This is a genomic window from Aliirhizobium wenxiniae (genome assembly GCF_014201355.1).
Classification (GTDB): Bacteria; Pseudomonadota; Alphaproteobacteria; order Rhizobiales; family Rhizobiaceae; genus Neorhizobium; species Neorhizobium wenxiniae.
On the sequence record NZ_JACHEG010000001.1, the window covers coordinates 616,640 to 731,982 of the forward strand.

The 115,343-nt window shown below is 58.2% G+C and carries 99 protein-coding genes, 1 tRNA gene and 2 other RNA genes (2 of these 102 running past the window's edge); 42 read left to right on the top strand and 60 right to left on the bottom strand.

Going from position 1 to position 115,343, the window contains the following annotated elements; all coding sequences use genetic code 11:
* Window positions 1-16: the 3' portion of an amino acid ABC transporter ATP-binding protein gene (locus HNQ72_RS03075; protein WP_183686040.1), read on the top strand. The gene continues 758 nt to the left of window position 1, outside the view; 16 of the gene's 774 nt are visible here — the last part of the coding sequence; its start codon lies beyond the left edge, outside the window; its stop codon occupies window positions 14-16.
* Window positions 17-68: 52 nt separating this feature from the next.
* Here HNQ72_RS03075 and HNQ72_RS03080 read toward each other — a convergent pair whose 3' ends face one another.
* Window positions 69-725 carry a hypothetical protein gene (locus tag HNQ72_RS03080; protein WP_183989507.1) on the bottom strand — a complete coding sequence of 219 codons (657 nt, stop codon included), beginning with the start codon at window positions 723-725 and terminating at the stop codon, window positions 69-71.
* A gap of 300 nt (window positions 726-1,025) precedes the next feature.
* Between HNQ72_RS03080 and HNQ72_RS03085 the strand changes: the two genes are divergently transcribed.
* Window positions 1,026-1,343, top strand: a complete 318-nt coding sequence (locus HNQ72_RS03085) for a hypothetical protein (protein WP_183989508.1) — start codon at window positions 1,026-1,028, stop codon at window positions 1,341-1,343.
* A 117-nt stretch (window positions 1,344-1,460) separates the two neighbouring features.
* On the opposite strand, the gene HNQ72_RS03090 is transcribed toward HNQ72_RS03085, so the two are convergent.
* From HNQ72_RS03090 to HNQ72_RS03100, 3 genes are all read right to left on the bottom strand, one after another.
* A tRNA-Arg gene (locus HNQ72_RS03090) sits at window positions 1,461-1,537 on the bottom strand.
* Between the two features lie 28 nt (window positions 1,538-1,565).
* Complete coding sequence (locus tag HNQ72_RS03095) at window positions 1,566-1,871, bottom strand: ETC complex I subunit (RefSeq protein ID WP_148147662.1); 306 nt, start codon at window positions 1,869-1,871, stop codon at window positions 1,566-1,568.
* A 181-nt stretch (window positions 1,872-2,052) separates the two neighbouring features.
* Window positions 2,053-3,177, bottom strand: coding sequence for an ATP-dependent DNA helicase (locus HNQ72_RS03100; RefSeq protein ID WP_148147661.1), 1,125 nt, complete (start codon window positions 3,175-3,177; stop codon window positions 2,053-2,055).
* A gap of 208 nt (window positions 3,178-3,385) precedes the next feature.
* Between HNQ72_RS03100 and HNQ72_RS03105 the strand changes: the two genes are divergently transcribed.
* The 4 genes from HNQ72_RS03105 (at window position 3,386) to HNQ72_RS03120 (ending at window position 6,001) form a co-directional block, all read left to right on the top strand.
* The gene (locus tag HNQ72_RS03105; RefSeq protein WP_183989509.1) at window positions 3,386-3,760 is read left to right on the top strand and encodes a COG4315 family predicted lipoprotein; all 375 of its coding nucleotides are present in this window, start codon (window positions 3,386-3,388) and stop codon (window positions 3,758-3,760) included.
* Window positions 3,744-4,310, top strand: coding sequence for an RNA polymerase sigma factor (locus HNQ72_RS03110; RefSeq protein WP_183989510.1), 567 nt, complete (start codon window positions 3,744-3,746; stop codon window positions 4,308-4,310). Before HNQ72_RS03105 ends, HNQ72_RS03110 begins: the two co-directional genes overlap by 17 nt.
* Window positions 4,307-5,092 (top strand): anti-sigma factor family protein, encoded by a 786-nt coding sequence (locus HNQ72_RS03115; RefSeq protein WP_183989511.1) that lies wholly within the window; start codon window positions 4,307-4,309, stop codon window positions 5,090-5,092. Before HNQ72_RS03110 ends, HNQ72_RS03115 begins: the two co-directional genes overlap by 4 nt.
* A gap of 66 nt (window positions 5,093-5,158) precedes the next feature.
* Window positions 5,159-6,001, top strand: coding sequence for an aldo/keto reductase (locus tag HNQ72_RS03120; protein WP_183989512.1), 843 nt, complete (start codon window positions 5,159-5,161; stop codon window positions 5,999-6,001).
* Between the two features lies 1 nt (window position 6,002).
* Here HNQ72_RS03120 and HNQ72_RS03125 read toward each other — a convergent pair whose 3' ends face one another.
* The 3 genes from HNQ72_RS03125 to HNQ72_RS03135 all read right to left on the bottom strand — a co-directional run bounded on the left by HNQ72_RS03125 (window position 6,003) and on the right by HNQ72_RS03135 (window position 9,610).
* Window positions 6,003-7,028, bottom strand: a complete 1,026-nt coding sequence (locus HNQ72_RS03125; RefSeq protein ID WP_244654272.1) for a capsular polysaccharide export protein, LipB/KpsS family — start codon at window positions 7,026-7,028, stop codon at window positions 6,003-6,005.
* A 69-nt stretch (window positions 7,029-7,097) separates the two neighbouring features.
* Window positions 7,098-7,670 (bottom strand): acetolactate synthase small subunit, encoded by a 573-nt coding sequence (ilvN, locus tag HNQ72_RS03130; RefSeq protein ID WP_183989514.1) that lies wholly within the window; start codon window positions 7,668-7,670, stop codon window positions 7,098-7,100.
* A gap of 152 nt (window positions 7,671-7,822) precedes the next feature.
* A complete protein-coding gene (locus HNQ72_RS03135) occupies window positions 7,823-9,610 on the bottom strand; it encodes an acetolactate synthase 3 large subunit (protein ID WP_183989515.1) in 1,788 nt (595 codons plus the stop codon).
* Window positions 9,611-10,030: 420 nt separating this feature from the next.
* Between HNQ72_RS03135 and HNQ72_RS03140 the strand changes: the two genes are divergently transcribed.
* A complete protein-coding gene (locus HNQ72_RS03140) occupies window positions 10,031-12,079 on the top strand; it encodes an ATP-binding protein (RefSeq protein WP_183989516.1) in 2,049 nt (682 codons plus the stop codon).
* Here the strand turns inward: HNQ72_RS03140 and miaA are convergent.
* The gene (gene miaA / locus HNQ72_RS03145) at window positions 12,064-12,984 is read right to left on the bottom strand and encodes a tRNA (adenosine(37)-N6)-dimethylallyltransferase MiaA (RefSeq protein ID WP_183989517.1); all 921 of its coding nucleotides are present in this window, start codon (window positions 12,982-12,984) and stop codon (window positions 12,064-12,066) included. The two genes, HNQ72_RS03140 and miaA, sit on opposite strands and share 16 nt — an antisense overlap.
* Between miaA and serB the strand changes: the two genes are divergently transcribed.
* Window positions 12,985-13,875: a phosphoserine phosphatase SerB gene (serB, locus tag HNQ72_RS03150; RefSeq protein ID WP_183989518.1), complete on the top strand. Its 891-nt coding sequence runs from the start codon at window positions 12,985-12,987 to the stop codon at window positions 13,873-13,875. It begins immediately after the preceding gene.
* Window positions 13,872-14,450 carry a GNAT family N-acetyltransferase gene (locus tag HNQ72_RS03155; protein WP_183989519.1) on the top strand — a complete coding sequence of 193 codons (579 nt, stop codon included), beginning with the start codon at window positions 13,872-13,874 and terminating at the stop codon, window positions 14,448-14,450. The genes serB and HNQ72_RS03155 overlap by 4 nt, the downstream gene beginning before the upstream one ends.
* An 8-nt stretch (window positions 14,451-14,458) precedes the next feature.
* Here HNQ72_RS03155 and HNQ72_RS03160 read toward each other — a convergent pair whose 3' ends face one another.
* The 5 genes from HNQ72_RS03160 to HNQ72_RS03180 all read right to left on the bottom strand — a co-directional run bounded on the left by HNQ72_RS03160 (window position 14,459) and on the right by HNQ72_RS03180 (window position 19,827).
* A complete protein-coding gene (locus tag HNQ72_RS03160; RefSeq protein WP_183989520.1) occupies window positions 14,459-16,108 on the bottom strand; it encodes a Do family serine endopeptidase in 1,650 nt (549 codons plus the stop codon).
* A gap of 205 nt (window positions 16,109-16,313) precedes the next feature.
* Window positions 16,314-17,249, bottom strand: a complete 936-nt coding sequence (hflC, locus tag HNQ72_RS03165) for a protease modulator HflC (RefSeq protein WP_183989521.1) — start codon at window positions 17,247-17,249, stop codon at window positions 16,314-16,316.
* Window positions 17,246-18,361 carry an FtsH protease activity modulator HflK gene (gene hflK, locus HNQ72_RS03170; protein ID WP_148147648.1) on the bottom strand — a complete coding sequence of 372 codons (1,116 nt, stop codon included), beginning with the start codon at window positions 18,359-18,361 and terminating at the stop codon, window positions 17,246-17,248. The genes hflC and hflK overlap by 4 nt, the downstream gene beginning before the upstream one ends.
* Before the next feature lie 141 nt (window positions 18,362-18,502).
* The gene (locus tag HNQ72_RS03175; protein WP_183989522.1) at window positions 18,503-19,033 is read right to left on the bottom strand and encodes a dihydrofolate reductase; all 531 of its coding nucleotides are present in this window, start codon (window positions 19,031-19,033) and stop codon (window positions 18,503-18,505) included.
* Window positions 19,033-19,827, bottom strand: coding sequence for a thymidylate synthase (locus HNQ72_RS03180; protein ID WP_183989523.1), 795 nt, complete (start codon window positions 19,825-19,827; stop codon window positions 19,033-19,035). The genes HNQ72_RS03175 and HNQ72_RS03180 overlap by 1 nt, the downstream gene beginning before the upstream one ends.
* 128 nt (window positions 19,828-19,955) lie before the next feature.
* Between HNQ72_RS03180 and ssrA the strand changes: the two genes are divergently transcribed.
* The 4 genes from ssrA to HNQ72_RS03200 all read left to right on the top strand — a co-directional run bounded on the left by ssrA (window position 19,956) and on the right by HNQ72_RS03200 (window position 21,551).
* Window positions 19,956-20,320, top strand: a transfer-messenger RNA (tmRNA) gene (ssrA, locus tag HNQ72_RS03185).
* A 119-nt stretch (window positions 20,321-20,439) separates the two neighbouring features.
* A complete protein-coding gene (locus tag HNQ72_RS03190) occupies window positions 20,440-20,943 on the top strand; it encodes an SspB family protein (protein WP_183989524.1) in 504 nt (167 codons plus the stop codon).
* A gap of 24 nt (window positions 20,944-20,967) precedes the next feature.
* Window positions 20,968-21,162, top strand: a complete 195-nt coding sequence (locus HNQ72_RS03195) for a DUF4169 family protein (protein ID WP_183989525.1) — start codon at window positions 20,968-20,970, stop codon at window positions 21,160-21,162.
* Window positions 21,163-21,266: 104 nt separating this feature from the next.
* Window positions 21,267-21,551 carry a ribbon-helix-helix domain-containing protein gene (locus HNQ72_RS03200; RefSeq protein WP_183989526.1) on the top strand — a complete coding sequence of 95 codons (285 nt, stop codon included), beginning with the start codon at window positions 21,267-21,269 and terminating at the stop codon, window positions 21,549-21,551.
* Here the strand turns inward: HNQ72_RS03200 and HNQ72_RS31055 are convergent.
* The 4 genes from HNQ72_RS31055 to HNQ72_RS03220 form a co-directional block, all read right to left on the bottom strand.
* Entirely contained in the window at window positions 21,541-25,209 is a 3,669-nt protein-coding gene (locus tag HNQ72_RS31055; protein WP_183989527.1) for an AsmA family protein, read from the bottom strand. The genes HNQ72_RS03200 and HNQ72_RS31055 overlap by 11 nt on opposite strands.
* 53 nt (window positions 25,210-25,262) lie before the next feature.
* Window positions 25,263-26,681 (bottom strand): FAD-binding oxidoreductase, encoded by a 1,419-nt coding sequence (locus tag HNQ72_RS03210; protein WP_183989528.1) that lies wholly within the window; start codon window positions 26,679-26,681, stop codon window positions 25,263-25,265.
* 97 nt (window positions 26,682-26,778) lie between these two features.
* Window positions 26,779-29,967 carry an efflux RND transporter permease subunit gene (locus HNQ72_RS03215; RefSeq protein ID WP_183989529.1) on the bottom strand — a complete coding sequence of 1,063 codons (3,189 nt, stop codon included), beginning with the start codon at window positions 29,965-29,967 and terminating at the stop codon, window positions 26,779-26,781.
* Window positions 29,964-31,148, bottom strand: a complete 1,185-nt coding sequence (locus HNQ72_RS03220) for an efflux RND transporter periplasmic adaptor subunit (RefSeq protein ID WP_183989530.1) — start codon at window positions 31,146-31,148, stop codon at window positions 29,964-29,966. Before HNQ72_RS03220 ends, HNQ72_RS03215 begins: the two co-directional genes overlap by 4 nt.
* A gap of 294 nt (window positions 31,149-31,442) precedes the next feature.
* On the opposite strand from HNQ72_RS03220, the gene HNQ72_RS03225 reads away from it, so the two are divergent.
* The gene (locus tag HNQ72_RS03225; protein ID WP_183989531.1) at window positions 31,443-33,953 is read left to right on the top strand and encodes an ATP-dependent helicase; all 2,511 of its coding nucleotides are present in this window, start codon (window positions 31,443-31,445) and stop codon (window positions 33,951-33,953) included.
* Between the two features lie 61 nt (window positions 33,954-34,014).
* Here HNQ72_RS03225 and HNQ72_RS03230 read toward each other — a convergent pair whose 3' ends face one another.
* Window positions 34,015-34,902 carry an alpha/beta hydrolase gene (locus HNQ72_RS03230; protein ID WP_183989532.1) on the bottom strand — a complete coding sequence of 296 codons (888 nt, stop codon included), beginning with the start codon at window positions 34,900-34,902 and terminating at the stop codon, window positions 34,015-34,017.
* A 151-nt stretch (window positions 34,903-35,053) separates the two neighbouring features.
* Between HNQ72_RS03230 and HNQ72_RS03235 the strand changes: the two genes are divergently transcribed.
* Window positions 35,054-36,199 (top strand): amidohydrolase, encoded by a 1,146-nt coding sequence (locus HNQ72_RS03235; RefSeq protein ID WP_183989533.1) that lies wholly within the window; start codon window positions 35,054-35,056, stop codon window positions 36,197-36,199.
* A gap of 33 nt (window positions 36,200-36,232) precedes the next feature.
* On the opposite strand, the gene HNQ72_RS03240 is transcribed toward HNQ72_RS03235, so the two are convergent.
* From HNQ72_RS03240 to HNQ72_RS03250, 3 genes are all read right to left on the bottom strand, one after another.
* Window positions 36,233-37,639, bottom strand: coding sequence for a DUF2778 domain-containing protein (locus HNQ72_RS03240; RefSeq protein ID WP_244654273.1), 1,407 nt, complete (start codon window positions 37,637-37,639; stop codon window positions 36,233-36,235).
* Window positions 37,640-38,063: 424 nt separating this feature from the next.
* Entirely contained in the window at window positions 38,064-39,287 is a 1,224-nt protein-coding gene (locus HNQ72_RS03245; RefSeq protein ID WP_210319490.1) for a YeeE/YedE family protein, read from the bottom strand.
* A gap of 225 nt (window positions 39,288-39,512) precedes the next feature.
* Complete coding sequence (locus tag HNQ72_RS03250; protein WP_183989534.1) at window positions 39,513-41,000, bottom strand: hypothetical protein; 1,488 nt, start codon at window positions 40,998-41,000, stop codon at window positions 39,513-39,515.
* A gap of 171 nt (window positions 41,001-41,171) precedes the next feature.
* Here HNQ72_RS03250 and pncA point away from each other — a divergent pair, with 171 nt between their 5' ends.
* The 3 genes from pncA to HNQ72_RS03265 all read left to right on the top strand — a co-directional run bounded on the left by pncA (window position 41,172) and on the right by HNQ72_RS03265 (window position 43,063).
* Window positions 41,172-41,798 (top strand): bifunctional nicotinamidase/pyrazinamidase, encoded by a 627-nt coding sequence (gene pncA / locus HNQ72_RS03255; RefSeq protein WP_183989535.1) that lies wholly within the window; start codon window positions 41,172-41,174, stop codon window positions 41,796-41,798.
* A gap of 199 nt (window positions 41,799-41,997) precedes the next feature.
* On the top strand, window positions 41,998-42,726 hold the full coding sequence (locus tag HNQ72_RS03260) for an AzlC family ABC transporter permease (protein WP_183989536.1): 729 nt from the start codon (window positions 41,998-42,000) through the stop codon (window positions 42,724-42,726).
* A 13-nt stretch (window positions 42,727-42,739) separates the two neighbouring features.
* Window positions 42,740-43,063: an AzlD family protein gene (locus HNQ72_RS03265; RefSeq protein WP_183989537.1), complete on the top strand. Its 324-nt coding sequence runs from the start codon at window positions 42,740-42,742 to the stop codon at window positions 43,061-43,063.
* Here HNQ72_RS03265 and HNQ72_RS03270 read toward each other — a convergent pair whose 3' ends face one another.
* A complete protein-coding gene (locus HNQ72_RS03270) occupies window positions 43,064-44,899 on the bottom strand; it encodes an aminopeptidase P family protein (RefSeq protein WP_183989538.1) in 1,836 nt (611 codons plus the stop codon).
* Window positions 44,900-45,189: 290 nt separating this feature from the next.
* On the opposite strand from HNQ72_RS03270, the gene HNQ72_RS03275 reads away from it, so the two are divergent.
* Window positions 45,190-45,363: a hypothetical protein gene (locus HNQ72_RS03275; protein WP_183821490.1), complete on the top strand. Its 174-nt coding sequence runs from the start codon at window positions 45,190-45,192 to the stop codon at window positions 45,361-45,363.
* Window positions 45,364-45,547: 184 nt separating this feature from the next.
* Here the strand turns inward: HNQ72_RS03275 and HNQ72_RS03280 are convergent, their stop codons facing one another.
* Both HNQ72_RS03280 and HNQ72_RS03285 read right to left on the bottom strand, forming a co-directional pair.
* Window positions 45,548-46,426, bottom strand: coding sequence for a 50S ribosomal protein L11 methyltransferase (locus HNQ72_RS03280; RefSeq protein ID WP_183989539.1), 879 nt, complete (start codon window positions 46,424-46,426; stop codon window positions 45,548-45,550).
* Between the two features lie 87 nt (window positions 46,427-46,513).
* Window positions 46,514-47,113: an SCO family protein gene (locus HNQ72_RS03285; protein ID WP_183989540.1), complete on the bottom strand. Its 600-nt coding sequence runs from the start codon at window positions 47,111-47,113 to the stop codon at window positions 46,514-46,516.
* Between the two features lie 445 nt (window positions 47,114-47,558).
* Between HNQ72_RS03285 and HNQ72_RS03290 the strand changes: the two genes are divergently transcribed.
* The gene (locus HNQ72_RS03290; RefSeq protein WP_112503741.1) at window positions 47,559-48,026 is read left to right on the top strand and encodes a chemotaxis protein CheW; all 468 of its coding nucleotides are present in this window, start codon (window positions 47,559-47,561) and stop codon (window positions 48,024-48,026) included.
* A gap of 251 nt (window positions 48,027-48,277) precedes the next feature.
* Complete coding sequence (locus HNQ72_RS03295) at window positions 48,278-48,607, top strand: hypothetical protein (RefSeq protein ID WP_183989541.1); 330 nt, start codon at window positions 48,278-48,280, stop codon at window positions 48,605-48,607.
* Window positions 48,608-48,680: 73 nt separating this feature from the next.
* Here HNQ72_RS03295 and HNQ72_RS03300 read toward each other — a convergent pair whose 3' ends face one another.
* Together HNQ72_RS03300 and HNQ72_RS03305 are read right to left on the bottom strand one after the other, a co-directional pair.
* Entirely contained in the window at window positions 48,681-49,190 is a 510-nt protein-coding gene (locus HNQ72_RS03300) for a CreA family protein (protein ID WP_148147626.1), read from the bottom strand.
* Window positions 49,191-49,266: 76 nt separating this feature from the next.
* Window positions 49,267-49,878: a 3'-5' exonuclease gene (locus HNQ72_RS03305; RefSeq protein ID WP_183989542.1), complete on the bottom strand. Its 612-nt coding sequence runs from the start codon at window positions 49,876-49,878 to the stop codon at window positions 49,267-49,269.
* A gap of 275 nt (window positions 49,879-50,153) precedes the next feature.
* Between HNQ72_RS03305 and HNQ72_RS03310 the strand changes: the two genes are divergently transcribed.
* Window positions 50,154-50,693: a GNAT family N-acetyltransferase gene (locus HNQ72_RS03310; protein WP_183991256.1), complete on the top strand. Its 540-nt coding sequence runs from the start codon at window positions 50,154-50,156 to the stop codon at window positions 50,691-50,693.
* Between the two features lie 3 nt (window positions 50,694-50,696).
* On the opposite strand, the gene ligA is transcribed toward HNQ72_RS03310, so the two are convergent.
* The 8 genes from ligA to HNQ72_RS03350 all read right to left on the bottom strand — a co-directional run bounded on the left by ligA (window position 50,697) and on the right by HNQ72_RS03350 (window position 62,032).
* Entirely contained in the window at window positions 50,697-52,862 is a 2,166-nt protein-coding gene (ligA, locus tag HNQ72_RS03315) for an NAD-dependent DNA ligase LigA (RefSeq protein ID WP_183989543.1), read from the bottom strand.
* A gap of 122 nt (window positions 52,863-52,984) precedes the next feature.
* A complete protein-coding gene (gene recN, locus HNQ72_RS03320; protein WP_183989544.1) occupies window positions 52,985-54,658 on the bottom strand; it encodes a DNA repair protein RecN in 1,674 nt (557 codons plus the stop codon).
* Window positions 54,659-54,685: 27 nt separating this feature from the next.
* On the bottom strand, window positions 54,686-55,528 hold the full coding sequence (locus tag HNQ72_RS03325; RefSeq protein WP_183989545.1) for an outer membrane protein assembly factor BamD: 843 nt from the start codon (window positions 55,526-55,528) through the stop codon (window positions 54,686-54,688).
* A gap of 216 nt (window positions 55,529-55,744) precedes the next feature.
* Window positions 55,745-56,704 carry a UDP-3-O-acyl-N-acetylglucosamine deacetylase gene (gene lpxC, locus HNQ72_RS03330; RefSeq protein ID WP_183989546.1) on the bottom strand — a complete coding sequence of 320 codons (960 nt, stop codon included), beginning with the start codon at window positions 56,702-56,704 and terminating at the stop codon, window positions 55,745-55,747.
* 306 nt (window positions 56,705-57,010) lie between these two features.
* Window positions 57,011-58,768, bottom strand: coding sequence for a cell division protein FtsZ (gene ftsZ, locus HNQ72_RS03335; RefSeq protein WP_183989547.1), 1,758 nt, complete (start codon window positions 58,766-58,768; stop codon window positions 57,011-57,013).
* Between the two features lie 89 nt (window positions 58,769-58,857).
* Window positions 58,858-60,189, bottom strand: a complete 1,332-nt coding sequence (gene ftsA, locus HNQ72_RS03340; RefSeq protein WP_183989548.1) for a cell division protein FtsA — start codon at window positions 60,187-60,189, stop codon at window positions 58,858-58,860.
* Window positions 60,186-61,097 (bottom strand): cell division protein FtsQ/DivIB, encoded by a 912-nt coding sequence (locus HNQ72_RS03345; RefSeq protein WP_183991258.1) that lies wholly within the window; start codon window positions 61,095-61,097, stop codon window positions 60,186-60,188. The genes ftsA and HNQ72_RS03345 overlap by 4 nt, the downstream gene beginning before the upstream one ends.
* Before the next feature lie 8 nt (window positions 61,098-61,105).
* Complete coding sequence (locus HNQ72_RS03350; RefSeq protein ID WP_183989549.1) at window positions 61,106-62,032, bottom strand: D-alanine--D-alanine ligase; 927 nt, start codon at window positions 62,030-62,032, stop codon at window positions 61,106-61,108.
* A 384-nt stretch (window positions 62,033-62,416) separates the two neighbouring features.
* Between HNQ72_RS03350 and HNQ72_RS03355 the strand changes: the two genes are divergently transcribed.
* Complete coding sequence (locus HNQ72_RS03355; protein ID WP_183989550.1) at window positions 62,417-63,721, top strand: MFS transporter; 1,305 nt, start codon at window positions 62,417-62,419, stop codon at window positions 63,719-63,721.
* 371 nt (window positions 63,722-64,092) lie between these two features.
* Here HNQ72_RS03355 and murB read toward each other — a convergent pair whose 3' ends face one another.
* The 15 genes from murB to HNQ72_RS03430 all read right to left on the bottom strand — a co-directional run bounded on the left by murB (window position 64,093) and on the right by HNQ72_RS03430 (window position 80,817).
* On the bottom strand, window positions 64,093-65,067 hold the full coding sequence (murB, locus tag HNQ72_RS03360; RefSeq protein WP_183989551.1) for a UDP-N-acetylmuramate dehydrogenase: 975 nt from the start codon (window positions 65,065-65,067) through the stop codon (window positions 64,093-64,095).
* A 2-nt stretch (window positions 65,068-65,069) separates the two neighbouring features.
* Entirely contained in the window at window positions 65,070-66,479 is a 1,410-nt protein-coding gene (gene murC / locus HNQ72_RS03365; RefSeq protein WP_148147614.1) for a UDP-N-acetylmuramate--L-alanine ligase, read from the bottom strand.
* Entirely contained in the window at window positions 66,476-67,615 is a 1,140-nt protein-coding gene (murG, locus tag HNQ72_RS03370) for an undecaprenyldiphospho-muramoylpentapeptide beta-N-acetylglucosaminyltransferase (protein ID WP_183989552.1), read from the bottom strand. The genes murC and murG overlap by 4 nt, the downstream gene beginning before the upstream one ends.
* A gap of 4 nt (window positions 67,616-67,619) precedes the next feature.
* Complete coding sequence (gene ftsW, locus HNQ72_RS03375; RefSeq protein ID WP_183989553.1) at window positions 67,620-68,774, bottom strand: putative lipid II flippase FtsW; 1,155 nt, start codon at window positions 68,772-68,774, stop codon at window positions 67,620-67,622.
* Between the two features lie 4 nt (window positions 68,775-68,778).
* Entirely contained in the window at window positions 68,779-70,185 is a 1,407-nt protein-coding gene (murD, locus tag HNQ72_RS03380; RefSeq protein WP_183989554.1) for a UDP-N-acetylmuramoyl-L-alanine--D-glutamate ligase, read from the bottom strand.
* A gap of 16 nt (window positions 70,186-70,201) precedes the next feature.
* On the bottom strand, window positions 70,202-71,302 hold the full coding sequence (gene mraY, locus HNQ72_RS03385) for a phospho-N-acetylmuramoyl-pentapeptide-transferase (RefSeq protein ID WP_183989555.1): 1,101 nt from the start codon (window positions 71,300-71,302) through the stop codon (window positions 70,202-70,204).
* A 28-nt stretch (window positions 71,303-71,330) separates the two neighbouring features.
* Window positions 71,331-72,764, bottom strand: coding sequence for a UDP-N-acetylmuramoylalanyl-D-glutamyl-2,6-diaminopimelate--D-alanyl-D-alanine ligase (locus tag HNQ72_RS03390; RefSeq protein WP_183989556.1), 1,434 nt, complete (start codon window positions 72,762-72,764; stop codon window positions 71,331-71,333).
* Window positions 72,761-74,221 carry a UDP-N-acetylmuramoyl-L-alanyl-D-glutamate--2,6-diaminopimelate ligase gene (locus HNQ72_RS03395; protein ID WP_183989557.1) on the bottom strand — a complete coding sequence of 487 codons (1,461 nt, stop codon included), beginning with the start codon at window positions 74,219-74,221 and terminating at the stop codon, window positions 72,761-72,763. The genes HNQ72_RS03390 and HNQ72_RS03395 overlap by 4 nt, the downstream gene beginning before the upstream one ends.
* A 56-nt stretch (window positions 74,222-74,277) precedes the next feature.
* Complete coding sequence (locus tag HNQ72_RS03400; protein ID WP_183989558.1) at window positions 74,278-76,023, bottom strand: peptidoglycan D,D-transpeptidase FtsI family protein; 1,746 nt, start codon at window positions 76,021-76,023, stop codon at window positions 74,278-74,280.
* A complete protein-coding gene (gene ftsL, locus HNQ72_RS03405; protein WP_183989559.1) occupies window positions 76,023-76,487 on the bottom strand; it encodes a cell division protein FtsL in 465 nt (154 codons plus the stop codon). The genes HNQ72_RS03400 and ftsL overlap by 1 nt, the downstream gene beginning before the upstream one ends.
* 2 nt (window positions 76,488-76,489) lie before the next feature.
* Window positions 76,490-77,515, bottom strand: a complete 1,026-nt coding sequence (gene rsmH / locus HNQ72_RS03410) for a 16S rRNA (cytosine(1402)-N(4))-methyltransferase RsmH (protein WP_183989560.1) — start codon at window positions 77,513-77,515, stop codon at window positions 76,490-76,492.
* Between the two features lie 403 nt (window positions 77,516-77,918).
* Window positions 77,919-78,321: RNase P RNA component class A (gene rnpB, locus HNQ72_RS03415), an RNA gene on the bottom strand.
* A gap of 99 nt (window positions 78,322-78,420) precedes the next feature.
* Window positions 78,421-79,056 (bottom strand): lytic transglycosylase domain-containing protein, encoded by a 636-nt coding sequence (locus tag HNQ72_RS03420; protein ID WP_183989561.1) that lies wholly within the window; start codon window positions 79,054-79,056, stop codon window positions 78,421-78,423.
* 247 nt (window positions 79,057-79,303) lie between these two features.
* The gene (locus tag HNQ72_RS03425; RefSeq protein WP_183989562.1) at window positions 79,304-80,077 is read right to left on the bottom strand and encodes an N-acetylmuramoyl-L-alanine amidase; all 774 of its coding nucleotides are present in this window, start codon (window positions 80,075-80,077) and stop codon (window positions 79,304-79,306) included.
* A complete protein-coding gene (locus tag HNQ72_RS03430; RefSeq protein WP_183989563.1) occupies window positions 80,074-80,817 on the bottom strand; it encodes a J domain-containing protein in 744 nt (247 codons plus the stop codon). Before HNQ72_RS03430 ends, HNQ72_RS03425 begins: the two co-directional genes overlap by 4 nt.
* Window positions 80,818-81,171: 354 nt before the next feature.
* On the opposite strand from HNQ72_RS03430, the gene HNQ72_RS03435 reads away from it, so the two are divergent.
* From HNQ72_RS03435 to HNQ72_RS03445, 3 genes are all read left to right on the top strand, one after another.
* The gene (locus HNQ72_RS03435; protein WP_183989564.1) at window positions 81,172-82,383 is read left to right on the top strand and encodes a pyrophosphate--fructose-6-phosphate 1-phosphotransferase; all 1,212 of its coding nucleotides are present in this window, start codon (window positions 81,172-81,174) and stop codon (window positions 82,381-82,383) included.
* A 40-nt stretch (window positions 82,384-82,423) separates the two neighbouring features.
* A complete protein-coding gene (locus HNQ72_RS03440; RefSeq protein ID WP_183989565.1) occupies window positions 82,424-83,059 on the top strand; it encodes a LysE family translocator in 636 nt (211 codons plus the stop codon).
* Window positions 83,060-83,219: 160 nt separating this feature from the next.
* On the top strand, window positions 83,220-84,170 hold the full coding sequence (locus HNQ72_RS03445; RefSeq protein ID WP_244654274.1) for a lytic transglycosylase domain-containing protein: 951 nt from the start codon (window positions 83,220-83,222) through the stop codon (window positions 84,168-84,170).
* Window positions 84,171-84,173: 3 nt separating this feature from the next.
* On the opposite strand, the gene HNQ72_RS03450 is transcribed toward HNQ72_RS03445, so the two are convergent.
* A complete protein-coding gene (locus HNQ72_RS03450; protein ID WP_244654275.1) occupies window positions 84,174-85,514 on the bottom strand; it encodes a serine hydrolase domain-containing protein in 1,341 nt (446 codons plus the stop codon).
* 165 nt (window positions 85,515-85,679) lie between these two features.
* On the opposite strand from HNQ72_RS03450, the gene HNQ72_RS03455 reads away from it, so the two are divergent.
* The 5 genes from HNQ72_RS03455 to HNQ72_RS03475 all read left to right on the top strand — a co-directional run bounded on the left by HNQ72_RS03455 (window position 85,680) and on the right by HNQ72_RS03475 (window position 90,889).
* Complete coding sequence (locus HNQ72_RS03455; RefSeq protein ID WP_183989566.1) at window positions 85,680-86,930, top strand: BtaA family protein; 1,251 nt, start codon at window positions 85,680-85,682, stop codon at window positions 86,928-86,930.
* Window positions 86,931-86,965: 35 nt separating this feature from the next.
* Window positions 86,966-87,583 (top strand): class I SAM-dependent methyltransferase, encoded by a 618-nt coding sequence (locus HNQ72_RS03460; RefSeq protein WP_244654342.1) that lies wholly within the window; start codon window positions 86,966-86,968, stop codon window positions 87,581-87,583.
* Between the two features lie 131 nt (window positions 87,584-87,714).
* Complete coding sequence (locus HNQ72_RS03465; RefSeq protein ID WP_183991270.1) at window positions 87,715-88,497, top strand: glycoside hydrolase family 25 protein; 783 nt, start codon at window positions 87,715-87,717, stop codon at window positions 88,495-88,497.
* 162 nt (window positions 88,498-88,659) lie between these two features.
* Entirely contained in the window at window positions 88,660-89,880 is a 1,221-nt protein-coding gene (locus HNQ72_RS03470; protein WP_183989568.1) for a lytic murein transglycosylase, read from the top strand.
* 94 nt (window positions 89,881-89,974) lie between these two features.
* Window positions 89,975-90,889: a DMT family transporter gene (locus HNQ72_RS03475; protein WP_183989569.1), complete on the top strand. Its 915-nt coding sequence runs from the start codon at window positions 89,975-89,977 to the stop codon at window positions 90,887-90,889.
* Window positions 90,890-91,313: 424 nt separating this feature from the next.
* Here the strand turns inward: HNQ72_RS03475 and metF are convergent, their stop codons facing one another.
* From metF to ettA, 3 genes are all read right to left on the bottom strand, one after another.
* Window positions 91,314-92,204 carry a methylenetetrahydrofolate reductase [NAD(P)H] gene (metF, locus tag HNQ72_RS03480; RefSeq protein WP_183989570.1) on the bottom strand — a complete coding sequence of 297 codons (891 nt, stop codon included), beginning with the start codon at window positions 92,202-92,204 and terminating at the stop codon, window positions 91,314-91,316.
* Window positions 92,205-92,211: 7 nt separating this feature from the next.
* Window positions 92,212-93,207: an ArsR/SmtB family transcription factor gene (locus HNQ72_RS03485; protein WP_183989571.1), complete on the bottom strand. Its 996-nt coding sequence runs from the start codon at window positions 93,205-93,207 to the stop codon at window positions 92,212-92,214.
* 131 nt (window positions 93,208-93,338) lie between these two features.
* Window positions 93,339-94,988 carry an energy-dependent translational throttle protein EttA gene (gene ettA / locus HNQ72_RS03490; RefSeq protein WP_183989572.1) on the bottom strand — a complete coding sequence of 550 codons (1,650 nt, stop codon included), beginning with the start codon at window positions 94,986-94,988 and terminating at the stop codon, window positions 93,339-93,341.
* Between the two features lie 114 nt (window positions 94,989-95,102).
* Here ettA and HNQ72_RS03495 point away from each other — a divergent pair, with 114 nt between their 5' ends.
* The 5 genes from HNQ72_RS03495 (at window position 95,103) to HNQ72_RS30930 (ending at window position 100,112) form a co-directional block, all read left to right on the top strand.
* Window positions 95,103-96,032 (top strand): alpha/beta fold hydrolase, encoded by a 930-nt coding sequence (locus HNQ72_RS03495; protein ID WP_183991272.1) that lies wholly within the window; start codon window positions 95,103-95,105, stop codon window positions 96,030-96,032.
* Window positions 96,033-96,104: 72 nt separating this feature from the next.
* On the top strand, window positions 96,105-97,052 hold the full coding sequence (locus HNQ72_RS03500; RefSeq protein WP_246450198.1) for a DMT family transporter: 948 nt from the start codon (window positions 96,105-96,107) through the stop codon (window positions 97,050-97,052).
* A gap of 2 nt (window positions 97,053-97,054) precedes the next feature.
* Window positions 97,055-98,296: a succinate--glutarate CoA-transferase gene (gene caiB / locus HNQ72_RS03505; protein ID WP_183989574.1), complete on the top strand. Its 1,242-nt coding sequence runs from the start codon at window positions 97,055-97,057 to the stop codon at window positions 98,294-98,296.
* Entirely contained in the window at window positions 98,251-99,924 is a 1,674-nt protein-coding gene (locus tag HNQ72_RS03510; protein WP_183989575.1) for a thiamine pyrophosphate-binding protein, read from the top strand. Before caiB ends, HNQ72_RS03510 begins: the two co-directional genes overlap by 46 nt.
* Window positions 99,925-99,989: 65 nt before the next feature.
* The gene (locus tag HNQ72_RS30930; protein ID WP_280518259.1) at window positions 99,990-100,112 is read left to right on the top strand and encodes a hypothetical protein; all 123 of its coding nucleotides are present in this window, start codon (window positions 99,990-99,992) and stop codon (window positions 100,110-100,112) included.
* A gap of 92 nt (window positions 100,113-100,204) precedes the next feature.
* Here HNQ72_RS30930 and HNQ72_RS03515 read toward each other — a convergent pair whose 3' ends face one another.
* The 4 genes from HNQ72_RS03515 to HNQ72_RS03530 all read right to left on the bottom strand — a co-directional run bounded on the left by HNQ72_RS03515 (window position 100,205) and on the right by HNQ72_RS03530 (window position 102,242).
* Window positions 100,205-100,564 carry a hypothetical protein gene (locus HNQ72_RS03515; protein WP_183989576.1) on the bottom strand — a complete coding sequence of 120 codons (360 nt, stop codon included), beginning with the start codon at window positions 100,562-100,564 and terminating at the stop codon, window positions 100,205-100,207.
* Between the two features lie 15 nt (window positions 100,565-100,579).
* On the bottom strand, window positions 100,580-100,921 hold the full coding sequence (locus HNQ72_RS03520) for a RidA family protein (protein WP_093001109.1): 342 nt from the start codon (window positions 100,919-100,921) through the stop codon (window positions 100,580-100,582).
* 69 nt (window positions 100,922-100,990) lie between these two features.
* A complete protein-coding gene (locus tag HNQ72_RS03525) occupies window positions 100,991-101,329 on the bottom strand; it encodes a protein tyrosine phosphatase family protein (RefSeq protein WP_183989577.1) in 339 nt (112 codons plus the stop codon).
* A gap of 73 nt (window positions 101,330-101,402) precedes the next feature.
* On the bottom strand, window positions 101,403-102,242 hold the full coding sequence (locus HNQ72_RS03530; RefSeq protein ID WP_183989578.1) for a DUF4432 family protein: 840 nt from the start codon (window positions 102,240-102,242) through the stop codon (window positions 101,403-101,405).
* Between the two features lie 163 nt (window positions 102,243-102,405).
* Between HNQ72_RS03530 and HNQ72_RS03535 the strand changes: the two genes are divergently transcribed.
* Window positions 102,406-103,827, top strand: coding sequence for a L,D-transpeptidase (locus tag HNQ72_RS03535; RefSeq protein ID WP_183989579.1), 1,422 nt, complete (start codon window positions 102,406-102,408; stop codon window positions 103,825-103,827).
* Between the two features lie 84 nt (window positions 103,828-103,911).
* Here HNQ72_RS03535 and HNQ72_RS03540 read toward each other — a convergent pair whose 3' ends face one another.
* Both HNQ72_RS03540 and HNQ72_RS03545 read right to left on the bottom strand, forming a co-directional pair.
* Window positions 103,912-104,628 carry a ParA family protein gene (locus HNQ72_RS03540; RefSeq protein WP_183989580.1) on the bottom strand — a complete coding sequence of 239 codons (717 nt, stop codon included), beginning with the start codon at window positions 104,626-104,628 and terminating at the stop codon, window positions 103,912-103,914.
* Window positions 104,629-104,830: 202 nt separating this feature from the next.
* Window positions 104,831-106,330 carry an amino acid permease gene (locus HNQ72_RS03545; RefSeq protein WP_183989581.1) on the bottom strand — a complete coding sequence of 500 codons (1,500 nt, stop codon included), beginning with the start codon at window positions 106,328-106,330 and terminating at the stop codon, window positions 104,831-104,833.
* Between the two features lie 522 nt (window positions 106,331-106,852).
* On the opposite strand from HNQ72_RS03545, the gene HNQ72_RS03550 reads away from it, so the two are divergent.
* The 5 genes from HNQ72_RS03550 to HNQ72_RS03570 all read left to right on the top strand — a co-directional run bounded on the left by HNQ72_RS03550 (window position 106,853) and on the right by HNQ72_RS03570 (window position 112,294).
* Window positions 106,853-107,956: an ABC transporter substrate-binding protein gene (locus tag HNQ72_RS03550; protein WP_183989582.1), complete on the top strand. Its 1,104-nt coding sequence runs from the start codon at window positions 106,853-106,855 to the stop codon at window positions 107,954-107,956.
* Between the two features lie 65 nt (window positions 107,957-108,021).
* Entirely contained in the window at window positions 108,022-108,897 is an 876-nt protein-coding gene (locus tag HNQ72_RS03555) for an ABC transporter permease (RefSeq protein ID WP_183989583.1), read from the top strand.
* Window positions 108,898-108,908: 11 nt separating this feature from the next.
* Window positions 108,909-109,700, top strand: a complete 792-nt coding sequence (locus HNQ72_RS03560) for an ABC transporter permease (protein WP_183989584.1) — start codon at window positions 108,909-108,911, stop codon at window positions 109,698-109,700.
* A gap of 13 nt (window positions 109,701-109,713) precedes the next feature.
* Window positions 109,714-110,775 carry an ABC transporter ATP-binding protein gene (locus tag HNQ72_RS03565; RefSeq protein WP_183989585.1) on the top strand — a complete coding sequence of 354 codons (1,062 nt, stop codon included), beginning with the start codon at window positions 109,714-109,716 and terminating at the stop codon, window positions 110,773-110,775.
* A gap of 169 nt (window positions 110,776-110,944) precedes the next feature.
* Window positions 110,945-112,294 (top strand): MFS transporter, encoded by a 1,350-nt coding sequence (locus HNQ72_RS03570; RefSeq protein WP_183989586.1) that lies wholly within the window; start codon window positions 110,945-110,947, stop codon window positions 112,292-112,294.
* A gap of 352 nt (window positions 112,295-112,646) precedes the next feature.
* On the opposite strand, the gene metH is transcribed toward HNQ72_RS03570, so the two are convergent.
* Window positions 112,647-115,343, bottom strand: the 3' portion of a protein-coding gene (gene metH, locus HNQ72_RS03575; protein WP_183989587.1) for a methionine synthase. 1,080 nt of this gene lie beyond the right edge of the window; 2,697 of the gene's 3,777 nt are visible here — the last part of the coding sequence; the start codon falls outside the window, past its right edge; the stop codon is at window positions 112,647-112,649.

The window sequence follows — 115,343 nt, forward strand, 5'->3', positions numbered from 1 at the left end:
CCAGATCCTGCACTGAGAACAGCTAAACATTGACATGAAAAAGGGCGCCTGAAGCGCCCTTTTTCATGTCACCATTTGTAGGAATATCTGGCGTTAACGCTCGACACCGTCGTTGCATCCGTGAAGTTTCGGTTCACGCTGCCGCTCAGCGTAATGTTGTCGCCGAGAGGTTGCTCAATCCCGAAACTGGCAGCAACTGCCGAAAAATTCGCAGAACCATTGGCGACGGCTACGAAGGCGGTTCCGCTCTCACGCTGCCTCAACTTTATCGATTGGCTCGCGTCCAGCCCTGCCCAGTCTTTTTGCACACCGTCATAGCGAACCACATAGCTGGATTGACGCTCAAGATTGAAGGTTGGCGTAGCAATCTGCTTTTCATAATAGTTCATGCTGATCGTAGCGCTGCCTGCATTGCCATCCATATTGATCCCGATATCACGGCTCATCTGGTAAGCGGGGCGCTTCCTATCCTCGGTCTTTATCCTGCTCCAGAACTTGAGAGGTGTATTCACCACCTCGCCAGTCTTCGAGGAATCCACACCGACATTGAATCCGGCCTCTGTTTCGAGCTGCACGGGCAGCCGAAGGCCCAGCTTCACGGCATAACTTGTGTCCGAGTTCTTGATGGGCTGCCATATCAATGGACGTTCATCCGCCCAGCTTGAACTTGAGGTGAAGGCGGCAAGCAAAGCCGCACCCGCCACGGCGAGAAGATTCTTGTTCATATGTATCCCCACTCGAAGGCTCAAAGACAATGCAAAGGCCCGGGCCGCTCCGCGCGGCCCGCGAAAAACCATTTCAGTGTATTGAAGGCGCCAAACGCGAAGCTCCTGCTCCCGGCACCAAAATTACCTTCCCCTGCGTGACGCAACGGAACTAATGAACTGGATAATAGCTCAGAATGCACCGCAGCGAAATTCCAAAAGCTCTTTCGCATATGCGAACAAGCGCGGGTAAAATTTCACCCTAACGGGAACAAGATCGGCCTTGAGCCGTTGCAGTCTGCTGATTTGAGGGAGACATCGATGAAGCTGACATTTGTGTCAATGTTACTGATGGCCTTGGCGCCGGCACTGACCGAGAGCGCCTCTGCCGCGTCGATAACCTATGGCAGCCTGGGAATTATCAAAGGATCGGATGTCGAAAATCGCTTTTTGAGAGCACGGGACGAATGCACGCTCGAAGCTTCAACGCCACCGCGCGGACACCCCTTCTCCGAAAATTTCCTTAACCAGGCTGCGCTGAGAGCCTGCCTCTATCGCAAAGGCTTTTCGAGCAAGGGGGATTACGTCTATCCAGTTCCCCTGTTCGGCAATCCAGTGCGCGCGATAAGCAGCCTTTGAACAGCCACCACAGCGCTATAGATCCCGTTTGGTACGGACTGTGCGATAGTATGTGCGTGCAGCTTCAACCCCGGAGCGGTCGCACCTTACTATATTTCAAGAAGTTACATAAGAGAGTGGCGACCCCTGCAGGACTCGAACCTGCGACCTGCTGCTTAGAAGGCAGCTGCTCTATCCAGTTGAGCTAAGGGGCCTTTAGGCGGCAGCTAAGTGCCGCAATAATCAATGCGTCCAGGGCTGCAGGCGATTGAAACGGAAATTGTCGGTATAGGATACCGCCTGTCGGTTTGCGTCTTTCGGATGGATAACCCGGTATTCGATGCCCTCGCGCTGCGCGTAGGCTTCCGCCAGTTCCTGCGTCTCGAAAGTCAGCCGGAGCTGCTGCTTCATGTCGCCGGATGACGTATAACCCAGTATCGGATCGATGCTGCGCGGCGTTTCAGGATCGAACTCCAGAACCCATAGACGGGTCTTGGCCTTGCCAGACTGCATTGCAGTTTTTGCAGGACGATAGATCTTCGCAGCCATGAGTTCACCAACCCCATAAATTCGTCCGCGATCCAAGGCATCCAATCTGCCTGAGAACGCCGCCAACCGATTCAACGATATCGCGGCATTGCGGTACCAACGCTTTTGCCGTGTCCCCGGTTCATTGTCAACGACCTCCATGGCCATTGAAACAGCGGAGGCAAAGGCCAAGCCCCGACTTCTATCTTACAATCGTCAGCGTCTCGGCGGCCCGGGTGATCGCGGTGTAAAGCCAGCGCTCGCGCGTATCGCGAAATGCAAAGCTCTCGTCGAACAACACGACATTGTTCCATTGCGAACCCTGCGCCTTATGGCACGTCAGCGCATAACCGTAGTCGAACTCGTCGTACCGCTTGCGCATCGACCACGGAATCTCTTCCTCGCTCTCGAAGGCAGCCTTGAGAAGCTTGATCTTCGCGGCACCGCGATCCATGTCGTCGTCTTCCGGGCGGATCATCAGATTGATGCCCGGCTTCACCGTTTCTCGTGAGGCGCTCATCACCTGCCAGAGCGAACCGTTGAGCAGGCCCTTTACCTGATCGTTCCTCAGGCAGACCAGCTTGTCGCCGGATTGCGGATAATCGGCAGTAAAGCCCTTCAGCTCGCGCAGGCGCTGGTTATAGCGCTTGCGGGTGCGGTTGGTACCGACAAGAACCTGGTCGGCACCGAGCACCAGATCCTGTGTCACCTCGTCGCGTGAAATGACCTGCGCCTTTCCATAGTCGCCATACATGATCTCCTTGCCTTCGCGCACCTGCATGGCGAGCTGGATAATCGGGTTGTCCTGCGCCTGGCGATGGATTTCGGTCAAGAGATAGTCCGGTTCCTGCTCGGTGAAGAAACCGCCGCCTGAAACGGGCGGCAGCTGACCGGGATCGCCGAGAACCAGGATCGGTGTACCAAAACTCATTAAATCCTTGCCAAGCGCCTCATCCACCATCGAGCATTCGTCGATAACGATAAGGGCTGCCTTGGCGACGGGGCTCTGGCGATTGATGGCGAACATCGGCGCGATCGAGGTCTTGCCTGTCTCTTCGTCTTCGACCGCCTCCTCGCCGCGCGGGCGGTAGATCAGCGAGTGGATGGTCTTGGCATTGCGGGCGCCTCTGGAACGCAACACCTGCGCTGCCTTGCCGGTAAAGGCTGCAAACAGAACCTCTCCGTCCACATGTTCGGCGAAATGTTTGGCAAGCGTCGTCTTGCCGGTACCGGCATAACCAAACAGCCGGAAAACCTGGCTGCGCCCATCCTTCAGCCAGCGCGAAACGGCCTTGAGGGCCTCATCCTGTTGCGGTGCAAATTGCATGCTCGGGACTTGGCAGGATTCTCGGCGAAAGCGCAACAGAAAAGAACGAAAGATGAATCAAAGGCGAGGATAACGGCGCTGTTGCGTTTATCGGCTGCCTGTCTGTCGAAAATGAAAAAATCTTCGGCCCGTTGGGAATAAAACCAGGCACACGGGTGTCATGACATCGGTGGCCGGGAGAGAGCCACCTCAAATCAGGAGACGCCCGATGAAAAAGCTCATCCTCGCAACTGCGGCATTCGCCGCACTCGCCACAGCAGCCCTCGCCGCAAGCCCGTTCACGACGGTCAAGACCGCCAAGGGAAACGTGCTTGCCGGCGAAAAAGGCATGACGGTCTACACTTTCAAGAACGACAAGGCCGGCATGTCGAACTGCTACGACAAATGCGCCCAGAACTGGCCGCCGGTTATGGCCGCTTCCGATGCCAAGCCTGATGGTGCATACTCGCTCGTCACCCGTAAGGACGGGGCAAAACAATGGGCCAAGGACGGCATGCCGCTCTATTACTGGGTGAAGGACACCAAGCAAGGCGACACGACCGGTGATGGCGTGAACGGTGTATGGGATGTCGCCAAGCCCTGATCTTCCCAACTCAGAGAGGGCGACCGGAGGCGAGACCGAAAACCTCGCACCGGTTGCCTTTGAAGCAAGAATTCTCGCTCTCCTGCCGCAGCTCAGGCGCTATTCACGCAGCCTGACGCGATCGGACACGGAGAGCGAGGATTTGCTTCAGGACTGTGTCGAAAAGGCCCTCCTCAGCCGCAGCCAGTGGCGCGGCACGAATTTCAGGGCATGGGCCTACCGGATCATGACTAATCTTCATCTCAACGCGCGCCGATTTCGCATACGTCACCCATCGGCGACAACCGACGGCAGCGAGATCGAGGATCTCGCCATGACATCTGCAGATCCGCTCGAAAGCCGAAGGCTCATGCAGTCTCTGGCCAGCCTTCCAGCTGAATTTCGCGTCGTTCTGACATTGGTCGTCGTCGAGGGTTATGCCTATCAGGAGGTGGCCGAGATGCTGGACATTCCCATCGGAACGGTCATGTCGCGACTATCTCGCGCGCGCCACGCACTGCGGGAAAAGATGCGCGAAGCCAACATCATTCCACTGCGGAGACCCCGATGACAGAGCGCCGCTCCATCTCCGAGGAACAGCTGCACGCCTATGTCGATGATCTTCTCGACGAAGCGGATCGCCGGCGTGTGGAAGAATTTCTCGGTGAAAATCCGGAGGCGGCCGAGATGATCGCAGACTGGCAGTCGCAAAACGACGGCCTCCGCTCAGCCTTCGCCGGTTACCAGAAATCGTCAGCCGCAGATCTTCAACTGGTTACCATGAGCGGCAACCAGACGAGGGGCCTCCGCACGAACCGCCTGTCGCTCGTCGCGGCCTCACTTGCCATCTTCGCGCTTGGCGCACTGGGGGGACATTACGCCCCTGCCCTGTTTGATAAACCCGAAATCACGCCGGCCTATACCGATGCCCTTCCACAGGAGGCAAATAACGCCTTCCTCGTCTATGCGAGCGAAGTCCGCCACCCGGTCGAGGTTTTTGCCGATCAGGAAGCACATCTCGCCACCTGGCTGGGCAAACGACTGTCGATCCCCGATCTCAAAGTGCCCAACCTGCAATCGCTTGGCTTTCGCCTTGTCGGAGGAAGGCTGCTGCCAGTCGTCGGCACGGCCGGCGCCATGTTCATGTATGAGGATGCAGTCGGTCAGCGCCTGACCGTGATCGTCGGGCGCAATCCGCAAAACCAGTCCACAAGCTTCCGCTTGGCCTCTGCCGGCGATATCGAGACGTTCTACTGGATCGACGGCGATCTAGGTTATGCGGTCACCGGTGAAATCTCCCGTGCCACGCTGCAGAAAGTTGCGGAGGAATGTTATCGCCAGTTTCCATCCTGAGCGACGCTTGGCATCCGCAGAGAAAGTCTTAGGTTAGCCTTTTAGGCCAAACCGGGGTTTTGCATCATGCACGATATTGCCGCCGCCACTCTCCCATCCGGAATACGTTTGCCCTCGCTGGGACTTGGGACATGGAAGATGGGCGAGAACGCCCGGACAGCCAGCCAGGAGGTCGAGAGCCTGAAACGCGGCCTCGATCTCGGCATGACGCTGATCGATACGGCCGAACTGTATGGCGAAGGCGGCGCGGAAACAATTACCGGAAAGGCGATCGAGGGACGGCGTGACGAGGTCTTCCTCGTCAGCAAGGTCTATCCCTTCAACGCCAGCCGTAAGGGCGTCATAGATGCCTGCGAAAGAAGCCTCCAAAGGTTGAAGACCGATCGGCTGGACCTCTATCTTCTTCACTGGCGTGGCGAGCACGATCTTGAGGAAACCGTGGCCGGTTTTGAGGAGCTGCGCAGGGCAGGCAAGATCCGTGAATGGGGCGTCTCGAATTTCGATGTCGAGGACATGGAAGACCTGATGGAGGTGGAAGACGGAGAAAACTGCGCTGCCAATCAGGTCCTTTACAATCTTTCCCGCCGGGGTGTTGAACACGATCTAATGCCCTGGTGTCAGGAGCGTGGCATTCCGATCATGGCCTATTCTCCCATCGAACAGGGCCGGATATTGCGCAACACCGAACTGATCCGCATCGCCAAGGCCTATCAGGCAACACCCGCCCAGCTGGCACTGGCCTTTGTCATGCGAGCGAGAAACACAATCGCCATCCCGAAATCCAGCGATCCGCACCGTGTCGAGGAAAATGCCGGCGCGGCGAGACTGGAGATCAGCAGGGAGGATTGGGCAGCGCTCGACGCAGTCTTCCCGCCGCCGTTCAGAAAGCAGCCACTGGAAATGCTGTGATCTAAAGACGAGCCCGCCCGGCTACGATGGCATCGATTGCATGAAATACGTCCGAAACCTGCCGGGTCTCAGGATCGCGATAGATCGGATAGTGGATGAAAGCGGCAGCGGTAAGCTGGTCGATGCTGCGCTTTACCACGCGACGCTTCGATACTATTGCTCGGGCATGCTCGCTCATGTGGTCATCGGTCAGGCCCCAGCCGCTGTAGAAGGGCGCGGCGTAACAGCGTACAGGCACACCGCGCAAAAGCGCGTCGAAACCAAACTGGCTGGCAACCGTCCATACCTCGTCGACCACCTTCAGGATCGACGCAGCCGAGACAGGTTCAGCCGACAGCGTGACCCCCGCCCTGCCCGCCGCTACCTCGGTAAGATAACCCTTCCTGTAGCCAGCAATGACATCAGGATGCGTGCGAACGATACATTGGGCACCACTCGCTAGCGCATCGTCGAGCATGGCGATGAAGGATGCCGATGAGCCGAGAGAAAGCGGAACGGAGACGTCTCCCTTCACTTGGTCGATCAGCAGAATTCTGCGTTTGCCGCTTGCCTCGAACTTCGGTTCTCGATGCGGAAGATGGTTGTATTTGGACAAACCATGCAGAACGATCCCGTCGCGCACATCCCGCGCCTCCTGCCCGCAATCGTTAGACATTTCAGCGATAATTCGCTCTAGACGCGACGCCTTCGACGCATCCGTTGACAAGGCCAGATCGTCCGCGACGATGGAAAAAGGTAGAACACCGGATTTTCCAAGCTGAACGGAGCGAAGAAATCCGTCTTCGAGCCGCCAATGAGGCAGACTGCGCGCCGTCGCTATCGTCTCAGTCATCTTCGCGACGACGCGACCACCCCAGGCGATGGTTCCGCTGATGCCGGGAGCAAGGCAGGTCCGAATCTCGGGCAATCCGAGATAGTCCTTTACCCACGGCATGTCTTTGCGAAGCCAGCGCATGGCTCCGAGCGACGTTCCGACCGGGGGAAGCCAGGGCTTTCCCCCGATCCTGCCGGGATCATCATATGTCAAGGCAACGACCATCCACGTTGGAGGAGATTTGTTATCGCCTACTCTGGACGGCCAGCTTTGTCCAATCAGTTACATGCCCTGCGGGCCGCGATTCATCGCCGCGATACCCGTACGGCAGACCTCGATCAGTCCGAGCGGCTTCACCACTGCCACGAACTGGTCGATCTTCGACGATTTTCCGGTGATCTCGAAAATGAAATGACCGACCGTCGCATCGACAACCTTCGCCTGGAAGGCATCGGCAAGGCGCAGGACCTCCGCCCGGCCCTCGCCGGTCCCGGCCACCTTGATCAGCGCCACTTCGCGTTCGATCGGGCGTTCCTGACCAAGCTGGCCTGCACGCACCGTCAGGTCGACAACCCGATGCACAGGAACGATACGCTCAAGCTGGGCCTTGATCTGCTCAAGAACGGTCGGCGTACCGTTGGTCACAATCGTAATTCGCGATAGGTGGGATTCGTGTTCGGTCTCCGAGACGGTGAGACTTTCAATATTGTAGCCGCGACCGGAGAAAAGGCCGATAACGCGGGCAAGCACGCCCGGTTCGTTGGTGACAAGAACCGATAGCGTATGGCTCTCGACCTTAGCGGTCTCCGGGCTGATGAAATAGGCAGAGCCCGTCGGTTGCTGATGTGCGTTCATGATCCTGGGTCCATTTTCCTAAAGCATGCCTCCCGAAAATGTTCTGCGGTTTCGGGACAAAAACATGCGTCAAATCAGATAACCAAAGCGCCAGAGCCAAATCTCGATGATCGCGCGGCACCTTGGAGTTTCGTCAGGAATACCAACTCGTATCAAACGAGCTGGCGGCCCTTTGCATCGATGGCCGTCGCAACGACTTCGTCCGAAGCCTCATCCGGCAGCAGCATCTCGTTGTGTGCCTTGCCCGACGGGATCATCGGGAAGCAGTTGGCCAGATTGGCAACACGGCAGTCGAAGATGACGGGAGCCTTGACCGCGATCATCTCGGCAATCTTGCCATCCAGTTCCTTGGGATCGTCGCAATACATGCCGACAGCGCCATAGGCTTCCGCCAGCTTGACGAAATCGGGCATGGCTTCGGTGTAGGAATTCGACAGGCGGTTGCCGTGCAGCAACTGCTGCCACTGGCGCACCATGCCCATATACTGGTTGTTCAGGATGAAGATCTTCACCGGCAGGTTATGCTGGATAGCGCAGGACATTTCCTGGATGCACATCTGGATAGACGCATCGCCGGCGATATCGATGACAAGCGCATCCGGATGTGCAACCTGCACGCCGAGTGCTGCCGGCAGGCCGTAACCCATAGTGCCGAGACCGCCCGACGTCATCCAGTGGTTCGGCTCCTCGAAGCCGAAGAACTGGGCCGCCCACATCTGGTGCTGGCCGACTTCGGTGGTGATGTAGGTATCACGCCCCTTGGTGGCTTCGGCAAGACGCTCCAGAGCATATTGCGGCATGATGACGTCATTGGAGTTCTTGTAGGAGAAAGACTTGCGCGCGCGCCAGGTCTCGATCGAAGAGCGCCATTCGGCCGTCTGGGTCTTTTCCGGCTTCTTCGGCAGCGCCCGCCACAGGCGAACCATATCTTCCAGAACGCGACCGACATCGCCGATGATCGGAATATCAACCCGAACGTTCTTGTTGATCGACGACGGATCGATATCGATATGGACCTTGCGCGAATTCGGCGAAAACGCGTTCAGACGGCCAGTGATACGGTCATCGAAACGAGCGCCTATACAAACCATGACGTCGCAATCATGCATCGCCATATTGGCCTCGTAGGAGCCATGCATGCCGAGCATACCGAGCCAGTTCTTGCCCGACGCCGGATAGGCACCGAGACCCATCAGCGTCGAGGTGATCGGGGCATCGGTCAGTTCCACCAGCTCTCGCAGCAGCTTGGAGGCTTCCGGGCCGGCATTGATGACGCCGCCGCCGGTATAGAGGATCGGACGACGAGCCGTTGCCATCAGTTCGACTGCAGCCTGGATCGCCTTCAGATCACCATTGACCTTCGGCTTGTAGCTCTTGCTTGCCGATGCTTCCGAAGGTGGAACATAGGTGCCGGTGGCGAACTGTACGTCCTTCGGGATATCGACAACGACCGGTCCGGGGCGACCGGTCTGTGCGATACGGAACGCCTCGTGAATGATGCCTGCCAGTTCGTTGACATCCTTCACCAACCAGTTGTGCTTGGTGCAGGGGCGCGTGATGCCGACGGTATCTGCTTCCTGAAAAGCATCCGAACCGATCAGCGTCGTCGGAACCTGGCCGGTCAGGCAGACCAGCGGGATCGAATCCATCAGTGCGTCCTGCAGCGGCGTGACCGCATTCGTTGCACCCGGACCGGAGGTGACCAGCATGACGCCAACCTTGCCAGTGGAGCGCGCGTAACCTTCGGCCGCGTGACCGGCACCCTGTTCATGACGGACGAGAATATGCTGGATGTCATCCTGCTGAAAAATCTCGTCATAAATCGGAAGCACGGCACCGCCGGGATAGCCGAAAATATGCTCGACGCCGTTGTCCTTCAAAGCGCGAAGCACGATTTCGGCACCTGTCATCCGGTTGCCGTTATCCGCCGTATCCGTCATGTCCTGTCCTCCTGATGTCTGGCCTTTTATCCGCAATGGCCTGGATTGCTGCTGGAGATTTGCTTCTGGTTTCTAGATTGAGATGATTGACCGGAAACAAGGCATAAAAAAAGGCCCCTTAGGAGCCTGTCTTTCCGCGCATGGGTGGCTAACGCCGGACGGTTACACCGTCCTGCCCATGCGCGCTCCCACCACAATAAGTGCCTTCGAAATCTTCATGACCGGGAGTGTTAGCCGCATAATACACATTCGTCAACGCGGCGATTAATCAAAAAGCCTCTCGGAGGCCCTGTTTTCAATCAACCTGGTCATTTCGTTGGCAGAACCTACACCAGTTGTTAAGCGGCACGCCATAATTTGCATTTCCAGTACGCCGCCCGGACACTGCTTGAGTTTCCACCCCAATGACAGGGGCGCCTTTTGCTGAATGACGAATCCCATCGCTCTCCCACAACAGGAGAGCAAGATCGCCGGGATCCTATGAAGCCGGGAAACCGCTTCCTGGGAAGGGTTGTTTCATGCAATGGGGCGCACGCAACCATCGCAGCCGTAGCAGAGGGTGGCGAAACCGAGCTCACCGAGCTTTGGTCTGTAGGGCGCCTCATCTCGATTACCGTCGGCAAGAACCGCGTCGTGGCATTGGCCTATTCGATGCAAACCGGCATACGCGAGTGGTCGGAAACCGACGACACCAAATTTCAGATTGAAGTCGAGCTTCTCGGCGAGGTTCGTGTTGGGCCGGATGGACGAGAGCAGTTTTCCAGAGGTATATCGCGATATCCCTATCTTGGAGCGATTGCCCACCGGATACGCTCGTCGGACCTCGTAAAGATCTACGATCCCGGCAAAAGCGAAACATGTGTCGTCGGCAAATTGACCCAGGACGAAAGCATAGATGCTGCAATCCATGTCCCGACGATGCTGTCGAAACATTTCGCTATCGTCGGCTCAACCGGCGTCGGCAAGTCGACGGCCGTTTCTCTGCTGTTACACAAGGCTATCGAGTCAGACCCGAAACTCAGGGTTCTTATCCTTGATCCTCACAACGAGTTCGCGGCAGCCTTTCCCGAACATGCGGTAACGATCGACACCGACACGCTGGATCTGCCTTTTTGGCTCATGCGGCTTGAAGAATTTGCCGAAGTGGTGTTTCGCGGACGCCCTGGGATCCCCGAAGAACTGGATATGCTTCGCGACCTCATTCCGGAAGCTAAGCGAGCTTTCCGCGGCAGCGAATCCAGCCTGACCAAAAGATCCGCAGAGAAAAGCTCCGTAACGGCAGACACGCCGGTTCCCTACCGCATTGCCGATCTTCTCGCATTGATCGATGACCGCATCGGCCGCCTCGAAGGCCGCGCTGAAAAACCATTCCTCCGGTCGCTGAAAATGCGCATCGTCTCCGCCATTAACGACCCGCGCTATCATTTCATGTTCTCCAACAACACGATCCAAGACACGATCATGGAGACGATCGCGCACATATTCCGCATTCCCGGCGACGATCGTCCGATCTCGACCTTCCAGCTCGCCGGCATACCGTCGGAAGTGGTCAACTCCGTCGCGTCGATCCTCTGCCGTATGGCCTTCGAGCTTGCCCTGTGGAGCAAGGGCGCCGTCCACATGCTGGTGGTTTGCGAAGAAGCACACCGCTACGTGCCGGCCGATCCCACTCTCGGTTTCATTCCGACCCGCCAGGCAATTGCGCGAATTGCCAAGGAAGGCCGCAAATACGGCGTCTCCCTCGGCGTGATCACCCAGCGTCCGGGCGAACTCGATCAAACCATTCTCTCACAGTGCTCGACGCTGTTTGCCATGCGGCTCTCCAACGATCGGGATCAGGAGATCATCAAGTCGGCCATTCCGAATTCATCGGTCTCTACCACCAGCTTCCTCTCCTCGATCGGCAATGGTGAGGCGATCGCATTTGGCGAAGCAATTGCCGTCCCGATGAGAATGAAGTTCACCCACGTCGATTCCCAGCACCTGCCCAAGGCCCACGGAATCGTTGACAAGAATCATGAGGAAACGCCTGACACGGTCGACTTACGTGCCATTGTCTCGCGTATGCGCTCTGTCAGCGGGCCTGATATCAGCACTTTCCAGCAAAGTTATCTCGCCGCCGAAGCGGCTGGCGCAATGCCTGCTGCTCCCTTCATCCCCGAAAACAACGTCGACTTCCCCCCGGCAAGTGATGCCGAACTTGATCGCTGGAAGCGGGAGATCGGGTCTCACAGCGCTGCAGAAACCAGATCCAGCCAGTCTGCAGAACCCTATCGCCCGGACATGTTGCCGAGACCGGCAAGGGTCGAGCAGGCAACGCCACCGGATAACAGGAACGGTTGGCGTGACCGCACTCTGGCCCCCTCGCCCGATCCGGTTGCGCGACCCAATCCGTTTCTGAAACGGGAAGGTTCTTTCAGGGATAGCCTGCTGAAGAAGCCTTTGAGCAGTCTCTACGACAAGGACTGAACCGACGCGGGCGAACCGTCGATACGGCGCCAGTCTTCATCCATCTGATTGCGGAACCAGGTCATCTGCCGTTTTGCATATTGCCGTGTCAGAGCCGAACTGCGTTCGATCACGCCTGCTCTCGACATCTCGCCATTGAGCATCCCGGCGATCTCGCGCACTCCGATTGCTTTCATTGCAGGCAGATCGTCAGACGGATTTTGCGCAAGAAGCGCCTTAACTTCATCGATCGCTCCTTGATCAAGCATCTTCTCGAAACGGCGATTGATGCGATCGTGAAGAACGGCACGATCCGGCAGTACGACAAATTTCTGTGCGCGGGCAGGATCAACAATCACCGGCCCTTGCTTGCCCTGAAACTCCACGAGCGACCGCCCTGTGGCCTGCAGGACCTCAAGCGCTCTGACAATCCTCTGTCCATCCCGAGCGTCCAGAGCATCGGCCACCCTCGGATCCTTCTGTGCCAGCTCCGAGTGAAGCGCTTCCGGCCCTTCATGCTTCAGCCTCAGCCGAACCTCGCAACGTATCTCCTGGGGAATTTCCGGCATGTCCGAAAGACCGCCGGTCAGCGCCTTGAAATAGAGACCGGTGCCGCCGACGAAGATAGGCAGCTGACCGCGGGCGCGAATGTCTGGCAGAAGAGAGGCTACGTCGCGCAGCCATTCCCCTGTCGAATAAGCCTTTGTCGCAGCGACATGACCATAGAGATGATGAGTTATTCCCTCCATCTCCTCGTCCAATGGCCGTGCGGTCAGCATCCGTAGCGTATCATAGACCTGCATGCTGTCGGTGTTGATGACAACACCATTTCGCTTCTCGGCCAGCCGCACGGCCAGTGCCGACTTGCCGCTGGCCGTCGGCCCGGTTATCAGGATTGCGTCGATGTCTTGCACAAGGTTTTCCATATGGCTTTCGTTGCCACGCTCATTGCCCATCCGTCAAATCCGGTTCTTGAACCCGCGCTCGCAGAGCAGGCAGCCGGAGCAGTCAGGACTTCGGGTCTTTACTGGCTTGCGGACGGCATAGCCTGCGACATTGCCCTGCATGACGACGAAGACGTAACGACCTCGGAATCCAGGTTGCGCAAGCTGATAGCAGATGCACCGGTCGATGTCGTCGTCCAGCAAGCGGAAACACGACGCAAGCAGTTTCTGATCGCCGACATGGATTCCACCATGATCGGTCAGGAATGTATCGACGAACTCGCGGACGTCGTCGGCCTGAAAGACAAGGTAGCAACGATCACCGCCCGCGCCATGAACGGCGAAATCGCCTTCGAACCTGCCCTACGCGAGCGCGTCGCCCTGCTCAAGGGTCTTCCGATCACGGTCGTCGATGACGTAATTGCCAAACGCATCACACTGACCTCAGGTGGCCGCGAGCTGATTGCGACGATGAAATCGAAGGGACATTACGCTGCCCTTGTCTCTGGCGGCTTCACGGTATTTACCAGCCGGATCGCAGCGACGCTCGGCTTCGACGAGAACCGCGCGAACATCCTGATCGAAAAGGACGGTATTCTTACCGGCGAGGTTGCCGAACCCATCCTCGGCAAGCAGGCCAAGGTCGATGCGCTGGAAGAGATTTCAGCCAGACTTGGCATCTCGCCCGATGACGTAATCGCGGTTGGCGATGGCGCCAACGACCTCGGCATGCTGGGCATTGCCGGTTCCGGCGTCGCGCTGCATGCCAAGCCAACCGTCGCCGCACAGGCCAAGATGCGCATCGACCACGGAGACCTGACGGCGCTGCTCTATATTCAGGGTTATCGGAAAAGCGACTTCGTCAACGAATGAGCCGGCGGGTCGCCATCATCGAGACGCCCCGTCTGATCCTGGGCACCTGGATCAAGGCCGATCGCGACCTTTTCCGTGAGATCAACGCCGACCCTAAGGTCATGGAGTTCTTTCCGTTCCGGCGAAGCCACGCAGAGGCCGACGCTTTCCTGGACAAGCTCAACGGGATGATAACTGAAGATGGCCGGGGGTTCTTTGCCGTCGCACTGAAGGAGACCGACGAACCTGTTGGTTTCTGTGGCCTGTCTCATCCCAATCTTCCAGGAAAATTCTCAGATGATGCAATCGAGATCGGTTGGCGTCTCGCAACACGGTTTTGGGGAAACGGTTACGTCACCGAAGCGGCAAGCGCGCTTTTGGATCAAACCTTCGCTCGCGGAAATGTCGATTGCGTCGTGTCCTTCGCGGTTGAGAAGAACCATCGTTCGACCAATGTGATGAAACGCCTTGGAATGCGCAGACGTCAGGAGATGGACTTCAGCCATCCGCGTGTCCCCGATACCCATCCCCACCTGAAACGGCATGTCGTTTACACCATTTCAAAAGACGAATGGCAGGCCCGAAGGCCTGCCTGATTTCCATCTCAATCGAGAGGGATCGCGACGAAACGCAGATTACCCGCCTTGTCCGCAATCATGATGTGAGCGTTTCTGCGGCCCTCGGCCTTCAGCGCATCCATCCGGCTGGTGACATCACTTGGCTGCTCGACGAAATCCTGCGCCACCTCGACAATGACCTCGCCCGGCTTCACGCCTTTGTCTGCAGCGAGCGAGCCGGCAGCAACTTCAGTCACCACCACGCCCTCAACGCTTTCAGCGATATCAAAGCTCTTCCGGCGCTCTTCATCGAGCACGGCAATCGTCATGCCATAAGCTTTTACCGGCTCCTTGCTCTGCTCGGCGCCCTGATCGCTGCCGTCATCCGTTTCCGGTGCATCGTCGGCCTGGGGATCCTCGCCTTCGGCATCTGCAGATTGAACGCTGTCTTCCAGCCGACCCGGTGTCACCTTGACGGTCTGCTGCTTGCCATCGCGCAGGATGACGACGTCAACCTCCTTGCCGACAGGGCTTTCAGCGACGATACGGGGCAGATCCCGCATCTCGTTGATAGGCTCGCCATCGAAGCTGACGATCACGTCGCCCGCCTTGATCTCGCCGTTCTTGATCGGTCCATCATTGATGATGCCGGAAACCAGCGCACCTCTCGCCCGGTCGAGACCGAGACTCTCGGACACTTCATCTGTCACCGGCTGAATGCGCACGCCGAGCCATCCGCGTCTTGTCTCGCCGAATTCGATAAGCTGACGCACGACATTCTCGGCAATCTCCGTCGGCACGGCGAAACCGATGCCGATCGAACCGCCAGAAGGCGAAATGATAGCCGTATTGATCCCTATGACCTCGCCGCGCATGTTGAACAGCGGGCCACCGGAATTCCCCTTGTTGATTGCCGCATCCGTCTGAATGAAGTTGTCATAAGGGCCTGCATTGATATTGCGGCCACGCGCCGAAATGATACCCAGCGTCACAGATCCGCCAAGTCCGAACGGGTTGCCGATCGCCATGACCCAATCGCCAATACGCATACGGTGCGAGTTTCCGAAGGGAACCGCCTTCAGAGGAGCTTTGGGCTCGACCTTCAATACGGATAGGTCGGTCTTGGTGTCGGTTCCGATCAGGGTCGCCTTGAGCTTGGAGCCGTTGGCAAAGACAACCTCGATATCGTCGGCGCCTTCGATGACGTGATTGTTCGTCACCACATATCCAGCGGGATCGATGACGAAGCCGGAACCAAGCGAAGAGACTTTGCGATTGCCGCGCTGTCCGCCCTCACCATCGAAAAAATCGTCGAAGAACTCTTGAAACGGTGACCCCTCCTGGATTTGCGGCGGCTGAGGGCCGTTACCAGAGCTCTTTACACTCTGCGAGGTCGAAATATTGACCACAGCATCGAGCAAGCCTTCGGAGAGATCCGCGATCGATGCAGGTCCCGCCGGGGTCATGTTTGCTGGCGGCGAAGGTGGCGGATTGAAAGATGTCGACGGCGGCGCGGGCGCAGGCAGCATCGCGCCAGGCGCGCTCGGCCGCGACTGCGAAGGCGTCGAAGGTGCCTGGGCTGGAGCCGGAGCATCGGGCTGCGTCTGTGCCCAGCCGGGCATGGGCGCGGCGGCGACAGCAAGAGCAATACCTCCCGCGGCAAAACGCTTCCAGGACGATCGAACCTGCTGAGCCATCTGGCCTCCTCGCATTGTGAACTGTCTGCATTGCCCTCGGGAATGTGGGCGTTATCGATCCGCTTATAGGAACGACTGAATCGGGCAGAGTTTCGGCAAAGAATAGGGTGGAATGGCTCGGCAGGAAATTACCTTTTCGTGAGGAAGCGGCCACTCTGCACATAAAACGTGAAAAGGGCGGCCAAAGCCGCCCTTCTCTACCAGTTCAGTTTGCCGGAGCCGCCGGAACAGGAGCCGTAGTTCCCGCCCGCGGAGTGCGATTTCCATCCGGTGTCTCGAAGTATTTGAAGAAATCCGAATCCGGAGAAAGAACCATCGTCGTGTTGCTGTCACCGAGGGCCGAAACATAAGCCCGCATCGAGCGATAGAACTCGAAGAAGCTCGGGTCACGCTGAAACGCTTCGGCAAAGATCCGGTTACGCTCTGCATCGCCCTGACCGCGTAGGATTTCAGAATCCCTCTGCGCCTCGGAAACCAGCTCTACGACCTGACGATCAGCTATCGCTCGGCGTCGCTGGCCTTCTTCGTTACCGCGAGCACGGATCAGCTCGGCCTCGGCCAGACGCTCGGACTCCATGAGCTTGAAGGTCTGTTCGGAAACGTCCGGCGTAAGATCGGTACGCCGGATGCGAACATCCTCGATCCTGACACCCAGAGTTTCAGCCGCGGTATTAAGATCGCGATGGACCTCGGTCATCATCGATGCCCGTTCTTCCGACAACGCTGCTTCAAAACCGCGAAGACCGTAGACACGGCGAAGACCGGAATCGAGACGCGTCCTGAGGCGCGATTCAGCAGCTTCCCTATCTCCCGAAACGGTCTCACGGAAAAGTCTGGGATCAGCGATGCGGTATACGACGAATGCATCCACATCGTAGAATTTGCCGTCATTCACCTGAACACGGATATTGTCGAGATCAAGTCGCAACGCGCGCTTCTCGACATACTGAACACGATCCGCATCCATGAAAGCAAAGGGCAGCTTGAAATAGAGGCCGGGTTCGCTCTTGACCGACTGGATTTCACCGAACCGGATGACAAGTGCCTGCTCGCGCTCGTTAACGACAAAAAGCGACGAGTAGGCAAGAAAGAGAATTACGGCCAGTCCAACGAGGAAGGCTGGAAGACGGTTGGAATTCATCGGCTTCCTCCCTGCGGCTGTGCTGCCGGATTACGCATCATCTCGTTGAGCGGAAGATAAGGAACTGCTCCCTGCTGCTGACCATCCATGATGATCTTGTTCGAGGATTTCAGCACCGCTTCCATCGTTTCGATGAAAATACGGCGACGCGTCACTTCCGGTGCATTGGCATACTGGTCGTAGATGGAAATGAAACGCTGTGCCTCACCCTGCGCTTCGTTCACGACACGATCGCGATAAGCGGAAGCCTCTTCGCGTACCTGGGCCGCTTGACCGCGGGCTCCACCAAGCTTCTGGTTGGCGTATCGGTTCGCTTCTTCTTTCGCTCGGTCCTCATCCTGCGTTGCGCGCTGAACTTCCTCGAAAGCATCAGCAACTTCACGCGGCGGCGAAGCATCCTCGATGGACACGGCATTGATAGCAATACCCGAACCGTAGCGGTCCATGGTCCCTTGAATGATGTCGCGCACCTGGGTCGACATGGATTCGCGACCACCACGGAAGATGTCCTGCGCCGGGCGGCGTCCAACCACTTCGCGCATCGCGCTATCGGCAACCTGCTGCAGCGTCGCAGCCGGCGTCTCAAGGTTGAAAAGATAGGACTTCGGGTCAGTGACCGTGAACAGAACGGAGAATTGAACGTTGACGATATTCTGATCGCCCGTCAGCATCCAGCCTGCATTCGAGCTCGATCCCCTGGCTGCACCGATATTCTGCTGCTGCTCGGTAACCTTGACGATTTCGACAGTTTCAAATGGCCACATGTGGAAATGCAGGCCAGGCATGGAAACTTCTTCCTTGGGCTTTCCGAACCGCAGTTCGACGCCGCGCTCGTCCGGCTGTACAGTATAGATCGACTGGAAAACCAGGAATGCTGCAACGACGAGCAGCACTATAACCACCGCACCGCCGTTGAAGCCGCCGGGTACGATCCCCTTCAGCCGATCCTGACTGCGGCGTATGATATCCTCGATGTCAGGCGGGCCACCATTACCACCGCCGCCGTTACCGCGCGGACGGTTTGGTCCCTGTCCCCATGGACCTTGATTGTTGCCGCCACCGCCGCCGCCGCCCCATGGGCCGCCGCCGCCATTCTGATTGCTCCAGGGCATCAAAACCTCTTTGTAAGTGTCTCCCTTCCCTCGCGCCGCAACTCATCGAAGAGCAGCAAGGGTTCCCGCCCGTTATAGGTATCAGAAGCTCAGCTTTCAACGCGACTTCAATAACTTCCAAGTCAACGGTAACGAAATGTTTCAGTTTGCCGCGTTTTTCCGGTGGTAGACGGAAAAACGCGTGGGATAATTATCCTTCTCGCCGGCAGGAATTGCCTCTTCGGACACTTTCTCGAAAATATCGGGATCGATGTCTGGGAAGAATGTATCGCCATCCGGAATATCTGCGTCGACATGTGTCACGTAAAGCCGATCAACGAAATTCATAGACTGCCGGTATATCTCGCCTCCCCCGATGATGCCGATTTCGTCGGCACCGGTCGCAGCGGCGATCGCCTGCGCGGCATTTACCGCCTCTTCTACGGAGCCGGCCAACTGCACGCCTTCGATGATACGCGACACGTCACGCGTTACCACGACATGTGGGCGGCCGGGCAGAGGCTTGCCGCCGAACGAATCGAGCGTCTTGCGCCCGACGATTATCGGCTTTCCAAGCGTCATGGCCTTGAAACGCTTTAGGTCGGTCGAAAGCTTCCATGGCATATCGCCATCGCGACCGATCACGCCGTTGCGGGAAACGGCAACAACTATGGCAAGCGGAGCTTTCGCCATTACACTGCCACCACGGCCTTGATATGCGCGTCGGCGACATAATTCTCGAGTTCGAAATCCTCGAACCTGAACCCGAAGATATCCTTGACCTCGGGATTTATCTTCATGGTCGGCAGCGGCTTGGGATCACGCGTCATCTGCAGCCGCGCCTGCTCCATATGGTTGGCATAGATATGCGCATCACCGAACGTATGGACGAATTCGCCGGGCTTCAGCCCCACGACCTGCGCCACCATCATCGTCAGCAGTGCGTAGGACGCAATATTGAAGGGTACGCCCAGAAAAATATCGGCCGATCGCTGGTAGAGCTGGCAGGAAAGCTTGCCGTCGGCGACATAGAACTGGAACAGGCAATGGCACGGCGGCAGCGCCATGTCGTCCACCTGAGCCGGGTTCCAGGCCGAGACGATATGTCGGCGGGAATTGGGATTGGTCTTCAACCCCTCGATCAATTGAGCGATCTGGTCCACATGCCCGCCATCAGGCTTGGGCCAGGAACGCCATTGATATCCGTAGACCGGACCGAGATCGCCGTTCTCATCAGCCCATTCGTCCCAGATTCGAACGCCGTTTTCCTTTAGGTAGGCAATATTCGTGTCACCCTGCAGGAACCACAGAAGTTCATGGATGATCGACTTCAGATGCAGTTTCTTCGTCGTCAGAACCGGAAAGCCCTCCGACAGATCGAAACGCATCTGGTATCCGAAGACCGAACGCGTGCCGGTGCCGGTGCGATCTCCACGGTCGCTGCCGGTTTCCATTACATGCTGAAGAAGGTCGAGATACTGTTTCATGGGTGCTGGCCGCCGATTCCTGAATTTCGGACTTACATAATAGCATGTAGCCCCCGCACCAATCACCTCCCGGTGACGCAAATCCGCTTTCCCCGGCTTTTCACGATCGTCACTCCAATATGACAAGACCTCTTTTCAACGGGCGAACAAACACCTATATCAGCCGTGCCGGACTTCGGTCCGGATATGGCGATAAACGGTCGGTGTAATAAACCTATTGGACCCGGGGGCGGTACCCGGCGCCTCCACCACAAGGTGGCCTGTGATGGCCACTTTATGATGGGGGCGAAATAGGATCGACAAGGGTGTAAAGATCGAACTTTTGCTCGGCATGATACCGCCGTTATCGGGTCACAAGTGTAGTTGCAAATGACAACAACGCTAAGGGTTATGCTCTCGCTGCCTAATGGCGGTGCGGGAAATCCGAACTAAGTCCTTACGGTTAGCCCCGTAAGGCGGGGTCCGAAGGCACCTGGCAACAGAAGCCTTCACCTTCCCCTAACACTGGAATACAATCATAAACTGACTCGGCGGCTCGGGACTTCCGTCCGTTGGAATGGCATGGCATAACGCGTCTTACTAAAAGACGTTAACAGGGAAAGACAGGACCGCATGGCTCAGGATCATATCCGTTACGATATTCTGGCACAGGATGCGCTTCGTGGCGTTATTCGCAAGGTTCTGACAGAGGTAGCGGCCACAGGCCGGCTGCCCGGCGACCACCATTTCTTCATCACCTTCCTTACAGGCGCGCCCGGTGTGCGCATCTCGCAGCACCTGAAGGCGAAGTACAACGAGCAGATGACGATCGTCGTTCAGCATCAGTTCTGGGATTTGAAGGTAACCGATACGCAGTTCGAGATCGGCCTTTCATTCTCCGATACACCTGAACGCCTGGTCATCCCGTTCAATGCCATTCGCGGCTTCTACGATCCTTCGGTGAATTTCGAACTGGAATTCGAGGTTCCGTTGACCGAGGAAGATGAAACTTCCGCCGAAATCACCGCTATTCCGGTGGAGGCGATCTCCAAGACTTCAGAACCTGCAAAAGAAGACGGTGAAGAGAAGAAGGAAGGCTCGGTCGTTTCCCTCGATTCCTTCCGGAAGAAGCAGTAGGTCAGACCGACGGGAGATCGTTCCATGGGTGACGTCGTCAATCTCCGGCAGTTCAAGAAGACTAAGGCGCGCTCCGAGAAAGAGAAACACGCCGAGCAAAACCGTATCAGCCATGGCCGTACCAAGGCTGAGAAATCGCTGACGACAGCGCTAAACGACAAGTCTGAGAAATCCCTAAATCAGGGAAAGCTGGAAAAGTCTCAAAAAAATCCAGACTAAGTGGACATTAACGGCCTGTTAGCTGTGCCCATTTGGGTCGCTTGACCCACACCGTTCCGCCAAATTTATAGGGGCCTCTGGTCATGACGATCACGGAGCCACTCTTGATTCACAAGCATTCCGCCACCCTTCACGGTCACCGAACGAGCTTTTCCCTGGAGGACGAATTCTGGTGCGAATTGAAGGCGATCGCCAAGGAAAGAGGCATGAGCCTCGCCAGCCTCATCACCGAAGTCGATGACGAACGAGGTGGCCTTGGCAACCTCTCATCCTCACTGCGCCTCTACGTTCTCCGCTATCTGAAGGGAACTTCCCCGGTTATCGGTAGCGACATGGCGAATGAACCGCCGCCTTCGGCAAAAGCGCACGCCAGAAACGCTACTGGCTGATACCCGGCAAATTTCCTTCGCCGAAAGGTCTGCCAACCTGATTGCCGGGTTGCAAGTTCTCATTGGTCGGCGGCACGGTAAGCTGAAGTTCGTTCGCCTTGCGTTGCCGTTCCTCTTCCGCAGCTTTCGCCGCCTCGACCATCGCTTGACGCTGCCTCTCCTCGGCCTCCATACGGGCTTTTTCTGCCGCACGCTCCGTCGCATTGAAGTTGTAAAGCGAGACCTCACGGCGAAGACGCTGCTTTTCCAGCACGCTTGACTGAAGCATTTCCACCCGTCGACGCTCCTGCTCATAGGCGCGCATCGAAAGAAAATTCGTCAATGCTGCTACATCAATACGTTCGCGCGGCTCTGTCCGATCACCCGAATAGAGCAGGCGAACTGTGGGATCGCCGCCAGCGACCGCTTCATCGCCAGCGTCATAGGTCACACCAATCGAACCACTCATGCCCCGTTCGAAAACGCTTGCATTGCCTTCCGCGGTGAAGGTGAGACCTCTGGACGGAAGCCTGACGTCCTGAACACGCAATTCACCCCCGCTAATCGAAAACGGAATGCGCACCTGCCCGAGAGCAAGTTCTCCTTGATGAACAAGCGCGGCAACCCGCCCGTCGAAATTGACGTCCTTCACCTCACCCTTGACACCATCCGCCGATGTCATCATCTGCTTGAGCAAATCAGGATTTATACCGTAGACGGTCAGGCCCGAAAGCTCGACCACACCCGACCCACTGAGTGCGCCAGCAAGATCGCGCATATTGCTGCCGCTTGCTTCCGCCGACACATCGAAACCTATTCTCCCACTTGCAACGGGACGATCACCTCTGCGCCAGACCATTGATGAGAGGTCGGCATTCTCGACATGCAGTTTCGTCTGCAGAATGCCCGTGCCATTACCATTGGAAATCAACATTCTGCCGGCAATTTTTCCGCCTTGCCAGTCACCTTTAGCGTCATCGAGCGAAATGCCGCCTCCCCGATGCACAAGCTTCGTCGAGAAATCCGTTATGCGTCCCATTTCGCTGGCGTGAAACGTCTTGGCCTTAACGTCCAGCGACACGTCACTTTCGCCAAAAACCGGCAGGGAAAACGCTTCGTTCGACGGCTTTTCACTCTCGGCTATTGTTAGCGGACCGAACACAGCGTCTCCCAGCCAGCCGAGGTCAAGCGTATCGATTGAAAGCGCACCGTCAGCTTTCAGGTTTGCGGACCTGCGATCGATCGAAAGACTTGCATCGATCCCATTACCATCCGCATTGCCACGCAGTGATGTGATCTCGATCGTCTCGTCTGCGAGCTTGAAATCCGCTTGCAGATTGACAGGCAGTCCACCCCCGAATTGCGGAACTCCGACCCCGGTGAGAAGCATATAGGGTTCGAGATTCTGGCTCTTTAACTCGATATGCCCTTGTCCTTCGCCAAAATCCTGCGCCATCAGCGAGATATCGCCACTGGCGGCAAACGCAGTCCGGTCCGTTTTGAATGCCAGTGTCGTGCGCCCCGGTCCATCTTCCTTCTTTTGGATATTGAGCACCAAGCTGCCCTGCCCGTCGCCACCGAAAGGCAGAATGTCTAGGCCGGCCTGCCCAAGCAGAATTTCCGATTTCGGATTGGCCAGCGACACCGCAATGGTCATCGCATCTCCACCCGTCAGATTAAAAACTGTCGGCAACTCCACATTAGCATTGACCGTACTGCCGTTGATGTTGCCCGCAATCTTCGCCTTTGCCCCGTCCGTCCCCTGGCCGATCGTCACGTCTGCGGTCAGATCCGCACCGGAATAGAAGGCAGCATTGGCGCTCAGCCGGTCAAGAACCGGATGCTCCGGCAACTGCTGTTGCAGCATCGCAATGAATGCAGTCGGATCAGATGCCTGCAGATGGACCTTCGCATTCCCGCGATAGTCGAGAAGCGAGCCCTCGACCTGTCCTTCGGCCGAGACCCGGGCACCAGCGATATCGCCAACGGATAGATGGCCGAGTGAAAGCACGCCACCGGCCATGGTAAAAGCAGTATCGACATTTTCCGCAACCACACCCGACGCGGTGAATTTCTGGGCCTTTAGCTTTGCTTCCAGTCGATGGTCGAGCACGCTGTGCCCCGCATCTTCGCCGGTGACCAGCGACGACAAGGCTCTCATCGCATCAAGATCGATCTCGTCGCCCGACAGGTCCACGGATAATCCCGGCGCGCGTGCGCCCTGCGATTGACGTTCTATGCTACCCTTCAAGGTAGCCGGCCCGATCGCAAGTTCTAGACTGTCGAAACGCTGAACATCGGTCGTCAGGTCAACATTTGCCGAAAAACCAGCAGTACGAAGTTGCCTGATTGCCGGATCGACACGGCCGGACAGCCAGTCCGCCAGACCGGATGGCTGGGTGGAAGCAAAAAGCACATTCCCCTTGAAGGACGGGCTGCCCTCTAAGACCAAGGCACCCGCGGCTTCCATTCGCGTGCGCCCCGGAAGCGTCGCGATTGCCTTGTCGACTGTCCACCCGCCGTCCGCTGGGCGTACATCAAGCTGGATGTCCCGGATCGTCGTATCGTTCAAAATCATGGCCGGAAGTTTGAGGCTGGCCCGGCCGGGCACCTGCGGGATGGGGATCGACGCGGCCATCTCGACGAACGCATGGAGCCGGCGCTGCGCAGAGGCAGCTGCGTCACGGCCTGTCTTGCCATGTGTTCCCTGCTGGCCGAACTTGTTGACATCGATCTGCTGTCCTTCGGCGGTCAACAGAAACTCGGGCTTGCTGCCGGTATCGAGCGTCGCTTCGCCGGTCACGACATAGGGATCGGCTAGCGCCCCGACCTCAAGTCGATAGTCGGCTACGCGTATGCGATCGTTGGTAAGCTCGAAACCGCCCTTAACCCGAGGGCCGGGTGGAGGTGCGCTAACCGGCTCCGTGTCGTCTTCTTCCTGCAAGACATTCGCAGTGAAGCTCCCGCGATATGTCGGCACGTTGTCGGCCAGAGCCAGTTCACCGTCGAGATTAACCTCAAGAGGCTCTTCCTCTGGCCAGAGCCGCAACCTGAGCGGCAGTCGTTTCGCGGCCACATCGGCAGCCCCGGTAACGAGGCTGAAACGGGCCTCTTCGCCATCCAGCTTGGCATTGCCTTCGCCGCGCCAAGGTCCGGCAAGAGAGGCGGCCGACATCTCCGCCGTCAGCCCGGTGATATTTCGGAAACGCCCGGACTGTTCGTCGATCAGGGCGACAGATGCATTGCGGACGTGAATATCCTCGATCACCACGATACGCGTGGGGATCGCCGGTCGGCTTCCGCGCATCCAGTCGAGTGTCCCATCCTTCAGGACACGGATGCGTACCGTTGGATCCTCGATACGCATATCGAAGATACGCGCCTCACCGGAAAGAAACGGCGCCAGCTCCATATCCATGGAAAAGCTGGCAATCTGTGCCAACGGCTTGCCGTCAACATCCTGCCCGACGCGGACGTCATGCAAGGTGATCGATGGAAACGGGAGTATGCGGGCATCGACCTCGCCGTGTACCGACACTTTCTTGCCGAGCATACGGCTCGCCTGCTGCTCGAATTCAACGCGGAAGCTCGACCAGTCAAGCACGAACGGCGCGAGCAGCGCAGCAAAAAGCACCACGACGATGAAGCCGCCGATTGCCACTATCACGCGTCCAAACACCGTCCCATTTCTCCTTTTCCACTCACACTAGCCGATCGGCAGTCGTGTTCAAGTCACGCCTGCGCCATCCGGAAGATCTTGCCGGGATTAAAGATGTTTTCGGGATCAAGTCCCTTCTTGACCGACCGCATCACATCGAGCGCACCGCCCAGCTCTTCGTCGAGATAGGACATCTTGCCCTGCCCCACGCCATGCTCACCCGTGCAGGTGCCGTCCATCGCAAGCGCGCGGCGGCTGAGCCGTTCCGTGAATGCTTCGACATTGGCAACCGATGCCGGATCCTTGTCGTTGAACAGTACCAGAACATGGAAATTGCCGTCTCCCGCATGACCGACGATCGGCGCGAGAAGGCCCGAATTCTGGATATCGGCTTGAGTTTCTGCGACACATTCGGCGAGCCGTGAGATCGGCACACAGACATCCGTCGAAAGACCGTTCAGCGAAGGATCGAGTGCGCGACCGGCCCAGTAAGCATTGTGCCGCGCATTCCAGAGCTTGGTGCGCTCCTCGGCATTGGCGGTCCACTGGAATTCGTCGCCACCGCATTCGGCGGCGATTTCGGCAAACTGCTCCGACTGGATGCGGACCGTATCCTCCGTGCCATGGAATTCGAGGAACAGTGTCGGTTTCTCGGGATAGGAAAGATTGGAATAGGCGTTGCAGGCCTTGATCTGCACCTCGTCCAGAAGCTCGATGCGCGCAACAGGTATGCCCATCTGGATCGTCATGATGACCGCATTGCAGGCGTCTTCGATCGTCGGAAACGCGCAGACACCGCCGCCGATCTTTTCAGGGATCCCCTGCAGCTTCAGCGTCACCGAGGTGATGACGCCGAGCGTGCCTTCTGCACCGACGAAAAGCCGAGTCAGATCATAACCTGCCGAAGACTTCCTGGCGCGGCGCGCAGTGCGGATTTCCTCGCCATTTGCGGTCACCACGGTGAGCGCCAGGACATTGTCCTTCATCGTGCCGTAACGCACCGCATTGGTGCCCGAAGCGCGGGTCGAAGCCATACCGCCGATCGTCGCATTGGCGCCGGGATCAATCGGGAAGAAAAGACCGGTATCGCGTAGCTCACGGTTCAGTTCCTCGCGGGTGATACCGGGTTCGACCGTGACATCGAGATCTTCCGGACTGATCCGCAACACCTTGTTCATCCGTGAGAAATCGACCGAAATGCCGCCGGACGGCGCATTCACCTGACCTTCGAGCGAGGAGCCGACACCGAACGGGATGACGGGAACGCGATGTTCGGCACAGATCCCGACGACCGATTTGACGTCCTCGCTCGTCTCGACGAAGACGACGCCATCAGGCAACTGCGCCGGCAGATAGGTCGTCGTATGCGCATGCTGTTCGCGAAACGACTGGCCGGTCTGGAAACGATCCCCGAACGCCTGCTTCAATATCCCGAGGACAGTGCTGATACCGTCCTCGTTGCGCGCGCCAGACTGAACGTCTCGAATTGCCATGTCGAATTCTCCTGCATGCTGAGCAGGAGATTGGTTAGGAGACAGGACCTTGTTTGTCCAGCCGAAAGGCGGTCAACGCGGTACGTGATGACCGATCCTATTCGGCAGCCAGGAGAGGCGGCTGCTTGCTGTCGTTCGCCCGGCTCTTTTTGGCATTTTCCAGCTCGTCATGGAAACGGGCTTCCTCATGCGCGTGCGGCTTGGCGAAGCGAGCAAGCAGGAGATAGGCAACCGGCGTAATGTAGAGCGTCACCAGGGTAGCAAAGCCGAGGCCGCCGACGATCACCCAACCAAGCGCGATACGGGCCTCGGCACCGGCCCCTTGAGCCAGAACCAACGGCAGACCGCCGATCACGGTTGCGATCATCGTCATCATCACCGGGCGCAGACGCAGGCTGCAGGCCCGTTCGATCGCCTCCCGGCAATTGGCGCCCTCATTTCGCAGGTGATTGGCAAACTCAACGATCAGAATGCCGTTCTTGGCCATTACCCCAACAAGCAGGACAAGACCTATCTGCGAGTAGACATTCAGGCTGGACCCCGTGAGCACTAGTGCAAAGGCGGCGCAGGCAAGCCCCAGCGGCACCGTCGACATGATGATGATAGATGACAGCACGCTTTCGAACTGGGCCGCCAGCACCAGGAAGATGATGGCGATGGCAAAGCCAAAGGTTAGCGCCATACCACTGGAATTTTCTTTGAGCGTCGCCGCTTCCGCAAGCGGGATCAGGCGTGATCCCTGCGGCAGCAGCGGCTGAGCCAATTCGGTCGCAACCTGAACCGCCTGACCGAGCGATACCCCATCCTTGAGACCTGCGGAGAAGGAGACCGAAGCAAGCTGCTGCTCACGCCGCAGCGTGGGCGAAACCGCGCGTTCCTCCAACGTCGCAACGGTCGACATCGGCACCATTCGCCCGTCCTTAGTCTTCAGGAAGATGCTTTCCAGATCGGTCGGATCGTCGATCGGCCTCGTGGTTGACTTGAGTTTGACCGGGATTGCCTCGCCATCGACGAACACATCGACGACAGAGCGCCCTTCGAGAAGTGATTGCACCGCCGTGCCGAGACCCTTGATGTCGATACCTAGGTCGGAAGCACGTTCGCGATTGACCGTTATGAAAATTTGCGCCTGATTAGGCTCATCGTTCAGGCGCGGCGTATCGAACAGATTGGTCTCACGCAGCGAATCCACCAGCTTAGCCGTAGCCGCGGTCAACTGCTCATGGCTGGTACCGACCAGCGCCATCTGCAGCCCGTTGCCAGCGCCGCGAATGCGAAGGCTGTTCTGTTGCTGTGCGAAGGCTCGCAGAGCCGGCACCGTTGCCGTTGCGGCGTTGATGTCCTTGACGATATCTGCCTGGCTACGGTCACGCTCCGACCAGGGGGCGAGCGTGAGCACCATGAAACCATTGTTCTTGGCGCCGCCCTGCCCCGAGATCGAATAGATGTTCTGGATTTCACCCGCGTCTACGAGAGGCTGGAGCTTTTCCTCGACCTGCTGCAGCTTGTCGCGCATATATTTCAGGCTGACGCCCTCCGGCGCGGTGGCACGCAGGAACACCATGGCCCTGTCTTCCGGCGGTGTCAGTTCGCTCTTGACCGTCTTGAAGGCCATGTAGCCAGCACCACCAAACAGAAGCGCCACCACAACGACTGCAGCCGGCACGTTGAGGCAGGCGTGTAACGTCGTTCGATAGACAGTGGCAAACAACGTGCCGAATCTACCGAGCAGCCCGTCATGCTTCTCCTTGATCGGCTTGGTCAGCATCCGCGAGGCAAGCATCGGGCAGAGCGTCAGCGCCGTGATCGATGAAAGCGCCACTGCGAAGGCAAGCACGAAGCCGAATTCGCGGAACAGTCCGCCCATCTGGCCCGGCAGGAAGGAAAGCGGGATGAAGACCGCGGCTAGCGTGGCCGTCGTCGCCAGAACCGCGAAGAACACTTCCTGCGTACCGATCACGGCAGCGGCTCGCGGCCCCATACCTTCAGCTCTTCGCCGCACGATATTTTCGAGGACGACGATAGCATCATCGACGACGAGGCCAGTCGCCAGAACGATGGCCAGGAGGGTGAGAATATTGATCGAAAACCCGACCATATATATCGCGACCAGGGTGCCGATCAGCGCAACCGGCATGGTCAGCGCCGGAATGAGCGTCGCCTTCCAGTCGCGCAGGAACAGGAAGATCACCAGCACGACGATCGTACCGGAGAGAGCCAGTGCGATTTCCACCTCATGCAGCGCTCCCTCAATGAACACGGCATCATCGCTTGTGATCGCTATGCGCGTGCCTTCCGGCAGGCTTTTCGACAATTCGGCAACAGCGGCCCGCACGCCTTCGGAAATGCTGAGCGTGTTCGACTGCGCCTGGCGGAGCACGCCGAGACCGACGCCCTGGATGCCGTTCGACCGAAGCGCGGTGGTCCCGTCATCCGGCCCGAGCATCACGGTCGCAACGTCACGCAGCCGGACATTGTCGTTGATCAGGATATTCTCGAAATCCTCCGGCTTAGTGAGGTTCGCGGTGGCGCGAACGACAATGTCCTGCGTGGAGGATTCAAGCGACCCGGCAGGCACGTCCATGGCAGCCGTGGACAAGGCATTCGAAAGGTCTGCAATCGTCAGACCACGGCTAGCCAGCGCCGTCTGGTTCACATCGACGCGAAAGATTTTCTCTTGGTCACCGTAAAGTTCGACATCGGCAACACCATCAACGGCGGCCAGCCGGTCGGAAACCTCATTATCAACGAGAAGCGTCAGCTCTTCCATCGACATGGTGGAGGAGGTCACGGCAAGACGCATGATCGGCTGGCTGTCGCTATCCGCCTTGATGATGCGCGGCTCGTCGGCGTCCTCCGGCAGCTGTCCGGTCACGCGGCCGAGCGCATCGCGCACGTCGTTCGCCGCCACGGCCAGATCCGCGGTATCGCTGAATTCGAGTGTGACTCGGCTCTGGCCGAAATCGGAAATAGACGAGATCGATTTCAGGCCACTGACACGCGCAACGGCACCCTCGATGACATCCGTCACCTCCTGATCCATCGTTTGCGCCGACGCACCATCATAGGTCGTGCGAACGCTGATCACAGGCTGATCGACATCCGGCAACTCGCGGACCTCGACACCGACCAGCGCGGCAAGACCGGCGACCACCAGCAATGTGTTGAGGACCGCGGCCAGTATAGGACGCCGCACGAAAAGTGCGGTGAAACCCTGCTTGCCGGATTGACCGTTTGACGCACCCTGCACGGCCTCGTGCGATTGTCCGCCTTTATCCTCGCTCATCGGCTGGCAACCTCCGGCGGCTTTTCACCTGCAATGCGGACTGCACCACCTTCGCGAACACGCTGCAGGCCTTCGGTTGCGATGACATCGCCTTCGTTCAGGTCCGCAGCAACCAGAATGGCGTCCGGATTGCGCTGGATGATCAGAACCCTTGCCTTTACCGACTTGTGATCTTCGATACGCCAGACGAAGGAGCCCTGCGTATCCCATTGGATCGCAAGCGGATCGACAGCCGGATAGGTCTCCCCGGGAAAGCGCATGGTCACGCCGAAGGACATGCCGGCCCGCAATTCGTCTTCGCCATTCGGGATCTTGGCCCGAATGCGGATCGTGCGGCTGGCGGGGTCGACCCGGTTATCCACCGCCTCGACAGAACCTTTGAATGTCTGTCCGGGACGCGAGATCGACGCGGCTTCCACCGGCATGCCGCTCTTAACCTGCACGGCGAACCGCTCAGGAGCCCAGAAATCGACAAGCAGTTCGGATCGGTTATCGATCGTCACCACATTGCTCGTAGTCGTAACATTGTCACCGATATTGATGGCGACGATACCGACAATGCCGTCGATCGGCGCAACGACGGATCGGCGCTTCAGCGAGAGTTGCGCGTTGGTCAGCGCAAGCTGCGCCGTCTCTTCGGCGATTTGCGCATCAAGCACTTCAAGCCTGGAGAAGCTTCTCAGGTTCTTGTAGCTCTCCGACTTTTCCTTTGCGCTGCGCAGAAGCACCTGCGCCTGATCGCGCAGAATGATCTGTTCGTCATCATCGAGTTGTGCGAGCACCTGCCCCTTTTTCACCCGATCGCCCGACTTCACAAGGATCTCGTTGATCGTGCCTGCAGCTTGCGGCATCACGATAACCGACTGGATCGCCTCGCCGTCACCGATGGCGGATAGGCTGTCGTTGACGATGCCGGTTCCGACCGGACGCGTTGCAACGAGTACGGCCTGCCCGCTTGCCGAATTCTGCCGATTGCCGCCAGCACCCGCCGAGCGTTGGCCGCTTCCTGCAACGGTCGCCGAAGCCGGTTCGCTCGATTTCGGATTGATCGCCGAGACGATTGCCTCAGGCACTCCCATAGAGACCAGCGTGCGGCCAGCATCAGCTGACAGATAAACCCAGAAACAGAGGCCTCCGAGTAAAACCGCAGCCGACAAAAGAAGCTGGTTCCAGATCCGCATTCATGTCCTCGTGAAGTATCTTTGGGTGTAAGGAGTATCCTCGTTTCCCCATTAACAAGCAATGGCTGTGCCACCGCCTTACCGATTTGTAACATCACGGGATTTCACGCTTATGTCAGAATGAGATCATCCCTTGAGTTGCAAAATGCGACTATGCCGATGTTCTTGCCAGCGTGAACGATCTTTGCGTGTCGGAGTTCAATTCGCGTCGTGATGAGCGACTTCATCCGCAAATACGGGAATGAAAAGAGAACATCGACTGGTCTTTCCGCCTCGAATCACTACATTGGCCGCATGAGTAACAGTTTCGACGATATTCCGTTCTTCGATGAAGAGCCGGAACCCGCGCCGCGCAGGCAGCAGTCCCCATCTGATCGCCAGCAACTCCAGAGTGGGGCATCAGGTGGATTGGGCATAGCAGCTCGCGCCATGGCCGCGCGCGATGGCGCACGCCCTGCCCCGGATTATCTATCCGGCCTGAATCCTGAACAGCGCGAGGCAGTGGAAACCGTGGACGGCCCGGTTCTTGTTCTTGCAGGAGCCGGCACCGGAAAGACACGCGTCTTAACCACCCGCATCGCCCATATTCTGGCGACAGGTAAAGCCTGGCCCAGCCAGATCCTCGCCGTCACCTTTACCAACAAGGCGGCACGCGAGATGAAGGAGCGTATCGGCGTCCTCGTCGGCGGTGCAGTCGAAGGCATGCCTTGGCTCGGCACGTTCCATTCGATCGGGGTGAAGATCCTGCGTCGCCATGCCGAACTGGTCGGACTGCGTTCGGACTTCACCATTCTCGATACCGATGACGTGGTTCGACTGATCAAGCAGCTGATCCAGGCCGAGGGCCTGGACGACAAGCGCTGGCCGGCAAAACAATTCGCCGGCATGATCGACGGCTGGAAGAATAAGGGGCTGCTTCCACCCGATATCCCCGAAGGGGACGCCCGCGCCTTCGCCAATGGCAAGGGCCGCGAACTCTATGCTGCCTATCAGGCACGCTTGAGAACGCTCAACGCCTGCGACTTTGGCGACCTTCTGCTGCATCCGATCGCGATCTTCCGCAAGACGCCGGACCTGCTGAAGGAATATCACGAGAAATTCCGCTATATCCTGGTCGACGAGTATCAGGACACCAATACCGCACAATATATGTGGCTGCGCCTGCTGGCACAGCGACCTAAGAACGTGCCGCAGAACGTCTGCTGCGTTGGCGACGACGACCAGTCGATCTATGGATGGCGAGGTGCGGAAGTCGACAACATCCTGCGCTTCGAAAAGGATTTTCCGGGCGCCAAGGTCATCAAGCTGGAACGCAATTACCGTTCCACTGAACATATTTTGGGCGCTGCAGGCCACCTGATCGCCCATAACGAGGGCAGGCTGGGCAAGACTCTTTTCACCGATCGCGTCGATCCTGACGACGAGAAGGTCATCGTTCACGCTGCCTGGGACAGTGAAGAGGAAGCCCGTGCCGTCGGCGAGGAAATCGAGCGGCTGCAGCGCGGTGATGGTGACGGCAAGAAGCATGCCTTGAACGACATGGCGATCCTCGTGCGCGCCTCGTTCCAGATGCGCGAGTTCGAAGATCGCTTTGTCACGCTTGGCCTGAACTATCGCGTCGTCGGCGGTCCACGTTTCTACGAACGGCTCGAAATCCGCGATGCCATGGCCTATTTCCGCCTCGTCTGCCAGCCGGCGGATGATCTGGCCTTCGAGCGTATCATCAATACGCCGAAACGAGGGCTCGGCGACACGACTGTTCGTTATCTGCACGATTCCGCCCGCGCCCGCGACATTCCTATGCTGCAGGCCGCGGCCGAGATGGTCGAAACGGATGAGCTGAAGCCGAAGGCTCGCAAGGCGCTTTTCGATGTCGTGCAGAACTTCAGGAACTGGCAGGAACGACTTGAACGGACGGAACATACCGAACTTGCAGAGCAGATCCTCGAAGAGTCGGGCTATACCGACATGTGGAAGAACGACAAATCTGCAGAAGCACCGGGCCGTCTCGAAAACCTGAAGGAACTGATCCGCTCCATGGAGCAGTTCGACAGCATGCGCGGCTTCCTCGAGCACGTCTCCCTCGTCATGGATGCCGAGCAGAACGAAAACCTCGACGCTGTCTCGATCATGACGCTCCATTCGGCCAAGGGGCTGGAATTCGATACCGTCTTCCTGCCAGGCTGGGAAGAAGGCCTCTTTCCGCATCAACGCGCGCTCGATGAAGGCGGCCGCTCCGGCCTAGAGGAAGAGCGCCGCCTCGCCTATGTCGGCATCACGCGCGCAAAGCACCGCTGCCATATCTGGTTTGTTTCCAACCGCCGCATTCATGGCCTCTGGCAATCGACCATGCCATCCCGATTCCTTGAAGAACTGCCGCAGAACCACGTCGATGTCGCAGCTTCGGATTCATCGAATTACGGAGGTTATGGCGGACGCGGCGGTTACGGCCAGTCGCGTTTCGACAAGGCAGATCCCTTCGCCAACAATTACTCGACACCAGGCTGGAAACGCGCGCAGGCCAACAAGACTGATGCCACCCGCGACAACTGGGGCAACCGCTCCGGCCATGCGGTGGAACGCATCGGTTACGGAGAAAGCGGCCCGCGCGGCCGCACGATCGACGGCGAGCTTGTGGCCAAGTCGGTGGCCGACACGCCATCGAAATTCACGATCGGCGATCGGGTTTTCCACATCAAGTTCGGCAATGGCAATGTCATGGCGATCGAAGGCAACAAGCTGACGATCGAATTTGACCGAGCCGGTCAGAAGCGCGTTCTGGATGGTTTTGTGGAAAAGGCGTGACGGCTTCGCCACCTCACTTATCGCTTGTTTTCTTGCTGCCAGCGCGAGGCAGTGGCGAGGCTTATCTCGCGACGATTGAATTTATGAACGCGTCGATCTGGTGCGTGTAATCACTTTCAAGCCCGAGCATACGATTGATTGCCATATGGCGCAGGGAAAGCGGGAGAACCCTCGCCTGTCCGCCTGATTTTCTGGCAAAAGCATTTGCCTGAGGACAAGAATCGCTCCGAAGACTGGAGCATACCAGCAACATCCGCGGTATGTTTGATCCCGCATACAACGTCGGAGAAGCTATTTTCCAGAAACGGGGATCGCTTCCGAATGCCTGATCATAAAATCGGGGATGGTTCGGCCGCTCCATGATGGACGAAACGTCGTAGGCTGCACTATCGAGCGCTATGGTTCCTGCCCATGGCTTCACGCCAGCCTTCTGGGCAATAGAACGATTGGCAGAGACGAGTGCGACAAGATGAGCACCGGCCGAATGTCCCATCAGAACCATCTTCGAAGGATCGCCACCCCATGACGCAGCGCGGCGCTGGACCATCGCCATTGCAGCCGCGACGTCAGTCGCCTGCTCAATCGGATCAGCGGCAGGGGCCAACCTTGTCTCCACAGAAACGAAGATAAACCCCTTCGGCAACCAGTGTGAGACTTTATTGTCGACTACGCCCGGAGCGGATTTCGAGCCGAACGCCCAGGCACCGCCATGCACCATCACGATGATCGGTGATCTTTGCGCGTTTTGTGGCAAATAGACATCCATGCGTTGCTCGGCCATGGAGCCATAGGCAACATCGCGCTCAACACTCACTCCCTTCGCTAGCGTCCCGACCTGCCGCCCAAATTGCTGTGCGTGAGCAGAAGCTGCCATTGCCGCCGTAAACAGGGCCAATCCCCATAGAACACGGGCCGTGGACAGATACCTTGAAAAACTGAAGCCAGTCACATGTCATTCCTTCAGAAACAGATGAAGCAGATACGAATTGAGGCTCCAATCATTGCAGGAAGATTTCAGGCGCGAAGTTTTCTCGCCGCATTGCTCCTTTCGAAACTGTTCGCTAGGTCTCTTTCCCAGCCGCGAATACGGAGCACGTTTCATGTCTCTCACCAATCACGACATCATCGAAACCACAGCCTGGCGCCGCCATCTTCACACCATGCCGGAAGTCTCCGGAGAAGAGGTGGAGACTGCGAGAGAAGTCGTCCGCTTCATGCGCCAGACCGAGCCGGACGCGATTGTGGAAAGGCTTGGTGGAACAGGCGTGGCGGTAATCTATGACAGCGGCGCACCTGGAAAGACCATGATGATCCGCGCCGAGCTCGACGCCCTGCCGATCGAGGAACTCGGCGATCCGGATTACAGATCGAGAACTCCCGGCAAGAGCCACATGTGTGGCCATGACGGCCATATGGCAACGCTTGCCGCCATTGGCCGCGTGCTCGGCCGCGAACGCCCCAAAAGCGGCCGCGCCATCCTGCTGTTTCAGCCGGCAGAAGAAAACGGCGCCGGTGCTGCAGCCGTCATCGCCGACGAGAAATTCGCCGCATTGACGCCTGATTTCAGCCTCTCCCAGCACAATATGCCTGGCGTTCCTTTCGGCCATGTCTGGCTGAAGGACGGCCCGGCCAATTGTGCTTCGCGCGGCATGAAGATCATTCTGTCTGGCAAGACCGCCCATGCCGCCTATCCCGAGACAGGTACGTCGCCTGTCACTGCCGTCGCAACCCTGATGCCGGCACTCAATGCCCTGTCGACGGGCACGGTATCGGAAGGCAATCTCGTCCGCGCCACCGTCACCCATGCGGCGATCGGAGAGCCGACAGTCGGCGTTGCTCCGGGCTATAGCGAGATCTGGGTAACGTTACGCACATCGACGGACGATCAGATGGCCGCGCTTGTCGAAACGGCTGAAAACATGGCGCGCGAGGCTTCTCACGCAGCAGGACTGAAGCTTGAAATCGAATACCAGGAGGTATTCGGCCATTGTATCAATGATGCAGAGGCCGCCGATATATTGCGTGCGGCAATGGATGCCGAAGGCGTCACCCATGAGCCAGGTGAAGGTTTTCGCGCCTCAGAGGATTTTGGCCGTTTCGGCGGCGTATCCAAGTCGGCAATGCTGTTTCTTGGCGCTGGTGAAAACCACCCCGCGCCGCATAATCCGAACTATGATTTTCCGGATGACCTTATCCCGATCGGCGCGAAAATCTTCCTCCGTGCCGTGCGCGATACACTTGGCTGAATACGAAAACGGAGCCAAAAGGCTCCGTTTATTTTATGCGTCGTTGTTGCCGAAAAGCTTGGCCATGAAACCGCCGCCAGAACCCGAGCCGGGGCGCTTGCCATCCCATTTGGGCACGATGATCATGTGAGTGATCTCACCGCGCTGGAATGCCTTGAGGAAACGATCATAGTCGGCAAATGCGACGCAGCCGTGCGAATCGCCACGAACGCGAAGCAGGAAGCTATGTGCCAGAAGCCCGGTGCGGCCCTGCGGCGGCTTTCCGTCCGTCGGCGTAAGGCGAATTGCGGCGACGCCATGGAACAGGGATTCGCGCATCGAAAGCTTGTAGGTACCCGGAGGGGTCGGGCCGCGCATTTTCACATGGGTGAATTTCGGGTTGTCGCGCATGCTGCCAATACCGGAATGCGCCTCAAGCTTGGTTCCGTTCGGCATATGCACGACACCATTGGTAATATCGTAGATTGCAACCTTAGTGCCGAGACCCGGCCACTTGGGCGAAGGCGTCGATGGGCTTTCCGGCTCCTCGCGCATCGGATTGTCCGGCTTGGCGAACGCAAGCACCGTCGGCTTGTCATCCCCCGCAGGCTTGCCGGGTTTCTGAGGTGCAACCGATGCGATGGCGGCCAGAGCATTACCGCGAACGGCAGGCTTGGCATCATCGCCGCGCATGCCAGCCGCAGGCCGGATCACCGGCAGCGGCCCCGCCTTTGGAAGTGCGTAGGTATCGGACGCAGGTGGAACAGCGAGCGCCACGACGTCCTGCGTGATTTCGACCGATGGCGAATTGACGGTCGCCTCATCGCTGCCTGAAGTCTCGAGCGAAGCCATCTCGACGGGCTTCATGTCCTTCAGCGCTGCAACATTGGTAACGTTTTCTGCATCCTGAATCAGGTCAGGCATTGCGCTATCGCCGCGTGGTGCGACCAGTACCGTATCTTCCATCGCTTGGCCGAGCGCGGACCTGATCGCGGCGGCAGCCGGACGCTTGGTCGTCAAAGCCGCGAATTGCTGCTCGTTCTCAACCTTACGGGCAGCTTTTGCCATGGCATGATGGAGCGCCTGGCTTACTGTCGAACCTTCAGGACGCAGTGCTTCCAAGGCAGCGGCCTCCGCCCCGGCCAAACGGCTCCCCTTGGCTTCAGCCAGTGACTTGCCACGCAGTCTGGAGAATTTCGCAACATCAAGCGTTCTGTCGGCACGATCGCGCGTCAAATGCTCACCCGCGACAACAGGCGAAAGAAGAGCCGTTTGAAAATGCATATCCCTGGCAGGTTTCACCGCAGTTGCCACGGTAATCGCCGAAGCGCCGATCAACGCCGAAGCGGTGAGCCCGATGCCAATCGCCATATTCATGAAGATCGAACGGCCACGCTTGCGCTTCGCCGGACGCTTCGAGACCTTGTTCCGCTTCGTGGAGGCTTCGACCCTACGCACCATCACTCGTTACCCGAACCGTTACTCATCACTGCAAAGGCCGCAAAAAGCGCCTCGCCTACCAGACTGGAGTGGCCTTCCGAAAAGGAATGATTCCGCGCAAAACCACTCTGCGAATGGGTGAGAGAATGAACGATTATGGTAACCAATGTCTTTACGCCGCCCCGATCAGTTTCGATGGCGCTCATAAAAGCGCATGCCGTCGGAAGTTTAGCCAAAATGCGGCAAGGCTGTGTTTCTGGCCTCGGCGATTAAGGCGGGTCAAGCTGACGACTGTTGCTGTTTAGCGACAAAAACCCGGTTATACAAGGCAACGGGAATAATTCGCTGGGGATGCGACGCTGTGCAACGGCACAATAAAAAGACCCGTGATGAAAAACGGCCACGCTATACGTGGCCGTCTCTTGTCAGAAACAGTGATATTTTATCATCCGTCGATACGACGGATCGCTCGACCTTCGTTAAAGAACCAGGGCCTGAGCTTTACGCCGGCAACATTGCCCGCAAACGCAGCGACAGCCCAAAGGTAGCCGTGCAGGCTCCCCGAGGCGATCCCGGAAAAATAGGCGCCGATATTGCAGCCATAGGCAATCCGGGCTCCGTAGCCCAGCAGCAGACCACCGACGACCGCCGCCAGCACCGAGCGCAATGGAATATCGAGATTGGGCGCAAACTTGCCCGCAAGAGCTGCGGCCAGCATGGCGCCTGCAATGATGCCGAAGTCCATGACCGAGGTGACATCAGCAAAAACACTCGATGCCAGAGCCTTGGCATTACCCGGCTGCTGCCAATAGGGCCAGGAAGCCGGATCGATACCGATCAACTGTGCGCCCTTGGCACCCCACAGAGCGAAGGCCGAGGTAACACCCCAGGGCCGCCCTGCGATCGCAAGCGTCGCGAAATTGAGGATAACCAGCGCGACCGCACCGAACACAAGTGGCCACGGCCCGCGCAGATATCGTGCAAAGCCCTGGCGCGGTGATGGCGGCGCCTGTTCCAGCGCGCCGTTCCGCTTCTTCTCCACCACCACGGTAATCGCAGCGATTGCGCCGAAAATGATGAGAGACACTGCAATACCGCCGGCGGCACCGAATGTCTGAAATAGCGCTGTCGGCGGCAATGAAGGCAGCGCCGCCCACCAGGCGGTATGCAGGGTCGCGATCAGCGAGCCCACGATAAAGAAAAACAACGTGACCAGCATGCGCGCATTGCCGCCACCGGCGGTGAACAACGTGCCGGAAGCGCAACCGCCGCCAAGCTGCATGCCCACGCCGAACATAAAGGCGCCGACAATAACACCGATCCCGGCCGGGGAAATATTGCCGCGCACTTCATTGCCGAACAGCGTTCCGCTCGCCAGGAACGGAAAGAACAGAATGACGGCAAGGGCAAGCAGGATCATCTGGACGCGCAGGCCGCGCCCCCTGCCCTCGGCGATGAAGACCCGCCAGGCCGAAGTAAAACCGAAAGCCGCATGGTAAAGAGAAATTCCCAGTGCACCACCGACGAGAAAAAGCGCGCCCTGAGCTGGCCCATAAACTACGCCGAGCGCCAGCGTGCCCGCGACGAGCACAACGAGGGAAATGAGGCCTGGCGCCCCAAGAGGCGACGCTGCCGGCGCTCCCGAGCCCATCGAAGAGGAAATCGTCATAAACTAAGCTCCTGATTTTGCGCTGTAGGTAGCGGCATCGCCAGGATGTTACGAGGTAGACATTTTTACCGAAGCTCTACCATGAAGAATATATTTCCACGCCAGACGAAGTGCGCAGTCGAAATCAGACTTACAAAGCATTCCACCCCGCGAGGGTTGTCGCGGGGTGGAACAAGCCGAATGGCGGGGGGGATACCAGTTCGGCAGGGGTTCTGAGAACTGCGGTCAAAACTCGCCGGAGAGACCGACGCGGACGCCGGGTGCTTCGCCGCCGGGCGAATAACCAACCGAGGCATCGAAGATTACCGGGTAATTGCTGTCGAACATATGGGCGACAGCAAAGCTGGTAGCCATCTCGCCGTGATATCCGGCAATATTGGTCGACCAGGATGTCTTGCCCGGTGCGGAGGGCTTCGGTGCAGCCGTCATCGACATCGCAGCCGCAATGCCCTTGCGGGTTTCCCGGCGTAAGCTGGACACGTCGCCGCGCAGATTGGAGATGTCAGAACCGATCCGGTTAACGTCGATATTGGCCGACGCTATGTTGCCCGCTGCATCGGTCGTCAGAATCTGCGTCGGCCCACTTTGTGCGGCCCGGCTCGCGACCGAGGTCACGCCCGGCATCGTATAGGTATTTGTCGAGGTTCCGATCATAACCTGACCTGCCCGGGTTGTGGTCGCCCCACGTCCGATCGCCGTGCTGTTGGCATGAGCTGCGCTGGATCCGTAACCGACGGCCGTTGCATCGGCACCGGTTGCAACTGCATTCGGCAGACCACTCGTGTTGTTGGCAGCCAGTGCCCCGTTGGTGCCGGCGCCGCCGATAAAGGAGTTGATCGCCTGGAGCGCCGAATTGACATCGGTATAGGTGTTGCCGCGCAACGTATAGCTCGGCCCGGTAAAGACATTGGTGCTGCTGTTGTAGGTAGATCCACCGCCAAGGGCGATGGCGACATCTCCAAGCCCGGTGGTGACGGTATCGCTCACTGCGCGCAGCTGCCGAACATTGACAGCATCAGTGTCAGCCGTACCACCCGCGACATTGGTGATCTGACGCTCTCCACCCGCTGCACCGACAGAAACCGCACCGGCGGTGGACGAGACTGCGGTCCCCGAGAAGAGTTCGGTTGCGCCTCCCATGCCTGCACGAGATGCCACAGAACCGGAACCAAGTGCGACGCCACCGGCGGCGCTCACATTCGCGTCCGCACCAAGTGCCACGCCGTTTGCGGCAGTCACCGTGCCCCGCAATCCGAGTGCGATAGCATTCGCTGCAGCCGCACTGGTTACTGCACCGTTACCTATCGCGACCGAATTCACCTCTCCCGCAACAGATGCTGCATTTCCAGCTCCACCAAGCCCGCTGAGGCTGCCACCCCCCATCGAGATGCCCCGCGCGTGATCGATATCGATCGAGTCGGCAGCCAGGCCGCAGTCCGCGCTGCTGACAGCTTGGCCGTTGGTATCCAGGACGCTGATACCGATATTCTGGCCACTCAGTGCCCCGGCAATATTGAGATCGATCAGAGATGCCAACGGATTGAGCAACGGGTCCAGTATGCCCGTCGTCACCGGCTGAAGCACCGGAAGATCGACGCTCAGGCCCGAGCACACATTGACGAGTGGTGCCGACTGGGAATGCGCCGCACTACTGTAGAGGCCTGAGACAAGCGTGATAGGCAAGGCTAATACGGGAAAGACAAGGCGTTTCATGGCGACCCTTCCAGTTTGGATAACCAATCATTTCGCAACATACTTAATAAGCTATTTCTAATTTAGATACTTAATAATCACCTATTCGATCACCATGAATTTCTTGAACAATTTTCTTGATCATCGAATTGTGGCTTGGCATTCTGCTATCGGAAAACGCGGGAGAGCGTCATGAAAGCACTGCTGTTGATAGACATGCAGAACGGGTTTTGCCCGGGCGGAAACCTGGCCGTGCCAGACGGCGATTCGGTGATCCCCGTTGCCAATCGCCTGATTAGCGATGGCGGATATGACGTAGTCGTGGCCTCCCAGGATTGGCATCCCGCCAACCATGGCAGCTTCGCCTCACAGCATCCCGGTAAAAGACCTTTCGAGATGGGTGAACTCTCCGGCCAGCCTCAAGTGATGTGGCCGGATCACTGCGTACAGGGCACCCCAGATGCGGAGTTCCATCCGGATCTCGAACTAAGCGAGATCGACTACATACAGCAGAAGGGTGAAAACCCGGCCGTTGATAGCTATTCTGCCTTTCGCGACAATGACCACGCCGCCTTGACCGGGCTCGCCGGTTATCTCAAGGCCCAGCAGATAACCGAATTAGACATCTGCGGCCTTGCGACCGACTACTGCGTCAAGTTCTCGGCTCTCGACGCCCGTGACATGCTGCCGAACGTCAACGTCCGGTTCATCTCTGACGCAAGTCGCGGTATCGATCCGCAGGGCATAAAAGAAGCAATCTCCGAAATGCGGGAGCGCGGCGTCGATATCGTCACCAGTAAAGTTATCCTCGCCGACTAAGGCGTAACTTTTTCGCCTCCAAAGCATGGCGAGTTGCCCTACCCGGACATTATCAACAAAATCGATGAATTGAATAAACGCAATTCAATTGCCTGTAACTGCAGCTGCTTCTACACGCACATGATCTAGGGAGTAGACTGGAGAGTGCGCATTCTGCTCGGTCAGCGATGCGGGAGCCGTCATGCAGCCGGAACAGAATATGGATAAACGAGAGCAACTGACAAACGGCCTGAAGAAAGGCGCCGTTGTGGCGATTTCATCAGCCCCTTTCGGCATCCTTTTTGGCGCCATTGCAGTCGACAATGGTTTTAGCATTGCAGAAGCGGCCCTGATGAGCGGGCTCGTCTACGGTGGTGCCAGCCAGTTGGTCGGCATAGAGTTGTTTGGCCATCACGTTGCCGCATGGATCATCGTATTATCCATTCTGGCAGTAAACTTTCGCCATATCCTCTATTCCGCCGCACTCGCTTCGGTCATCGGCCGTTATCCGCACATCCAGCGCTGGCTCGCTTTTTTCCTGCTCGTCGATCCGCAATTCGCCGAGACGGTAAAACGCGAAGATGCTGGAAAACCCGCGACGTTTCGCTGGTATTTCGCAATGGGCGCGGTTGTGTGGGTATCCTGGATACTTACAACGATAATCGGCGCATTCTTCGGCCGCATGATCGGTGATCCGAAAGCACTTGGCATCGATGTTCTCCTGCCGATCTATTTCCTCGGACTGACCATGGGGTTCCGTGGCCGTCACAACTTCTTTCCCGTCATGTTGGCCGGCGCCCTCGGTTCGGTCGTCGCCTTCCACGTCGTCGGTTCGCCCTGGCATATCAGCGTCGGCGCAGCACTCGGCATCCTGATTGCCGCAATCCCGCCACCACCAAAAGTGCACGAGGAGCCGGACGTCTCGGAAATAGAAAGGGAGGCGATGTGACATGGAAAGCGAAATGAACGCATTTTCCATAGATTCGGGCACGGCCATGCTGATCGTGGTCGCGGCAATCGCCACCTATTTCACGCGTGTCGGCGGTTATGTGCTGATGAGTAGCATGAAGCGCATCCCCCCTCGGGTGGAATCGGCACTCAACGCCGTGCCTGCCGCGGTACTGACGACGCTGGTAGCGCCGCCATTCGTTTATGGCGGCTGGGACATCAAGATTGCCATGGCCGTTGCCCTGATCATCGGGCTGCGTTTCCCCGGCCTCACAATCCTGGTCATTGGCTGGGCGGCCGTGATGGCCGCCCGTTACGGGTTCGGTCTCGGTGTCTGATCAGGCACCGATCGGTGCTGTAGCGGCTTCAAGCCATCCCCGCACCGCCGCATCGGTGATCAGCGGCAGCAGCTTTTCACACACAGTGACGTGATACGCGTTCAGCCATTCCAGCTCCTCCTCCGTCAGCAACGCAGCAACAACCAGGCGACGATCGATCGGGCACCAGGTCAGCGTCTCGAAAGAGCGCATAGGCATGTCGCCGCCAACGATCTCTTCTGCTTCACGAACGAAGATCAGGTTCTCGATACGAATGCCGTAATGACCGGGACGGTAATAACCCGGCTCGTTCGACAGGATCATGCCGGGCAGCAGTTCCTGCGTGGCAAGCCGCGAAATACGCTGCGGACCTTCATGCACGGAGAGATAGGAGCCGACACCGTGACCGGTGCCATGGGCGAAATCGCCGCCGGCCTTCCACAATGCAATGCGCGCCAGCGGGTCGAGATCGCAGCCACGCGTCCCCTTGGGGAAACGCGCCGTGCTGATTGCGATCATCCCCTTCAGCACAAGCGTGAAGAAACGCTTGCGGTCTTCGGGCACCTCGCCGATAGCCACCGTACGGGTAATGTCAGTCGTGCCGTTGATATATTGAGCGCCTGAATCGATCAGGAACAGCTCGCCGGCCTCGATCTTGCGGTCACTCTGGCGAGTTACACGGTAATGCATGATCGCCGCATGTTCACCGGCACCGGCAATGCTGTCGAAGGAGACGTCGCGCAGCGGGTTCTGCAGGTTCTGGCCAACGCGCGCACGCGCCGCCTCAAGAGCCTCCACCGCCTGGATCTCGGTCAGCGATCCCGGCTTGGCCTTATCCAGCCAGTGGAGGAACTCCACCATGGCAACGCCATCCTGCACATGCGCATCGGCCGAGCCTTTCAACTCCACCGCATTCTTGATGGCGCGCGGCAGGCGTGCGGGATCGGTGCCCTCGACCACGACGCCCCCCGCATTCTCGGCGGCAGTGATCAGCGCGAGAGCCGTCAGCTCCGGATCGACAAGAATACGACCGCCATCGGCGGCGTAAATGCCGATCCGTTCGATCAGCGCACCAGGCTGTTTGATGCTCGTGAGCGCCTGCAGGTGAGCACGAGCCTCGCCGCCGAGCTTGCGCTCGTCGATGAACAGTTCCGCCTTGCCGTCAGCGGCAATCAGCGCGCGCGAAAGCGGATGCGGCGTATGCGCGACATCGGCACCACGAATATTGAAAATCCAGGCGACCGAAGACGGATCGGCAATCAGGGCAGCAGCGATATTCTTCGCCTTCAGACTGACCGCAATCTCGGCGATCTTCTCTGCGGCGGCTTTCCCTGCATGAACGTCCTGCTGAACGGCAACGGCGCCAAGCGGCTCGGCCGGGCGATCAACCCAGGCGGTATCCAGTGGGTTTTCGGAAAGAAGCACGAGCATTCCGCCAACCTCTTCCAGCGCCTTTTCAAGCCTCTTCACTTCCAGGCCACCATGCAGCCAGGGATCGACACCAAGGCGAAAGCCCTTTTCGACGTGAGAGCGGAGCCAGAGATGCGGCGGCTCGTTGACGAGGTCACCGGGCGTAAACACACCGCCATCGACCTGCTCCGCGACCTGCGTCACGTAACGGCCGTCGACGAAAACGATCGCTTCCTTCTGCGTCACCAGCGCCATACCGGCAGAGCCGGTAAATCCGGTGAGCCAAGACAAACGTTCGGCACACTCCGGAACGTACTCGCTTTGATACTCATCAGCGCGCGGCACGAGAAAACCGTCAATATTGAGCTCGGCAAAGCGCGCGCGAAGCGCAGCTACACGCTCGCGACCAAATTGGGGGGAGGATTTGTTGTCGAAAGACTGAAACATCGCTGCCATTCCACTGCTGTGATTCCGCTGAACATCCACGTTAAAGCATGTCGAACGAAAGTGTGCAGCGGTTTTGCGAGAAACACATGCGGCAAAACAAGAGCTTAAAGCGTGAAGCCGATGGCGGCACGCGGCACGCCTTAAACAAAATGCCGAATATTGAAGCACTCGAACACGCAACCATGCATTGAATGCATATCACCAATGATCGAAGCCTACTCACTGTGCAACTCGATGAAGCATATATTCGAGCCATACCAAGTGAGACAACAAAGCGAAGGACGAAATCAATGGCAAACTCCATGTTCCGTAATGCGATGAACCGTATGGCCCAGGCTCGCGAAAAGCAGGTTTCCCGCTACGTTAACGGCGCACTCATGAGCCTTGATGACGAAACCCTGAAGAACCTCGGCACGAGCCGCGAAGAGCTTCGTCGCAAGGGCGCGACCCCCTGCTTCTTCTGATCTGAGGATCGCGAGGAGCTAAACGGCTCCAACGAGAATAAAGCCCGCTTGAGCAGCAATTCCTCCCTTGCGCTCGTGGGCATCCAGGCCGAAAAGCCTGAAAAGGCGGCGCGTGAGCGTCGCCTTTTATTTTGCAGCATAGTGGATTGACGCCATGCGCTCAGCGCAAGGCAGACGCGCAATATCACCGATTGGTGAAATGCATCGTCACCCAGCCGTTTTTCCAGATCGTGGAGAGATGGCGCATGCCTGCACCATTATAGGCGGCGATCACCTTCCAGCGTTGTGCGGCCAGAATTCCCGAAAGGATTACCGATCCGCCCGGCGCCAGATGATGGCCAAGCTCCGGCGCCATTTTCATCAGTGGACGGGCAAGAATATTGGCAATGATCAGATCGAACGGCCCATCCTCACGAAAAGCCGGAGAGTGAAAGCCCGGTGCAGTCTCGACCCGAACACCCGACGCAATCCCGTTGCGCTTAACGTTTTCCCGTGCCACACGAACCGCGACCGGATCGATATCGGTTGCAAGAACCGGGATCTTCCTGACCTTGCGCACAGCGATCGCCAGCACACCGCTGCCGGTTCCCAGATCGAGCGCGTTCCTGACCTGCCTTGCGCGCAGAACCTTGTCGATCACTTCCAGGCAGCCAGCGGTCGTACCATGATGACCTGTGCCGAAAGCCTGCCCCGCATCGATCTCGATCGCCACATCGTTTTCACGAACCTTGTCGCGATCATGCGAGCCATGCACGATGAAACGGCCGGCACGAACAGGCTTCAGCCCCTCGAGCGATTTGGCGATCCAGTCGACATCGGGAATGATTTCGCGGGCAATGGACAAATCGGGAAATGGCTCGGCAAGCGCATCCGCAATCCGTTCGCGAACTGCGTCTTCCTCGTCGGCCATCATATAGACCGAGGCTTCCCATATATCGCGCTTCTCATCCACCTCGGTGGTGGCGATCGCGAAGTCTTCTTCACCGAAGACATCCGAAAGGAGGTCGAGAACTTCGCCTGCCGTTACTTCATTGACTGTCACGTAGAGGCGGATCTCGCTCACGGTCTTCTCTCTCAGCTGATTGTTGCGCAGACCATTGCCACAGAAGTCCTGCGCCGTTCAACCGGCAACGCGCTGAAACGCAGCCAATCAACCCTTGATCAGGCTTTCCAGCTTCTTCTCTGCCGTCTCGGCATTCTCGCCATAGGCGATCGTGCCAGCGAACCGGCCGCCCTGGTCCAGAAGGAAAACAGACGCCGTATGATCCATGGTATATTCGCCATTGGGATCGGCTGCGTCGACCGGCACTTTCTTGGCATAGACTTTGTAGCCCTTGATCATCGCAAGAACGTCGGCAGGCGGTCCTGAGATACCCTTGATGCGATCGGTAACATTGGAGACATAGAGGCCAAGCACTTCCGGCGTATCGCGCTCGGGGTCGACGCTGACAAAATAGCCGTTCAGCTTGGTTCCGTCGGGATCGACCTTGTGCATCCAGCCGTTCAGCTCGAACAGCGTTGTGGGGCAGACTTCGGGGCAATGTGTAAAGCCGAAAAACAATGCGGTGGGCTTTTCACGAAAAGCCTGTTCGGTAATCGGCTGGCCATTCTGCGCAACCAGACTGAACGGTACACCGAACGGCCCTTCGGCCAGATCCTGCTTTTGCCGTGTCACCTCCAGCGTCAACCACACCAGAACACCCGCAAGAGCAAATACCGCAATCCAGAGGGCAATCCGAAGGCTTTTCATGGGCAGTCTCTTAATTCAAAGGAGGAATGTCTCAGACATAGACACAACCGGTCGCCGGCGCAATTCAACATCCCGTACTCCAACAACGGAGCCACAAGATCAAAAGCACCAGGAAAGGGCTGTCTCCCCCGCCGCAAGGAGGATGGAAGAACCGTACGTGATCCAGCCCCAAAAGCCGGCAAGCGACAGTCCAAGCACGGCAATCCCGATAAGGAGCGTCGCGGGCAGAGCAAAGTGATGGCTGGCGCTTGTTTGCATGCGGCCTTTTTATACGAACAGGACCGGACTGAACAGATAGCCTGCTGCCCGATGTCGCAGACTGAAATCAACCCGGCTAGACCAGAAGATTCACCGGTTTTTCACTTCTAGGCGGCAATGATCATTTAAACATGATTCCAGAAGCCCCGCATGTCCGGGCTTTTCAGCCAAACGGAAGAGTTCTGATATGAGCAATGCGATAAAGCAGTCAGGCGCCTATCTCGAGATCGTCTCGTTTCATCTCGGAGACCAGGAATTCTGCATCGACATCATGGCGATCCGCGAAATTCGCGGCTGGGCGCCGGTGACCCCGATGCCGCATACCCCGCCTTATGTCCTCGGCCTCATCAACCTGCGTGGCGCGGTTATACCGGTTATCGACATGGCCTGCCGCCTCGGCATGAAGATGACGGAACCATCCGAGCGTTCCGCGATCATCGTCACCGACATCGGCGGCAAGCTTGTCGGCCTGCTGGTCGAGCAGGTTTCCGACATGATGACCATCAAGAGCGAAGACCTGCAACCGGCGCCAGAAATCATTCCTGAAGCCCAGCGCGACTTCTGCCGCGGTATCGTTGCCCTGGAAAAGACCATGGTCTGCTTCCTGAACCTCGACACTGTCATCGCCGACGAACTATCGCGCGAAGCCGCCTGAGCTCCTTAACCGGTCTACACTTTACAAGAACGCCTGGCGTGAACAATCACGCCGGGCGTTTTCTGTTTCGGATCACTTCAGAAGTTCGTGTCTCACTCGCATGTGATGGAACAGCAAGTTATTGCAAAATATAATTATTTTTATGAAACCTTCCGGGAAGCTAGGCGGTTTGGTGCTTGTCAACTCAGACACGATGCAACGAAGAAATGTTTCTCGTCGCGTGAAAGAAAACGACAACAAGGAGAATTGCCATGAAAAAGGCTATTGCACTTGCCGCACTTATTTCCGCTTCCGCCTTCGCAGCCGGTGCGTCTGCCCAGACGATGGATATGCAGGGTCCTGCCACATCGACTGCCGGTGTCACAGTGGTAGATGTGACCAATGATCCGAGTTCTGGCAATGGCAGCCGCCTGCCTCAGTCCGTAAGCAATCCCAGCCCGGACGTGATCCAGAATGCTCAGGCGGAGTTGCAATCCGACCCGGGTTTGGCTGATGCGCTGGCAATGCAGAACGTCGAACTGGCCAACGTCATCGCGATTCAGACAGCCGCAGATGGTGGCAAGGTCGTGTACATCCGCTAACGGAAATTCGGTCGAATAAAAAGCCGGGCGTGCATGTCACGCCCGGCTTTTCTCATGTGATTTGGGCACAGTATCAAGGAGCTGGTTTGCCCTTCGTCCAGTTTACCTGCTGGCCGTAAAGCGGCACCGTGGAAATCGCCATCTTGGCAGAACCTTCCACCACCTGACGCGAATGCGCCAGATAGATCAGCGTGTCATTGGTCTTGTCATAAATGCGCTTGACCAGCAGGTCCTTCCAGATCAGCGACCGTCCCTGACGAAACACTTCCTCGCCACCCTTGTCGAGCTCGATGTCGCCGATCTCGATCGGCCCGGTCTGACGGCAAGCGATGGAATTGTTGGACGGATCTTCGAACCAGTTCCCGTTCTTCAACCGGTCGATCACACTGCGATCGAAATAGGTGACGTGGCAGGTGACACCTTTCACCTGCGGATCAGGTACAGCTTCGACGATGATATCATTGCCGATCCAGTCAACGCCGACCTTGCCGACCACTTCTGCGACAGCCGGCGCAGCCGCAAGCCCGGTTAGAATGGCAGCGGCAGAAACGAATGAGACAATGCGGCGGTTCAGGCGGGGCATGAGGCTAATCTCCGGTCAACGATCCGCGATCAGAGATAAGGTGCTACAGACAGCTTGCAAGACGGCTGCGGATTATTCACCTGCCGATCAAAACAGCAGACCGTTTGGGCAGAGTACACGCTTCGTAACCGCTGGAGAACAGCCGGCCGGCTTTCATCCCGATGGCAGCAGGAACATCGCGGATTTCGGACAGGTTCAACGTCGATGCAATCGCGATCGTGGCCTCGGCACAGATGGCGGCATCCTCTGCCGCGTTATGGTGAAGGAAATTCAGCCCGAGATGCTGCGCCAGGATATTCAGCTTGTGCGAGATCAGATGCGGCCACACCTTCTGAGCCATCTTGACACTGCAAAGATAGGAAAGCTCCGGATAGGACTGGCGGTATTGGTCGAGACAGGCGCGCCAGACGCTGAAATCGAATGCGGCATTATGTGCGATCATTGTCGCACCGGCAAAATCGTCGGCAAATTCGTCCATCACTTCAGGAAATTCACCGGCATCCTCGACCTGCTCGGGGCGAATGCCGTGGATGCCGATGTTGAAAGACGAAAACCGCATGTCCTTCGGCCGGATCAAACGTTCTTCGACGCGAATGACCTTGCCATTTTCGATCCACGCAAGCCCTACCGAACAGGCGCTTCCACGCTGCTCGTTGGCGGTTTCGAAATCGATCGCTATGGTCTTCAAGCTGAAATTCCGGTTGGACGACTGCGACGCTTTTAGGCCGCGCTACGCGATTCGGCAAAGAGCCGCGGATGCGGCAGCTTGACCTGTTTCCACATTCATGGCCAAATCCGGGTCATGATCAGCGTTATCGCCCTTACACACGTAACCGTGACCATTCGCCTTGCAGGGCGCGTGGCGGGTTTGGCGCGTTAGCCGGTCGTCCCTCCACCACCCTGCCGCATGATGGCAGGGTCGGCATCGTTCCGCTCTGCTTCGGCAAAACCAAAGAGAGCGACATGAGCGAACTGGAAAATCCTCCACCATTGGCGAAAGATGCAGCATGGCCCCAAAACCTCGTCATACGGGCACGACGGCCGTCAGATGCCGAAGGAATAGTGACGCTGCACAATCTCCCGGGCTATCGGTACGGCACGCTGCGTACCCCACACCACACGCCGGATGAAATCCGCAAGGGTATCGAAAGTCAGCCGGCAAACGTCACCGGCCTGATCGCTCTCCTCGATGGCAGAATTGTCGGCGATGCCGGATTGACGCGGTTCTCCAACCGTCGTGTCCACGTCGGAAGTATCGGCATGGGTGTTCACGATGCTTATGTCGGCAAGGGTATCGGCCGAGCGCTGATAGGAGAAGTCGTCGCCCTTGCCGACGACTGGTTCAACCTGCGCCGCGTCGAACTAACGGTCTACACGGACAACGAACCAGCCATCCGTCTCTATGAGAAGAACGGGTTCGTCACCGAAGGCCTCATGAAGGAATTCGCTTTTCGAGACGGAAGCTATGTCGATGCCTATTGCATGGCACGGATCAGGCCCTGACGATCAGCCACCGATAAAGGTGAGCCACTCATCCTCCGTCATCACTTCGACGCCGAGTTCCCGAGCCTTGTCGAGCTTGGAACCGGCGCCGGGGCCAGCAACGACATAGTCGGTCTTCTTCGATACGGAACCGGCCACCTTCGCCCCGAGACCTTCGGCACGCGCCTTGGCTTCGTCACGCGTGAATCGCTCTAACGAACCGGTGAATACGACTGTCTTGCCCGCCACCGGGCTGTCGGACGCTGCAACCTGCTCCGCAGCCTGTGGCGTCACTTCTTCGAGCAATCGATTGATGACATCGAGATTGCGAGGCTCCTTGAAGAATTCTACGATGGCGCGGGCAACGATCTCACCAATGCCCTCGATATTGTTCAGATCCTGCCATGCGTCACCGGCCAGTGATGAAGCATCCTTCATCGCCCGATCGAATGCTTCATAGGTGCCGTAATGGCGGGCGAGCAGCTTCGCCGTCGTCTCGCCGACATGGCGGATACCGAGTGCATAGATGAAGCGGTTGAGCGCTATCGAACGACGTTCATCGATCGCGTCGAACAGTTTTCTGACGCTGACCCTGCCAAAACCCTCGATGTTTTCGAGTTTCATCAACGGCGAGGCTTCCTGCCGCTTTTTCAGCGTGAAGATGTCGGGCGCAGTGCGAACCTGCAGTGCAGGATCTTCGCTCTCGAAGAAGAAATCCACCTGCTTCGTCCCCAGCCCTTCGATATCGAAGGCATTGCGCGAGACGAAATGCTTCAGGTGCTCGGTAGCCTGCGCCCGGCAGACGAAACCGCCGGTGCAACGCGTGACCGAATCGAGTTTGCCGGTCTTCTCGTTTTTCTCGCGCACCGCATGGCTTCCGCAGACCGGGCATTTGGCCGGAAACTCGTACTTCTTCGCATCCGACGGACGCTTCTCCATCACCATATCCAGAACCTGCGGGATGACATCCCCTGCCCGCTGGACAATGACGGTGTCGCCTATCCGGATATCGTGCTCTTCGTCGCGAATACGCTCACCGGAATTGCCGATACCTTCGATGTAATCGGCATTGTGCAACGTCGCATTGGTGACGACTACACCGCCGACCGTGATCGGGGTCAGACGCGCGACAGGTGTCAGAGCCCCGGTGCGGCCGACCTGGATGTCGATGTTTTCGACGGTCGTAAAAGCCTGTTCGGCGGGGAATTTATGCGCTGTTGCCCAGCGCGGCGAACGCGAGCGAAAACCGAGGCGGGCCTGCAGATCCAGCCGGTCGACCTTGTAGACAACGCCGTCGATATCATAATCGAGATCCGGACGCGCAAGGCCGATCTCGTGATAATGCGCCAGAATGTCATCGACCGAATTCAGCCGCTGCATCAGCGGGTTCACCGGAAAGCCCCAGCCCTTGAAGGTCTGTACCATCTCGTACTGGCTCTTCGGCAAGTCGTTCGGCTCGGAAATCTCACCCCAGGCATAGGCGAAGAATTTCAGCTTGCGGCTCTCGGTTACTCTGGCGTCGAGCTGGCGTAGCGATCCTGCGGCGGTGTTGCGCGGATTGACGTAAAGCTGCTTGCCCTGCGCCTCCATCTCGGCGTTGAGCGCCAGAAAGTCGCTCTTGGCCATATAGACCTCGCCGCGCACCTCAACGACCGCTGGCACGCCCTTGGGCAGGCGCTGGGGGATTTCCCTGATCGTCTTCACATTGGCGGTGACATTTTCACCGGTCGTCCCGTCGCCGCGGGTGGCGGCATTGACGAGAATACCGTCTTCGTAGCGGATCGACATGGATAGGCCGTCGATCTTCGGTTCGGCGGTAAACGCGATCGAATTGTCTGGCAGCTGCCCGAGGAAACGATAGACCGAATTGACGAAATCGCGCACGTCCTCGTCGGAAAACGTGTTGTCGAGCGACAGCATCGGCCGCGCATGGGTGATCGGTGCAAAGGTCGCAAGGGGCGCGGCACCGACAGTGATCGAAGGACTATCCGAGCGGATAAGCTGCGGAAAGCGCTCTTCGATGGCAAGGTTGCGACGCTTCAGTGCATCGTACTGGGCGTCGGAAATCTCCGGCGCATCCTTGGCGTGGTACAGTTCATCGTGATGGGCCAGCTCTTTCGCCAGCCGCTCCAGTTCGGCAGCAGCCGTCTGTTCGGTCAGCGTTTCGATTGGGGTCTGATCGGCGGCCATGCGGGAATCTCCATCTTCACCGCTTTTTCTAGTGCAATCACCATGGATTGGAAGGACCACGTCATCTCGGAGAGTGGAAAACAAGCCACAACATTGAGACCGTCAAATATCAAAAGCCAGTGTTAGCCGTTGCCGGATAAAAGCGCCGCGGCAGCAGCCCTCGCCTCGTCAGTCACCGAGGCACCGGAGAGCATCCGGGCGATCTCCTCGGCGCGATGTTCAGGAGCCATGGTCGCAACGCGCGTGGCGATCTTTTCGGATCCGTCGGCCGCCGGTCCCTTCGAGATCAGGAGATGCGTCGCGGCGCGTGCCGCCACCTGCGGCGCATGCGTAACGGAAAGAACCTGGACCGTCGATGACAACCGTTTCAGACGCTGACCGATGGCGTCGGCCACCGCGCCGCCGACACCCGTATCAATCTCGTCAAACACCAAAGTCGGAGCCGAACCACGGTCTGCGAGCGCCACCTTCAGCGCCAGCAGGAAACGGGAAAGCTCGCCACCCGAAGCAACCTTCATGATCGGGCCGGGGCGCGTGCCCGGATTGGTCTGCACATGGAATTCGACCGTATCAATCCCCTCGGCAGCAGCCGTCTCGGGATCGGCGGTAACCTCGACCATGAAGCGCGCACGCTCAAGCTTCAATGCCGGCAGTTCGGCCATGACGGCGGCAGCAAGTGATTCGGCGCCATCCTTGCGCTTATCTGAAAGCACAGCGGCCGCGCGATCGAACTCTTCCTTGGCGGCGGCGGCGATCTTCTCCAACTGCCCGAGCTTCTCTTCACCGGCATCGAGATCGGCAAGGTCAGCCACCATCTTTTCGGCCAGCGCCGGCAGATCGACCACCGCGACGGAATATTTGCGGCCAGCGGCGCGCAGAGCGAAAAGCCGCTCCTCGACGCGCTCCAGCTCACGCGGATCGAACTCTGTACGCCGAAGCGCCGCCTCGACCTCCATCTGCGCATTCGAAAGATGGTTGAGAGCCTGATCCAGAAGCTCGACAGTCTCTTCCAGCAGTCCAGGCGCCTCGTGGCTCTTCCGCTCCAGTCGGCGCACCATGGACGCAATCATCGGGACAGGCGAAGCATTGCCGTTGAGAAATTCGGAAGCCTCGGAAATATCGCCAGCGATCCGCTCGGACTTCTGCATCTTCGAGCGATGTTCGGCAAGCTCCTCCTCTTCGCCGTCACGCGGCGAAAGCGCTTCCAGTTCTTCGACCGAGGCACGGATGTAATCAGCTTCGCGGGCCGCGGCTTCAACCTTGGCACGGTGCGCCTTGAAGGCACGCTCGGCATCCCGCCATGTCCGATACAGGCCGCCAACCTTCTGCACCTCGTCGGACAAGCCCGCAAAGGCATCAAGCAGCATGCGGTGCGCATTGGTGTCGATCAAGGCGCGGTCGTCATGCTGGCCGTGGATTTCCACGAGCACCTGGCCGACCTGCCGCATCAACTGCACGCTGACCGGCTGGTCGTTGATCGACGCGCGCGTGCGCCCGTCCGCCGACTGGATCCTGCGGAATATCAGATCGCCATCGTCATCGATGCCGTTTTCCTTGAGGAGTTTTCGTGCGGCGTGCTGGCCGGGTACATCGAAGACGGCCGTCACCTGCCCTTTGTCTTCGCCATGGCGCACGAGACCACCGTCACCACGACCGCCAAGCGCCAGCGAAAGGCTATCGAGCAGGATGGACTTGCCGGCGCCGGTTTCACCCGTCAGCACCGAGAGCCCGGCCTCGAAACCGAGATCGAGCCGCTCGATCAGAACGATATCGCGGATCGACAACTGGATCAGCATGTGGCCTCGTTATTGACCTCTGGTCTCTCAGGCGCCGATGAGCTTTGCACCGGCGCGCGAGATCCAGGACCCCCTGTTTTCGCGCGGCTCGACACCACCCGAATGCAGCAGCTTGTAGCTATCGGCATACCACTGGCTGTCCGGATAGTTCCGTCCAAGCACCGCTGCAGCCGTCTGTGCCTCTTCTACGATGCCCATACGATAATAGGTCTCGGTCAGACGCGCCAAAGCCTCTTCCACCTGATTGGTGTTGGGATAGGTTTCGACAACATTGCGAAAACGCTGGATGGCGGCGAGGTATTCTTTACGCTCGAGATAATAGCGGCCGATCTGCATTTCCTTGCCGGCCATCTGGTCGCGTGCGAATCGAATCTTCGCCTGCGCGTCCTCGACATATTCCGATTTCGGATAATCGTTTACGACCTTGCTCATCGCAGCGATCGTATTTGCCGCGGCCTTCTGGTCCTGCGTCACATCGGAAATCTGCTTGGAATACGAAAGACCAACCAAATACTGGACATAGGCCGAGTCCTGAGACTTCGGATACTGGCTGAGATAACGGTTGCCGACCGAGATCGCATCATCGTTACGACCCATGCGCTGCTTGACGAACGTGCTCATCACAAGCGCCTTGCGGCCCCATTCGGTAAACGGGTTCTGCTTGTCGATAGCGTCGAACTTGCGCCCAGCTTCGGCCATGTTGCCGGCCTTCATGTTCGCAAGGCCCTGATTATACAACATCTCCGGGGACTCGGCTTCGAAGCCAAGCTTCGTTATGTCGATGTCCTTGTCGGATTGGCATGCAGCCAAGCCAACCCCGGTCCCGATGAGTGCAATCGCCAGGAGGCCGATCCTCGTAAAGCTACGCATTTCTACAGACTTTCCATCAGCCATCCGACAGTCCCTGATCGTCCCCGCGTGAAACTACTCGTGCCCAGCGGCGTACTAGCCATAAAAGCATGGTCAGGGCAACGCAATGGGTCGGCATTAATGCATTTTTGTGGCGATCGCGGCCAGCAAGTACCTTTTATGAAAAGAAAAAGGCCGTTCCTTGCGGAACGGCCAGTCTGACGGAGATCATAAAATTCAGGCAAACCAGGGAGCACATTCCGTCATGCTGACAGGAACGAACTCACCAGCACGAACACGTGTGGCAACAGAAGACGGGGCCTCGACCACTTCATAGGCGCTCGAGTCGCTCAGAAGAGCCTTCAGCGCATTTGCATTCATCTTGTGTCCGCCGCGATAGGAGCGGTAGCAGCCAATGAACTGAGCGCCCGCAAGAGCCAGATCGCCAACGGCATCCAGTGTCTTGTGACGAACGAACTCATCCTTGGCGTAACGCAAGCCTTCGACGTTCACGACCGTTTCATCGTCGGAAATTACAACCGAGTTTTCCAGCGAAGACCCAAGTGCATAACCTGCAGCCCACAGACGCTCGACATCACGCATGAAGCCGAAGGTGCGGGCGCGCGAAAGCTCGGACTTGAAAGTTGCAGCAGTCAGGTCACCCTTCCAGCTCTGACGACCAATCAGCGAAGACGGGAAATCGATTTCCACTTCGAATCGGGTGCCGTCATAGGGGCGGAACTCGGACCATGATGCGCCTGATTCGATTCGCACCGGCTTGACGACGCGAATGTAACGACGCTTGATCCCAAGATTGACAGTACCGACCTGCTCGATCGCCTCGATGAACGGATAGGAGCTACCGTCCATGATCGGCATTTCGGCGCCATCGACCTCGACGATGATGTTGTCGATGCCCATCGCATAGAGCGCAGCCATTACATGCTCGATGGTCGCGACCCATTTCGCCGGCGATACCCCAAGCACCGTGCAGAGATCGGTCGGGCCGACCTGCGACGACACGGCACGATATTCGACCGAGGTGCCGTCTTCGAGATTACGGCTGAACACAATACCGGTTCCGGCTTCCGCCGGCTGGAAGGTAATCATTACCGGCGCTCCGGAATGCACACCGATGCCGCTCAACGTAACCGGAGCAGCAATCGTTGCCTGAAATCCGAGCAATCCAATTGTCATTAACGTAAGCCTTCTTGATTCCTCGCACCCGTGATCAGCAGGTCCGTATTCGCATTCCGTTGAAACGAACGAATTGTTCCAACTCTGTCATCGTCTAAATACGCATGCCCTACGCTGTTTCCAAATCACTGTTCGTTTCGGATTGTTACGGTTTTCTAACAACGTCACCTTCCTTGGCCGCGACGCACTTTTCATCACGTAAACATCTGATTGGAAATGTTATTTTTCCACAGTTAATATGCTCGATTCAAAAAGGCCCGGATGCTGATCACCCGGGCCTCTTCAACTTTGTTGTACGCCGTTAACTCAGTTCGACTGGCGGCGCAGGAAGGCCGGAATTTCGAGCTGATCGTCTTCGTGGCTAGCCTGCGGAGCAACACGCCCACGGTCATCGAGATTGCCGCGACGCGGTGCATAAAGGCTGGCTTCGGCCGAAAGCGGACGGCGCTGCTGCGGAGCCGGTGCCGAAGTCGTCATATCCGACTGGACGTGATCGTCTTCTTCGCGGCGGCCGAGCGAGTTGGTAATCCGCTTCAGGAGGCCCATCGGTCCACGCTCTTCCTGAACATGGGCCGTCGCCTGGGCGCGATGTTCCATCTCAGCCTTCACGACCGGCGGAAAATCTTCCACCTTCGGCATCCGAACAGGTTCCATAACGGGCTCGCGATAAACGGGCTCATGCTGAACCGGCTGCGCCATGCGCGGAGCAGGCTGGCTCATGACCGGTGCCGCGACAGGTGCCGGCTGATGATAGGCCGGAGCCGGCTGCGGTGCCGCCGGAACCGGGCGGGACATGACAGGCGCAGGAGCCGGAGATTCTGCTACAGGAGCTGCGAAAAGGCGGCTCTGCGGGCGGAATTCTTCCTGCTGCGGCTGCGGTGCCGGAGCGACAGGCGTCGGGATTGCAAGAACCTGTTCCATTTCAGCTTCTGCCTGACGGATGGTCTCAGCGATCGGGTCGGCAGCCTTCGGTGCCTGGGGGGCCTGCATCATGACAGGCTGAGCTGCGGCCGGAGCCGGAGCAACGGCCGCGGAAGGACGGATAATCGGCTTCTGCGCAGCACGCATTTCAGCAGCACGCAGGTCGACTTCGCCATGGGCGCGATCGATACCGGTGGCAACGACGGAGACGCGGATGAGGCCTTCAAGCGCTTCATCGAAGGTTGCGCCGAGGATGATGTTGGCATCCGGATCGACTTCTTCGCGAATGCGGGTCGCGGCTTCGTCGACTTCGAACAGCGTCAGGTCGCGACCACCAGTGATGGAGATCAGCAGGCCCTGCGCACCCTTCATCGAGGTTTCGTCGAGCAGCGGGTTGGCGATTGCAGCTTCGGCAGCCTGCAGCGCACGGCCCGAACCGGAAGCTTCGCCGGTACCCATCATTGCACGGCCCATCTCGCGCATCACCGAACGAACGTCGGCGAAGTCGAGATTGATCAGGCCTTCCTTGACCATCAGGTCGGTGATGCAGGCAACGCCCGAATAGAGAACCTGGTCGGCCATCGCGAATGCGTCGGCAAAGGTCGTCTTGTCGTTGGCGATGCGGAACAGGTTCTGGTTCGGGATGACGATCAGCGTATCGACCGACTTCTGCAGTTCCTGGATTCCCTGTTCGGCCAGACGCATGCGGCGTCCACCTTCGAAGTGGAACGGCTTGGTAACGACGCCGACGGTCAGGATGCCCTTGTTACGAGCAGCCTGCGCGACAACCGGAGCAGCACCGGTGCCGGTACCACCACCCATGCCGGCGGTGACGAAGCACATGTGGGTACCGTTGAGATGGTCGATGATCTCGTCGAGGCATTCCTCGGCAGCAGCGCGGCCGACTTCCGGCTGAGAGCCGGCGCCGAGACCTTCGGTGACCTGCACACCCATCTGGATGATACGCTCGGCCTTGGTCATGGTCAGCGCCTGGGCATCGGTATTGGCAACGACGAAATCGACGCCTTCGAGCCCAGCAGTGATCATGTTGTTGACGGCGTTACCGCCACCGCCACCCACGCCGAAAACAGTGATCCGAGGCTTCAGCTCGGTGATGTCAGGCTTCTGCAGCTTGATCGTCATTGTACCTTTTCCTTCTGCTTTTGGTCGCGTCGCCGAGCTGACCAATTCTTTTCCAATTCACTTTGACAAAGGAGGGGCTGTCTCCCGGGTCAAAAACTCTCTTTCAGCCATTGTCCCATGCGGGCCAAACGACCGGTTCCGTTGCCGAACGAACCGATGAGGCCGCCCTGCGAAGCATGCGTTTCCATTTCCGCCACCTGCGGATAGATGATCAGTCCGACTGCGGTGGAGAACGCCGGGCCCTTGGCTGCCGCCGGCAGACCGGAGACACCCATCGGACGACCGATTCGAACATTGCGGGCGAGAATCCGCCGTGCCGTTTCTGGCAGGCCGGTCAGCTGGCTGGCGCCACCCGTCAATACGACTCGCTTTCCGACAATCGGGCTGAAGCCCGACTTCTGGATGCGGTCACGAATAAGCTCCAGCGTCTCTTCGATGCGGGCGCCAACGATACGGGTAACCAGCGAGCGCGGCACCTGGGTCGGCTGATCGCGATCATCCTCACCAATCGGCGGTACGGAGATCACGTCACGTTCATCGCCACCATTGGCGAGTGCCGAACCATGTACGACTTTCATGCGCTCGGCATCTTCTATCCGAGTCGATAGGCCTCGCGCCAGATCAGTTGTGACATGATGACCACCAAGACCGATTGCGTCCGTGTGAACGAGCTTGCCTTCGCAAAAGACGGAGATCGTCGTCGTGCCGCCGCCCATGTCGATGGCAGCGCAGCCGAGTTCGACTTCATCGTCAACGAGAGCGGCAAGGCCGCTGGCATAAGGCGTGGCAACCATGCCTTCGACCGAAAGATGCGCGCGATTGACGCAAAGTTCGAGGTTTTTCAGCGTAATGCGTTCCGCAGTAACGAAATGCATGTCGACGCCGAGTTCATCGCCATACATCGACAGGGGATCGCGGATGCCGCGCTCGCCATCCAGCGAGAAGCCGGTGGGCAGCGAATGAAGGATGGCTCGATCATGCCGCTGCGACTGGTTGCTTGCCGCGACCAGAACCTTGCGAAGATCGGAATTCTCGACTTCCTGGCCGCCAAGATCGATGGTCGCAGTGTACACGTCACTTGCCAGACGACCGGCGGAAACGTTGACGATCAGGCTGTCGACAGTGAGGCCGGCCATACGCTCGGCAGCGTCGACGGCAAGCCGGATAACGCTTTCGGCAGCATCGAGGTCGGCAATCACACCCGACTTCACACCACGCGAACGCTGATGGCCGATGCCGATGATCTCGATGTGATGCGTCCGGCCCGGAAGAATCTGGCTTTCCTGGCGTGGAGTGAGGCGGGCAATCATGCACACGACCTTGGTCGATCCGATATCGAGGACCGACACGACGTGGCTGCGCTTCGATGACAGGGGCTTCATACGCGGCATACCGAATTGGGAGGAACCGAACATACTCACGATTTCGCTCCAGCTTTTTTCAAGGCCTTGGTACGAGCGTCGAGCGCTTGCTCGCGACGCTCCACCGCAGCGGAAGTCAATTGAATGGTTGTGCGATCTTCAAGACGAAGGTCTACGGCAGCGACATCGCGCTCCAGCACACCCTGCTCTTTCTCCAGCTTGGACAAGAGAGCCAAAGCAGACGGGATCCGCTCTTCCGGAAGTTTGAGAACGATGCCGTTATCGAGATGCAGATCCCAGCGGCGGCTGGAAACTCGGACATAGGCCCGTACGCGGCTTGCGATCTCAGGCCACTTGTCCATTTCCTGGGCGAAGGATGCGGCTGCAATCTCGGCATCGCGACCAACGAACAGCGGCAAGGAGGCAAATTTGTTGTCCTTGAGCGGCGCGATAATGGATCCGTTCTTTTCGATCAGAGAGAGTTCGGATCCGTGCTGCCAGATGGCGAAAGCCTTGCGCTCCTTGAGCATGACCTCGATCGTGCGCGGATAAACCTTGCGCACTTCCGCATATTCGACCCAGGGCAGTTCCGACAGCTTGCGCCTTGCGGCATCGATATCCAGCGCGACCAGTGACGTCGTGCCATCGAGACCGAGAAGCTGAAGAATGTCGATTTCCGAAGTCTGATCGTTACCCGAGACCCGAACGTCTTCGATCGCAAATCCGACAGCGGCGGTTGTGGACTGGGCCACGACATGACCGTGACCACCGAGAGACATGCCATAGAGCCCTACGACCGCAAAAAATGCGAAGGTAGACAGCGTGCCGGCATGCGCCGGAATATCGATCCTGCCGGTAGCAAGACTGACCGCAAAGCGCACGACGCGACGCAGCGGCCGCGGCAGAACGCGACGGTCGTCAGCGCCCACAACGCCGGAAGCAGCGCGACGATGCGACCCACCAGCCATTTTGCCGATCACCGTAGACAAGAAGCGTCCTCCACCATCCAGCGAACAAGCTCACCGAAGGAATACCCCGCATGAGCAGCCATTTCGGGCACGAGGGATGTCGGGGTCATTCCAGGCTGGGTATTCACCTCAAGCCAGATAACTTCACCTTCACCGGAGAACCGATCATCGAAGCGAAAGTCGGAGCGACTCACACCACGGCAACCGATAGCCTCGTGCGCCTTGACCGCCCATGCTTGTATTTTTTGGTAAATATTCGGTGAAATCTGCGCCGGAATGACGTGTTTTGAACCACCGGCAACATACTTGGCGTCGTAATCGTAGAACCCGGGACCAGTCGGAACGACCTCCGTGACACCGAGAGCCTGACCATTCATGACCCCACAGGTCAGTTCACGACCATAGACATAGCGCTCGACCATCACCTCGTCGCCGTAGCGCCACTCAGACGAAGTCACGACCTGCGGCGGATGGGACTGATCTTCACGAACGATCACAACACCGAAAGAAGACCCCTCACGCACCGGCTTGACCACATAGGGCGCAGGCATGGGATGAACATTGGTGAAATCCTTGCGATCCATAACGAGCGCATCAGCAACAGGCACGCCCGCAGCCTTGGCAACATGCTTTGCCTGAGCCTTATCCATTGCCAGCGCAGAGGCCAGCACACCCGAATGCGTGTAAGGAATTTCCAGATATTCGAGCACACCCTGGATAGTCCCGTCTTCACCGAAGGGACCATGAAGAGCGTTAAATGCAACATCAGGCCGAAGACCAGCCAGCACGGAGCCGACATCACGTCCGACGTCGACACGCGTCACACGATAGCCCTCGCCCTCCAGCGCATCCGCGCAGGCATTGCCGGACGACAGGCTGACAGGCCGCTCGGAGGAAAACCCTCCCATCAGAACAGCCACGTGCTTGCCACTCATCCGTCACCTCTTGAAAAATAACAATTCCCGGATTTCGAACCTCCACCGCCTATTGCGGCCAGCGACTCTCACCGAACTTGTCTCCCATTGGTGCAGCAAAATGGTTAACAAATCGTTTACTTTGCTTAACGAGGCAAACCAATGCACTGAAAACAAAGGATAAAATTACGAAGGAAATAGTTAACGCGACATTTGAGGAAGCCGCAGATCATGGCGCACTACCTTTCCTGCAGGACGTATCAGCCCGTCGCATGATTCTTCGCAAGACCTGTTTTTTTTGCATTTATTGCGACAGAAAGGGTTTCGGTCGCCATAAAATTACGATACTGCGCATGCGGCCCTCCCAAGAGCCATATAAAAAACCTTTTCTGAACTGGAATCAGTATGACTAACGCGACGCCCTCCGCTTCGCCGTCTGCTGAGCCGTTAGCGCCTGTTGCAACGAACTCTCCTGCACAAGTCCTGACGGCCAGCGTGGTCGGCACGACGATCGAGTTTTTCGATTTTTATGTTTATGCGACCGCCGCCGTCCTGGTGTTCCCGACGCTGTTCTTCCCCGGCAGCGACCCCACGAGCGCGCTTCTCGCATCCTTCGCAACCTTCTCCATCGCATTCTTTGCACGCCCACTCGGCGCGATCGTGTTCGGCCATTACGGTGACCGTATCGGCCGCAAGACGACGCTGGTCGCCGCATTGCTGACCATGGGTATTTCCACGGTCGTGATCGGCCTTCTGCCGACATATGAACAGATTGGCGTCGTCGCACCGCTGCTTCTGGCGCTTTGCCGTTTCGGCCAGGGCTTCGGTCTCGGCGGTGAATGGGGTGGCGCGGTTCTGCTGGCCACCGAAAACGCTCCTCCGGGCAAGCGCAGCTGGTACGGCATGTTCCCGCAGCTCGGCGCCCCGCTGGGCCTGTTCCTGTCCTCCGGCGTATTCTGGATCCTCCTGCACTTCATGTCGCAGGAAGCGCTGCTCAGCTGGGGCTGGCGCGTTCCATTCATCGCATCGATCATACTGGTCGCTGTCGGCCTTTGGGTTCGCCTTTCGATTACCGAGACCCCGGCATTCCAGAAGGCAATCGACAGCCATGAACGCGTCGAAGTGCCCGTCGCGGAACTCTTCCGCAAGCATAAGCGCAGCCTCGTACTCGGCACATTCGTAGCACTTGCCACTTTCGTGCTGTTCTACATCGGCACGGCCTATCTTCTGTCCTACAACGTCAAGGTACTGAAGATGCCGTTCCTGGATGCGCTGGAAGTCCAGCTTCTCGGATCTGTTGTCTTCGGTATCTTCATCGTCGTGATCGGCAAGCTCGCAGAGCGTTACGGCCGGCGCGAGATGCTGATCCTCACTAGTGCGCTGATTGCAGCCTTCTCGTTCCTCCTTCCAGCCTTGATGACCAACGGCGAAGGCATGATCTTCCTGTTCGTGATTCTGGCCATGGTTCTCATGGGCATGACTTACGGCCTGATCGGCACGGCGCTGGCTGCACCATTCCCGACCACGGTGCGCTATACCGGCTCGTCGATCACCTTCAACATGGCTGGCATCTTTGGCGCCTCCCTGGCTCCTTATATCGCCACCTACCTGCAGGCTAACTACGGCATGGCCTATGTCGGCTACTATCTGCTTGTTGCCGCCCTGATCACGCTTGCCTGCATCTTCCTGTCAGGCAAGGAAGAAGTCTGATCCTCAAGCAGACCGGAATCAAATCATAAGAAAAGCCCGCGAAGCCATTGGCCTCGCGGGCTTTTTTGTTGTCAGAATCTTGCCGGGTATTAGATTATTTCCGGAACAGATGCACATCTTGGATGCGATTATAATGTGCGTTCAGAAGCACGATAATCCAACCTGCATCAGCAATCACGAACGGCAAAATATCGAGAAAAAGAAGGGCGGGGTGTTCAGCTGATCCCCCTCCAAAAGACAGCGAGGCGCCAAGGTCATCAACCAGAAGCCGCACAAGCCGTCGAAGGCCAATCCGGAGAATTAGCCAGAGGCTTGGTCCGTTCATGGTGGAAAGGCACGATTCACGCCTCCTGAACGGACCGAGCGGCCGGTTATTCCGTGGTCGCGCCCTGGAAAGGCTTGACCTCACGCCCGGGCATGAAAATGCCGAGCCGCTTGATTTCCCATTCCAACTTGATGCCGGCATGTTCGAACACGCGCTGACGCACCATCTCACCGAGATATTCGAGATCGTAACCGGTCGCATGGCCGATATTGATCATGAAGTTGCAATGAAGCGACGACATCTGCGCGCCGCCATTCATCAGTCCACGGCAACCGGCATCATCGATCAGCTTCCATGCGGAGTGATCTGGCGGGTTCTTGAACGTGGAGCCGCCGGTCTTTTCCTTGATCGGCTGCACGGTTTCGCGGTGCTGACGCACGGCATCCATATCGGCGCGGATCTTGGCCCGATCTTCCGGATACCCTTCGAACACCGCGTGCGTGAAGATCAGATCTTTCGACGCTGCCGTATGCCGGTAGGTGTAGCCCATGTCTTCCTTGGAAAGCACGTGCTTGTTGCCCTGCCGATCAACGGCATGAACCTCGATCACGCGCTGGGACGTCTCGCCACCGTTTGCGCCGGCATTCATCCGCAAGGCGCCACCGATCGAGCCGGGAATACCATAATAGAAGGCAAAGCCGCCGATACCGTTATCCATGGCCATTGCGGCGATATGCTTGTCCGGGCAGATCGCACCGGCGCGAATGCGGTTTTCGCCGACAAGTTCGACCTGGCCAAATCCCTTGGCCGAGAGGCGGATGACAACGCCCGGAATACCGCCATCACGGACGAGAAGATTGGAACCGACGCCCACGACCGTCAGCGGCACCTCGGCCGGCAACAATTTCAGGAATGTCACCAGATCATCCACGTCATGCGGCTGGAACATCAGTTCCGCCAGACCGCCCGCCTGGAACCAGGTTACCCTCTCCATTGATGCGTCCGGCGTAAGCCGCCCGCGCAACTGGTTCACGCCCTCCCCGAGCGAGGCCAGCAGCTTTTCCCCATCTACCTGCTTCATACTTACTGTCCTGATATGCTTTCCAGTTCCCTCGGCAATGACGCCGCCCACTGTGTAATATTACCCGCTCCCAGAAGAACCACGAAATCACCTGGTTTCGCAATGCCTGAAACAATATGTGCCAGTTCAGCCGGCGACGCCATATAGCGCGCGTCGCGGTGGCCACCCGCACGGATGTGCGAGACCAGCGTCTCGGAATTGACACCTTCGATCGGATCTTCGCCCGCAGCATAGACCGGTGCAAGGATAATGCTGTCCGCGTCGTTGAAGCAGGTCGCGAAATCCTCGAAAAGGCTCGAAAGGCGTGAATAGCGATGCGGCTGGTGTACCGCGATGATGCGCCCCTTGCATGCCTCGCGAGCAGCTCTCAGCACCGCCTTGATCTCGACCGGATGATGCCCGTAGTCGTCGAATACCTGCACATCATTCCAGGTTCCCGTCAGCGTGAAGCGGCGTTTCACGCCACCGAACGCAGCAAGCCCCTTGCGGATATCCTCTTCCGAAATACCAAGCCGGTTGGCGACGGCAATCGCTGCCGTCGCATTGGAAATGTTGTGTCGACCCGGCATGGGCAGGGTCAGGTCCTTGAAATTGAAAACCCGACCTGTACGGCGACGGCGGATTTCAACATCGAAAGTCGCCTTCGTCCCATCCATGCGGATATTCGAAAAGCGTGCGTCGGCCTGCGGATTTTCGCCGTAGGTTACGACCTTGCGGTCCTCGATCTTGCTGACCAGTGCCTGAACCTCGGGATGATCGATGCACAGAACACCGAAGCCGTAGAACGGCACGTTCTCGACGAACTGGCGGAAGGCCGCACGAACCGCATCGAAATTGCCGTAGTGGTCCAGATGCTCAGGGTCGATATTGGTGACGACCGCGACTTCCGCAGGCAGCTTCAGGAAGGTGCCGTCCGATTCGTCGGCCTCGACCACCATCCACTCGCCTTCGCCCATGCGGGCATTGGTGCCGTAGGCATTGATGATGCCGCCATTGATGACGGTCGGATCAAGCCCGCCGGCTTCGAGCAGCGTGGCAACCATAGACGTTGTCGTGGTCTTGCCATGCGTCCCACCGATGGCGATCGCATTGCGAAAGCGCATCAGTTCGGCCAGCATTTCCGCACGGCGCACGATCGGCAGCGATTTTTCACGCGCAGCGATCAGCTCGGGATTGGTCTTCTTGATCGCAGTCGAAACGACGACCACTTCGGCATCACCGAGATTATTGGCCTCGTGACCGACGAAAACCTCGATCCCCTTGTCGCGAAGGCGCTGGACGTTGGCGCTGTCCGACTGGTCGGAACCCTGCACCTTGTGTCCGAGATTGTGCAACACCTCGGCAATACCGCTCATGCCGATGCCGCCGATGCCGATGAAATGTACGAGGCCGATGGCCTTGGGCATCTTCATGCCTGAACTCCACTTATAGTCTTCTTCTTGTATTCGGCGATCGGGCGCTTTTCTGCAATAGCAATGACGAGATCAGCCAGATCTTCGGTCGCGCGTGGCTTGCCGGCCTCCTTCGCATCCGCCGCCATCGTCTCGAGCCGATCGGGCTCGTTCATCGCAGAGGTCAGCAGCGCCGACAGCTTTTCCGGAGAAAGATCGGACTGTGCCACGACCTGCGCACCACCTTCCGCAACCAATGCAGCAGCATTCGCCGCCTGATCGTGATCTAGCGCATAAGGATATGGCACGAGGATCGACGGGCGTCCGATAACCGAAAGCTCACTGACGGTAGATGCCCCGGAACGGCAGATGACGAGATGCGCCTCGGCCAGCCGATCGGCCATATCGGTAAAGAACGGAGCGATATCCGCCGGGGCGTTCAACTTGGCGAAGCACGACGTGACACGATCCTTGTCTTCCTTGCGCGCCTGCTGGGTCACGATGAGACGTTCCCTCAGCGCTGGCTCCAGAAGGCTGATTGCCGTCGGCACGGCCGAGGAGAAGAACTGAGCGCCCTGGCTGCCGCCGAAAACAACCAGTCGGAACGGTGTCTCACCGCGCGATGCAACGTACGGGATCTTGGCGGCATCCAGAACCGGCGGGCGCACGGGATTGCCCGTTACCACGATCTTGGCCGCATGTTCGCCTCTACCTTCCGGAAGAAACCCGCCCGCGATTGCCTGAACGCGCTTGGCCAGCGCCTTGTTGGCGCGCCCCATGACCGCGTTCTGCTCATGGATCAACGTCGGAATTCCGAGGCCCGTGGATGCCAGAAGAGGCGGCACGGTCGGATAGCCACCGAAACCAACGACAGCCAGCGGACGGAGGCGGGACATGAGCTTCCGCGCAGCGCGAAGCCCCCTCCAGAGCGTCCATGCGGTCCTGGCCATCGCAACCGGGTTCTTGGACGCGAAGGTGGCGGAAGGCACGATATGGATTTCGTCGGCGGGGAATTTTCCCGCAAACCGCTCGGCGCGGCTGTCCGTCACGAGATGAACCGCATAACCGCGATTGCGAAGCTCATGTCCCAGAGCTTCTGCAGGAAACAGATGACCGCCGGTTCCCCCGGCGGCAAGAACGATCGTGCCCTTGTTCATTTACTCACTCCGCAGGAACGCCGTGCGCAGCCCGAAACAGGCTCCGCTCCTGTGCCCGCTTTTCGGGCCGGTGACGGGTCAGCGCCAGGATGAAACCGGCGGTGATGCAGATCGCAACCTGCGAGGAACCGCCATAGGAAATCAACGGCAGCGTCATGCCCTTAGCCGGCATCAGTTCGAGGTTCACGCCGATATTGATCATCGACTGGATACCAATCAGAAGGACGAGACCAGCGACGGCAAAACGGTTGAAGTCGTTGCGCTCCTTGAAGGCATGGTTCAACCCGCGCAGCACGATGAAGCCGAAGATCAGCACCAGCGCCATGCAAAACACAATGCCGAATTCTTCCGCAGCGACCGAAAAGACGAAGTCGGTATGGCTATCGGGCAGGATACGCTTGACGATCCCCTCGCCCGGCCCCTGGCCGAACCAGCCGCCACGCACGATCGCCTCATGCGCAGTTTCGATCTGGAACCGGTCGCCTTCGCCGGTGAGGAACTTGTCGAAACGCGCCGTCACGTGCGGCAGCATGTAATAGGCCGCCACGAGACCACCGGCGCCGACGCCGCCAAGCAGGAAAATCCAGATCCACGGCATGCCTGCCATGAAGAACATGCCGCCCCAGACGACACTGGTCAGGATCGTCTGGCCAAGGTCGGGCTGGGCGACCAGAAGTGCCGCCACGATACCGAAAAGAATGATCGCGAAGAGATTGCCGGGGATTTCCGGCTGCCGCGCATGCTCGGAAAACAGCCAGGCGCAGACGATCACGAAGGCCGGCTTCATGAACTCGGAAGGCTGGATCGAGAAGATCCCGACGCCAATCCAACGTCGTGCACCCTTGACCTCAACACCGAAAAACAGCGCCAGCACCATCAGCACCAGCGAGACGGCCAGAAGAATGATAGCCGTGCGCCGCACCTGCCTTGGGCTGAGGAATGAAAGGCCAAACATCACCACAAGCGACGGCACGATGAACATCGCGTGCCGCTCGACGAAATGGAAGCTGTCGAGACCTATACGCTCGGCGACCGCGGGCGAAGCGGCGAAGGACAGCATGAAGCCCAGCCCCATCAGCAGGATGAAAGCTGCAAGAAAATAGCGGTCGATCGTCCAGAACCAGTCTGCGAGCGGCCCTCGGTCTGCGCGGCTAACCATAGTCTCAGCTCCTGTTTCCGGTATCGACCAACATCGTCACGTCCTGCAGGTCGGCCACGAGTTGCACGAAGGCATCTCCGCGAACCTCGAAATTCTTGAATTGATCGAAGCTTGCGCATGCCGGCGAGAGCATCACTGCCGAAGCTATGGCATCGCCATCGGCGTCTGCTGATGCATGGGCGACGGCCTGTTCCAGCGTGCCGGAGATTTCGTAGCGCACGCTTTCGCCCAACGTGGCCGCAAATGCCGGCGCGGCCTCTCCGATCAAATAAGCTTTTACTATATGAGAGAAAAGTGGTGCGAGGCTTGTGATGCCGCCCTGTTTGGGAAGACCGCCGGCTATCCAGTAGATGCGATCATAGCTCGACAGCGCAGGTGCCGCAGCCTCCGCATTGGTCGCCTTCGAATCGTTGACGAACACGACATGGCCGCGGCGGCCAACAGGCTGCATCCGGTGCTTGAGGCCGGGAAATGATTTCAGTCCCTGAACGATCTCGGTCGGCGTAAGGCCGACCACCAGGCATGCAGCAACCGCGGCAGCCGCATTCTGGGCGTTATGCGCGCCCTTCAGCGTCGGAATACCATCGAGATCGACGAACAATTCGCTCGCACCACCATGCGCAAGCACGAGCTTCGTGCCATCCGCATAGATCCCGTCAGCGACAGGACTGCGCTTCGAAATCCGCTTCACGGCCACGCCTGCCCGTTCGACACGGTCAGCAATCAGGGTGCAGAAACTGTCATCGACGCCGATGATTGCTGTCTCGCTGCCTGCAACTAGACGCTCCTTCACGTCGGCATAGTGCTGCATCGTGCCGTGCCGGTCGAGATGATCGGGCGTCAGGTTAAGCAGAATGCCTGCGGTCGGGTTGAGCGTCGGCGCAAGATCGATCTGGTAGGAAGAGCACTCCACGACATAGAACCGCCCCGCCTTCGGCTCATCCAGCGTCAGAACCGCGGTACCGATATTGCCGCCAAGCTGCGTATCGCGACCGCTCTCTTTCAGGACATGAGCGATAAGAGCCGTCGTAGTCGATTTGCCGTTTGTGCCGGTGATTGCAATGAACGGACTATCCGGCGCATGGGCGCGCCGCTCGCGCACGAAAAGCTCCACGTCCCCGATGATCTCGACACCGGCAGCCTTCGCAAGATCGACGGTCCAGTGCGGTTTCGGATGGGTCAGCGGCACGCCTGGTGATAACACGAAAGCGGCCTGCTTCGACCAATCGATGCCCCTCAGATCGGCAACATTTATGCCGGCCTGCGAAGCCCTGGTTACGCTTTCGGGATTGTCGTCCCAGGCGGTGACATTCGCACCACCAGAAACAAGCGCCTGCGCTGTCGCGAGACCCGATCCGCCGAGTCCGAACAGTGCTACATTTCTACCCTTGAAAGTCGTAACCGGGATCATCGCAATATAACCGAAATTACCGAAGCTTGAGTGTCGAAAGTCCGAGCATCGCAAGGCCGACGGCAATGATCCAGAAGCGGATCACGACCTGACTTTCCGTCCAGCCGAGCTTTTCGAAATGATGGTGAATGGGCGCCATCAGGAACACCCGCTTGCCTGTCAGCTTGAAGAAACCGACCTGAATGATGACCGACAGCGTTTCCATGACGAACAGGCCGCCGATGATCGCCATGACGATCTCGTGCTTGGTAGCAACTGCGACTGAACCGATCAGGCCGCCGAGCGCCAGCGATCCTGTATCGCCCATGAAGATGGCGGCAGGCGGTGCGTTGAACCATAAGAAGCCCAATCCCGCCCCGATAACGGCGCCGAGAATGACCGCAAGTTCGCCGGTACCAGGCACGAAATTGATCTGCAGGTAGTTGGCGAAAACCGCATTGCCGGCCAGATAGGCGATAACGCCGAAGGACGCAGCCGCAATCATAACCGGCACAATTGCCAGACCGTCGAGGCCGTCGGTCAGGTTCACCGCATTGCCGGCAGCGACGATGACAAAGCCGCCGAACAGAATGAAGAAGAAGCCGATATTGAGGACATATTCCTTGACGAAGGGGAAAGCGACAGATGTCGCCAGGCCCGGATTGGACGCCTGGGCATGCATCGCCATGCGCATCATGAAGAATACGGCGATACCCGCGATCACAAACTCGATCCCGAGACGAGCCTTACCGGAAAAGCCCTTGTCCGACTGTTTGGTGACCTTCAGGTAATCGTCGTAAAAACCGATGGCGCCGAAACCAAGTGTCACGAGCAGCGTCGCTACGACATAGACGTTGGAAAGGTCTGCCCAGAGCAGTGAACCGCCGACGATGCCGGCGAGAATCATCAGCCCCCCCATGGTCGGCGTGCCGGCCTTCTTGAAGTGAGTCTGCGGACCGTCAGCACGGATAGGCTGGCCCTTGCCCTGGCGCACACGCAATGACGCGATCATCCGCGGGCCGAACAGGAAGACGATCAGGGCCGAGGTAAACAGGGCTGCGCCAGTCCGGAAGGTGATGTATCGGAACAAATTGAAAAACTGCAGTTTGTCCGACAGTTCGACAAGCCAGATCAGCATGAAGGCCCTTTCCCGAAGCCGCTAAAATTCAAAGTTGGTGGTCCGTGTCGGAGAATGCCGGATAGTTGTCAAGCAGACCGGCAACGATCTTGCCGAAACCGATGCCGAGCGACGACTTCACCATCACCACATCACCGGGCCTGACGGAGCGCACGACATAGTCGACGAGTTCCGACGTCTGTTCCCGGTATTCTACCTGAACGCTTTCCGGAAGCGCGTCGCGCAATACCGACATCTCCGCGCCGGCAAGCCAGACATGCTCTATCCCGGCAGCAAGCAGCGGCCCGGTCAGTTCCTCATGCAATTGCGCGGAAAACGCTCCCATTTCCAGCATGTCGCCAAGGACCGCAATCCGCCGGCCGGAAAGGTCCGGCGTGGTCGAGGCAAGCAAAGCGATTGCCGCCCGCATCGAGGCGGGGTTTGCATTATAGCTTTCGTCGATCAGCGTCAGATAGCCTTCGCCGATCGCAAGGCGGTGACGTTCACCCCTGCCCTTGACGGATTTGAGGCTCGCAAGCACTTCGATCGCCTGATCGAGATCGGCACCGACAAGATCGCAGGCGCCGAGCGCTGCGACGGCGTTCTCGGCGATATGCCGCCCGGGTGCACCGATCCTGATTTCGCGCGTTTCGCCGTCTAGAACGGCCCAGATCGTCGATCCCTCGCCGTCACCTTCGAAATCCGCCAGACGGAAATCCGCCTTGGCATGCTGGCCGAAGCTGCAGATCCGCGCAACACCCGCTTCCTTTGCACGCTCGGCCAGAAACTCGAACTGCTTGATATCGCGATTGAGCACCGCAACCCCGCCCTCGACGACACCGTCGAAGATCTCGGCCTTGGCCGCAGCAATTTCTTCAAGATCTTTGAAATGACCGAGATGGGCTGCAGCAATCGTGGTGATGATCGCCACATGCGGCTTGACCATCTGGACCAGCGGCGTGATCTCGCCGGCATGGTTCATGCCGATCTCAAAGACACCGAAATCGCTATCGGCCGGCATGCGCGCCAGCGTTAGCGGCACGCCCCAGTGATTGTTAAAGGACGCAACGGCTGCATGCACCTTACCCGATGGAGCAAGTACCTGGCGCAGCATCTCCTTCGTTGTCGTCTTCCCGACCGATCCGGTCACCGCAATGATGCGTGCACGGCTGCGCGCGCGCGATGCCACGGCCAGCTTGCCCAGCGCCACCAGCACGTCCTCGACCACGATCATCGGCACGGTCAGCCGCCCAAGTGCTGGAAGCTTTCCTTCGCTGACGACGATCAGTGGGGCGCCATTGGCAACCGCGATGCTCGCATAATCATGACCGTCCACGCGGTCGCCCTTGATAGCAAAGAACGCCTCACCCGCACCGATCGAGCGGCTGTCGATCGAAATGCCCGTGATGCCTTCCGGAAGCGTACCGATCGGGCGACCTTCCATGACGGTCGCCATCTCCTGCGATGTCCAAAGAAAGCTCACGATACCCTCTCCTCCAATGCACGGCGTAATTCGACATGATCCGAGAACGGCAATACCGTCGTCCCGATCGTCTGTCCTTCTTCGTGCCCCTTGCCGGCAACGATCAGCGTATCGCCGGATTTGAGCAGGTTCACGGCATGGCGGATCGCGCTTGCCCGGTCGCCGATTTCGATCGCTGCCGGTGCTGCAGCCATGATCTCGGAGCGAATGACCTCCGGAACCTCGGAGCGCGGATTGTCATCGGTCACGACAACGACATCGGCCAGACGTGTGGCAATTTCGCCCATGATCGGTCTCTTGCCCTTGTCGCGATCACCACCGCAACCGAACACGACGAGTACCTTGCCGCTGGTGAACGGCCGCACCGCGGTCAGCACTTTTTCCAGCGCGTCCGGCTTGTGGGCGTAATCGACATAGGCAAGCGCGCCATCCTTCGTATGACCGACAAGTTCCAGCCGGCCGGCAGCGCCGGTCAGCGTCTCAAGCGCCTTGAAAGCAGTCCTTGCATCAACACCTGTCGAAATCGCAAGCGCCGCCGCGACCAGCGCATTGGCCAGCTGGAAATCACCGGCAAGCGGAATGTCGATTTCGAAAATCTGGCCGTCGTGATGCACTTCAGCCATTTGCTTGTGGCGGAAATGCTCAACGCGCTTGACGCAGAGATAGTCGCCCTTGCGCCCGACCGTCCGCACATCGAGGCCAGACGCCTTGGCAACACGGATTGCTTCCTCGGACCAGGCATCGTCGGCGAAGATAACCGCCGGAGAACCCTTCGGCATCAGCGTATCGAACAGCCGCATCTTGGCAGCCATGTAGTCCTCAACCGTCGGATGATAATCCATGTGGTCGCGACCAAGATTGGTGAAGGCTGCAGCTGAAAGCCTGACGCCATCCAGACGCGACTGGTCGAGCCCGTGGCTGGATGCTTCCATGGCTGCGTGCGTGACACCTTCGTTAGCCAGTTCGGCGAGAAGCTTCTGCAGTTCCACCGGATCGGGCGTGGTCAGCGATCCGTAGTCATTGCGGCTAGGGGAAATGACGCCGGTCGTGCCGATCTGTGCGGCACTCAGCCCGGCATTCGCCCAGATCTGCCGGACGAATGACGCAACGGATGTCTTTCCCGCCGTGCCGGTCACAGCCACCATCGTTTCGGGCTGCTTGCCGAAGAAGCGTGCCGCGGCCAGTGCGACGAAACGACGTGGATTGGAAACGACGAGAACCGGGACATTCGCCTCGACCGGATGAGCGGAGACGGCAACCACGGCACCGCGCGCGGCAGCATCGCCGATAAAGCCCTCACCGTCGGCCTTGACGCCCGCCAGCGCGGCAAACAGCATGCCCGGCCTGATCTTGCGGCTGTCCAAGGAAATCCCGGTAATCTCGAGGTCTCCGAGAGGACCAGCGAGAAGGTCTTTAACTTCCGGAAAATCCGGACCGGCAAGATCGCGCAGTTTCATCAGTCTGTTCCATTTTTCGAGCGGCGCTCACGAATCGCCGCTCGAGTTGTTGTCGCTCAATAAGACACAAGCAGGGCAGAACCGTCATTGCCGAATTTCGGCTTTACACCGAGAATGGGCGCCGAGCGGCTGATGATCTCCTTGACCATCGGCGCCGCCGACGTAGCGGCAAGCGCTGCACCATTGCCCTTGTCTGTCTTCGGCTCGTCGCTGAAGCTCAGAACCACATATTGCGGATTATCCATCGGGAAGGCTGACAGGAAGGCATTGAAGTTCTTGTCATGGGAATAACGCCCGTTGACCACCTTGTCTGCTGTGCCCGTCTTGCCACCAACATCAAAGCCATCGACCCGCGCATTGCGACCGGAGCCGTTGGCACCATTCCATTCGAACAGATAACGCATGTCGCGGCTGGTCGAAGACTTCAGCACCTGGGTCGCGACCTGATCCGCCGCTTCCTGCGTTCGCGGCAGGAAGGTCGGCGCGAGAAGTTTGCCCCCGTTGACCAGGGCAGCACCCGCCACAGCCGTCTGCAATGGCGTCGTGGAAACGCCGTGACCGAAGGAGATCGTGATCGAGTTGATCTTCTTCCACTGGCGCGGCTGGCTTGGCATGGCCACTTCGGGCAGCTCGGTCTTCATTCTTGAGAGAAGCCCCAGCCTGGTCAAGAAGTCCTTGTGCCCGTCGATACCGACCGCATCAGCGATCTTCGCAGTCCCGATATTCGACGAATACTGGAAAATCTCAGGAACGCTGAGCATGCGTCCCTTGCCGTGGAAATCCTTGATCGTGAAACCACCAATGCGGATCGGGAAGCGGGCATCGAAGGTACTGTTGAGGTTCATCTTGCCGTCGTCGAGGCCCATTGCCAGCGTGAACGACTTGAAGGTCGAGCCCATCTCAAACGTGCCGTTCGACATACGGTTGAACCATCCCTCCTCGCCGCCGGCGGCCGGATCGTTCGGATCGAAGTCCGGCGCTGAAGCCATGCCGAGAATTTCACCGGTATGAACGTCGATGACCACCGCGCCGGCGCCGATTGCCTTATATTTGCCGATCGACGCAGCAACCACGTCCTGCACGATTGCCTGAACCCTCAGGTCGATCGAAAGCTTGACCGGTTCCAGTGGCTGGTTCGACGTCATGCCGACCGAGGCAAGGTCTGCAAGTCCCTGGCTGTCGACGTAACGCTCCATGCCGGCAACGCCGCGGTTGTCGATATTCACATAACCGACGATATGCGCGGCGGTACGTCCACCGGGATAGAAGCGGCGCTTCTCAGGCCTGAAACCGATACCAGGAATACCGAGCGCAAGAATCTGGCTCTGCTGCTTCGGAGTCAACTGGCGACGAAGCCACTGGAAACGGGAATTGGACTTGAGCCTGGAATAGGTCGACTTGACGTCGAGATCGGTCAACACGGTCGAAAGCTTCTCGACTACCTCGTCGGCGTCGACAATCTTGTGCGGCTCGGCAAACAGCGAGACGGTGCGAATATCCGTCGCAAGGATCGCGCCGTTGCGATCGACTATATCCGGACGCGAAGCCAACAGGCGGTCCGCTGGCAGGATGCTCGAGGTCGTCTCCGGCTGCGCCATACCATACTGTGTAAGACGGCCGCCGATCACGACGTAAACCACGGCGAAACCGGCGATCAGCAGACCCACGCGATTGCGCGCCTGCGCAGATTTCTTCTTGCGCGTTCCTTCAAACGCAGCGCCGCCAACGGCAGACCTGCCCTTGCGGTCAGACGAAAAATGCGCCCGGCGTTTGACCACCATAACTTTAGAAAGAAAAGACATCAGCGCCTCACCGAGCCAGTGGACATGTTATCCGGCGCCCATCCTCGAGGCAGCGGCAACGGAACCTTGGGAGCCGGGGTTGCCTTCGCCTGCTCCACTCCCTTGAGAGCCGCAGCTACCTCACCATTCTTGCCGGCGATAATATCCTCAATCGTCGTATCTGGCTGCGGGAGTTGCGATCTGTGCATAGGCAACTCCTTCGGCATCGCGAGCTGTGTCGGCAGCGTGGGAACAAGACCAAGCTCCGAATCGTAGTTCTTGATCAATGGCTGCAGGCGGTTCGGCTGCGTCACGAGAGCCCAATCGGCTCTCAGAAGATCGATCGTGTCGCGTTCAAGCCTGATCTCAGCCTCGAGCCGGCGAACTTCGCTCAGCTTTTCGTCCGCTCGATGCTTGATCGTGTAGGTAACGACCGCCATCGTGGTCATCACGCCGATCAGCACGAGATCGAAACTCCTCAGCATCCTCAGGCTCCCATGGTCGCAAGGCTGGCCAGATCAGGCAGCGAGAAAATAGATAAGTCGTCAGCACCAGCCTTGGCTTCTGTACGAACGCCCATACGCAGCTTGGCGGACCGTGCACGTGGATTGACCTCAGCCTCGGCCTCGCTAGCGGCAATCATCTGCTTGCCCGGAAATTCGAAAACAGCAGAACGAACCTCGACCGCCGGCATATGTCGCGAGCCGGAAGCCTTGCCGGAACGATCGGAGAAAAACTGCTTCACGATCCGATCTTCGAGAGAATGAAACGTTACGACAACCAGACGACCACCGGGCTTAAGCGACCGTTCGGCGGCAAAAAGCGCACGGGCCAACTCCCCAAGCTCGTCATTCACGAAAATCCGAAGCGCCTGAAAGACACGAGTCGCCGGGTGAATCTTATCCTTGGCTTTGCGCGGATTGACGCTCTCGATCAGATTGGCAAGATCGCGCGTTGTTTCGAACAACTGCGTCGCACGACGCTTTTCGATGGCACGGGCAATACGCCCAGGATGCTTTTCTTCACCGAGAAATCCGAAAATCCGGATAAGATCACCAACCTTGGCCCGATTGACAACATCAGCGGCGGAAACACCCGAAGACGACATACGCATATCGAGCGGTCCATTGCGCTGAAACGAAAAACCGCGCTCGGCCTCATCTATCTGCATCGACGAAACGCCGACATCGAAGACGACACCATCCAAGCCACCATCGGGAACATACTCTGCAAGACGAGAGAATTCGGAATGAATGAGTGACAGTCGCCCCTCACTCCTCTGGACCAGCACCTGACCTGCAGAGATCGCAGTCGGATCCCGATCGAGAGCGATTACCGAAGAACCGGCAGAAAGAAGCGCAGACGTATAGCCGCCCGCACCAAAAGTGCCATCGAGAATGACCTTACCCGTTTCAGGCTGGAGCGCAGCAACCACTTCTCCAAGCATAACCGGGATATGGCGCGCAGACCCAGCCTCGGCCTCGACCTCAACACCATCCGACCCATTCGCCATACTGCACTCTCACTGCAATTAGAGCAGAAAAACAACAGCCCCTTCCGCCGGAAAGCCCACCTTCAATTCACGACCATCCGCAAGGAACCGAGACAACCGATTACCAAGGCAAACATCGCCCCTCGCAGCAGAGAAAAATGAAAGAACGATCGACCAAAGAGACGCCCACGGAACGAGCCGCACAAACCCATTCCTACACGTATTTATTTATGACCCGTTAAGTTTAACAAAACATTACCAAGGCGGGTTTTGCGATCGGAGAGAGGCACTGGAAACCGTCTGATAAACATCGATTAAGCGATTGAAAGAATAAGAATTCTCAACTTTCTCGAGGGATTCGAGAGCAGCCGGAGTCTGCCAGCGAGAAGAAGACATGACATCTCCGCCGCATTATCAGGTCAGATTCGCCAGTTGGCCTGTAAGCCGGGTTCTGTATGGCTCCGATGCACGCACCGGAACGTGGCAGCCATTCATCTGGGACGATGCTTGCACATCGCCTCACGCAACCCACCCGGATGACTGGCCCAGAAACAGGCTGTAGGCGCTTTTGGCGCCCCGCATCATCCCTATTCGGTCTTGCTCCCGGTGGGGTTTACCTTGCCGCCGCTGTCACCAGAGGCGCGGTGGGCTCTTACCCCACCCTTTCACCCTTACCCCGCATATAGCGAGGCGGTTTGCTTTCTGTGGCACTTTCCCTAGGGTCGCCCCCGCCGGACGTTATCCGGCACCGTGTTTCCGTGGAGCCCGGACTTTCCTCACCCTACCGTCTTTCGACATTGGTAAAGCGCGGCTGCCCGGCCAACTGGCACCGGCTCCATAAACGGTTTGATCCGCAAACACCACAGCACAGAGCAAAGAATTCGCCGAATGACATATAGTCGAAACACTTCGGCCGATTTCCGGAATCAGAACATCAACGGAAATGTCCGACCGTAGTCCAGTGCTACCGTCGCATAGGAGACATCCTCTACCGGCTTTGCCCGATCCATCGAGGCAATCACCAGCTCGACCTTGTTGCAGTAACGCTGCGACACCGGGTTCATGCGTTTTGCACCATGGCCGGCATTGTATTTGAGGATGGTCCGGCAGAGTTTCCCATCACCGAGCTCATTCGCCCCGGCGAGATATTTCATACCGTAGCGGATGTTCGTTTCAGGATCATAGAGACCGGAGGCGCGCCCCTTGTAACCCATGAGCTTGGCTGTTGCTGGCTTGATCTGCATGAGACCAATCTCTCCTGCACTCCCTTTTGCCATCGGCTGGAAATTGCTTTCGATCCGCACGACAGCCATCGCCAGCTCGGTAGGGACGCCGTATTGATCGGCATATTGACGGATCAGGCCTTCGTAACGTGACTGGCGAAGCGCACGCTGATCTTCAGGCGTTTTGGCCTGCGCAGTGGTTTCGTGCGTTTCCCAGGGCTTGATGACCTGTGTTTCCGTAGAGTTCGTCGCCTCCCCGCCATCTTCGGCGCGCACGAAATCCGTACCCGCAGCAAGCGCAATCACGCCCGCTGCGGCTGCAATAGCCAGCATTCTCATGAAGTAAGTCAGTCTCCGGGTAAGGTCCTTCAACTCATGGACCTGAAAGGCTCGCGGCCGGCACACACCGATCCTTCGGAAGCACCGCCGGAAAGACGACACAACCGTTGACGAAACCTGTTCGTTTTTCTCTGCAATCCCCGCCTACGAGGCGATTGCGCGAGCCACTGCTTAAACCCGGTTATTAAGGAAAGTCTGTGGCAACGCAGCAAAACGACGACTTTACTACCTTACAACTCGTAGAACTTCAGATCTCTACCTGGCTATATTTCGGCAACGATGTCAGCAATCTGTGCAGCGTATCGATCGTGGAAAAATCGGCTATTCCATCGACCAGCGCCGGCCGAAAATGCCGCTGAAACGCTTCCAGCACACCTTTGGTGCGGTCGCAGAAATTGCCTGTTATCTCAAGATCGTAACCGTAGAGCGACAGCATTGATTGAAGGGCCTCGATCGGCTGTCCCGCCTCACCCAGCTGGAAGAACCGCCCACCGGCAATCGGGCTTGCCTCGACCCAATGGCCGACGCCTGATGCATGGAGACTATTCCATGGAAAATTCTCACCCGGATCGACCTTGCGGATGGGCGCTACATCGGAGTGCCCAAGCACCCGCTCCGGCCGGATAGACCATCGTTCACCACAATCCAGACACAATTGAATGACCGCATCGATCTGCACAGAAGGAAACATCGGAAGTCCGCCCGGGTGCCCGGTATTGGCAATCTCGATCCCTATCGAACAGGAATTGATATCGACCTCTCCAGCCCAGGCGCTTTTGCCGGCATGCCATGCACGTCGTTCCTCCGGAACAAACTGGATGACGCGTCCGTCCTCATGGACGAAATAATGGCTGGAGACCTGACTTTCCTCGTTGCAGAGCCAGTCCAGCGCCTGATCTGCATTCGGCATGCCGGTATAGTGAAGGATGATCGAATCTGGTTTGCGCCCGGAAACCCGCTCCCCGTGATTGGGAGAAGGCCGGACAGATGCTGCCGCATAGTCCGCTACGAAATCACTCATGCTGCGCGGCGCTCTTTTTCGATCGCCTTGTAAGCAGCGTTCAGCGCAGCCATCCGCTCATTTGCCGCTGCGTGGAGAGTGGCTGGCACACCGCGCGCGATCAGGCGATCGGGATGATGTTCGGAAACCAGCAGACGGTATTGCTTCCTGATCGCAGCAAAATCATCCTCCGGCGACACCCCGAGCACCAGATATGGATCCCGGCCATCGAGATGCACATGCCTCGCCATGATGCGACGGAAATGCTCATCATCTATTCTGAAAATCTCGGCGATACGGCCAAGGAACAGCAGTTCCTTTTCGTGCACGAGACCATCCGCCTTGGCGATGTGGAAAAGCCCGTCGACTACGCTTTCAAGCATCGGGCAGTTTTCCGTAGCACCCGAGCTGCAAAGATTTGACAGTTTGGACGCATAGGCCTCGTATCCTGCCACGTCCTGCCGCGCGAGATTATAAAGACGCGCAACGTTACGGGCCTCCTCGTCCGGAAAGTCGAAAATCTGCTGGAACGCCCTTACTTCCGCTTCTGTAACGATTCCGTCGGCCTTTGCCATTTTCGCCGAAAGCGCGATGATCGCCACAGAGAACGAAACCTGTCTTCGCGTCTCGGGATCACCTTCGAAAAGCGTGCGGATAGCCTCGACGACGCGCCCCAAAGCGTTCCCGGCGGCATCGCCAATGGCACTTACGAGTCGCTCCCACAACGAGGAAATCTGCAGACAGGAAAAATCGAATATCATCCGCCTAAATGACCAGATAATGCCAAAAAATGCAACGGATCGGGCGTTCACCACCGGATTAAACTATGTTCATGTTATCCGAACAATGAGCTGGTTCCCGAGGTCAGGCCGACTGCTTAACGGCACCTGAAATCAAACCTCTTTCAAAGCCATACACTCCGCACCAACCTCCGCCATATGTGATGCAGCGCGGCTTTATCGACGCATCCATTTGAAAATACGGAATTATTACCCACCGAAAAACAAGGCGCGGGACGGAACAGGCGAAGAAATGCACTTTACACCGCCTGCCCTCTATCGCATCCATACCGCCGGAGAAATGCAGGGGAAGCGTTTACACGCGACGGAGGAACGATGGCCAGAGAGAAAGTAGCAATGTTGACGGCAGGCGGTCTTGCTCCCTGCTTATCATCGGCTGTGGGAGGCCTCATTCAACGTTACACAGATGTCGCTCCGGATGCCGAACTGATCGCCTATCGCTCCGGATACCAGGGGGTTCTTCTCTCGGACCGAATCGAAATCACAGCGGAGATGCGCGAGAATGCGTATCTGCTCCACCGTTATGGCGGCTCGCCGATCGGCAACAGCCGCGTCAAACTGACAAATGCCGCAGACTGTGTGAAGCGAGGCCTGATCAAAGAAGGCCAAAACCCTTTGGCAGTTGCAGCAGAGCAGCTTGCCGAAGACGGCGTCACCGTCCTTCACACTATTGGCGGCGATGATACCAACACCGTAGCTGCCGATCTCGCAGCATATCTCGCCGCAAACGGGTACGACCTCACCGTAGTTGGCCTGCCGAAGACGGTCGACAACGATATCGTTCCCATTCGCCAGTCGCTGGGCGCCTGGACAGCGGCAGAAGTTGGCGCCGCATTCTTCGACAATGTTTCGAACGAACAGACGGCGGCGCCGCGCACCCTCATCATCCATGAGGTCATGGGCCGCCATTGCGGTTGGCTTACCGCGGCAACGGCACGCGCCTATATACAGAGAAGCAGTTCCAACAGCTATGTCGAAGGCTTCCTCATGAATGAGGAGATGAAGGGCATCGACGGCGTATATCTTCCCGAAATGGCCTTTGATGCGCAAAAAGAAGCTGCTCGCTTGAGGGAGGTCATGGACAAGCGCGGCTTTGCGACGGTCTTTGTTTCTGAGGGCGCCTGTTTGGACGCAATCGTTGCTGAACGCGAGGCTGCCGGCGAAAACGTTGCCCGTGATGCGTTCGGTCACGTCAAACTGGATACGATCAATGTCGGAGGCTGGTTCCAGAAGCAGTTTGCGGCCCGGATCGATGCGGAACGGTCATTGGTGCAGAAGTCCGGCTATTTCGCCAGGTCTGCAGCTGCAAACGGCGATGATCTTCGATTGATCCAGGGAATGGTCGATCTCGCTGTTGAAAGTGCATTAAACAGGGTCTCCGGCGTGACGGGACATGACGAAGACCATAACGGGAAGCTTAGAACGATCGAATTTCCGCGCATCAAGGGTGGTAAACCTTTTGATATGACGGCAAGATGGTTCGGCGATGTAATGGAGTCCATTGGGCAGTCTTTCGAGCCAGCCTGATGGAAAAATGACGGATGCCGTGGCATCCGGGAGGGTGATGATGACCATAGAGACATGGCTCGCTTTTGCGGCAACGACGGTTGCCATCCTTCTAATGCCGCATCCCATTGCATCGCTCACTGCAGCGTTCTCCGCGTCATGGGGAAGAACAAGCGCATTCGTGACGATCCCGGCCTTTGTTCTATCCCTTGTTCTTGGAGGCGTTCTGGTTGTCGCCGGCGTTTTTCTGATCACTTTCCTTTGGCCGGCAGCAATCGGCGCTCTTTCGTGGATAGGGCTGTCCTACTTGATGCTGCATGTCCTCTACGCCTACCAGGATCCTCGGCTCCGCTATGGGACTGCCGACAACGACAACCTTCCCGAAACGCGTCCCATGCGCATATTCGGTTATTTCGTTCTGACAACGTTCAGGAGCACGCGTTACTTTGCGCTCACGGCAGCAATTGCCGTCCAGTTTTTTGATCCCACGCGCGCGCCACAAGAACAGTATATAAACATGATTTCTGCACTGGCCGTTTCGGCGATGATAGGGGCGCTTGCCCATGCCATACTTCCCGCCAGTTTCACTCGGAAACGCCGCGTTTCCAAGGCCCGCAGCAAGGCTCCCTACAAGCCCGGAACGCGTTTCATAGCCCGTCGTGCGGTCACCGCCGGATATCGGCGCATCGCCGCATGATCATCTGCGACCGGCTGGTGGCTTGTCGATCTCTTTCGAATGCGTTAATTGAGATCGAGTTTCACTGGTCTTGTTAACGTTCTGGGCAACGATTTTTAATGAAAGCGACCCGATGGCAATGATGCGATTTGTGGGCCGTAAGGCAGCCGTGGTTATTGCCATGTCTTCCGCATTGGCTGCATGTTCCAGCGTTGACCACAGCAACAACGTGGCGTCGAACGAGACGCAGGACCAATCCATTCAGCAGACTGCCGATGCATCTTCGGCGATCGCTCAAGCAGATTCTGACAGCACCGTTACGCTCGTCAAGACAAGCCGTCTCCCGGTTCCCGTACCGACTGTGTCGGACGCAGCCAACGTTCAGATCGCAGCCATGGCATCTCCGACCATGGCGCCGTTCGTTGCCATGCAAACGAGCTCGACTGCCGCCTCTATGCCTGTTGTCGTCGCCTCTGCACAGCCAGTAGCGCACAGCACCGCCAAGGGTGCCCGCCTTGTTTCCCCTCCGCTCGCTCCGGCAGTCCAGTCGGGACAGATCCAACCGGCAGCAGCTCAGGCCATCGCGCTCGACGAACCAGAACTGACGCCGGACATGGTCGCGCTGCAATCGGTCATTCCGATCCCGCGCCCGCAGGTGCCGACGACTACGCTTGCTTACGCAGCGCAGCCGAAGGCAGTCGCTGCAGTTTCGGCAATCGATAACCGTCTGGAATTTCCCCCGGCACCCGGCGAACCTATGCCGACGACCGCAGCGGACGCCCCTTCGAACTTGAAAAATCTAATCCACCGTTATGCCGGCCTTTATGGTGTACCGGAATCGCTGGTTCACCGCGTCGTGCACCGCGAAAGCAAATATGACCCCAAGGCCTATCACAAGAACGGTTATTGGGGCCTCATGCAGATCAAGTATTCGACGGCCAAGTCGATGGGCTACGAGGGACCGCCGGAAGGCCTTCTCGATGCCGAAACCAACCTCAAATACGCGATCAAATATCTTCGCGGCGCTTGGCTGGTCGCGGATAACCAGAACGACAACGCCATCCGGCTTTATGCGCGCGGCTATTATTACGATGCCAAGCGCAAGGACATGCTCCACGTCCTGCAGAAATAACGGCTAATCCGCGTTTACCCGTTTCACCACTTCCGATGCCAGCACACTCGCGTCGTAACCTAGTGACCTTGGCGTCAGGCCCAACCGCACGATCACCAGATCCAGCGACGGAATGACAAAGACATTCTGCCCGTCATGTCCGCTGATGACAAATGCATCCGATGGCAGACCGGCCTCAGGCTTCGGTAGCCACGTCTGTATTTTCGAATAGCGGCCGCCCGAACGTCTGTTGGCCTCATGCATCTGTGTGACAAAGCCTTCCGGCAACAAGCGGCTCCCCGCCCACACACCATCACGCGCCAGAAACAGCCCGAATCGTGCCCAATCGCGAGCAGTCGCATACATGTACGAACTACCGACAAAAGTGCCCGCCGCATCGGCCTCCATGATCGCCGATGTCATGCCCAGCGGCTCGAAGATCGCCCGCGAGGGATAGGCGAGCGCCTCATCACGATTGCCGATGCGATCCATCCAGATCCTGGAAAGTAGCACTGATGTCCCGGATGAATAGGTGAAGCGGGAGCCGATCTCGTCTTCGAGCGGCAGGCTTTCGACGAAACGCGCCATGTTCGGCTCAAGAAACAGCATGCGCGTGACATCGGCGACTGTGCCGTAATTCTCGTTGAAAGCCAGTCCGCTCTCCATGCCCAGGAGATCGGAAATTCGGATCAACGCCCGCCGATCATCCCTCCACTCCGGAAACAGGTTCTTCTCGTCGAATGACATACGTCCTTCGATCATCAACCGTCCGATGATCGCGGCATTTACGGTCTTGGTCATCGACCAGCCGAGAAGCGGCGTGTCCTTCGAAAAACCTTCGCCATAGGTTTCGGCAACGATGTTTCCATGTCTCACGATCACGACCGCCCGCATGCCCGGTCCGCTTAAAGCTACGCCTGAAAGTATTGAGGCAAGAGATTCATCCGAATCAGTTTTATCACCTTCAGGCCACAACACTTCGGGATCATTCGCCAGACCGGACTTCGTCGCATTGGTAGCCGACTGAACACTCCCAATCTGCCAGACGGTGCATCCCGTTCCGTCGCGGTAAACTGCCTCACTCGGAGCAATCGATCCCAGCAGAGCAGCATTGACGCGTTTACCTTCACGGTCGACCGCAACGCGCATCAACCGCAAAAGCGGGTGGCCCGGCGCCTGTACGTCCTGCTCCAGGACCGCTTCAGGATCACGCCCCGCAATGAAGACGTTGGAGCATACGATCTTCGCCGCATAGCCGCTGCCCACGCGCAGCAAATTGGGCGGAATGAAATAGATCCACAGGCCGATGCCGATCGCCACGATGAGCAGGAACACCGCAAGACGACGAACAATTTTCTTCAGCACCAGCACCTCCATTCCTTTGGTGGCATGCAAGCAAAATCCGCGACCGAGGGGAAGGCTCATTGTTGCTGAACTCGTTCACGATGAGGCAAGTCACAATGCGCGTCACGAAGCTGTTGCACGAAGCGGCTAAACGCCTCGAAACTCATGATGAGGCAGGATTTGGTCATGGCAGATATCGTCGAAGAACGTGGCTTGCAGCGCAACCGCAAGCTCAAGGACGCCCTCCTCCAGCACAAGGCCATGTCACCACACGGCCTTTCCGAGCGCCTCTTCGGCCTGCTCTTCTCCGGCCTCGTATACCCCCAGATCTGGGAGGACCCTGCGGTCGACATGGACGCGATGGAACTGTCGGAAGGACATTCGATCGTCACCATCGGATCGGGCGGCTGCAACATGCTGGCTTACCTCTCACGCTCGCCGAAGAGCATCGACGTTGTCGACCTCAATCGTCACCACATCGCTCTCAACCGTCTCAAGCTTGCGGCTTTCAAACACCTGCCGGCCCATGCCGACGTCGTCCGTTACCTCGGAATGGATGGCCTGAAGTCCAACAGTTCGGCGTTTGACGACCATATAGCCCGCAACCTCGACGAACAGACGCGCGCCTATTGGCAGAAGCGCTCGCTGGCGGGGCGCCGGCGCGTCGAGGTCTTCAACAGGAACATCTATCGCACCGGCCTGCTCGGCCGCTTCATCGCCATCGGCCATATCATTGCCCGTCTCCATGGCGTCGATCTGAAGGAATTTGCCAAGGCACGTTCGCTTCGCGAACAGCGTCAGTTCTTCGACGCCAATATCGCTCCGCTTTTCGACCGCCCGCTGATCCGCTTCGTCACCAGCCGCAAAAGCTCGCTCTTCGGCCTCGGCATTCCGCCCCAGCAATATGACGAGCTCGCCAGCCTCGCACCGAACGGCTCGATCGCGCCCGTCTTGCGCGAGCGGCTGGAAAAGCTCGCCTGCCACTTCCCGCTGAACGACAACTATTTTGCCTGGCAGGCCTTTGCGCGCCGTTATCCGCGTCCCGAAGAGGGCAACCTGCCCGACTATCTGCGTGCGGAAAACTACAAGGCAATCCGGCAGAATACCGATCGCGTCACCGTCCATCATGAAAGCGTCACCGTCCTTCTGGCACGCAAGCCGGCCGGCTCGGTCGATCGTTTCGTGTTGCTCGATGCCCAGGACTGGATGACCGACGATCAGCTCAACGCGCTCTGGAGCGAAATCAATCGCACTGCCGCGCCCGGCGCGCGGGTCATCTTCCGTACCGCCGCCGAAAAGAGCGTCATAGAAGGCCGCATCGCCGATACGCTTCGGCAGGAATGGACCTATCTCGCAGAGCGTTCCGCCGAACTGAACCTGCAGGATCGCTCTGCCATCTACGGTGGCTTCCACATTTACGTGAAGGCCGGCCAGTGAGCGCCGGCGCAACGACGGAAACTCACGCCGCCCATATGGACAGGATGTACCGCTACCAGCGGCATATCTACGACCTGACGCGGAAATATTACCTCTTCGGCCGCGACAGGGCGATTGCAGGCCTGAACGCGACCGACAGCACAAGCATTTTGGAAGTCGGCTGCGGCACCGGCCGCAATCTGGTCCTGACCCGCCGCCATTATCCGACGGCAAGGCTCTACGGCCTCGATATCTCTGCCGAGATGCTGCAGACGGCGCGTAACAATCTGGCCGGCGGCACACAGCAGCCGACCTTGATCGTCGCCGACGCCACGACCTTCCGTCCGGAGGATTTCGGCGTGAGCGGTTTCGACCGCATAATGATCTCCTACGCCGTTTCGATGATCCCGGCCTGGGAGGATGCGATCACGGCCGCGCTGGCTGGCCTCAATCCGAAAGGCTCACTGCATATCGTCGATTTCGGCCAGCAGGAACGGCTTCCCCGCTGGTTCCGCGGCATGCTTCAAGCCTGGCTGCGCCGTTTTCACGTCACCCCGCGGGCCAATCTTCGCGAAGTGCTGCAGGCAAGGCTCGACGGAGCCAATGCAGATATGACCTTCGAGGATATCGGGCGCGGTTATGCCTGGCACGCGGTGATCCGCAAGCGAGGCTGACGCACTCGTTATCCGACGGATCATTTCACCTTACCCAATCTCGACGGCACTATGGTAAACGGAAAGTTCGAATGCCGTGCGGCCTGATTCCGGTCGATAGCGGCATCCTTGCAGCTCAGACCGGATCCATTATGCCGCGCACGCTTCTCGCCCTTCTTCTGACCGCCGCAATGGCGAGCTCCTGCACGTCCACCAGCGACCTCATGGACACGGCCTCGATCAGCGGCACGAAGTTCAAGGACAATGATCCGCAGAATTTCGGCCGCAACCATCCCGGTCGGCATGAAGTGCACGGCATCGACCTGTCGAAATGGAACGGCACCGACATCGATTGGCAGACGGTCAGAAAGTCCGACGTCGCCTTCGTCTTCATCAAGGGAACGGAAGGCAAGGACCGTATCGATCCGGCATTCCGGACTCATTGGCAGGGGGCAGCGCGCGCCGGCATTCCGCATTCCGCCTATCATTTCTACTATTTCTGCTCGACGCCGGAGGATCAGGCCGACTGGTTCATTGCCAATGTGCCGAAGGAAGCCAACATGCTTCCGCCGGTTCTGGACATGGAATGGAACCCCGCCTCACCGACCTGCAAGCTGAGGCCCGATGCGGCAACGGTGCGTGACGTGATGCGGCGTTTCATGGCCCGTATCGAAGCCCACTACGGCCGCAAGCCGATCATCTACACCTCGGTCGATTTCCACCGCGACAACCTCGTCGGCGCGTTCAATGACTATCATTTCTGGGTCCGCTCGGTGGCAGCGCATCCAAGCGAAATCTATACCGGCCGCAAATGGGCCTTTTGGCAATATACCGCCACCGGCGTAGTGCCGGGCATAAAGGGCGAAACAGACATCAACGTCTTTTCCGGCAGCACCAGAAACTGGAGCGCCTGGGTCGCCGCTGCCAACGACTGACTGTCAGCCCGATGAGATCGTAGCGCTGTCCCCATACCTATCACTGGCAATGTGAATGCGACTGCGCTAAATAGCCGGCTGCCGCCGCACTCAAGGGTACGTGCGGCACATATTTCTACATTGATCATCCCCAGACACGTCACAGATCGCCAGGATCGCCCTATGTCATTTCTCGACAGCCGCAGCTTTGCCCTTGCAGCCCTTATCGCCGGAGGGCTCGCAGTCCCCGCATTCGCCCAGACGCCTTCCACGACAACCGGTCCCGGCCCCGCCTGCGGCGGCGACCTGACCGCGTTTTTGGCCGGTGTGAAGCAGGAAGCAGTCTCCAAGGGTATTCCAGCCTCGGCGGTGGACGAAGCCCTCGCTGGCGCGCAGATCGACCAGAAGGTTCTCAGCCGCGACCGCGCCCAGGGCGTCTTCCGCCAGACTTTTCTCGAATTCTCGCAGCGCACGGTCAGCCAGGCCCGCCTCGATATCGGCCGCCAGAAGCTCAAGCAGCTTGCCGATGTTTTCTCTCGTGCGGAAAACGAGTTCGGCGTACCCGCAGGCGTAATCACCGCATTCTGGGCGATGGAAACCGATTTCGGCGCTGTTCAGGGCGATTTCAACACCCGCAATGCGCTGGTCACCCTCTCGCACGACTGCCGCCGCCCGGAACTCTTCCGTCCGCAGCTGATCGCCCTGATCGAGATGGTGCAGCATGGCGACCTCAACCCGTCGACCAATACCGGCGCATGGGCTGGCGAGATCGGCCAGGTCCAGATGCTTCCGGAGGATATCATCGCTCAAGGTGTCGATGGCGATAACAGCGGCCATATCGACGTCAAGGGCAGCGCACCGGATGCGGTTCTGACAGCCGCGAAATTCATCCAGAGCATGGGATGGAAGAAGGGCGAACCCTGGATCCAGGAAGTCACGCTGCCGGAAAATCTCCCCTTCGAGAAATCTGGCCTCGGCAACGAAATCCCGGCCAGCGAATGGTTCTCCTACGGGGTTACCCCGCGGGATGGCGACACGAAATTCGGCAACCTGCCGGCAGCTCTCATCCTGCCGCAGGGACGCAAGGGACCGGCCTTCCTGACCTATCCGAACTTCGGCATTTATCTGCAGTGGAACCAGTCGTTCATCTATACGACCTCTGCTGCCTATTTCGCCACCCGCCTTACCGGTGCACCGCCCTACCAGAAGACCACCCCGGAACAGGGTCTTGACGTAGAGGCGATGAAGCAGCTGCAGACCAAACTCGATGCTCACGGCCACGATGTCGGCAAGATCGACGGCATTCTAGGCTCAGGCACCCGCCAGGCGGTCCAGAAGGAGCAGGCGCGTCTCGGCATGCCTGCCGATGGCTGGCCGACACAGGCGCTGCTTCAGGCGCTGTAAGCTCGGAAATTGACCCCATGACACAAAACGGGTGGCGATCTGATCGCCGCCCGTTTTATCTTCTGCCTCTTGAGCCAGCACGAAGAGCATCCGGATGACATCAGCGACACCTCGATTGACACCACTTGCCTGGGCCTTGCTCTTCCTTCTCGGTCTTCTGTGGGGCGGCTCCTTTTTCTTCGCCCGCATCGCCGTCCACGAAGTCCCGCCCTTCACGCTGGTTCTGCTGCGCCTCGGCATTGCAGCTCTTGCGCTTCACATCTATCTGCGCGGCCGCTTCGGCACCTATTCGATCCTGAAGGAACACTGGCGCTCGTTCCTGATCCTCGGCTTTATCAACAACGCCCTGCCCCACACGCTGATCTTCTTCGGTCAGACCGAGATCGGCGCGGGCCTTGCCTCCATTCTCAACGCCACCACGCCGATCTGGACGGTGATCATCGCCAACCAGTGGACTGCGGACGAAAAGCTGACAGGCGCAAAACTTGCGGGCTGCGCGGCAGGCCTTGCCGGCACCTGCATCCTCATCGGTCCGAGTGCGATGACAGCCAGCGCCGCCCCGCTCTGGGCGCTCATCCTTCCGGTCATGGCGGCGATCTCCTATGGCGTGGCCGGAACCTACGGCAAGCGTTTTCGCGGCATTCCAGCCCCGGTGACGGCCGCAGGCCAGTTGACCGCCTCCAGCCTCATCATGCTGCCGGTCTCGCTGATTGCCGACCAGCCCTGGACGCTGGCGACACCCTCCACGCACGCAATCGCGGCCATCATCGCCCTGGCCCTTCTGTCGACCGCACTCGGCTACCTGATCTACTTCAGGATCCTCTCGATCGCGGGGGCAACCAACACCTCGCTTGTCACCCTTCTCGTGCCGCCGAGCGCTATCCTGCTGGGAGCTCTCTTCCTCGGAGAACGCCTCGCAATGACCGACCTTGCTGGCATGGCCGTCATCGGTTTCGGCCTCGTTCTGCTCGACGGACGAATCCTTCGCATGCGCAAAAAGACTGTTTGAAGCAGTGCGAAAGAGCCTTTTCACTCACGGAAAATAACGCTCATTAACAGACAAATAGATGAATTTAACGCATGGGAAAGCTTCGTTAATTTCGATTATTTCAAATAAAATCAATCAGATATATCAAAAACAAAATCCTAACGCGGCTTCATCACTGCGTTGCAGCACAAAATTCCGCTTTCCATTTGACACAGAACCGACATAAAATCGGACCGTCAACGCAAGGAGGCAGACATGGGACGTACATACCCCCTCAATCTCCTGGTAGTCGGTGCTGCATTTGCATTCATAGCCTCGATGCTCTTCATCTAGGCCAAAAGACTACCGGTCGTATCTTGCATCCATGAACGTTTGATATGGACCTGAATTTCGAAAGGCGCATGTTCCCCGGAACATGCGCCTTTCATTTATTCCAGTCCAAGCTTCAGGCCGCAGCCTTACGCATTCCCGGCTTGTAGCCGATATTGTCCAGCACGGCGGAAACGAGCGGCGAACGGTTCATCGTGTATAGATGAATATGGTTGAAACCGTTGCGGCCGAGTTCTTCGATCTGCTCCGCAGAAACTTCGGCTGCGACCTTGGCCCGATCATCCGGCTTGTCGTCCAGCCCTTCGAACCGATCATCGAGAAAACCTGGAATGGTCGCGCCGCAGCGTTTTGAAAAGCGCTTGAGCTGCGTCAGGTTCTGGATCGGCATGATGCCGGGAATGACCGGAATGCTCACACCGGCCGCAGCGACCTCATCCATGTAGCGGAAGAAGACGTCATTATCGAAGAAGAATTGGGTGAGCGCACGGTGCGCGCCGGCATCAGCCTTCTGCTTCAAGACCGAGATATCGGCCGCCATATTGCGGCTTTCGGGATGTTTTTCCGGATAGGCTGAAACGGAGATATCGAAATCGCCGTATTCCGCCAACGCCTGCACCAGATCTGCCGTCCGCTGGAAACCTTCTCCATGCGGCAGATAGGTCGTACCGATTCCGGCAGTCGGATCCCCTCTGAGCGCAACGATCCTGCGCACGCCTGCTGCGCGATATTCCTCGACCACAGCGCGCACTTCATCCTTGGAAGCATCAACACAGGTCAGGTGCGCCGCTGTCGGCAGGCTGGTCTTGTCGATGATCCCGGTGACGGCCGAGAGCGTCGGCTCCTTTGTCGACCCACCTGCCCCGTAGGTCACGGTGACGAATTCCGGCTGAAAGAGCGCCAGACGGTCGACGGTCTCAAACAACTGCGCCTCCATCTCCTCGGATTTCGGCGGGAAGAATTCGAAAGAAATATCGAATCGCGGGCGTGTCGTGGTCTCGTTCATCATATTCTTCCTAAAATACCGAAATTGCTTCCGCCGGTTCGGCATCGGCCATCAGCAGACGGCGATCCTTTGCCAGCCATATCGTGACAGTGAGACCGTCATCTTGTTCCGGCGCAATATCGATCGCTTTTTCGATATCGAGCCCGATCTTTTCCAGCCAGTCGCCGATGGCCTCGTGAGAGAAACCAAGTCGGACATGGGCATGCTCTTCGCGCAAATGTTCAAGCTTGTGCGGCGCAAGGTCGACGATCAGCAGTCTGCCGCCCGGCCGCAGGATACGGGCTGCCTCGGCGATCGCAAGTTCCGGCTGGTCAAGGAAATGCAGCACCTGATGAATTGTGACGAGATCGAAATCCTGCCCGTCGAGCGAGAGGTTTAAGATATCCGCATGACGCACGGACGCTTTCAGGATGCCCGCCTTGTCGAGATTGGCTCTTGCAACGGCCAACATATCGCGGCTTGCATCGACGCCGATCGCACGACGGTAATGCGGAGCAAGCAGCTTTAGTATCCAGCCTGTGCCCGTGCCTAGATCAAGCAGCGAGTCGATCGGTGAAGGACCGATCAGCCGCAAAAGCGCCTGCTCGACAGCAGAATCGCTTGCGTGGAGACGGCGAAGCTCATCCCATTCGGAAGCATTGCGACTGAAATAGGCCTGGGCGCGTTCAGCGCGTTGATGCTTGACTGCGGAAAGCCGCTCGCCGTCGCGAACCAGAACGGGGTCTTCATTTGCCGAGGCGGCAAGCAATGTCTTGACCAGAGCGGCAGCCGGACCGTCCTGCGTCAGGCGGAAATAGGCCCAAGCCCCTTCCTGGTAGCGGTCGATCAGCGCATCTTCGTTGAGAAGCTTCAGGTGACGGGAGATACGCGGTTGTGACTGCCCGAGTATCTCGGTCAGGTCGGTTACCGTCAGGTCGCCTTTTGCCAACAAGGCAAGCAGCCGGAAGCGTGTCGGCTCCCCGACAGTCTTCAGAACATCAACCAATGTATCGAGTGCTAACGACATACACGCTTCCCAGCAATCAAGATATAAAGATATCTTTATATCGAATACATAGAGGATGCAAGTCGCCGTCTGATGTTTGCAAAAAGGGCGGCAAAGCCGCCCTTTCAATTCACAGAAATGATTGAAGCGCCTTAGCGCGTCAGGCGCTTGTAGGCCTGGCTGCCCGGGTTCAGCGCATCCGGACCAAGTCGACGAACCTTGTCCTGTTCGTAGTCTTCGAAGTTACCTTCGAACCACTCGACATGACCGTCACCTTCGAAGGCGAGGATATGCGTGGCCAGACGGTCGAGGAACATGCGATCGTGGCTGATGATGATGGCGCAGCCGGCAAAGGCTTCAAGCGCGCTTTCAAGAGCGCCGAGCGTTTCCGTATCGAGGTCGTTGGTCGGTTCGTCGAGCAGGAGAACGTTGCCGCCTGCCTTCAGCATCTTGGCAAGGTGAACGCGGTTACGCTGACCACCCGAAAGATTGCCGACCTTCTGCTGCTGGTCGCCACCCTTGAAGTTGAAGGCGCCGCAATAAGCGCGGGAGTTCATGTCGAACTTGCCGAGCTTGATGACTTCCGCACCGCCAGAAATTTCTTCCCAAACGGTCTTGCCGCCATCGAGCGCATCGCGGCTCTGGTCGACATAACCGAGGTGGACGGTTTCACCCACACGGATGGATCCCTCGTCCGGGGTTTCCTGGCCGGTGATCATCTTGAACAGCGTCGACTTGCCGGCGCCGTTCGGACCGATAATGCCGACGATACCACCCGGCGGCAGCTTCAGGGAAAGGTCGTTGATCAGCGTGCGGCCGTCAAAGCCCTTCTTGATGCCTTCCAGCTCGATGACCACGTTACCGAGGCGCTCGGAGACCGGAATGATAATCTGCGCATCGCTCGGCCGGATGTTTTCAGCCGCATCGACCAGCTGTTCGTAAGACTTGATACGAGCCTTCGACTTGGCCTGACGAGCCTTCGGGCTGGATGCGATCCATTCCTGTTCGCGCGACAGCGCCTTCTGGCGACCGGCCTCTTCGCGGGCTTCCTGCTGCATGCGCTTGGCCTTGGCGGTCAGGTAGGCGGAATAGTTGCCTTCGTACGGGATGCCGCGGCCACGGTCGAGCTCGAGGATCCAGCCGGTGACGTTGTCGAGGAAGTAGCGGTCGTGGGTAATCATCATCACGGCGCCCGGATAATCGCGCAGATGCTTTTCAAGCCAGGCGATCGTTTCGGCATCGAGATGGTTGGTCGGTTCGTCGAGCAGCAGCAGGTCCGGCTGCGACAGCAGCAGGCGGCAGAGCGCGATACGGCGACGTTCACCACCCGACAGGTTGTCGACGGCTGCGTCCTTCGGCGGGCAGCGCAGCGCTTCCATCGCCATCTCGACCTGCTGTTCGAGGTCCCAGAGGTTCTGGCTGTCGATGATGTCCTGAAGCTTTGCGCCTTCTTCCGCCGTCTCGTCGGAATAGTTCATCATCAGTTCGTTGTAACGGTCGAGCACGGCCTGCTTGTCGGCTACGCCTTCCATCACGTTTTCGAACGCGTTCTTGTTCGGATCGAGCTTCGGCTCCTGTTCCAGGTAACCGACCGTCGCACCTTCGGCGAGCCAGGCTTCACCGGTATATTCCTTGTCCTGACCGGCGATGATGCGCAGGACGGTCGACTTACCGGCACCGTTCGGGCCGAGAATACCGATCTTGGCGTCGGGGTAGAACGACAGGTTGACGTTCTCGAGGATCTTCTTGGCGCCATAGGACTTGTTCAGTCCCGACATGTGATAGATGAACTGACGTGCCATCGATAATTAAGCTCCGGGGGAAAGAGGTTTTGCCGCTATGTAGGCGAAGACGCGCCTCGGGGCAATGCGAAGAGCGGGAGAGGTTTTGAAATGAGCTTGGATTTTGGGTGGGAAATGCGGACTTTCCCCAGCCCGACGGGTGCCGCGATCGCCTATCGCCATGCAATGGCTCAGGGTGAGGTGAAGGGTATCCTGCTGATCTCCCATGGTCTGGCGGAGCATTCGAAGCGCTACCGCACCTTTGCCGAGGCGATGGCACGGAAAGGTTTTCACGTCTACGTCTGGGATCATCGCGGTCATGGCGAAACGGTTGCGCCGGGCGCACCGATCGGCCGATTCGCGGTGAAGGGCGGCATGCGGCTCGTCATCGATGATGTGATGGCCGTCCACGCCAGAGCCCTCGCCGATCACCCCGGACTGCCGGTCATCCTGTTCGGCCACTCCATGGGCGGCCTGATCGCGCTCAATGCGGCGGTCGATCATCCCCGGGATTTCGCCGGTGTCGCCGTCTGGAATTCCAATTTCAATCCGGGCCTGGCCGGCCGCGCGGCTCAAGGGCTGCTTCTGGCAGAACGCGCGCTGAAAGGGTCCGACACGCCGAGCGGCATGCTGCCGCGCCTCACCTTCGGCGCATGGGGTGACAGCATCCCCGGCCACCGAACGGCCTTCGACTGGCTGAGCCACGACCCCGCAGAAGTCGATGCCTACATCGCCGATCCCTTGTGCGGTTTCGACGCCAGCGTCTCGCTCTGGCTCGACCTTTTCGAGATGACCTTTCGCGCCCCGAAACTCGTCGATCGGCTGCCAAAGGATTTACCCATCCATCTGCTGGGTGGCGGGGAAGATCCGGCCACGGATAAGGCCCGAGCCATCCTTTGGCTTTCAGGCCATTTGCGCAAACATGGCTTCAACAATGTCATGACGCGCTTCTGGCCCAATGCCCGCCACGAAACTCTCAACGACACGATGCGCACTGAAGCCACGGCCGAATTTGCCGAATGGGCTACGCGTATAATCCAGCCAATCAGAACAGCTGCGGAATGAGTTCATGACTTTTCTTCATGTGCGCAGAATGTCGCAGTCAAGTATATCGAAATCATGAGTGCATCACCTGCCATGTCACGCCCAATAGCGCACACCGCCAGCGTCACCACCGGCCTTGGCTTGATGATCTTGGCCATGTTGGTCGCGCCGTTGATCGACGTATTCTCCAAGCTTGCGACGACCAGCGCGTCGCCGACGATGATCACCGCAGCCCGCTTTGTCTTTCAGGGGCTGTGTATGCTGCCGTTCGTGCTCTGGGCAGGCTCGTGGCGCTCCTTTTCCTGGCGCATGAGCTTCTATCACGCGATCCGGGCCGGCGTGATCACCATATCCATGGTCTGCTTCGTCGCCACCCTGGCAGTCATGCCGGTCGCAGACGCGATCGCGATTTTCTTTGTCGAGCCGATCATTCTCACCATTCTGTCGAGCATATTCCTGAAAGAAACCGTGGGCTGGCGCCGTTACACCGCCTGCGCCGTGGGCTTTATCGGTGCAATGATCGTCATTCGCCCGAGCTTTCAGGAGATTGGTTATGTCGCACTCCTGCCGGTCGTCACAGCCTTCTGCGTCGCCATCTTTGCCATGATGACGCGTGCATTGGCGCATCGGGAGGAGCCCTTTGCGATGCAGTTCCAGATGGCGCTCTGGGGCATTCCCATCTGCGCGGTGCTGCTTTTCGTCGGAGACGCTGCGGAAGTCGGTTTCCTTGCCCCCTCGCTACCCGACATCACCACCTTCATGTGGATGGCTGGCGTTGGCGTTTTCGCCGCTCTTTCAGGTCTGTTGAGTGTTTACGCCTACCGGGCCGCCCCCGCCTCCGTGCTCGCGCCGATCCAGTATTTCGAGATCGTTTCGGCCACGCTGTTCGGCTGGCTGGTCTTCGGTGATTTTCCGGATCCGATCAAATGGCTCGGCATCTCGATCATCATCAGCTCCGGCCTCTACATCATCTGGCGCGAACGCCGCGTCGCCTCGATCAAACCCGTCACCACAAGCGAAACGACATCGGTAGCCCCCTGACCATGGACATCGCCTCCAAGAAGCCGCCGCTTGCCGGCATTCGCGTCCTTGAACTCGCCCGCGTCCTTGCCGGCCCCTGGGCAGGCCAGATGCTTGCGGATATGGGGGCAGACGTCATCAAGGTAGAAAACCCGGAAGGGGGCGACGATACCCGCGCCTGGGGGCCTCCCTTCGTCGAAGGCGCCGATGGCGAAAACCTGTCCGCCGCCTATTACCACTCCACCAATCGCGGCAAGCGCTCGATCGCCGTCGATCTGAAAACGGAGGAAGGACAGGCGATCGTTCGCCGCCTCGCCGCCCAATCCGACGTCCTGATCGAAAACTTCAAGCTCGGTGGATTGAAGAAATACGGCCTCGATTACGAGAGCCTGAAGAAGGTCAATCCGAAACTGGTCTATTGCTCGATCACCGGCTTCGGTCAGGACGGCCCTTATGCCAGCCTCGCCGGCTATGATTACATCGTCCAGGGCATGTCCGGTTTCATGTCGATCACCGGCGAGCCTGAGGGTCAACCGATGAAGGCGGGCGTCGCGATTGCCGACATTTTCACCGGCATCTACGCGGTCACCGCCATTCAGGGCGCCCTGATCCATGCGATGAGAACCGGCGAAGGCCAGCAGGTCGATATGGCCCTGCTAGATGTCATGTCCTCGGTTCTCGCCAACCAGAACATGAACTACCTGATTTCCGGCATCTCACCCGTGAAACTCGGCAACGCTCATCCGAACATATCGCCCTACGAGGTCATCCCCGTCCATGACGGCCACATCATCCTCGCCGTCGGCAATGACGGCCAGTTCCGTCGCTTCTGCCGCATTCTGGGTATTGAGCACGTGGCCGACGATGAACGCTACGCAACCAACAAGGCGCGCGTTGCCCACCGCATCGAGGTTCGCAGCCTGCTGACCGCCGAGACGATGAAATGGACCAAGGCCGATCTTCTGGCCGCCTGCGGCGAGAATGCCGTACCGGTCGGCCCGATCAATTCGATCGGAGAAATGTTCGAAGACCCGCAGGTCAAGGCACGCGGTCTGCGTATCGATCTTGAAGCGGCCGATGGCACGATCATTCCGGGCGTGAGGAGCCCGATCGTGCTGTCCGAGACACCGCTCGCCTATCACCGTCCGAGCCCCAAGGTTGGCGAGCATACGGATGAAATTCTGGCAGAACTGAATGCAATCGAGGAGGAAAGCAATCAATGGAAAGAACCGGGGAAGCCATCAAAAGGACCGGCGGCCAGCTGATCGTCGAGGCGCTGAAGGCGAACGGCGTCAAACGGGTTTCCTGTGTGCCAGGCGAAAGTTACCTCGCTGTGCTCGATGCGCTTTATGAGAGCGGTATAGATGTGCTCGTCTGCCGCCAGGAGGGTGGCGCCGCGATGATGGCCGACAGCTGGGGCAGGCTTTCCGGCGAACCCGGCATCTGCATGGTGACGAGAGGCCCCGGCGCCACCAACGCATCCGCCGGCCTTCATGTCGCCATGCAGGATTCGATCCCGATGATCCTCTTCGTCGGCCAGATCGGCCGCGACATGAAGGAGCGCGAGGCCTTCCAGGAAGTCGAATACCGCCGCGCCTTCATCGAATTCGCCAAATGGGTCGGCGAGATCGACGATGCCCGCCGTATTCCGGAATTCGTCACCCGTGCTTTTTCTGTAGCAACATCCGGTCGGCCCGGGCCGGTCGTCCTGACGCTGCCGGAAGACATGCTGGTGGAAGAAGTCGAAGCACCCCAGGCTCGCGCCTATACACGCGTCGAAAGTCATCCCGGAAAGCAGCAGATCGCCGAGTTCGAGAAACTGCTGAAATCATCCCAGCGCCCGATGGTCATTCTCGGCGGCACCCGCTGGGATGAGCAGGCGGTGGCAGATTTCCAGGAATTCGCCAGCCGCTTCAAACTCCCGGTCGGCTGCTCCTTCCGCCGCCAGATGCTGTTCGACCACCTTCACCCTTCCTATGCGGGCGATGTCGGCATCGGCATCAACCCGGCCCTGGCAAAGGAGATCAAGGACAGCGACCTCATGATCCTGATCGGCAGCCGCATGTCGGAAATGCCCTCATCGAGCTACACGCTGATCGACATCCCCTACCCGAGCCAAAAACTCGTCCATGTTTTCCCTGATCCGGAAGAGATCGGCCGCATGTATCGCCCGGACCTTGCCATCTGCGCCGCTCCGGCCGAATTCGTCTCGGCGATAAAAGATCTGGAGCCGCCGGCCCTGCCGCTTTGGGCCGAGCGCAAGTCGGCGATGCACGACGCCTATCTCAAATGGTCGACGCCGCCCGAAACCGGTCCCGGTGAGGTCCATATGGGACCGATCATGTCTTGGATCGAAGAAAACGTGCCTGACGATGCGATCTTCACCAACGGTGCCGGCAATTATGCCACCTGGCTGCACCGCTTCCATCGCTTCCAGAAATACAACACCCAGTCTGCTCCGACATCCGGCTCCATGGGTTATGGGCTGCCGGCAGCGGTCGCCGCCAAACAGCTGTTTCCCGATCGCGAAGTCGTCTGCTTTGCCGGCGATGGCTGCTTCATGATGCATGGCCAGGAATTCATCACCGCTGTGCGATATGGGCTGCCGATCATCACCGTGCTGGTCAATAACGGCATCTACGGCACGATCCGCATGCATCAGGAACGTGAATATCCGGGCCGCGTCAGCGCCACCGATCTCGTCAATCCGGATTTCGTCGCCTACGCCAAGGCCTTCGGCGGCCACGGTGAACTGGTGGAAAAGACCGAGGATTTCGGACCGGCCTATCTGCGGGCCCGCGAAAGCGGCAAGCCGGCAATCATCGAGGTCCGGCTTGATCCGGAAGCAATCACGCCGGCGAAAACACTGACCCAGATCCGCAACAAAGCCTAAGGCCCAGATTTGAGCATTTGCTCAGAAAATCAGGAACCAAAGTCTGTTCATGTCGTTGATGTGGCATGGCAAATGAAACGAAACGAAAAGCACTGGGAGGCATGTCGACCTTTGTGGCCGTCATCTTCCTCATCGCAATCGCTCTCGCAGCCTTTTATCTTTTCGGCATGACGCCGGGCGAAGCGTGATCAGCAGATACACAAAAAGGGGCTGGATTTTCCGGCCCCTTTTTTACATCAACGGCAGCATAGAGAATATGTTCGCCCCTCAGGGTCGGAAATCAAAGCCCGAGTTCGCGCTTGAATACAGCGGACAACCGCGCACAAAATTCGACAGTGATCTGCTTGTCAGACAATGCATAGGCCCGCGTTGAAGTCCGCTGGGCAGACTTGAAAGCCTTCTCCGTTTCCGCCTGCGGATCGGAGACGGTGCTGCGCGCATACTTCAGATACAGCAATTTCGAATCCCATACCATTGACGGCCGCTTGTAGCGAATGTCGCAAGCCCGCGCATAGATCATGGCCTGTGCGGCAACGTCCAGTTCCGAACCCGTGGGTACGGAAGGCAAGGTTTGAGAGTGCGCCACGGATGCCAGCAGGCTACCGGCGAAGCAAATCGTAAGCAGGCGTGCTTTCAGCATCCGTGGCGCTCTAAATCAGATTGCGGCGGTTACGATGAACTCGACCTTGTACTTCGGAGCAGCCAGAGCAGCTTCGCTCGTGGCGCGGGCCGGCGGGTTGGCCGGATCGATCCAGGCTTCCCAGACGGCGTTCATTTCACCGAAGGTCGACATGTCGGAGAGATAGATGATCGTCTGCAGTACCTTCGACTTGTCGGAGCCGGCAGCTGCCAAGAGGCGATCGACTTCAGCGAGAGCGTCCTTGCACTGGTCGGTAACGGTTTCGCCTTCGCCAACCTGGCCGGCGAGATAGACGGTGTTGCCGTGTACGACCGCGCCGCTCATGCGGGCGCCGGGCTCGATGCGCTTGATGCTCATGGGAATGCTCCTGAATGCTGAGCTTGGAAAAAGCACGGCGAGAAACTCACGCCGTGCGCGAAAAACGGGCTAGCCCTTGAAACGCTGGGCCTGTTCGTAGATGGCGGTCGAGCGTGCGCCGGACCGGCAGAAGCCGAGCATCGGCTTTTGGAAATCTTCCAGCGCATCGGCCATCTCGGTCACGCCCTCCGGCGTCAGGCCCATGCGGCCGACCGGAATGTGACGGATTTCGAGGCCGAGTTCCTTCGCGCGTGCTTCGATTTCGGCATAGTGCGGCTGACCGGGCTCTTCCTCGTCGGGACGATTGCAGACGATAGACTTGAAGCCGAGCGCCTTGACCTCGTCCAGTTCCTCAACGGTGATCTGACCGGAAACGGAATACTCGTCATTGATCTGGCGGATATCCATGGGCAACCTCCATTTTTTGTGGCGCCAGCATTACGCGGTGGCTTGACGAGCGTCAACGGCAGATGACCGCATCTCAGACGAAGGCAAAGCGAAGCGCATAGTCTGCGCTCTCGCCGGGTTGGAGCCATTGCAATTCGCCTGTCTTGGCCAATTCCTCACGGCCAGCCAGGCGATGCGATACCGGTTCAATTCCAAGCACATGCGCCGGCGCCTTCTGGTTTCTCCACACCTGCAGATAAGGCAGGCCATCGGTCTTGAAGCGCACCTTCAATGTCGCCCCCCCGAGCGACGCGATCGGGCCAAGCGCCACTTCCGCCCACTCCTCGCCCTCACGGCCTGCCAGCACGCAGAACACACTGCCCGGCTCAGGTCCGAAATCCCAGCGCAGCTGGCCACCATCCAGCATGGCGCCGGTCAGGTGCACGCCATCATCGAACAGCCATGCGCCGATATTCATGTGGTACATATGCACCCGCGCCATCGGCCTGGTTCCGGTATTGGTAACCTTGTCCTGCAGGCAGACCTCGCCGGTTGCGCCATCGATCCTCCAATGACGTTCGAGCAGCGCCTCGCCGCCATCTGCCGTCTGAACCGGCACACGCGCCCGACACTCGGCCTCCTCCCCCTGCATATCCCAGAACAGAATCTCGGCCGGGTGGGAAGAATAGGAACCATGCAGCGGATATTTATGGCCATCAGCGGCTCCGGCGATCACTTCCGGATGACGGATATGGTCCGGCCCGCATGTGAACAGAAAACCTTCCAGCGAATGGTCGATACGCGAATCACCGTCATCGGGGATCGCGCGGCCGGGAGCGATATCAGTGTCGTGAACAAAGCACTTTCCGATATCCAGAACGGAGCTCTCATCGAGCTCGAGCTTCGGTCCAAGGGCCGCCGTAAAGATTTTCATCCACATTTCCTCCTGATGCTCACAACGCGTTTACCTAAGGTGAGCGGAATTTAATGATTCATTTATTGCAAACTGGGATTTTTCCATACAAGCGTCAAAATTAGCTTGTCAGTCAATGCACATAGCAAACGGGAACCAAGCACCCACATTCCCGATTACATGAATGTGCAACAGTATAATCGGTGAGAACGTGAAGCGCTCCGTCCTTTTCAGCATCAGCCTTGCGGCTCTGGCGATCTCGGTCGTTCCTGCGGCAGCGCAGTCGCGTTACGAGCAATATTCCGATAGACCCGTTCTGGTCGCACCGGATGGCGCGATCCTCGACTACTTGCCCAACCAGCGGGATATGTATCTCAGTCGCGACGGCTCAGGCCGGCGGGTCTATCTCGACCGTTACGGCAATATCATCGCCACGGAAATGCGTCAGGGTGGCAATCGGCAGCGTTATGAGGAGTATCCGCCGGCACCGCGAGGTTATGACAACCGCCGTCAGGCAGGAGCCAATACCTCGCGTTACGACAATCAGGGCGGATACCAGGATTATCGTCAATATCGCCCGGAAGAGCCGGGATCGGTAACCGGCTCGATTGGCGGCTCCGTCACCCGCATGCCGCTCGAGCAGCAGGAACTGCCGGGCGTCGATCAGGGCTATTCGGAAGAAGCATCGCTTGAGCCGAACCAGAGCATGCCACCGGCAGATAACCTGCACCCGAACAAGCCGGTCATCACCGTCACGAAAAAACCACAGGCCGAGATCGCTGCCCTGCAGGTCTTTCTCGACCGCGAAGGCATTTCGCCCGGCGTTATCGACGGCCACCTTGGCGATAACGTCAACAAGGCGATTGCAGCCTGGCAGGAAATGACGGGCGAAACGCTCGATCCGAACAATTCCGAGGATATCATGCAGCGCCTCACCTATTCGGGTGGACTGCCGATCGTCGACTATACGATTACCGCATCGGACGCTGCAGGTCCCTACGTTGCCGCCATTCCGGAAGACTACGCCCACAAGGCCGCGCTGCCAGCCATGTCATTCACATCGGTTACGGAAAAGCTGGCTGAACAGTTCCATATGGACGAAGGGTATCTGAAGGCCCTCAACCCGAACGCCGACTTCACCATCCCCGGCACGATCGTCAAGGTCATCAATCCTGGCCAGCCGAAGACAGGTCAGGTGACGCGCATCATCGCCGACAAGGGGCGCAAGCAGGTCTTTGCTTATGGTGCCGACGGTAACCTGATCGCCGCCTATCCGGCAACTATCGGATCTTCGGACACGCCGTCGCCATCAGGCGACCATACGGTGCAGCGTATAGCGCTTGATCCGGGATATACCTACAATCCGAAGATCAACTTCACCCAGGGCAACAACACTCAGATCCTGCAGATCCCGCCGGGTCCGAACGGCCCGGTCGGTACGGTCTGGATTGCTCTTTCCAAGCCCACTTACGGCATTCACGGCACGCCGGAACCGTCGAAGATCGGCAAGACCAACAGCCACGGCTGCGTGCGCCTCACCAATTGGGATGCGACGGAACTCGCCAAGATGGTCAAGCCGGGAACCACAGTGCAGTTCGTCGAATAAACAGACCAAGGCATACAAACGTCCCAAACGACAATGGCCGGCTTTCGCCGGCCATATCCATATCTTAAAGTGTATGGAAATGTATCAGGCGACACCCCGGCCAAGCCCGATCAGCCGGGCGACGGCAGTGCGGGTCATTCTGGTCGGCATCAACCGCAAAACCTCGGATGCATAGGCGCGAACGTTATCCTTCGCCTTTTCGACATTGCTGACCTTCGACGGATCCATGCTGTAAAGCGTACCGCCACTCTCAAACAACTCCTTGAAAGCGGTCCGCTCGCCGATCGGCGTTGCAAGCACATTCACACCCTTGGCCGCCAGCAAGCCTTTGATGGCAAGCAGCGCCTTGGTCGTAACCATCGACGTCACTCGTGTCAGTACGACCGAATGCGCAATATCCAGCCTGCCCTTCTCCTTCATCATCGCCAGAAGGTCGAGGATTTGCGCAGCTCCCTTGGCATCCATCGCCGAACCCTGCACCGGGATAAGCACATGGTCAGAAAGCCCGAGCGCCGTTGTCACCAACGCATCGCGCGCGCCTGCAAGGTCGATGATGAAATAGTCGGTAGCGGAGGCCATTTCCCGTAAATGGCAGTGGAGTGACGCAACGGTAACCTCCGAGATCACCTCGATATTGCGGACCTTGCCGGAGGTCTCCTGCCACTGGCTGATCCAGCGCTGCGGATCGGCATCTATGATCGTGATGCGAAATCCCTGATGTGCAAGCTCCGTCGCAAGCAGCAGTGCTGCGGTCGTTTTGCCGGCTCCGCCCTTGGCATTGGCGAAAGATATGACTGGCATTTTCCATCCTTGGAGGTGACGAGCCGCATCGCTCTGCTGGCATCCCCTAAGCATGGGGCCTTCTCAGCTACATCTTTTCCAAAGACGGTTAATCAGCAGTTAATTTGCAGCCTGACGCGGCCGCTTCACCGTAAACTGATGCATTCGGGCATCAACGGGGCGACAACAAACAACGATCGCCCCGTTTTATTACCCTTCCTGATCAGGCGAGCGACGCCGCCTCCTTGTGCCCCATGGCAAACTCTTCCTCCGGGGAAAGAATCAGCCGATGGCGACCGACAATGGCGAAATAGGCGATCGCCACTGCGAACCACACTACGACCCAGACCACGCCCTTGAAGAAATTCGGATCCTGGATCTGGTAGATCAGCGTGACGACAGCAATCCCGATTGTCAGCGCAGCACCGGGGATACCAAGCGGCGAGCGGAACGGCCGCTCTATATTCGGCAGCTTTTTACGCAGAATAATGAAGGAGATCGCCTGCATGATGTATGAGAACATCGCTCCGAAAACGGCCATGTTCAGGAGCACCGCGCCGATCACCGTCCCGCCCTGCTCCGCGCCAAGCGCGAACCAGATAACCAACATGACTGCGAGACCAACGGCAGCACCGGCCATCATCGCCACGTAAGGGGTTTTGTAGACTGGATGAGTAACCGACAGCGCAGTCGGGAAATAACCGGCACGCGAAAGCGAATAGATCTGCCGGCCCTGCGCGTAGAGGATGGTATGGAAGCTGGCGATCAGCCCCGTCAGCGCCACAAGCCCGAGGATGACGACACCGCTATCGCCATAAATCGCCTTGAACCCGTCGAGCAGCGGCTCAAGCGCGGATCCCAGATGGAAAGCGCCAACACCCGGCAGCGAAGGATTGAGCAGCACGATCATGAAGGCAGAGATCATCAGGGTTATGATGCCGAGAATGATCCCCTTGGGCATGTCACGTTTCGGGTCGACAGACTCCTCCGCCGCCAGCGGCAGTTGCTCGATGGCAAGAAACAGCCACACGGCAAAAGGCAGCGTTGCAAGAACACCCGAAAAACCGAATGGGAACCAGTCGCCGTTACCTTCGGGCAATTCGATCGCCGAGCCATCCGGTCCAACACCGATATTCAGCGCCCAGCGGGAGAAATCCATGTTCGGAATGGCGCTAATCCAGAAGAACACCAGCACAGCCAGAGAAATCAGCGTGATAACCAATGTCACCTTGAACGAAAGTTCCAGGCCGAAAACATTCAGCGCCAAGAATACGCCGTAGAACAATATCCAAAGAAGCGGCGAATAGGCTGGATCGAGACCAAGGATCGAGTTCACATAAGCCGTGATGAAGGTGACAATGACCGCCGGCGTCAGCACATATTCAACGTTTTCACAAAGACCGGTGAGAAACCCGCCCCACGGCCCCATCGCAGTGCGGGCAAAGGAGTACGCCGCCCCGGTATGCGGTAGCGCCGGGCTCATTTCCGCGATTGAAAATGTCAGGCCGAGATACATGACCGCGATGATCATGCCCGCCACCAGCATGCCACCCCATCCGCCGGTTGCAAAACCGAAGTTCCAACCGGAGAAATGCCCGGAGATAACGGCACCGACCCCGAGCGCCCAGAGCGACCAGACACCGGCATAACGCGATAGGCCGCGCTTATCGAAATAGGATGCATCAGCCTTCTTGTAGCTGACGCCCGCTGTTGAATTATCCATTCCCCTTCTCCTGCTCAAAGCAAAGGGCTCCGGCCCCAGCGGCCGGAAATGCCCATGGACCGGCCGGACCCGATCTTTCGGTGTCCGGTCCGCACAGCTCTGACTTACTCCCAGGAGGATCTTGTCGGCCTCACCGAAAAGGTGACGCTTTTTTGAGGTCGGCCGCGATCCCTCGGCCGACCCTTTCAGGGTATCCTCTTCCAAAATTTCGAGGCTAAAACGGACACTGCTCGCCGCAAGCCAGAAGTAAACGAAAGATTGACAACACAATTCTTCACTTTCAAGTTGTCGTCAAATGGAACTTCACACCGCATCTGGCCAAATTGCGCCTTGCGTGTTCCAGCAACGACGTTACTGCCCGGTTATCCACAGCCGCCCGCCTGCCGATTTTGACACTTGCGAAAAAAATGCTTTGAAAGCGCGGGGTTATACCCCGATGATATCCACCTCGCCTGTCACATACAGTTCACGATACCGCACTACGAGTTGCCGCCGACACGATCAAACCTCAGGAGGACATCCGTGCTCAAGAACGCTCATCGCCTGCTTTCGCTGACGACCGCCGCAGTCGTCGCATCCACAAGCTTCGCTTTCGCCGAGCCGAGCGCTGAACTGATCGCAGCTGCCAAGAAGGAAGGCTCGCTGACGACCATCGCACTGCCCCACAGCTGGTGCGGTTACGGCGACATCATTGCCGGCTTCAAGAAGAAATACGGCATCGAAGTCAACGAACTGAACCCGGACGCAAGCTCGGGCGACGAAATCGAAGCGATCAAGGCCAATAAGGGCAATACCGGCCCGCAGGCGCCTGATGTCATCGACGTCGGCCTCTCCTTCGGCCCGTCCTCGAAGGCCGAAGGCCTGATCCAGCCCTACAAGGTCTCCACCTGGGATTCGATCCCCGCTGACGCCAAGGATGCTGATGGCCACTGGTATGGCGACTACTACGGCGTTCTCTCCTTCGTCGTGAACACCGACATCGTCAAGGAATTGCCGAAGGACTGGAAGGACCTGACCAAGTCCGACTATGCAAATTCGGTTGCGCTCGCAGGTGACCCGCGCGGCTCCAACCAGGCCGTACAGGCCGTATACGCAGCCGGTCTTGCCGGCGGCGAAACCGACGCCACCAAGGCTGGAGAAGCCGGTCTGAAGCTGTTCTCGGAGATCAACAAGGCCGGCAATTTCGTGCCTGTCATCGGCAAGTCCGCCTCGCTGGCTCAGGGCTCCACCCCGATCGTCATCGCCTGGGACTATAACGGTCTCTCCTGGCGCGACACGCTGAAGGGCAACCCGCCGCTTGAAGTCGTCGTTCCGGAGACCGGTGTTGTGGCAGGCGTATACGTACAGGCAATTTCTGCCTTCGCGCCCCATCCGAACGCTGCCAAGCTGTGGATGGAATACATCTATTCGGACGAAGGCCAGCTTGGCTATCTGAAGGGATATTGCCACCCGATCCGCTTCAACGATCTTGCCAAGAACAACAAGATCCCGAAGGAGATGCTCGACGCCCTGCCGCCGGCAGCAGCTTACGAGAAGGCCAAGTTCCCGACGCTCGACCAGCAGGCCGCAGGCAAGACCGCCATCACCACCAAGTGGGATAGCGTCGTCGGCGCCAACGTTCAGTAATGCATCTCGCCTCCCCGCCTGTCGGCGGGGAGGCTTTCTTTATTCTCCCAAAGAAGCGCTATTTCATGGCAACGGCATCCTCGTCCTTCATCGACAGACGCACCGTCATCGATTGGCTCGGCATCGCGCCGTTCATGATCTTCGCGCTCATGTTCTTGATCGTTCCGACGCTTTATCTCGTGATGGGAGCTTTTTTCACGCCGGACGGTCAGTTCACCTTCAAGAATATCGCTGACCTTTTCACGCCGACGATCCTCTCGGCCTACTGGATTTCGATCAAGGTCTCGTTTGCCTCTTCGCTCGGCGGCGCACTGATTGGCTTTTTTCTCGCATGGGCAATAGTGCTCGGTGGCCTGCCTTCCTGGATCCGCTCCGGCCTTCTGACATTCTCCGGCGTCGCCTCGAATTTCGCCGGGGTACCGCTTGCTTTTGCATTCATCGCCACGCTCGGCCGCACTGGCCTTGTAACGGTATTCCTGCGCGAGTGGTTCGGCTTCAATCTCTACTCGACCGGCTTCAATCTCCTGTCCTTCGTCGGGTTGACGGTCACCTACATGTTTTTCCAGATCCCGCTGATGGTTCTGATCCTGACACCTGCGCTTGATGGACTGAAGAAGGAATGGCGCGAGGCCTCGGAAATCCTCGGCGCGTCAACCTGGCAATACTGGCGGATGGTCGCCTTCCCGATCCTCTGGCCAAGCCTGCTCGGCACCAGCCTGCTTCTCTTCGCTAATGCGTTCGGTGCTATCGCCACCGCCTATGCGTTGACTGGCTCCTCACTCAATATCGTGCCGATTCTACTTTACGCACAAATCCGGGGTGACGTGCTGCATAACCCGAACCTGGGTTATGCGCTGGCGCTTGGCATGATCGTCATCACCGGCTTGTCCAACATTCTCTATATCTGGCTGCGTATGCGCGCCGAACGCTGGCAAAAGTGAGGGCGTCACAGATGAAGATGACGAAATTCTTCGCCTGGCTCGCCATCGCTATCGGGCTGATCTATTTTTTCGTTCCGCTGCTCGGCACGTTTGAATTCTCGTTGCGCATGCGCCGCGGTGAATATTCCTTCGACGCCTATGGATCGGTCTTTTCCGATGTCCAGTTTCAGCAGACCTTCGGCTTTTCCATCCTGATGGCGCTGTTCACCATAGCCTTCGGCATGCTGCTTGTCGTACCGACGGCCTACTGGGTCCGTCTTCGCCTGCCGCAGATGCGCCCGGTGGTCGAGTTTGTCACTCTTATGCCTCTCGTCATTCCGGCGATCGTCATCGTCTTCGGTTACCTGCGCCTCTACAATTCCTCGTCCTACATCCCGTTCACCGGCTCGACATTCGGCACCAACGTGCTTCTTGTGATGTCCTACATCACCCTGTCGCTGCCCTACATGTATCGCTCGGTCGACACCGCGATGCGCACGATCGATGTACGCACCCTGACCGAGGCCGCCGAAATCCTCGGCGCAAAGTGGCCAACTATATTGTTTCGCTGCATTTTCCCGAATGTCATGTCGGGTGTCCTGTCGGGTGCCTTCATCACATTTGCAATCGTGATGGGCGAGTTCACCATGGCAGCCCTCCTCAATCGCCCGGCCTTTGGTCCGTATCTGCAGCTCGTCGGCGCCAATAAGGCCTATGAGCCGTCCGCCCTCGCCGTCATCGCCTTCGCCATGACCTGGCTTTCCATGGGCCTTATTCAGCTCGTCTCCCGTCTCAGCAAGATGGCGCCGGCCCGCCGCGCCTAAGGAATTTTCGCCCATGTCCTTCCTCGTCCTCGACAGTCTCAAGAAGAGTTTCGGCCAGACCCAGGTCGTCAAGGATTTCAACATGTCGATCGACAAGGGAGAATTCATCTCCTTCCTCGGCCCGTCCGGCTGCGGCAAAACGACGATTCTCAGAATGATCGCAGGTTTCGAAACCCCGAGCGACGGCACGATAACCATCAACGGCAAGAACCAGTCCGGGCTGAAGACCAGCCAGCGCAATATTGGCATGGTTTTCCAGGCCTACGCGCTCTTCCCGAACATGAATGTTTTCGACAACGTCGCCTTCGGCCTCAAGGTCGCGGGCCAGCCGAAGGCTGAGATAGAGACGCGGGTGAAGGAGATGCTGAAGCTCATCCATCTTGAGCACCTTGCCGACCGCTATCCCTACCAGATGTCTGGAGGCCAGCAGCAACGCGTGGCCCTTGCGCGGGCGCTGGCTCCCAAACCCCAGGTTTTGCTGCTCGACGAACCGCTTTCTGCTCTTGACGCAAAAATCCGCGTATCGCTGCGCGAAGAGATCCGTCAAATCCAGCGCCAGCTTGGAATCACCACCGTCTTCGTTACGCACGATCAGGAAGAGGCGCTGTCCATCTCCGATCGTATCGTCGTGATGAATGCCGGCCGCGCCGACCAGATCGGCACGCCATCGGATATCTACAATCGCCCCGCCACCCGTTTTGTCGCCTCCTTCGTCGGCACGCTTAACATCATCGACGCGACGGTAGCCGAGCCGGCCGCCAATACGATCCGTATCGGCGAAAACGTCATCACTCTACGCGAGCCTATCGGCGCTCTGAAATCTGGAGAAAAAATCTCCGTCGCCCTGCGGCCGGAAGCGGGTTCGTTGGCAGAAAGCGCCAAAGGCGATACCGCACTCACAGGAACCGTCGTCTCGTCTCACTTCCTTGGTTCGGTCGTTCGCACGAAATTCGACGTTGGCGGCAACCAGATCTCTTTCGATATGTTCAATGCGCCGGACAAGGTTCTTCCGAAACCGAGCGAAACGGTCACGCTGCGCTTTGCGGCGAGCGACCTGTTATTGATCAAGGACTGATGGCCGACACCGGCGGACGGCACCAATCCTGTTGCCAAACTGCATCGCAAAGCCGGTGGAATGACCAGAAAAACAGCCTTTAAACCTTGATATGCAGCCTGCCATGCCGCATTCCGGTTGGCGCTATCTCCCTGAGCGGGAGCCCACCCCGTACTTTCAGTTGAATACAATGTCTTCGATTACTTCACCGGCTCCTTCAAGAGCCGCACCGCGCCGTCTTACCTCTCAGGATTTCAAAACCCTCGGCCTCGCTGCCCTAGGCGGCGCCCTGGAATTCTATGACTTCATCATCTTCGTCTTTTTCGCGACGGTGATCGGCAAACTGTTCTTTCCTCCGGACATGCCGGAATGGCTGGTGCTGATCCAGACCTTCGGTATCTTCGCAGCCGGTTATCTCATTCGCCCGCTCGGCGGCATCGTGCTTGCCCATTTCGGCGACATGTTCGGACGCAAGAAGGTCTTTGCCTTCTCGATTCTTTTGATGGCGCTGTCGACGCTTGGCATGGCCGTCATGCCAACCTATGCCACGATCGGCGTGTTGGCCCCCATCCTTCTCGTTCTGATGCGCATCCTGCAGGGTGCAGCCATCGGCGGCGAGGTTCCCGGCGCATGGACATTCGTGGCTGAACATGTGCCCTTCCGCCGTGTCGGCTTTGCCTGCGGCTTCCTGACATCAGGTCTGTCATTCGGCATTCTGCTCGGCTCGTCCATCGCAACCGTAATCAACACGGTCTTCACGCCGGAAGCGATCGCCGATGGCGCATGGCGCATTCCGTTCTTCATCGGAGGCATCTTCGGCCTCCTTTCAGTCTGGATGCGTCGCTGGCTGCAGGAAACGCCGATCTTCGCCGAAATGAAGGCCAGCCGTACACTTGCCCCGGAACTGCCTTTGAAGACGGTTCTGCGCGATCATCTGCGTGGCGTGATCATCTCCATGCTGCTCACCTGGATCCTTTCTGCCGCAATTGTCGTCACCACTTTGATGACCGCGACCCTGCTGCAAAAGATCTATGGCTACACGGCGCAGCAATCGCTTGCCGCCACCAGCTTCGGCACGCTGTTCCTGATATTCGCCACCTCGGCTGCAGGCAGCATTGTCGACCGGGTCGGATCAGGCCGCTTCTTCACCGTTGCCGGTGTCGTCTTCGGTATCGCCACCTGGGCCTTCTACAGCTTCGCGGCAAGCTCGATCACACTCATGTTCGTCCTCTACGCGATCATGGGCCTGGCCGTAGGCCTCGTCGGTGCGATCCCTTATGTGATGGTCCGCGCCTTCCCGGCCCGCGTCCGCTTCACCGGCCTGTCCTTCTCCTACAATGTCGCTTACGCCATTTTCGGAGGACTGACCCCGATCGGCGTAACCACCGCGCTTGCCATCAACCCTATGGCCCATGCCTGGTATCTGCTGTTCATCGCGGCATTGACGGTCGGCATCGGCATCTACCTGATGCTGCATGGCGACAAGGTCGAGTCTGAAGCCGGCATCGAGGAACTGACTGCGCGGCTGGCCAAAGCATAATCGCCGAGCTGAATGCGACATGAAAAGGAAAAGCCGGAAGGTCTCACTTTCCGGCTTTTTTGTTCGATTATCGCGAAACAATGACCTGGCAGAAAAGAACGATGCCCCCGCCGGCCTCCAGAGACGCCGCGACTGAAATATCACGGACCAAGATAACCCGATGGGGCGGTATACGACGATCTGGACGATATCGCATCACCGATAATCGTCGTCCTCAGCGCTCCTGGCTCCCGTCATAATCGCTATCTGATCACGATCAGGATAGAACTGACCGTCATGGCCGCACTGAGCCGACGTTACATGTGGGAAGGCTCATCGAGCCCTCCCAACAAATCGTTTTTATGTTCAACAGTTACGCGGCGTCCTCGACAGCCTGCTCCGCCGCCCCACCCGGCACGTAGTTCAAGACTGGTCCCAGCCAGCGCTCGACCTCCTCAATCGTCATGCCCTTGCGCGATGCATAATCCTCGACCTGATCACGCTCGACCTTTGCTACGCCAAAATAGTAGCTGGAAGGATGGCCGATATAGATGCCCGAGACCGACGAACCCGGCCACATGGCATAGCTTTCAGTGAGCTCGACACCAGTCGCATTTGTCGCATCAAGCAACGAGAACAAGGTTGCCTTTTCCGTGTGATCCGGCTGGGCCGGATAACCGGGTGCGGGACGAATGCCCGCATACTCCTCGTGAATCAGCTCATCGTTACTGAATGCCTCATCTGAGGCATAACCCCAGAATTCCTTGCGGACGCGTTGGTGCATGCGTTCGGCAAACGCTTCCGCGAAACGGTCTGCCAGCGCCTTGACCAGGATCGAGGAATAATCGTCATTTGCACGCTCAAACCGCTCGGCGATCGCCACTTCCTCTATACCCGCCGTGACGACAAACCCTCCGACATAATCGGCTTTTCCGCTATCGACCGGCGCCACGAAATCCGACAACGCCACATTCGGCCGCCCGTCGCGCTTCGAAAGCTGCTGGCGCAGGGTGTAGAAAGTGGCAAGATCTTCGGAACGTTTCTCGTCGGTAAACAGACGAATGTCATCGCCGATCGAATTTGCCGGCCAGAAGCCGATAACAGCCCGCGGACGGAACCACTTCTCCTCGATGATCTTCTTCAGCATCGCCTGGGCGTCGCTCCACAGCTGGCGTGCTGCTTCACCCTGTTTTTCGTCTTCGAGGATTGCCGGATACCGTCCCTTCAATTCCCATGTCTGGAAGAATGGCGTCCAGTCGATATACTGCGCAAGCTCTTCGAGATCATAGGTCTCGAACACCTTGGTGCCGGTAAACTGGGGCTTTACGGGTTCGTAGGCAGTCCAATCCACCTTCTCCGCATTGGCACGGGCACGAGCGATCGGCAGGCGCAATTTCTCGCGTTCATTACGGGCATGCGCCTCGGCAACTTTTGCATATTCGCCACGGATGCCCTCGACATAGGCCGGCTTCTGCTCTTCCGACAGCAATGCCGATACAACACCCACAGCACGGCTGGCATCGGTCACATAGATCGCCTGCCCTTTTTCGTAACGCGGATGGATCTTCACCGCTGTGTGGACGCGGCTGGTCGTCGCTCCGCCGATAAGAAGCGGAACATCAAATCCCTGACGTTCCATTTCGGCCGCAACATGCACCATCTCGTCGAGCGACGGTGTGATCAGGCCCGAAAGCCCGATGATGTCGACCTTCTCGGCCACGGCCGTCTCAAGGATCTTTGTCGCCGGAACCATCACACCGAGATCGATGATCTCGTAATTGTTGCAGGCGAGCACGACGCCGACGATGTTCTTGCCGATATCGTGCACGTCGCCCTTGACGGTCGCCATCAGCACCTTGCCGGCCGACTTGCGCTGGTCGCCGCCGTTCAGGCGCTTCTCTTCTTCCATGTAAGGTAGAAGCACGGCCACGGCCTGCTTCATGACACGGGCAGACTTCACCACCTGCGGCAGAAACATTTTTCCGGAGCCGAACAGGTCGCCGACCACGTTCATGCCGGCCATCAACGGGCCTTCGATGACATGCAGAGGACGCTCGGCCTTTTGCCGCGCTTCTTCCGTATCGGCCTCGATATATTCGGTAATGCCGTTCACGAGAGCATGCGACAGACGTTCCTCGACCGGCCTTTCGCGCCAGGCGAGGTCCTGAACCTTGGCTTCCTTGCCCGGTCCGCCGCGGAACCGCTCAGCCACCTCAAGCAGCCTTTCGGTACCGTCGGCGCGACGGTTCAGCACAACGTCCTCGCAGGCCTCGCGCAGTTCGGGATCGATATTCTCGTAGATCGCCAGCTGGCCGGCGTTGACGATACCCATGTCCATGCCCGCCTGAATGGCGTGGTAGAGGAACACGGCATGCATCGCCTCGCGCACCGGTTCGTTGCCGCGGAACGAGAAGGAAAGGTTGGAGACCCCGCCGGAAATATGCACGAGCGGCATAGTCTTGCGGATAGTCCTTGTCGCCTCGATGAAATCGACGCCGTAATTGTTATGCTCCTCGATACCGGTCGCGACAGCAAACACGTTCGGGTCGAAGATGATGTCTTCCGGCGGGAAACCGGCCTGTTCGGTCAGGATCTTGTAGGCACGGGTGCAGATCTCGACCTTGCGCTCATAGCTATCGGCCTGCCCCGTTTCATCGAAAGCCATGACGACGACGGCAGCGCCGTAGTGGCGCACCAGCTTCGCATGCGCCAGAAACTTCTCCTCGCCTTCCTTCAGCGAGATCGAGTTGACGATCGCCTTGCCCTGCACGCATTTCAGGCCCGCCTCGATGATCTCGAACTTGGAACTATCGATCATCACCGGCACGCGGGCGATATCCGGCTCTGCGGCAATCAGGTTCAGGAACTCGACCATCGCCTTTTCTGAATCGATCAGGCCTTCATCCATATTGATGTCGATGACCTGCGCGCCGTTTTCTACCTGGTCGCGGGCGACGGCCAGAGCTGCCGAATAATCGGCATTGGTAATCAGCTTGCGGAATTTCGCCGAGCCGGTGACGTTCGTCCGTTCACCCACGTTGACGAAGGGAATGTCCTTGGTCAGCACGAA

Excerpts from the sequence above, each read along its gene's own strand:
- HNQ72_RS03080 (WP_183989507.1), bottom strand. The coding sequence starts at position 725 with ATGAACAAGAATCTTCTCGCCGTGGCGGGTGCGGCTTTGCTTGCCGCC.
- HNQ72_RS03085 (WP_183989508.1), top strand. The coding sequence starts at position 1,026 with ATGAAGCTGACATTTGTGTCAATGTTACTGATGGCCTTGGCGCCGGCA.
- HNQ72_RS03095 (WP_148147662.1), bottom strand. The coding sequence starts at position 1,871 with ATGGCTGCGAAGATCTATCGTCCTGCAAAAACTGCAATGCAGTCTGGC.
- HNQ72_RS03100 (WP_148147661.1), bottom strand. The coding sequence starts at position 3,177 with ATGCAATTTGCACCGCAACAGGATGAGGCCCTCAAGGCCGTTTCGCGC.
- HNQ72_RS03105 (WP_183989509.1), top strand. The coding sequence starts at position 3,386 with ATGAAAAAGCTCATCCTCGCAACTGCGGCATTCGCCGCACTCGCCACA.
- HNQ72_RS03110 (WP_183989510.1), top strand. The coding sequence starts at position 3,744 with ATGTCGCCAAGCCCTGATCTTCCCAACTCAGAGAGGGCGACCGGAGGC.
- HNQ72_RS03115 (WP_183989511.1), top strand. The coding sequence starts at position 4,307 with ATGACAGAGCGCCGCTCCATCTCCGAGGAACAGCTGCACGCCTATGTC.
- HNQ72_RS03120 (WP_183989512.1), top strand. The coding sequence starts at position 5,159 with ATGCACGATATTGCCGCCGCCACTCTCCCATCCGGAATACGTTTGCCC.
- ilvN (WP_183989514.1), bottom strand. The coding sequence starts at position 7,670 with ATGAACGCACATCAGCAACCGACGGGCTCTGCCTATTTCATCAGCCCG.
- HNQ72_RS03135 (WP_183989515.1), bottom strand. The coding sequence starts at position 9,610 with ATGACGGATACGGCGGATAACGGCAACCGGATGACAGGTGCCGAAATC.
- miaA (WP_183989517.1), bottom strand. The coding sequence starts at position 12,984 with ATGGAAAACCTTGTGCAAGACATCGACGCAATCCTGATAACCGGGCCG.
- serB (WP_183989518.1), top strand. The coding sequence starts at position 12,985 with ATGGCTTTCGTTGCCACGCTCATTGCCCATCCGTCAAATCCGGTTCTT.
- HNQ72_RS03155 (WP_183989519.1), top strand. The coding sequence starts at position 13,872 with ATGAGCCGGCGGGTCGCCATCATCGAGACGCCCCGTCTGATCCTGGGC.
- HNQ72_RS03160 (WP_183989520.1), bottom strand. The coding sequence starts at position 16,108 with ATGGCTCAGCAGGTTCGATCGTCCTGGAAGCGTTTTGCCGCGGGAGGT.
- hflC (WP_183989521.1), bottom strand. The coding sequence starts at position 17,249 with ATGAATTCCAACCGTCTTCCAGCCTTCCTCGTTGGACTGGCCGTAATT.
- hflK (WP_148147648.1), bottom strand. The coding sequence starts at position 18,361 with ATGCCCTGGAGCAATCAGAATGGCGGCGGCGGCCCATGGGGCGGCGGC.
- HNQ72_RS03175 (WP_183989522.1), bottom strand. The coding sequence starts at position 19,033 with ATGGCGAAAGCTCCGCTTGCCATAGTTGTTGCCGTTTCCCGCAACGGC.
- HNQ72_RS03180 (WP_183989523.1), bottom strand. The coding sequence starts at position 19,827 with ATGAAACAGTATCTCGACCTTCTTCAGCATGTAATGGAAACCGGCAGC.
- HNQ72_RS03190 (WP_183989524.1), top strand. The coding sequence starts at position 20,440 with ATGGCTCAGGATCATATCCGTTACGATATTCTGGCACAGGATGCGCTT.
- HNQ72_RS03195 (WP_183989525.1), top strand. The coding sequence starts at position 20,968 with ATGGGTGACGTCGTCAATCTCCGGCAGTTCAAGAAGACTAAGGCGCGC.
- HNQ72_RS03210 (WP_183989528.1), bottom strand. The coding sequence starts at position 26,681 with ATGGCAATTCGAGACGTTCAGTCTGGCGCGCGCAACGAGGACGGTATC.
- HNQ72_RS03215 (WP_183989529.1), bottom strand. The coding sequence starts at position 29,967 with ATGAGCGAGGATAAAGGCGGACAATCGCACGAGGCCGTGCAGGGTGCG.
- HNQ72_RS03220 (WP_183989530.1), bottom strand. The coding sequence starts at position 31,148 with ATGCGGATCTGGAACCAGCTTCTTTTGTCGGCTGCGGTTTTACTCGGA.
- HNQ72_RS03225 (WP_183989531.1), top strand. The coding sequence starts at position 31,443 with ATGAGTAACAGTTTCGACGATATTCCGTTCTTCGATGAAGAGCCGGAA.
- HNQ72_RS03235 (WP_183989533.1), top strand. The coding sequence starts at position 35,054 with ATGTCTCTCACCAATCACGACATCATCGAAACCACAGCCTGGCGCCGC.
- HNQ72_RS03240 (WP_244654273.1), bottom strand. The coding sequence starts at position 37,639 with ATGGTGCGTAGGGTCGAAGCCTCCACGAAGCGGAACAAGGTCTCGAAG.
- HNQ72_RS03245 (WP_210319490.1), bottom strand. The coding sequence starts at position 39,287 with ATGACGATTTCCTCTTCGATGGGCTCGGGAGCGCCGGCAGCGTCGCCT.
- HNQ72_RS03250 (WP_183989534.1), bottom strand. The coding sequence starts at position 41,000 with ATGAAACGCCTTGTCTTTCCCGTATTAGCCTTGCCTATCACGCTTGTC.
- pncA (WP_183989535.1), top strand. The coding sequence starts at position 41,172 with ATGAAAGCACTGCTGTTGATAGACATGCAGAACGGGTTTTGCCCGGGC.
- HNQ72_RS03260 (WP_183989536.1), top strand. The coding sequence starts at position 41,998 with ATGGATAAACGAGAGCAACTGACAAACGGCCTGAAGAAAGGCGCCGTT.
- HNQ72_RS03265 (WP_183989537.1), top strand. The coding sequence starts at position 42,740 with ATGAACGCATTTTCCATAGATTCGGGCACGGCCATGCTGATCGTGGTC.
- HNQ72_RS03270 (WP_183989538.1), bottom strand. The coding sequence starts at position 44,899 with ATGTTTCAGTCTTTCGACAACAAATCCTCCCCCCAATTTGGTCGCGAG.
- HNQ72_RS03275 (WP_183821490.1), top strand. The coding sequence starts at position 45,190 with ATGGCAAACTCCATGTTCCGTAATGCGATGAACCGTATGGCCCAGGCT.
- HNQ72_RS03285 (WP_183989540.1), bottom strand. The coding sequence starts at position 47,113 with ATGAAAAGCCTTCGGATTGCCCTCTGGATTGCGGTATTTGCTCTTGCG.
- HNQ72_RS03290 (WP_112503741.1), top strand. The coding sequence starts at position 47,559 with ATGAGCAATGCGATAAAGCAGTCAGGCGCCTATCTCGAGATCGTCTCG.
- HNQ72_RS03295 (WP_183989541.1), top strand. The coding sequence starts at position 48,278 with ATGAAAAAGGCTATTGCACTTGCCGCACTTATTTCCGCTTCCGCCTTC.
- HNQ72_RS03300 (WP_148147626.1), bottom strand. The coding sequence starts at position 49,190 with ATGCCCCGCCTGAACCGCCGCATTGTCTCATTCGTTTCTGCCGCTGCC.
- HNQ72_RS03310 (WP_183991256.1), top strand. The coding sequence starts at position 50,154 with ATGAGCGAACTGGAAAATCCTCCACCATTGGCGAAAGATGCAGCATGG.
- ligA (WP_183989543.1), bottom strand. The coding sequence starts at position 52,862 with ATGGCCGCCGATCAGACCCCAATCGAAACGCTGACCGAACAGACGGCT.
- recN (WP_183989544.1), bottom strand. The coding sequence starts at position 54,658 with ATGCTGATCCAGTTGTCGATCCGCGATATCGTTCTGATCGAGCGGCTC.
- HNQ72_RS03325 (WP_183989545.1), bottom strand. The coding sequence starts at position 55,528 with ATGCGTAGCTTTACGAGGATCGGCCTCCTGGCGATTGCACTCATCGGG.
- lpxC (WP_183989546.1), bottom strand. The coding sequence starts at position 56,704 with ATGACAATTGGATTGCTCGGATTTCAGGCAACGATTGCTGCTCCGGTT.
- ftsZ (WP_183989547.1), bottom strand. The coding sequence starts at position 58,768 with ATGACGATCAAGCTGCAGAAGCCTGACATCACCGAGCTGAAGCCTCGG.
- HNQ72_RS03345 (WP_183991258.1), bottom strand. The coding sequence starts at position 61,097 with ATGGCTGGTGGGTCGCATCGTCGCGCTGCTTCCGGCGTTGTGGGCGCT.
- HNQ72_RS03350 (WP_183989549.1), bottom strand. The coding sequence starts at position 62,032 with ATGAGTGGCAAGCACGTGGCTGTTCTGATGGGAGGGTTTTCCTCCGAG.
- HNQ72_RS03355 (WP_183989550.1), top strand. The coding sequence starts at position 62,417 with ATGACTAACGCGACGCCCTCCGCTTCGCCGTCTGCTGAGCCGTTAGCG.
- murB (WP_183989551.1), bottom strand. The coding sequence starts at position 65,067 with ATGAAGCAGGTAGATGGGGAAAAGCTGCTGGCCTCGCTCGGGGAGGGC.
- murC (WP_148147614.1), bottom strand. The coding sequence starts at position 66,479 with ATGAAGATGCCCAAGGCCATCGGCCTCGTACATTTCATCGGCATCGGC.
- murG (WP_183989552.1), bottom strand. The coding sequence starts at position 67,615 with ATGAACAAGGGCACGATCGTTCTTGCCGCCGGGGGAACCGGCGGTCAT.
- ftsW (WP_183989553.1), bottom strand. The coding sequence starts at position 68,774 with ATGGTTAGCCGCGCAGACCGAGGGCCGCTCGCAGACTGGTTCTGGACG.
- murD (WP_183989554.1), bottom strand. The coding sequence starts at position 70,185 with ATGATCCCGGTTACGACTTTCAAGGGTAGAAATGTAGCACTGTTCGGA.
- mraY (WP_183989555.1), bottom strand. The coding sequence starts at position 71,302 with ATGCTGATCTGGCTTGTCGAACTGTCGGACAAACTGCAGTTTTTCAAT.
- HNQ72_RS03395 (WP_183989557.1), bottom strand. The coding sequence starts at position 74,221 with ATGAAACTGCGCGATCTTGCCGGTCCGGATTTTCCGGAAGTTAAAGAC.
- HNQ72_RS03400 (WP_183989558.1), bottom strand. The coding sequence starts at position 76,023 with ATGTCTTTTCTTTCTAAAGTTATGGTGGTCAAACGCCGGGCGCATTTT.
- ftsL (WP_183989559.1), bottom strand. The coding sequence starts at position 76,487 with ATGCTGAGGAGTTTCGATCTCGTGCTGATCGGCGTGATGACCACGATG.
- rsmH (WP_183989560.1), bottom strand. The coding sequence starts at position 77,515 with ATGGCGAATGGGTCGGATGGTGTTGAGGTCGAGGCCGAGGCTGGGTCT.
- HNQ72_RS03420 (WP_183989561.1), bottom strand. The coding sequence starts at position 79,056 with ATGAGAATGCTGGCTATTGCAGCCGCAGCGGGCGTGATTGCGCTTGCT.
- HNQ72_RS03425 (WP_183989562.1), bottom strand. The coding sequence starts at position 80,077 with ATGAGTGATTTCGTAGCGGACTATGCGGCAGCATCTGTCCGGCCTTCT.
- HNQ72_RS03430 (WP_183989563.1), bottom strand. The coding sequence starts at position 80,817 with ATGATATTCGATTTTTCCTGTCTGCAGATTTCCTCGTTGTGGGAGCGA.
- HNQ72_RS03435 (WP_183989564.1), top strand. The coding sequence starts at position 81,172 with ATGGCCAGAGAGAAAGTAGCAATGTTGACGGCAGGCGGTCTTGCTCCC.
- HNQ72_RS03440 (WP_183989565.1), top strand. The coding sequence starts at position 82,424 with ATGACCATAGAGACATGGCTCGCTTTTGCGGCAACGACGGTTGCCATC.
- HNQ72_RS03445 (WP_244654274.1), top strand. The coding sequence starts at position 83,220 with ATGTCTTCCGCATTGGCTGCATGTTCCAGCGTTGACCACAGCAACAAC.
- HNQ72_RS03455 (WP_183989566.1), top strand. The coding sequence starts at position 85,680 with ATGGCAGATATCGTCGAAGAACGTGGCTTGCAGCGCAACCGCAAGCTC.
- HNQ72_RS03460 (WP_244654342.1), top strand. The coding sequence starts at position 86,966 with ATGGACAGGATGTACCGCTACCAGCGGCATATCTACGACCTGACGCGG.
- HNQ72_RS03465 (WP_183991270.1), top strand. The coding sequence starts at position 87,715 with ATGCCGCGCACGCTTCTCGCCCTTCTTCTGACCGCCGCAATGGCGAGC.
- HNQ72_RS03470 (WP_183989568.1), top strand. The coding sequence starts at position 88,660 with ATGTCATTTCTCGACAGCCGCAGCTTTGCCCTTGCAGCCCTTATCGCC.
- HNQ72_RS03475 (WP_183989569.1), top strand. The coding sequence starts at position 89,975 with ATGACATCAGCGACACCTCGATTGACACCACTTGCCTGGGCCTTGCTC.
- metF (WP_183989570.1), bottom strand. The coding sequence starts at position 92,204 with ATGATGAACGAGACCACGACACGCCCGCGATTCGATATTTCTTTCGAA.
- HNQ72_RS03485 (WP_183989571.1), bottom strand. The coding sequence starts at position 93,207 with ATGTCGTTAGCACTCGATACATTGGTTGATGTTCTGAAGACTGTCGGG.
- ettA (WP_183989572.1), bottom strand. The coding sequence starts at position 94,988 with ATGGCACGTCAGTTCATCTATCACATGTCGGGACTGAACAAGTCCTAT.
- HNQ72_RS03495 (WP_183991272.1), top strand. The coding sequence starts at position 95,103 with ATGCGGACTTTCCCCAGCCCGACGGGTGCCGCGATCGCCTATCGCCAT.
- HNQ72_RS03500 (WP_246450198.1), top strand. The coding sequence starts at position 96,105 with ATGTCACGCCCAATAGCGCACACCGCCAGCGTCACCACCGGCCTTGGC.
- caiB (WP_183989574.1), top strand. The coding sequence starts at position 97,055 with ATGGACATCGCCTCCAAGAAGCCGCCGCTTGCCGGCATTCGCGTCCTT.
- HNQ72_RS03510 (WP_183989575.1), top strand. The coding sequence starts at position 98,251 with ATGGAAAGAACCGGGGAAGCCATCAAAAGGACCGGCGGCCAGCTGATC.
- HNQ72_RS30930 (WP_280518259.1), top strand. The coding sequence starts at position 99,990 with ATGGCAAATGAAACGAAACGAAAAGCACTGGGAGGCATGTCGACCTTT.
- HNQ72_RS03515 (WP_183989576.1), bottom strand. The coding sequence starts at position 100,564 with ATGCTGAAAGCACGCCTGCTTACGATTTGCTTCGCCGGTAGCCTGCTG.
- HNQ72_RS03520 (WP_093001109.1), bottom strand. The coding sequence starts at position 100,921 with ATGAGCATCAAGCGCATCGAGCCCGGCGCCCGCATGAGCGGCGCGGTC.
- HNQ72_RS03525 (WP_183989577.1), bottom strand. The coding sequence starts at position 101,329 with ATGGATATCCGCCAGATCAATGACGAGTATTCCGTTTCCGGTCAGATC.
- HNQ72_RS03530 (WP_183989578.1), bottom strand. The coding sequence starts at position 102,242 with ATGAAAATCTTTACGGCGGCCCTTGGACCGAAGCTCGAGCTCGATGAG.
- HNQ72_RS03535 (WP_183989579.1), top strand. The coding sequence starts at position 102,406 with ATGTGCAACAGTATAATCGGTGAGAACGTGAAGCGCTCCGTCCTTTTC.
- HNQ72_RS03540 (WP_183989580.1), bottom strand. The coding sequence starts at position 104,628 with ATGCCAGTCATATCTTTCGCCAATGCCAAGGGCGGAGCCGGCAAAACG.
- HNQ72_RS03545 (WP_183989581.1), bottom strand. The coding sequence starts at position 106,330 with ATGGATAATTCAACAGCGGGCGTCAGCTACAAGAAGGCTGATGCATCC.
- HNQ72_RS03555 (WP_183989583.1), top strand. The coding sequence starts at position 108,022 with ATGGCAACGGCATCCTCGTCCTTCATCGACAGACGCACCGTCATCGAT.
- HNQ72_RS03560 (WP_183989584.1), top strand. The coding sequence starts at position 108,909 with ATGAAGATGACGAAATTCTTCGCCTGGCTCGCCATCGCTATCGGGCTG.
- HNQ72_RS03565 (WP_183989585.1), top strand. The coding sequence starts at position 109,714 with ATGTCCTTCCTCGTCCTCGACAGTCTCAAGAAGAGTTTCGGCCAGACC.
- HNQ72_RS03570 (WP_183989586.1), top strand. The coding sequence starts at position 110,945 with ATGTCTTCGATTACTTCACCGGCTCCTTCAAGAGCCGCACCGCGCCGT.